The following is a 115,343-nucleotide window of genomic DNA, read 5'->3' as shown; positions in this document are numbered from 1 at the left end:
CCCTGATCGGGGAAGAACCGGGCTTAAGTCACCTCATTGCAGGCCTGGGCTGGGATACCGCTGTTGTAAACGGGCACCCGGTAGACCTCGACCTCTCGGTATTTATGCTGGGCGAAAACGGCAAACTCCTTGCCGATGAATACTTTGTTTTTTATAACAACAACATGAGTCCGGATGGTTCTACCCATTACCCGGGTGATAGCAGGGGTGGCGAAAGTGATGGCGATGATGAAGTAATCCATATTGATTTATCCAAAATAGATCCGAAAGTGGAATTCCTTTATTTCGCAGTAACCATCGATCAAAGCGAAGAAAGAGGCCATCATTTTGGCCACGTTCAAAACTCCTACATCAATATCAGGAACCATGCCGATAAATCGGTTCTGTGCCAATATATGCTTAAGGAAGAATTTACAAGTGAAGATTCCCTCATGATTGCCTCTTTGTCCAGAAATGGCGGCGAATGGAATGTCGAGGCCCTTGGCCAGGCTTTTTCTGGTGGCCTTAATACATTAATAGAATTATATCAATAAAAGATGAGCAGTTTTAACTTAAATAAGGGAGACCGGTTCTCCCTTTCAAAGGCAGCGCCTGGACTCACCATTGTAAAAATTGGAATGGGCTGGGATCCTAACGAGCAACCGGGAGGACCAGAATTCGACCTCGATGTTTCGGCCTTTTCGATTGGTGGCGATTTCAAGATCCCTTCTGATTCGTACTTTACCTTTTACGGACAGATCCGTATGGGTAATAAAATTGAGGATAAGGTGGAAAAAGGCCTCTTTAGGCCATTTACCGAAGACGGGGCAATTATTGGCGCCATTGATGATCCGGACGGAACCAGAAGTGATGGCGAAGACGATGAAGATATGTTTATTGATTTGTCCAAAGTCAGCGATAAAATTGAACAAATTATCATTTGCTGTACAATCTGTAAATACCCTCACGACAATAAAAAAGACCGGAGAACATTAGACCTGAACTTTGGGAAAGTAAATGATTGTTACATCAGAATCGTTGATGAAAGTAATGGTTCTGAAATACTGCGTTACGACCTGAAAGACCAATATACCAATGAAGATGCTGTAGAATTTGGGCGTTTATTCCGTGTTGGCGATAGCTGGGAATTTGAAGCAATGGGCAGGGCGCACACCGGTAGTTTACAAACTTTAGTTGATATGTATACCTAAACAATAAAAAATTATGGCATTTGATTTAAATAAAAACGATGGTTCTCAAAAAGAACCATCTAAATTTGATCTTTCTAAAAGAGAGGTTGAGAACCCAGCTCCAAGGTCATGGGCGTGGTTAATTTGGTTGCTTGGGATACTGGTTGTTGGTGGTGGTATCTGGTATTATTCATCTAATAAAACGTTAGATACTGTTGCAAAAGAACCTACCCAAAATGTTTCTTCAGATCCGGCTGGCGCGGCTACGGCCATAACACCGGCAAAAGAAAAAGTTGATAGTACAGACACAACAACTGCGCCGATAAAGGCTTTGGGAACTGAAGAAAAATCAAACAAAAAAGATAGTCTGAATGATGCTTCGCCTGAATTAGAAACTGCAGCACTCAAAGCATTGAACCATACGGTACCGGTAACATTTGTTCAAGGCTCATCATCTTTTGCAAACACCAACAAAACTTTAATCAAACGCATTGTTGCTTATTTGATCAAAAACCCAACGGCATCCATCCATGTTGATGGTTATGCCAGCAGCGATGGCCCTGTAACCCTAAACCAACAGATATCGCAGGCGAGGGCCGATGCATTTAAAAATCATTTAACGGCATTAAATATTGAAGCAAGCCGGATAAGTACAACAGGAAAAGGCATTGAAAATCCGATTGCCTCAAATAACACCAATGCTGGAAGAAAAAAGAACAGGCGTGTTGAAATTACATTGCTATAAGTTAACCATTTAAGAAAAACCTGTGGCAAAAAAAAGAACCAGAAAAACAAAACAAAGAGGTTTTAAAGAAATCTTAATCTTATTGGGGATGCTGTTTAGCAGCATCCTTTTTATTATCAAAATAATTATCGGGCGCATAGGCTGGTTAGAAGTTTTTGCTCCTGTGATCATCGTATTTTTGATCCTTTTCCTTCTTTCTGTATTAAAAACGGCAGTGAGAAAAGTGTAGCTCAAAAACAAAAGTTTAATAAACCCTGTTCCAACGGTTATAATCAACAGTTAGGGCAGGGTTTATGGGTTAAGCCTGTGGCATGGTAAAGTCGCCCAGGTACTGACTGTCAGACACCACATCGTTTTCGCGCTTTAACGCCAAAAGCCAAGGCACAAAATACATCGCCGGCAAAGGTATTGCCTACAATTGTCGTGTACGTTAAAGCTGCCCGGAGTGCTTTGTTTTACTTAATCCTTAAAGATATTTTTCCGATGCCATTCTATTGCATCAATTTCAGGATATTGGGTTGATTTGTTCGGTAATAAAATTCTCGGCCCAGTTAATGCATGTAAAGCATAAGGATGATTAGTGTTTTCGATAAGGTGTTTAGAAACTAAAATGGTATAATCATTAGTTATGCTAACCAGACCACGATCGAATGCTCGATGCAGATTTGGGCAGAGGGCAATGCCATTGGTTACTTTATCATCGTGCGTTTCACTAAATGGTATAATATGGCAGGCATCTATAAAACTATACCCAAAGGTATTGCTTAATTGCATACCCGTAAAACTGCATTTATTCCCATAAATTTTCGGCACCAATTTCTTAAATAATCCATTCCTAACGAAAACATCTTCTTCGGTATTGATGATCATTCGTTTGTATATGGCTTCAGGCTCATTTAACACAAAATCTTCCTGATCGTGCAGGTAGCCTTCACCATGGTTTTTAGCCGCAATAAAACCGACTTTACTTTCTGCAAAATATGTATCAAGCAACAATGTAGTTGCTATGGCCCTATTATTGGGGTTGCTGAGTAATATAAATAGTTCTGATTCAAAATAACCAAAGGCACAGGTTTCACTTAAGCGGGTTACCGATTTAATGTGTGCATTAATTTGCATGCCTAAATTAGGCTGTAAAATCCAAAAGGGCATACCTTCCACTTTTTCGCTCTGCAAATAATAAAAAGGCTGTGTAAAATCGGCCTGATGTAAAGTAGGCACGAGCAATAACCAGTTTTCTTTAAAAGTGGCTACAAGATTTGCATTTACTTCGAACTGATTATTGGTGACCACACCTTTTTCAATAAGCTCAATTAAGCTTAGCAATAAAACAGGTTTATGTGGCGCTAAACCATATGGTGTTACACCGCGTTTGAGGCGGGTGAAAGCTTTGAGGTATTTTTGGAGACTAAGGTTCAAAATAATTTTAAAATAGGGATGTACTAATTAAGCCTGCGCTAATTTAGCACTATCTTTCCAAATGTAGGCGGGCATGGGTTCTTCTAAAAGCCATTGGATATTCATGGGTTTGTCTCCTGCACTTTCTAAAAAGCCAGCTTTACCTAAAAAAACATAGCCCATCGTATTGCTAAATTCATCTTCATTCTGTTCCCGCACAAATATTAAAATATGTTTATTCGATTTTTTCTGTTCAATATATGATTTCCCCTTTGGTGAAGTTGAACTGGTTGCATTTTGTGATTGCCAATGAAATAGTGTTTCATTAATGGCGTAATCATCATACAGCGTTGTCGGAGAATATTCTTTTTCTGATTTTTTTAGCGTAATGAATAAGGCTTCAGTATTCAATTTACTGTTTAAAGCAACTCCTTCTCGGTTAGAAGAGGCTTTTTCAAATTGATGCAACTGTAGCGCAACTAAAATCTGATCTCTGTTGTAGCGGCTGTGTACCTGAAGTGGAAAAGCAAAAGGCAGTAATATAGGCTTTTCTACAAACTTAACTTGGTTAATCAAATAATGAATTACTTCTTTTAATTCAGCAAGCATAACCGGATTAGATTTAATTGCTAAAAAATATTCTTCCAAGGTTTTTAAGCTTGTTTTTTGATCCAACTGAAAGAAGTCGTAATAAAACATCAGCGCCATCAATCTTTGTTTTTCTGTTAGATCTCTTATTTTAAAGTCGTTTTGAATAAGGTTTATAAGAAAATTAAAGTAGGAAATCGAGTTAGATTGCATCAGTTTTTTAATACCTTTAGTGATCTGAATTTCTAATGACTCTTGAAAATTTTCGATTAATCCAGCATCTGCACATAACCTGTTCCAACTACCTTTTTTGTAAAGAGTGGCTAGCTCCAAGCCTGTAAAATGGAGAAAGTTTTGTAATGATAATTTTAGTGTGGACTGGTGTTTAAAATTTTGCAGTTTCACAATGAGCTGTCTGCGGTTAAGGACAGTAGCATCTTTGATATTGGCTAGGATAACCGCTTTTGCTTTTTTCTCTAGAATAATGCTACACCCAAGTGGGAGATGTGGAAAGTTTTCTTGTACCTCCTTCAAAATGGGTGTATTTGTTTTACCTACTAGTGCCCTAAATTTATGTTCAAAATCATATTCAACCCTAGCCTGCCCAACAAAATCGAGTACAGTTAGAAAATCTTTATGCTCTGCTAATCGCAAGCCTCTTCCTAACTGTTGCAAGAAAATGGTTAAACTTTCTGTTGGTCTTAAAAATAGTACAGTATCCACCTCGGGAATATCGATCCCTTCATTAAACATATCTCTAACAAATAGAAAATTGATTTCTTTATTGAGCAGGCGATGGCGTATACCATCCCGTTTAACTGCTGAATCATCCGAAGTAAGATAATCAGCTTTCCAGCCATAAAGAACAAATTTTTCGGCCATGTATCGTGCATGTTCTTTGCTCACGCAAAATCCAAGCGCCCTTACCTCATTCACATCTGTAAGGTATTTTTCGCAGTTAGAAATGATTTCCTGCACACGGCGGTCATCAGCGGTATAAATCTTTGTCAGTTCTTTATGTTCATATTTGCCGTTTTTCCATTGAACCCTATTCAGGTCTACAGAATCCGACAAACCAAAATATTGAAATGGAGTAAGCAGTTTGCTATTGAGCGCTTCGGGTAATCTGATTTCTGCGGCAATGGTATGATCGAAATCTTTTAAAATATCCACTGCGTCATTTCTTTCGGGGGTAGCGGTTAAACCAAGTAATATTTGAGGACTAAACTTCTCTAGCACCAAACGATAACTATTCGCGGAGATATGATGTACTTCATCGATGATGATAAAGTCATAAAAGCCAGCGCTGAGTTTCAAGTTGGGTAGGCGGTTGTTGAGTGTTTGTACCGATGCGAAAACATGTTCGTACTGCAAGGGTTCCATTCCATCTACCCAGAGGTCGCCAAAATTAGCATCACGCAATACATGGCGAAACATATCTTGTGCTTGTTCTAAAAGTTCCTTCCGATGCGCAATAAATAAAAGTCTAGCTTGTGAATTATTGGCTTTAAATCTTTTGTAATCGAAGGCTGAGATTACCGTTTTACCAGTACCCGTTGCGGCAACAATCAAATTTTTAAAGCGATGGTGATTAACCCGTTCAGATTCGAGTTGCTCCAAAATCTCCTGTTGGAAATGTTTTGGCGTAATATCGAAGAAAGAAACAATACCTCGTTGATCGCGACTTCTTTGCTGTTTTAGCGAAGTGCTGAGTTTCAACTGATCGGTGCCGAACACATAGGGTTCAAATTCTTTATCGGCCCAATAGGTGTTGAATGTCTTTTTGAACTTATCAATAATATGCCCAATTTCCTTTTGGGTAACTTTTAAGTTCCACTCTAGGCCATTGGTGAGTGCCGAGCGTGAAAGGTTGGAAGAGCCAATATAGCCTGTATCAAATCCCGATTTTCTTAAAAATAGATAGGCCTTAGCGTGCAATCGCTCGTGCTCGGTATTGTAAGAAACCTTGATTTCGGTATTTTTCAAGCCTGATAAAAATTCTATTGCTTTTACATCCGTTGCCCCCATATAGGTGGTGGTGATAATTTTCAGTTTACGGCCGCTGTTGGTAAATGCTTCTAATTCATCCTTAAAAATCCTGATACCCGAAAATTTAATAAAGGATACGAGCCAGCATATCTCATCTGCCGAGAGGATTTCCTTTTTAATTTCACTTTCTAAAGAAATGCCTGCATTGCTACCTGTAAACAGTTCGCTTTGGCTTAACCGGGTATAGGGCATAATTTGCTTCACGCGCTCTTTTAAGTCAGGGAATGGCGAATCTTCAATAGATAAAACGGCTTCTAATAATTGCCCTTCGGAGGTAATGAGGTTATTGGTTAATGTTAAATCGGGTAGCGCCGAGATCAGCACTTGGATGATCTGATTGGATAGTTCGATTTTCTTTTGGATACCCCCCTGATCCCCTTCCTTGATCTGTTGCAATGCAAATTGAATGGTTTCAGAAAGATAAAGACTTAGGTATCTGGCTGCTTCCGATTTATCAAGTATCGTTTTTTGTATGAAGAATTTCTCTTCATCCATTTGGTCGAGTTTTGAAGCAATTAATTTGGTGATCAATTTTTCGTACAGACCGAGTTCAAATGGCATATCTTATTTGTTGAACGTATTTAAATAGTGTTGAGCAACCGGGATATCGGCCTCTGCCCAATCCAAATCTAACAAGTTATTTGGATTTAGCCAACGGAAAGCTTGATGTTCGGTAAGTTTTATCTTTCCCTTTTCAATCTTACAAATAAAAGGGATTAAGGTAATGCTAAAGCTTTCATAGTTATGAATAAACTCTGGCAATTTACTAATGACGCTTATCTCTACATACAGTTCTTTCCGTATTTCTCTTATGATCGCTTCTTCTTCAATTCCTCCCTGTTCTATTTTGCCCCCAGGGAATTCCCATTTTAAAGGTAAAGATATGTTAGCAGCTCTTTGGGTAACCAGTATTTTATTTTGCTGGGATATTATAATAGCGCAGCTTACTTGTATTATTTTTTTAATATTAGCTTTATCTAAAGGCATGTCATTAATTGAAAAGAATGATTACCATTGGCTTAGTTTTTCCCGTTTAAATAAGCCAATCAATGAGCTTTAAAGGAAGGTTTTTGTCATGCCTTTTATTTTGTCGGTTGATAGTGTAATTTCATACAGCTAAGTTAAAATCTAAACGCAAAATCATTGTTTTTATCGCCCATCATGACAGTGAAATCTCTGTGCCAGACCGATTATAAAATCAAAGTGAAGCCGCTATCTTTTTCTCAAGTTCAGCTTCAAGCTCTTTATAGTACCCATTGTATGATTGCGCAATTTTTCCTTGACCATCTATTAGGTAAAAAGATGGATAGCCATCAAAGGGGTAAGTTTTCTGTACGGATCTATCTGCTGTAAAACTTGGTGAGGAAACATTTTCCCTTCGGTCAAAGCGGGCAACAATTTCGCCGGTATCAATGGGGTAAATATTTATGATCTTTAGATTGCGATCTTTAAATTTTTCGTCCAACCTGTTCAACATCTGCGCTGCCCCCACACAGTGCGGACACCCTATCAGGCTAAAGTTTATAAGAACAACTTTTCCTTTTAAAGTTTCATTGTCAAGTTTCAGCCCCTTCAGATCAAATGCATTCAGCTGCGGTGCAAGCAATCCATTTTTCAGAAATTTAACCGGCTCTCTTTTCTTTGGTAATCTGAAATAATCTGGGATTGTAGCTGAACTCAAATCAGGAAAACTTGTTTGGTTGATTTTATACTCACTATAATTATGAATCTCAATTAACCCGAAATCACTGCCGTCATTCGCTTTGCCTTTGAACATACTGATAATCTTGATAGGTAGCAGGGATTTTTTATCAATTATAAACTTACTTATAATGTAATGGTGTTGGTTGTTATCGATGGTATCCTTCTCAATTACTTCGACATTAGCATAGGTGTTGGCATTGATAACGGTATCTGTTATTGAAAATGCTTTGTTTTTTGATGAGCCACTTACTTTTTTCATCTTATCAGACCAATAAATCAGTGTTCTGGTATCCTGTCCTGATATAGCCTCTTTTTGAGCGGAATATGTACTATCTCCGTAATTTAATGTTAAAAGTTTAATGCCATCAAAAGCGTATTTTACATTTTTTCCTTCCAAATTGTACTTGCCTATTTCGTGCTTTTTCTCCTCTGCCGGTATTAATTTGGATTTAATTGTATCGCCATAAAATTGATCCTGAAATGAAAATTTCGTTTCGACAACATCTGTATAGCTCAGGTTTTTTGAGCTATTTATTTTATTTGAAGATTTTAATAATATCTGCGCTTCTGTTTGAGCAACAACTAATATGAACAACGGAGAAAGCATGAATAAAAATTTGTGGAACGTCCTTTTCATCCCTCTAATTTAGCCATATTAATTCTGAAACTTTAAGGGTGAATACTTTTAGTTCTACTTATCTTGTAATTTGGGTATAACCCCAAAGATGAGGGGACCGTTATCAATGAAATTTCGCAATCGCTACTTGATGATCTACTTTAAACTATATAGTTTCTCCTGCACCTTTTCATTCCTAACATCCAGTCGTTCATCTATCCGTCCGGATAAACCAGAAAGTTAGAAGATAATTTCTTTGCCCTGAAACTTTATAGTCTGCCTGATGGTGTAATATAAAGCATTTTACGATTTTTCATCTATATCATCATCTGCTACGAACCCGGGATGGAAAGGAAGCTTTCTTTCGTAAAGTAAAGCGCAGCATTCAAAGATGAATTACTTTTTATTGAGGGAAAAAACCAAACTATGCTTTGTTTCTCGCCACTCCCAAGGAGCTACGGCACTGCTATCCTGCCATAAACCTATTTTATTTTTCCTTGCGTTTATCTCCAACTGCGCATAGAGCGGATCACTCGAATATTTTTTAAAATGCCAGGCCATGCCCAGTTTAAGCATTTCCTGATTAAGCACCTGTTTTTTATCGTTAATCACTACGGCAATCAGTCTTTTATAGCGGTCGTATTTTTGGCCCTGAACCTTTACCATTTGCCCGAAACACAGATTGGACAGGGCTTGTTTGGCTTTGGTACCAAAAGGCTGGTGGCCACGTTTCTCGGGGCAATCGATATGCGCCAAACGGATTTTGACGGGCTGGTTTTGGTATAATACTTCCATAGTATCGCCATCTAAAATCCGGATGACCTTTGCTGTAAAAACAAGATTACTGTAATTGATGCCTTTATTTCCAGCTGGCTGGATGAAGCAGGACTGAAGCGTGAGCAACAACAGCAGCAGGCTTAGTTTTCCCAGCCGCATAGTGTTTTGCCGTCTTTTTTGGCTTTTTCGATATCAATCTTTACAATTTTATAGGTACAGTTACTTAAACCTCGACAACCGGAGGTAATGTGGTATTTTTTAGCGCCAGGACTGTTGCATACATACACGGTTGTGGTTTCTTTGCAGGTAGCATTGGCCAAGAAAAAGATAAGTAAGGAAAGTGTTTTCATGATGAGGGGAATGATTTAATAAAAATAAATGGATATTTAATAATAGTTATAATTTTTAGCTATTTAATAATCTGTTGTATAACAGGGTCTAATGCAGCCGGCAAATCATTTGTTAGTAAATCAAATTTCTTCACTTTCATCTCTTTAAACCAATCACTCCAATACTGCTTAATCACATCTTCTTCATAGGGATTTTTAATGGAAGGATTGATGCCTAACACTATAATTTCGAGCTCTTTTAAATTATAAGGGAAGGCAATAAAACCAAGGTTATTTTTCTTCATAATGCTTTGGTAATCTGCAGCGGTGAGCTTTTTCGAACGGAGAAATTCTGGAGTAATATAAGAGCTTTTACCGCCATCCACGATAATGCTATTCGCATGGTACATGTAACCATCAGTTAGTATTACTAAAATATTCCGATGCTCTGGTTTAATGCAATACAGTTGCACATTGCTTTTAAAAAACCTCCAGATATCAGAGCCCACATAATTATGGTCTTTAATAGCGCTCTGGTAAATTTTTGCAGGGTTATCGTTATACACCTTATCTATATTCAGGAAATCCTTTTTACTGGTCTTGGGGTTAAAATCGACTTTTAACTGTTCACTAAGCTGATTAATACTGGGAATATTGGGCAGGGGATTAAAGAAAACCTGCATCTGGTCTTTTAACAGGAGCATCTTTTTCCCCTTTACATGGTTAATAAATGCTTTTTGTACTGATTTTATATATTGCAAGTCGCGCTGGTAAATCCCGGGATTCTTTTTAGGATCTATCCGATCGGATAAATCCAATAAAAAGCTAATATTGAGATTCTGTTTTGCTGGCTGGGCTTTACCCTCTTTCGCAAAAGCAGTTGTAATTAAGAGCGGCAGTAATATGTTTAGTAATGTTGACTTCATGATGTTAGGGCTTATAAAGTAGTGACATAAACAGAATTTTGCGAATCTTCACTGGCTCCTACATTTTTAAGATTTTCCTGATAACTCTCCATGCATTCATTTTGAAGAACAACTTTTTCATGTTGTGAAATGCGCAGTTTTTCGTTAACGAATGTAATCCAGCCCTGCATATATTCTGAAGCATATAACACGTACTCTTTGGTGGGAATAATTACGGCATCAATAATATGCTGAAGTGCTTTAACCCGTTCTTGAGCTGCAACTGAGTCTGTTTTGAATTTATTAAGTTCCTCGAGCAATTTTGCTTTTTGAATTTCAATATCGCTTATCCTATCCTGATGGATCTGAATGTCTTTTTTTCTCCGCAGCTGTTCGTGTTTGATTTTGTCTTTCTCGCGGTGTTCTTTCATGATAAAGTCGAACACTACTCCCCAGATGAGGTACACCACAAAACCGGCAAAGATGATTCCCCAGAACTGGATTTTTTCTGCAGCAATGGGAATATTAAAATTGGGGTCATCCATAGTTTTATTTAGATCATAAATCTTTTCTTCAATTTGGTAAGCCAAAATGGCATCAAAAATAAAGGTGATAGTAAAAAGTAGTCCGATCTTGAAATAGTTCCATATGCTTTTAACCTCTCTGAACATGTGGATTAAATAACCCAGTCCTAAAAACACAAAAGGGATAAAGGTTACAAAAGCACCTTCCAACGATCCATCATGCCAGGCCTTTTCAAAAGCTTTCGAATCGAGCACATTCATGATGATGGTGCTATTGGCATCAAAGGGTTTAAAAAAGGCAGAATAAGAGGTAGAAATATAAAAAGTAAATAAATACAGGCTTAAAGGCATGAGGATGATTAAACCGATCCAAAACTTGCCTGAAGCACCTTTTGAAGCACTGATGTGGTATTTTTCGGGATTCCGGGGCAGGTCGTTGATTTCGAATTTTAGCTCTTCGATATTATCTTTTACCGCCCTGATATCGGTTTCTACCTTGTTAATCTGCTGTTCTTTACTTTCTTTGCTGATTACCAGTGTTTTTATTTCGGTTTCTTTAGTTTTCTGCTCATTGATATAAGGTTCTTTCGCTAGCTGCTGCTTTTCTACCAGTTCTTTTTCTTCATTTTGAAACCTGGCGTAAATGGCGTTCAAACAGATCGAAAGCGCCAGTGGACTACCACTATTTCTCGATCCATCCCTAAAGCCGGCTTCGTGGTAAGTTCTTTTTCTTACTTCCTCCTCTTGTTCGGTAGCCGGCTCCTTAATCTCTACATTTTCGTCCTGAGGCGCATCGGCTGTTTTTGGGTTAAAAAATTCTTCTATTTGGGCAATCATAACATTAAGTTTTAGTTTGATTTATAATGTGATTATTGTATTTCTTTTTTTGACGAAACAATCCGGTCTCTGGAGTATGTTTTTTGAACGGGTAAAATTTCAGTCTCTTTTTCGTCTTGTTTTACAGGTTCACTTTTCTTATAAAAAGCAATGATTAAAAACAATAGTCCGGTGATGATATCAAGTGGGATCCAGATGCTTTTCCGATGCAGGTAAATGGGAAACAGAGGATTAAAAAGAATGAGTATAAGTGCAAAAACAATTACCAGGTTGTAGTTCTTTTGTTTGATCCAGCTGTAAATGAATATCAATGCCCCTAATGAAATAATGTTACGGAGAAAGGTGTAATACCCTATCGGCAATCTTAATATGGCAACAAAACAGGCTATGGCACAAATGGCACCTACAAGCCTTGGCAGCATTACACTGCTATTGTGCTGACCTTTTTTTGCAACTGATGGTTTAACCGGATCCTTCGTGATCATTTTTTATTGTGGTTTAATGATTCAAAAGTACCCTGATCAAGAGGGCTTTCCTTACGGGAACCCGTAAATGAGAACTACTATTTAATGCGATTAAAAAAATAAATACCGGCGGCAGAATTAATAAAACGAGTCGTCATCTCGACTGTAGTGCAGCGAAATGGAGAGATCTATCAAGGCAGATTTAGCTTCGCTGAGCACTTCGTGGTTCTCGACTGCGTTGCACTCCGCTCTAAATGACGGTAACTTGAGAGAATTTTTATAAGTAGATTGATTACTGTAATTTATATCGATTTTTATAAAATAAATTACCCCTCAGGATGATAAACGCTTTTTCAACCACAGAGATTCACAGAGATAAACACGGAGAACACAGAGGGGATTAAATTAGGTGATATAGATTTCTCCACTGCGGTCGAAATGATTGTTATGATAAAAACAAATTTTAAGCAGCTATATTATAGTTATTTTTATAACTAGCCTGATTTTTTATAACTGCTGCAACTCTCAATGCTATTTTGTTTCTAACGGCATTAATTATGCTCATGCTGTGCTTCCCTTCATCCTTTTTTCTATTGTAATATGTTTTGAATTCTTCATTATGTTGAATTAGAGATAATGCACACATATGCAGCAATCTTTTAAGCTCTTTATTGGCCATCCGGTGTACTCTGGTTTTACCTTTGATACTTATACCACTGCTGTGTTCAAATGGTACAACCCCCGCATAACAGGCCAGTTCTTTTCCACTGGGCCGCCCTGCAAAATTCCCAGTGCAGCCAATCAGGTATACTGCGGTAACATGTCCTATCCCAGGGATACTGAGCAATAATTTGTAGTTCTGCTTGAAACCCTGGTTTCCTGTGATAATTTTTTTGATCTGATCTTCGAGGTTCCTGATTGACTTTGCTATACCCTCAATTGCATTTTTAAGTGCTTTTTCAATCAGTTTCTGATGTTCTTTACCATTGACATTGCCAAGTTCTTTTACCGAAACGCTAATGCCGGACCTTTGTTTGAGCAGCTTTGTCCTCGCTGATATCAGATCTTTCAAGAGCATCAGCTCGGGATCCAGGGCAGCTGTAGCCTTTAGGTCATCCGCTTCCTTAAATGCATAGTTGCATAAACGGATACTGTCTATTTTATCATTTTTGCCCCTTGCTATCCCAAAGCTCCATTTGATATGGGCTGCATTGCCAATATGGATGGGCAGATTTCTGTTGCTGCAGAAAGTCCATATTAAACGGTGATAAATCCCTGTATTTTCCATGACAACCAGGGAGTTCCCATTGAATGTGGTTTTCTGAGATTTCAACCACTTCTCAAATAGCTTTATCCCTGGCGCGGTGTTGTCAAACCGTGCGGTGGCTATTTCCTGTTTTACATGGTTCACAACGGCCATCAATGCAACATCGAAGTGCGGTTTGGAAATATCAATACCGATAAAAAATTTTGTAGTGGCAATCATCCTGTTATTTTTTATGTTTGTAGTGGTTACCTAAGTTTTACCCCATCGATCCTAGTCCTTAATAATGAGTATTGCCCTAATTGTTATCTGGTCACTAAGGGAAAAAATGGTAGCGGATTGAATCATTTCATAGGCATAAAAACCTTGACGAATTTTAATGTGCCGCTACCATTTTAGGTAATCTGCTAATTAATTTAAGTAGAACAAATATTAAGTTTTCCTAAATAATATATCATTACAAATCTAAAGGACGATGAGCGGTGAGGGTTTTGCAAGCTTAAATGATCTTATATTTCTTATATGGTTGAAAATAAGAATGTGCTGCTTGTTAATCGTTATAAAAGATCCTTCGACTCCGCTCAGGATGAAAAATAGAGAAGGATTTTATGCGTTTAAAAATGAGAGATTGCCCTGCCTGCTACCAACACAAACGGTGGAGCAATCCCTGCATTTTTTGAGTATTGAGCGGGTAATTAATAATTTTCCAAAGTTTGATGCAATTGAGCCCTGTAATCGTAAAGTTCATCAAGGTTGAACAACTGTTTTTTCTCACCGGCATCTTTGCCGTTCTGAAAAGTTTCGAGGTATTTATTGGCGGTATTAAAGTGGAACCTGCAGATGGGTTTCCGGTTATTGTCGTCCAGTAATACGCCAAAGTAAGATTGGGTATCGCGGGCTGCAATCCGTGCCGAAGGGATCTTCTCGCGTAAAATGGCCTTTACAATCTGGAAGGCTTCCAACTCTTCTTCAGTGGTTACGATTTTAGAAGCATCAGGATCTTCTATAACAGGAATTGCTTTGTCCTCTTCCTTTTTCTCGATTTTCTCATTGATATTTAATGCCGATTTTAAGCGGTCGCTGATCGATTCGTTGATGGAAATAGCCAGGGCCTTTTTGGTATACTCTTTAAAGGCGATCATCCGGTTTGCCGTTAAAGGTTTATCAAAAAACCGGTTCACCAGTAATTTTACCATTTCATCAGATGGGGTGTCTATTTCTTTTTCAAATTCTTTTCTGATGGCCTTGATGTATTTTAAACCTTCGGCCGAATCGAGAATGGTTTCTAAATTGTATTCGTTTTTGGTAAAACTTTCGAGGATTTTAAGCGCATTATCTTTCAGGTCTTCAATATCGATGGTCAGAAAAGGCTTCTCATCCATAATATTCGGTTTTTCTAAATCGGCGTAAAAATTGTATACTGTACCGTTGGTTAATACGCCGAAACGTGCTTTCGAAACATGGTAATAGCGGTGCAACTGAGAGTTGTGTGCATCGGCACTTTCTTTCCAGTGTTTGCATTCGAAAATGAGGATGGGCTCATTGTTTTTTCGGATCACGTAATCTACCTTTTCTCCTTTTTTAGTGCCGATATCGCAAATGTGTTCGGGGATCACTTCTGTAGGGTTAAAAATATCGTAACCAAGGATTTGAATAAAGGGCATTACAAATGCATTTTTCGTAGCCTCTTCGGTATTGATCTGATCTTTTAATCCGACCACCCGTTGATGAAGTTGTTCTAATTTAAGCTTAAGGTCCATTTGATTTGGCTTTTGAGTTTTTTGATCAAATGTAGAGCGGCTGTGATTGTTTTCCTTACGGGAAACCATATTCTGGTTGGGTTAACCGGGATTAATCGACTTGGGGCTAGTAGACTGCTAAACGCTCTGCGCTAATCGCCTGACGCAATCCTAAATAATCCCGATGTCTTTACAATAGGCAATAAGCTGCTCATTTTTGGAGAAGCCAAGTACCTCTTTCATCAGGTTAAGGCGTTTTTCGATACTACTCAGGCCTGAGGGTTTGATGTTGTTCTCTTGTAGATAGTATGGGATGTTTTTTTGTGGCATTCCATCAACCAGCTGAGAGATGATTGCAATATCGAGGTCGGTAAAATCGTGAGAATTATTTTCTTTTCTGGCCTGTTTTAAATCAGGCGAAAGATATTTTTTATGGTTATGGATAGCCGATATGGCGAGGCGTAAGTACTGCCCATCGTGACGGGCTTTGCGCACATACCCATCAATATGCATTTCTTTAAATAACATGTCGATAACTGCCGGCCTGTTTTCTCCGGAAAATACCAGGGTTTTTAAATTGGGTTGCACCTCTTTGGCGGCTTTGATGAGTTCGGCACCTCCGTCGATTTTTTGCGGGTTATGATCTTCTTCGAAATAGAGATCGGTGATTAACAGGTCATAAGGTCGCTCTTCTCTAACGGCATTTTTAATCCACGTAAGTGCATCGTCGCAATAATATACATATTCGGGTTTTTCGACACCTATTTCGGCCAATGTTTTTTGCAGGGAAATATTCTGTGTTTCTTGATCTTCGGCAATAAGTATTCTTTTAAACATATTTAATACAATTAGGAAACCGGAAAAGAGATTTGGATTTTAAGCCCCTTTTCAACTTTGGTATCAAAGGTAATTGTACCACCAATTGCATCAATACGGTTTCCCGTATTTGTTAAGCCATTTTTAGGTTGTGGCTTACCCGCAATGCCAATACCGTTATCGGTATAATAAATGTTTATTTTTTGTTCTGCCTGCTCAAATTTGATCACCACATCGCTTGCCTGACTGTGTTTGCCCATGTTTACCATCAGTTCCTGAAGGATGTGCTCTATTTCATCTTTGGCCTTTTCAGAAACTTTTTCCCACAATGGGGCCGAATTCCCAACCAGTATTACCCTGGTATTTTCGGAAGCGAATGACTTTAACAGATTAAATATTTTTTCGTGAAAGTTCTGATCTTTGGATTTTGGTTTCTCGTAAGAGAGGTCACGCGATTGTTCGTAAAGTTCCTCTATTTCGTTAACAATTGGATTGTCTTTTAAGGTTTCCTGATTATCGAGTTTGCTCATGATCCTGTACAACCCGTTGGCAACCACATCATGTACTTTTTGGGAGGTTTTAAGCTTATTATCGCGGATGGTGTTTTGAGCTTCGAGTTCTAATCGTTGTTTTCTTTTTTTATACCAAAGGGTACCAACAATAATGAGTAGAAGAATACCGATAATGAGTATGATGATCTGATACCTTTTGCCTTCGTTGTCTTTTTGCAGCACGAGGTTATCGGCTTTGCTTTTTTCAGTGTCGTAACGGATCAGTGCGAATTGGTTTTTGGCAGCATTGCGGGCAATTTGGACACTATCGTTTAGTTTTTCGTAAACATTGAAAAAATGTTTTGTTTCTTTGGGTGGACTTAGTTTTATGAGTTTCTGTAAAGCTTCAAGCTGATCATCTGCGCTTTTTATTTCTTTAGCCACATGATACATTTTATTTGCATAAAACAATGCAGAATCGGATTGCTTTTGGATATAATAATCTGCAAGATGTGCGTAACTTGAGTTTTGTCCCCATTGATCATTGATTTTCTCCCGGATATGCAAAGCTTTTAAAAAGTTTGCTACTGGATTGTAATTTGGGTTTTGGCGCCATTTCGTCAAAGACATATTAGTTAATACGCGAGGAAATGAATTACTATCGTTTGTAAGGCTTTTATTTTTTATTATTTTTTCAAAATAAGATAGTGCTTCACTATATCTTTTTTGATCGGATAAATTAATTGCCAAATTACTTATGTATATCACTCGAGATTTTTCCTTATTTGCAAGATCGATAGATTGAATATAAAAATGATCCGCTTCGGCGTATCTTTTTAAATGATGAGCTACTTTGCCAAGATTATTATAATTAGAGGATAATATCTCTTTTTGATTTTCATAGTTTACATTGAGATATTGTATTGCGGATAATGATATCTCTTGACTCCCAAAATAATCATTCTGGTCGCCACTTATGATAGCCATATTTATTAAACTTTTGGCTACTCCCACACTATCATTGCGATTTAGGAATTCTTCCTTGGCTCTATTAAAATAAATAAAGCTACTATCAGGAATATCATGCTCAGAAAAATACCACGCTTTCTCGTAATAGGGATTATTAATACTGGTCAGATTTTCGGTCTTATTGTTCTTACAAGACAGGATTATGAGTAAGAGAAGAGGCGCTAAATAGTTTTTCAAATTGTTTTTATTTAATCCTCTAATTTAAAAAAAAATACGGGCAAATTTTTGCCCGTATTATAGATACTATCTTGGAGGGTTATTTCCTGTATCACCACCAGTATCGTCACCAGGTTCACCATCTCCTGGGTCCGTACCTGGATCGCCAGGGGTGTTACTGTTGGTACTTACGGTTGTACCGCTGTTGTGGTTACAGTTGCTGCTTGTATTCGATGGGCTTACTAAGCCTAATAATATGGCAATAAAAAATGGAATAAACATGATTCAAAAATTTAAAAAGTGATGTACACGTAGTTCCCCACGCCCCATGCGTGGGGGTTGCTACAAACTGTAAATCAGAAGGCCTTCTGAAATTTTTGGGAAGTGTTTGAGTGTCTGTCGCGGGAGCCAATAACTGCTTCCCAAACCGGCTAATAACTACCGCGATTTCTACTCTTTTAATAAATTAATTTTTTGCTTAGATTTAAATATTGAATCGCCGCTTGAACTAATTGTTGAACAAAGATGGCGGGTTCAAAAAGCTAATTGCCAGATAATTCCTATTCTACATGAAATACTTTTTTAATTCTTTTGGATTCCGGAAAACCGTAAAAATTCCTGAAATACCGTTTTTACTTTTATGCTAAATTTTTTGAAAATGCCTGAAGATTATCAAGACTTAGTATTAGCTACCTATAAAAAGAAATGTGAAGAAAGGAAGCTCCATTTGAACCTATTAAAGCCAACTGTAGTAAAACTAAAAAAGGAGTGCCTTAAGAAGTATGATGCTAGTGATGAAGCTAAAGACGTATTCTCGGGCTTTTTTGATAAAGACAAGATGGATAATATCTCCTTGATTTTATCAAAAGCCGATCCTGGTGATTTTAGACCGTTGCTAAATCATATAAATGGTGCAACAAAGAGAACTGATGAAAAGAATAGTGAACTTTTAGCTTGGTTAATAGATTTTCAGCCTAGACCAAGTACAACTTATTATAAAAGTTTTGATGGGGAGCACCAAAATGAAATAGAAGAAATTATAGGAGCAACTGATGTTGAATTGGAAGAAATAAAGAATGAGATAATTAGAGATAATGATAAAGGAGAGCAGAAGCTTGAAAATGGAGGGTATAATATAATTGAAGAATTAGACAAAAAAAAAGAGGTAGAAAAGGAAATAAAAGAATCAAATACTAATAAACTGATTGGTGAAACAGAAAATAAAGGAAAAAAGGAGCCTGTGGTTAAATCAACCACTCCTTCTGTAAAAATTAATGAAGGAGATAAAGACACAGGCAGCCCCATAAATGTACATCGCCCTGAGGATCCAGTTTATGAATATCGTTTCTCACCCCGCTACATCACCATTGCCTGTATTATTTTACTATTTGTTGGAACCACTTCTTTTGTAGCTTGGGAAAATAGCACCTCTTCAGTTAGAATGCCTAATGCTGATGAGAAATGTATGTATTGGAATGAAGATCATTACGAACCTGTAAAATGTAATGCACAAATTGCTAATGCTACAATAATCCCATTAGATCTTAAAAAGTTACAGCGTCAAAGAAAGATTAATCTATCAGATACCCTAACCAGCTATTCGTTGGGTAAAGTATGGTATAAAGGTTTTGTAAAGGATCATGAATTTTTTACAGCTGCGGGCCCATATCCTACCGACACTACAAGGGTTTTAAAAAAGCTTTCACCCATAATTTTAGCAAAATACATCTCCAATAATAGATACCTGCAAACCCGTTTAATTTGGTTATCGTATGCAATCATTTTTGTAGTATTATGTGGCTTTGGCGCAAGTAGGTTAAAGAAAGAAGTAAAACCGCCCGTGGAAAAACCACAGGCTGAAGAAGAGCCATTAAACTTTACACAGCAACAGCCTGTAAATTGTTAAGGTATAGGGAAACACTTTCCTGTACCTTTTTTAAATCTTCGCATTCGTGTTGTGCTAAAACCCGGATACTTTGTAACAGTAGGTTTTCTTTTAGTTTGTTATAATCAGGCGAAATTTCTTCGTCTTTTAAAAAGATGCTGATGTTGTTTAAAAAAGCTTCCTGTCCTTCTTTAAAATAAGAGGCTTTTACGTACATCCAGTTGTAGAGAATGCTGCGGTTATAGGTATCGGTTTCCATGGTTTCCAATAACTCCTTAAAAAAGAAATCGTAGTAAAACAGATCGCCAAATGGTGTTTCCTGAGCCGTACTGTTTAAAATAGCCAATTGTAGAAATACCGAATCGAGGGTATTTTCCATCATCTGCCTGATTTGGGTAAACTTTTTATGGTTCCATTCCCTGGTATATAATCCGTCGGTATTTCCGCTGATGATAAACCGGATTACCGAGCGCATTAAAGTAAAACCTTCCAGGTATTTTTTACTGCTGAACAAAATCCTGCAGATGTTCTGTAATTGCTCTATCCGCCTAAACTGCAATACTTCGTAACCTGTGGCTTCTAGTTTGGCACTTAACGATAAACCGGAAACCAATAAATCAATACCCGGTTTAAACTGCCCGGCTTTATAATGGTAATTTGCCCAGGCCGATATTTTAAAAAGATTGATTACCTGTTGGGGTTCGTCCTCAAAGTTTTCGTAAGCTGCATCGCCCTGCAGTAATACCGTAAGTGCTTCGGTAATTTTATTTTTCCGGCACAATACCACAGCCTTAAAATAGGTATCGGCTATTTCAGAAATGCGGTTGTTCATTTCGTGCCCCATTTTTTTCACTGCTTCGGCATTTAATAAGGTACTAAATACGCCCCGCTGTGGTTTGGCAAATTTATCTGCTATTTTATGCTGTTCGTTCAAGCTTAAGGTTTCGATAAATGATATAGTTGCTTTTTTCATGGCCTGATGATTAATTTCCTAACTCCAGTTGATTTTTGATCAGTTCGTAATAATAACCGCGTTTGGCAACCAGCGCGCTATGGTCGCCCTGTTCTACCACATTGCCGTTATCGAGCACCAGGATGTTATCGGCATTTTTAACGGTGCTTAAACGGTGCGCAACAATAAGTACGGTTTTACCTTCGAAAAAGTTATACAAACGTTCCATAATGACCTTTTCGTTTGACGAATCGAGCGAGCTGGTGGCTTCATCCAGGAAAATATATTCAGGATTTTTATAAACCATACGGGCAATTAAAACCCGTTGCCGCTGTCCGCCGCTTAAGCCTTTACCATCTTCGCCAATTTTAGTATAAATGCCCAATGGCTGAGTTTTAATATACTGATCGATATTGGCAATATGAATGGCGCGGTCCATCTCGGCCGGATCGGTAAATTCTTCGTTCAGGGCAATGTTGTTGGCAATGGTATCAGAAAAAATAAAACCTTCCTGCATCACCACACCGCAGTGCTGGCGCCAAAACCTGGGGCTAATCATGCTAAAGGGCAGGTTATCTACATAAATTTCGCCCGATGTAGGTTCATTTATTCTTTGTAACAGTTTTAAAATGGTGGTTTTACCGCTTCCGCTACTGCCTACAATAGCGGTGGTTTTGCCCCCTGGGATGGTAAAATCAAGATCATTTAAAACCGGTTTATTGCCGGCACCTGGATAAATAAAACTCATGTTTTTAATGTGGATACTCCGTCCGGGCGGCATTTTGTAAGTATAGTTTTTAGTCAGTGACTCTTCATCTTCCAGGTGCTGGATCTGCTCCAGTCTGTCCATACTGATCTGCGCATCCTGATAGGATTGTAAAAACGAAGCCAGTTGTACAATTGGGGCATTCATTTGCCCGATAATAAACTGAATGGCCATCATATCGCCCAGGCTTACCTGTTTATCGATCACCAAACGTGTAGCCAGAAACAAAATAAGGATATTTTTAGCCTGGTTAATAAAGGTAGCGCCTACCTGCTGGTATTGGCTGAGGGAGAGCGTGCTTACATTTAAACGAAAGAGCTTGGCCTGTATGCCTTCCCATTCCCATATTTTTTTGGTACCACAATCGTTTATTTTTATCTCATGGATTCCGTTTATAATCTGTAAAGTTTTTGCACGGTTCTGGGCCAATAATTCGAAACGCTTAAAATCGAGCTTTTTCCTTTTCTCCATAAAGATGTAAATCCAGGCAAAATAAATGGCACTGCCAATAATAAACACCATACAGATGGTTGGGCTGTAAATAAAGAGTACCACGCTAAAAACCACAAAGGCAATCATCATAAACAGGGTATTGAGCGTACTGCCTGTTAAAAGGTTTTCGATCCTTTTGTGGTCTTCTATCCGCTGTAAAATATCACTGTTAAGTTTCGTGTCGAAAAATGATAGGGGAAGGCTTAACAGCTTATTTAAAAAGTTTGATAAAATGGCGAGGTTAACCCTTGCGGTAATGTGGAGCAATATCCAGCCGCGCAGAAGTTCTACAGAGGTTTGTCCCAAAGTCATTAACAACTGGCCAAACAGGAGGATATAAATAAAATGCACATCATCTCCTTTTACGCCCACATCTACTAGGGCCTTGGTAAAGAAGGGGAATATGAGCTGGATTACTGCACCGGCAAGCAAGCCGGCAGCAAGTTGTTTGAGGAGTTTTTTGTAATGGAATACGTGTTTAAGCAGTACGCCCATGCTGCCCCGTTTTTCTACAAGGTCTTCTTCTGTCAGGTAAAAATCGGCTGTTGGACTTAATAATAAGGCTATACCAGCTGCTTTTTGATTAATGGAAGTGTAAGCCCAGTTATTTAAAAACTCATCGTGTGTATAAGCATGCAAACCACTGGCGGGATCGGATATGTAGACTTTCTTTTTGGTGATTTTGTACACCACTACAAAATGGTTTTTACGCCAATGGATAATACAGGGCAGCTGCCCACGGTTTTCGAGCTTTTCGAAGGTAATGTTGCCTCCTACAGACTGGATACCTATTTTCTCTGCCGCCTTGCTGATCCCTAACAGCGATACCCCCGTTTTACCGATCTGGCTCAGTGTGCGGATTTTTTGGATGGAGAAAAATTTACCATAAAACTTGGTGATGATCTGTAAACATGTAGGGCCACAGTCCATCACATCGTGCTGTTTATAATGCGGAAAATTAGCGAGCTGTATCTTCATTCTTGTAAATATTTAATTATAGGAAAGTCTAAAACCTTCTTATATATCAAAAGAAAAAATATATATTTATCTTTCAGCTTTTTTTCGACGAAATCACATTTAAATACTACAAAATTGGATATTATAGGTTCTGCCAAAGGGAATTTTAAGCGGGTGCAAGAGTTGGAATGGGATATTAAATATACAACCCCAGTCAGGATTACCCTACACCTCCTTTTATGGGTTTTACTCGGCTATATGTATTACCGCGGCTACAGCAAGTTCGATAAAACAATGGGCTGGTTTTTGGTAGGCAAAGACCTTGTTGCCGTAACCAGTATTTTTTATGTAGGGGCTTATTTTATACTCGACCGGTATCTATTTAAGGGGAAGTTTTTTGCCACCGTTTTATTTGTAGTGCTAGGTTATTTGTGGTGGGCAACACTTACCTTTTTAGTTTGCTTATACTTAAAAGCCAACCTTTCGCCCGATTCGAAACTGATGTTATATGCCAATTTTGTGGTAGATAACCACCTTATCGGGATCTTTACGGTTAAGATGTTCCTGTTTTATTTTCTGGATTTTTTATACCTGCTGTTCCCGCCGCTGAGTATTAAACTGATGAAATCTATTGTGGCGCAGAGCAATAAACGTATTGCGCTTGAGCGCGATAACCTGAACCTGGAGATCAACTTTTTAAAGGCACAGATTAACCCCCATTTTTTGTTCAATACCTTAAATAATATTTACCGCATGGTAAACAAAAAAGACGAGCAAACAGGGCCAATGGTGCTGCATCTGGCGGGTTTAATGCGTTATACCCTCTACGAATCGAACGATCCGGAGGTACTGTTATCGCGCGAAATTGAATTCATCAGGGATTACCTCGAGCTGGAAAGTATCAGGTATGGCGATGAGGTAGAGATTGACCTTGATATAGATAAGCCCGAAAAACCATTGCGCATTGTACCGCTTATTATATTTCCGTTTATAGAAAATGCTTTTAAACACGGTCCCGATGCCAGTATAGAATCGGCATGGATCAGGATCAAAATCAAAGTTTTTGACGAACAGCTTTATTTTGAGGTGGCCAACAGCTGTACCCACAGGCTTGCAAAAACAAAATTTGGTGGCCTCGGGATTGCCAACATTAAAAAAAGGCTGTTAATCCATTATCCTAACCAACACGAACTGATGATCAGGAACGAGCCAAACGAATATACCGTAACATTAAAACTGAATCTTAAATAACCAAACTTCATCCTCCTATCCAAATAACGCTATGACGCTTAAATGTTTAATTATTGACGACGAGCCTTTGGCCCGCGAAACCCTGGAAGAATATATATCAAAAATTCCATTTCTTGAACTGGCAGGCAGCTGCAAACACGTTTTCGAAGCGATAGAAATACTACAAAGAGAACAGATTGATGTACTTTTCTCTGATATCCACATGCCCGAAGTAAATGGCATTGAATTGATTAAAATGTTGCAACACCGCCCCTATGTAATCTTTATAACAGCTTATGCAAGCTATGCTGTAGAAGGTTTTGAGCTTGATGCGGTTGATTATATTGTTAAACCTTTTTCTTTTGAGCGTTTTTTCAAGGCGGTAAACAAGTGTTTAACCATGAGCCAGCAGAAAAACAATAAACCGGCCACCGATCAGTCTAAATATCTTTTCGTAAAAGATGGGCACAAACTGCACCGCGTACTTTTTGATGAAATCTGCTACATTGAGGCGATGAAAGACTATATTAAAGTGGTACTAAAAGACCGTAGTATTATTACGCACCTTACCATGAAACGGGTAGAAGACCAGCTTCCGGAAGAACAGTTTATCCGGATACAAAAATCGTATATCATCAACATCAACAGCTTAAAATTTATTAGTGGCAACATGGCAGAGTTGCATGATGTAAGTGATAAACTGCCTATAGGCAAACAATATAAAGATCTTATTTTTGAACGTTTTGGCCTTAAAAATGATTAATGAAGTATGCGGGCGAGTACGGTTTTATTCTCGAGCACTAAAGTAAGTTTGGCATCTAAATTTAAAATGGCCACATAGTTTTGATCGAGAATCGTTCCGGAAGCAGCTTCGATTGTACCGGTAAAATCGAGCATATTATTGGCTTTTAAGGGGCCAAGGGCAGTAAGTTTACCATATATTTCAAGGCCTTTTGCTACCTGATTATTGGGTTCTATTTTAAAGGCTGTGCCCTGTGCATTGCTTAATAAGCGTGCGTATTCGGTACTGATTTCGCCTTTAAATTTAAAAACCCCGTTAGAAGGCACCAGCATAGCCAGGGTATCGGTTTTTGCCGTACTGGTTAATGCACCCTCATCATAAAACAGTTTACCGGTAAAGGGTGCCCTGATGGTTTTACTTGTGCCATTGCTATCGGCTAAGGCAATGGCTTCCCCTTTTTTCACCGGTGCGCCGGATGATTTTAAAAACTCCTTTACATTTGAACTTTTAGAAAAGATAAAAGCATGCTGCCCGCGGTAAATCTGAACAGCGATAATCTTTTTATCCGGATAACGGGTAAAGGCCGATAATGCCCCCAACAGCAGTAATAGTAAAAGCAGACTTCCGCCGCCCGATTTTAGCAGCCATTTTGGAGGTTCGCCGACAATTTCTTTAATTTCTGCGCTGTAAACGTGTTCTGTCTTATCCATATCAGTACATTTTAGAGGTTACAATTTTTTGCTTGTTGCGGGCAATTACACTTTGATAGTGTTTGGCCAGGTAATGGTAAATAACGAGTTCGTGCATGCGCTGTTTGGTTACAAAAATCCGGTTCAGCAACATGTGGATGTAACTTGGAAGAATTTCTGTCAGTTCGGCATCAAGATCGTGATCCGGATACTGCAAGGCATAGTCCATTTTTATGGACTGATAAGCTGCTGTATTTTCTAATGATCGCGTTTTGAAAAGGTTAACCGCTTCTGCAACCTCTGCTGTATCGTCTGCACCGCTTAAAAAGCCGTGCAGCGCTTTACTGATGGCCCTGTACTTATTGTTAAGCTGCACGTTAAGGCCATCATTCCCGCCAAATTCGTAATGGAAGGCTTGTTGCATCCTGGTGGCGATTTCGAGCTTCTGCTGATCGTTTAAACCAAAATCGCTTAGTAAAAAATCAACACTGCGTGCAGCAAACAACCAGCGATAATATTCGCCTTCTTCACCCTCAATCATATTCAGGAAATTGATGGTGGCTTTACTATCATAATAAAATATCGATTCGCTAAAGGCCATGGTACGGGTTCCGTAACGTTCTACCTCCTGCTTGTAGGTATCGTACTGAATTTTGTGTACAATGCGTTCTTCGGCCAGCTGTTTTAAACCGGCATTAATGCGTTTAACAATATCGGCCATGGTTTCGGGCTGGTTGTGATGCAGAAAACGAATCCTTAAATGTCCTTCAGGATCGTGGTACCGTATGAAAAACCATTTTTCGATCAAGCCTTCTTTGGTTGAGCTGTTAATCAGGGGCAACATATAATCCGTTAAAATTTTTTCAGCCCATTTAGACCCGCAATATATTTTAACAAAAGTCCACTCAGAGCCCAGGTTAAACTTGCGTGGTAAATTGTGTGCGTTAAATGGCATACTTTTCACCTGTTTTAAGGCAGGTTCTTCTTTGCGAAAAGGGATAACCACTTCGTTTATAAAAGCTTCGCCTACATGATCGCGCATTAGCGCATGATCATCTTCGTGCAAAAATTCGTATAATATTATGGTGCTTTTTTTAAGGTTTTGCAAGAGCAACCCGAGGCCTAAAACGCTTTTAAAATCGATCAGCAACTCGCGGTCGCCTTCTATTGAAACCACTTTATTAGGTAGCCTGTATTTTGTTAAAAAAAGTTCGAGCTGCTGCGGGCTGTTAATGGCCTTTATTTCTGCATAATTATCAGGCGTGATTTTCCATCGTGCACGCGCCAACACCAGGTGTTTATATTCTACCCTTGGCAAATAAGGCTGATCGTTTAAAGTACCCCAGTCCCAGCTGATGTTGTAAGCACCGTGTTGATTCTGCAGATCGCATAAAAATTTATACACGGCTATTCCATTGTTATAATTATGCGCCGAAGAGAGCCTTGGAACTACAATTTTGTTGAGGCGTTTCGAACGCAGTTTAATTTCGTTATTGCTTACCGAGATCATTAAATCGGAAACCGGGATTTGCTTATCGGCCGGGAGTGATGAGTTACCCAGAAAAGGGATTTCATACTCCCTTAACTGAGGGCGCTGTAAGATGTTGCCCACCCTTGAATCGGGCAGGTGCACAATTTCGGCAATTACGGCACCTTCTATATTTTTTTCTTCGAACAGCGAACATTCTTTCAGTTTTTGCGATAAAATATTATCGTTTTGTGCAAACCTGGCCAATAAAGGCAACGCAGAAGGACCGCAGCAAGCGCTGAGGTTAAATTTAAAATCACCACTATCGAGGCTTTCGGTATTCTTACTTACCAAACTGCCAATGGCATAAAAAGTTGACGGGATAACCTTTTGTTCTTTTTTATCAATGGCATTTAAATCATGATCAGTTAAAACAACAGGACTGCCATGGTTTTTGGTGCTTTCTAAAAACTTATTAAAAACCAGTTCCCTGTAATTGGTCCAGCTGATGTTTTTTGCCGTAGCGGTATTGTTCAAAATTAAATCATCAACCAGAGGGGCATGGTTATTATTCCCCGTGCCGGCTTTATCATAACCCACTCCGGCATCGTTATCAAGCGCTTCTAACAGTTCAATCTCCTGGTCTTCGTAGCGTTCGGTAAATTTTTTGAGGAAACTTTTGATACGCGGTGGCGTTTTATTTTCGTTTAAAACGGAAAGCGACTGCAGTTCGGCTGCAAGCGTATCCATTACCCCGATGTTGATGTTGTTATGATCCATCCCGATATGGAGGTCGGTTTGCACCAGGTCTTTGGCATGCGATAACGGAAAGTTTTCTTTTATAATGTGATGGATCTCCGTGCAGGTTTTTACAAAATCTTCTGGTTCGAGCAGGTGCGTTTCAATGGCAGTTAAAGCCAAAATACCCTGATGATCGGGATTATTGCTTTTAAGAATATGGATTAGTTTCTTGTAAAACTCGTCGCCCGTAACCGTTGGTTCAAGTTCGGATACCAGTATCTGGGCATCAATTACGCGGTCGAGGTAGTTTTTGGCATCTTCAATACTGAGGTTAAGTAGTGTTAGCTCATCGAGCAAAAACTGATAACTTGCACCTGCTTCGGCTTTTTCTATCAAACACTGGATATATTTGGAATGTTTAATGGCTACTACGTAATAATGACGCTTTTTATTGATGAATTTGTACTCAAAATAGCGGTAAACGCCGCCAATTTTATATAAACTGTTGTTTACCTTAAAAATCAGTTTGGCTTTGATATTTTCGTTACCTAGTAAAGAACGAACCAGTTCGGAAACATAATTCATATCCAAACGGGTGTATTTGGTTAAGCGGTTTTCGGGTGCTTTTAGCTTTAATTCAGTGGCATTTTCAGTAATCTTTCCGGTATTGTAGCCAGAAAAAAGGCCATAAGGAGTTGCCCTGGTGCCCATCCTTAATAAATATTTATAAAGGGTAACCAACAATTTATCATCTATGGCATCAGCAGGGCCATCAAGCCATTTTATTACTTCGGCATACAACTCAGGGCTGGCCAGGTAAATGGCGTCCTGCAGTTCTCCAGATTGGTATCTGTTGTATACTTCCTGTATAAAAGTGCTGCGATTTTCTATTTGGTTTAAGGCTAAAACAGACTGCATGCTTTCGGCAGGAAGGCGCATTAAGTAAAAATCGAAAGGCTTGATGTTGTTTCCCATGGTTAAGTTTTTATTTTACAGCTTTAAGTGGAATAACTTTATTAAGGCTTTCTTTAAAACTCTCAAGAGAGAATGGTTTAAACAATATGTCCCGGGCAAACTTTAAATTATAATCCTCTAAATGTTTGTGAGAGAGCGCCGTAATAACGATTATAATATAGTCTTTAATCTTTAGTTTTGCAATCTGGTTTATGTCTCCACCCCTGAATTTAATGTCTAAAAATAAAATATCGGCTTTATGTGCGTTTAACATGCGCTCTAAGCCCTGCATGCTGCTTACTTTTCCCAATAAAACAAGCTCATCGCATTGCGATATATATGCTTCTACCTGCTCCTGGGCAAGTGGTTCGTCATCTAGTATTATACAGCTGAATTTCATAATTAATGGAGCCAGGTAAACTGATTGATATTATACTGATCTGATGCAGATTGCATGATGGTTAAGGCAATACCGATTAAACCAAAGTTTAAATCGAGTTGTGCATTATCGTACTCACCGAAGAAAAAAGATTTAAAGCCTAAGTATTTGTTCTGCCCGGTAGCATACGACGGAATCTGTGCCAGCCAGTAAGCCGAAGCCTCATTAAAAGTTTCGATTCCGGTAAGCTGGTAAATTCTGTTATAAATTAAAATGGGTGAACACACGCCATATTTTACAGAAGCATCGTTTAAAAAAGTCTCCTCTACGGTTTTCCTTTTAACGGTATCGAGAGCAATCCGGATGCCTTCTGCCAGGTAATTTTGCTCATTTAAAATTTTAGCCGCCCTAATGATTGCGTAACATGTGCCAATATCGCCATACACTAAACAATGATTAACTATTTTTTCGTGTTCTTTAATCCAAAGTGGAAAAGCAGAGGTGAACAACTGGCTGTTCATACGGTTCTGTAGCAGAAACTTTAAACCGTAACGCATCAATTCTGCGCATTTTACGGTTTCAATGCCCGCTTCGTAAACTGAAGATAAAAAATTGATTACCATTGCTACCCCATGGGCAAGGCCGGTATACACCCTTGGTTCGCTAAAATAGTGCGTGGTCCAGAAATAACCTGTTTCCGTATTACCCTCTTTTAGTTCATCGAGCGCATTAAGAATCTGCAGTACCGCATTTCTGGCTATTGTTGATGATGGTGCCCTGTTAATGAGGTAAAAACCTATCCCAATGGCTCCCTTAGACATCCCAAAGTTGCGCTCTGCAATGTTGTCTTTTACTTTTCCGGTCAATAAATCATCAACCTGACGTTTAAAGGAAATATAATCTTCTTCGATATGGCCTTCGTTTTCCAAATAAATCAACAAGTTGCCGAATTCGGCAATATCCAGGTAATAGTTGGAGGTTAATGTCGATTTATATTTTGATGGATTAAGGTCATCAAAGGCGGCCTCTAAAAACCGCTCTGCGGCAGTATAATAAATTTCGTTTTTTGTATAGCTGGCATATAAGCAGTTTAACAAAATAGCTCCGCCTTTACCATGGCCTACACCAAAATTAGGTAGGGTATTAAGGGCGAGACTGTTTACCAGATCAATAATTTCTGGCAACAGCACTTCTGTATTCATTTTTCCCAAGTTTGTAGATGCTGTTTCCATAATTATAATTTTAACCTGCCCAGCTCGTCGCTGTTGCCGTTTGTTTGTATACGCCTGTCGTTACCGATTTTGCCAAAATTGTAGCCAAAAGCAATTCTTGCCCTTCTGGTATCTACGCGGTGTATGGTTTCGGTAATTAAGGGTACAATATTGGTTGACAGTAGTTGATTGTTTTTGTAAAAAATATCGCTTACATCAAACTTGATAAACCCCTGGTTTTTAAATATCTTTTTCCTGATGCCTGCTGTTACGTTTGAGTATCCCTCGTAATTGTAAAGGCCCGAAATGGTAGGCGATTCGTACGAGGCAGAAAGCTCACCGGAAACTGTTGGCGAAATTTTAAAGGTATGGTTTGAGCTAATGGTGAAATAATACTTTGCCCGTATCATGATGTTGGCATTTGCTACAGGATCAGGGAAACGGATGTTCTGGTAATAACCTGATAAGCGGTTATTAGAATTCCACCATTTGGCAAACTTGACCGGGAAACCAAAGCTGGCGCTTACCAGGTGGTTTTTAAGGAAATTTGCCTTTGTTTTTATAAATTTCAACGTGTTCTGATCGTACAAAATGGTACTCATAATGGCATCTTCGGTTTGGGTATACCCGAAACGCAGGCTATACTTTTTGTATAAATTAGACCATGTAAAAGCGTGCTGATATTCTGGTCTTAACAGGGCATTACCCCTGGTAAGTGTATAATTATCGATATAAAGTTCATAAGGGATCAGGTCATCATAAGACGGGCGGTTGATGGTTTTAGCATAAGCCAGCGATGTAGTATAGTTTTTATTTACTTTATAATCAGCCCTAACATTAGGGAACAGGTTAAAATAATTAGAATCTAAGCCCATTACCACCGAATACTGGGTAAACTCGCCCCTTAAACCCGCCTGAAAATTAAACTTCCCTAATTCGTAATTGAGGTTAAGGTAAGCAGCGGGAATCTGTTCTTTATAACCAAGGTTGTTAAAAACACCACCGGTTTCCTGCCATTGGTTATTGACAAAATTAGCAGGGTTTTGACGACTGCTGTTAGTGGTGTAAGTATATTTTAAACCACTCTCCAGTTTTAATGCCGAATTTAGATTTTGTGTATAATCTAACGAAGTGGTATAGATATCGTAGTTGGATGAGGCTTTATTTCTGAACAATGAAACATCAGGCGTTGTAGCGCCATTGTTAAATTTATCCTGGTTAAACTGTTGGTTCTGGTTGCTGATGTAGTTGGTGTAATTGGCTGTTAGCAACAGGTTAGATCCAAGGGTATCCAGATCCAGTTTATAAAACACATCATAATTGGCAAAATCAACCTTCAGGTCCAGATTATTAAAGGTATTTACTTTGCTAAAATTGTTGGGCTGACTGATTAATGCATCAACATCGCCTTTGCCGTACATGTGTACTTTAACAAAAGTATAATCGGCGCCAATGGTATTTTTCTTATTGATATAATAATTTAAGCTGGCGTTAATACTGCCATCTGCAGCTGCACCATCTGAGATATCGATGGTTTGGTTAAAATTACCCACACGGTTTACGCCCTGAAAAAGTACCCTGTTATCGTAACCTCTTTCTATATGGCCACGTTTGTTATAACTGCCGTTTAAGGTAAAATCTAATTTTGGGGCACCAATTCTTAAGCCGGCATTTGCACCACCGCCAAACCTGTAACCCTGGGTAAGGTTACCGCCTGTATTGGCTGTCCAGCCTAGTTTTTTGCTTCTTTTTGTAAAAATTTCAATTACACCTCCACTTGCACTTGCATCATATCTTGATGATGGGTTAGTAATCAGTTCTATGCGGTCGATCTGATCGCCAGGTATAGCGCTTAATATATTGGATAATGTAGCGTTGGGAATTTTCTTCCCATCCAGTATAATTAATACGTTGGATTTGCCTTCCATAGAGATATTTCCATTGCTCATCTGCACGGAAGGTGCCATACCGATAATGCTGTAGGCATCGTTACCTGCGGCCAGTACGCTTTCGCCAACATTTAGTATAATCCTGTCTGTTTTTTGCTGTATAAAGGGCTTGCTGCCTACAATTTTCACTTCTTGCAGGTTCTGGATATCGGCATTAAGCATAATATCGCCCAGTTCTAAATCTTTATCGGCTGTAAGTACAACTTTTTTTGTTGATTTGATAAAGCCCATATTACTTAATATTATGGTATATTCACCTGGTTTTGTATCCACGGTAAATCGTCCTTCAAGGGTGGTAATTGCACCTTTTACCAGTGCAGTGCCGTCTGCATTCCACAAAGCAACACTAGAATAGGGAATGCCTGTTTTTTTATCGTCGATAACCCTTCCCTTTATTTTTCCCTGTGCATAGGCGAAATTAATGCCCGATAAAAGTATAAGGAGGAATAGAAGCGTTAAATGCGTGACATAGGCTTTTTTTCTCTTTTTCATAGCGCTGATATTATTGAGGTAGTTTAATAGGTAGGGTCGTTAGTCACCGAGGGTATCCTGATCTTCTTTTACAGGCCCTTTGCAAGAATCTGCCCAGCAAGAAAATTCGATGGCATTGCCACCCTGAACCTCTTTAAGCTGATCTTCACTTAGTTCTGATATAATTTCTTTCTCTAATTGCGCTTTATTTAATAACTTTACCTTTTTCATGTTAATTGTTTAATATGATTTAATCTGATTGCTTAGGCCATTACCCAATGCATTGAGGTAACATTAAAGCATGATGAGTATTGATTTGATTAATAAAGAGTGCGCCGAGGTCTAGACGGCACACTCTTTAAAGGTTTTTTATCCTCCTAATTCTTCTTCTAAAGAAGCTTTAGTGTTGTTTTTGCAAGAATCCGAAACGCAAGAGAATTCTGCTGCATTTCCACCTTCAATTTCTTTTAATTGATCTTCGCTCAATTTTGAAATGATTTCTTTGTCTAATTGTACTTTGTCTGATAAATTAACTTTTTTCATGATGTTTAATTTTTAAAATGATTTAATTGATTTGATTAATTTGTTTTCCCATTTAACTGCGCTAACCGGTGTGCGTATTAAGGAGGGTTTATTAATGCTAACTACGTGGCCAACGTAATCAGTGATTAAACTTTTGAAAACTGCCGTCGTTCTGGTCGAACTGATTACGGTGTTCTTCTTTTAAATAGTGAAGAAATTGTTCTTCGCCCCCGCCACCCAAGATCATTCCTAACTCATCATCCATAAAGGGGCGAAAATCTTCTTCATTAATTTCTGGGTTAAATTCATACTTTTTCATAATGGATAATTTTTTTAATTGGTTAAATAGCGAAACCTGTCATGGTACTGGTCATTGTCAGCGTGTCACCTAAAATTGTATTGTCTTTATTAGCGATACCACATTTAACATTTTCACATGTGATGATTTCTCTTTTCAGTTCTAATTCTTCAGTGTTGTTTAAGTTGTGTTTCATAATAGTTTTTGTTTGTTGTTTATGATACAAACATTCACTTTTGATTTTATTCCATAGAATATATTCGACCAAATGATATGTTTTCATGACCAAATCAGAGATATACCACACATTAATAATTGGCCAACTTTGACTTTCTTATCATACGACACATATCTTGGGTTTGGCTTGAGGTTAAGAGATGGGAATTTGGGCTGGCTTTTATTAATCTGAAATCCTTAATTGGCAGGCTAAGGCTCTTAGCGAATGATTGATTTTTGCTTATAGTACAAGGAGAATAGCTTGCTATAATGATTCCAGGCAGCTCACGGCAGGAATATTTTATTAATACAAGCAAATGTAATATCCATCACCTTTTAGAACAAAAGATGGATGAGCATGACGGTTTTATCGTCAATATATTTTTATTCCGCAATGCAGATGCGGGTCTCGCTAATCTTCATTACAAGCGAGTACTATGAGTTTCTATGGAATGTTGGAATGGTTAGTGCATTTACAATAGTTATCAGTTAAAACAATCAATCCAACGAACCGATCAAACTAAAAACCTCACCTTCATAAAGCCCGTCCAGTAATTGCACAGCCATTTTGCTTCTTTGCCCGGTTTGGCAATAACATACCAGTTTTTTATTTTTTGGAATGGTTTCAAGAGAAGCTGTTAATTCATATAGGGGAATATTTACTCCACCGATATTATTTTCCTCATGTTCATAATCTTCTCGTACATCGATCAGGAAAATTTTATCAGAGGATTCAGAAAGCCATTGATCCAGAGTCGTTTTATCGATTTCCTTTATTTTACGAACTGTAGCTTCCGTTTTAATTGTTTCGGCTTGTTTTTCTGGAGCAATTTTAAATACAAGCACCGTATTGTTCAATGTATTAATGGTCATTAATTTACCGGCTAAAGTTTCGCCGATGTCACAAATTAGTTTAATGGCTTCATTGGCCATATACAAGCCGATTATTCCGGGTAAAATGCCGATTACCCCACCTTCTACACAGTTGATGTTTTCGGTTGGTGGTGCAGGGTAAAGATCCCGGTAATTTGGCCCATCATGGTGGTTAAATACCGCAACCTGACCTTCGAACTGTAAAATGGAACCGAAAATAAGGGTTTTACCTAAAGCCATACAAGTATCGTTCACCAGATAACGGGTGCTAAAATTATCCGAACAATCAATCACCAGCTCATAATTCTGGCAAATAGCTATGGCGTTATCAGCAGTAAAACGTTCGTGATAAGCATTGACATCCACATGCGGATTAAGTAACTTAAGTTTTGTTGCAGCAGTTTTTGCTTTCGAAAGGCCTATATCGGTATGGTTGTACAAAATCTGCCGGTGCAAATTGCTCAATTCTACCACATCATCATCTACAATGCCGGTTGTTCCGACACCGGCTGCGGCTAAATATTGCAATACCGGACAGCCCAAACCACCGGCACCAATAACCAATACTTTGGTGGCTTTTAGCTTTTCCTGCCCTTTTAAGCCTAATTCAGGCAAAATCATCTGCCTGTTATAGCGGTTTATCTCTTCTTTTATGAACATGATTTACTGATCAAACTCCTGTCCCAATCTTTCCAAATCGGCTCATAACCCTGTTTCCTGATCATGGCCGCAATTTCCTGGGCAGAACGTTCATCAGATATTTCGAACTGCTCTAATGATTGAGGTTCTACTTCGTAACCGCCTGGATTGGTTTTAGAACCCGCACTGATGGCTGTGATCCCCAATTTAATTACCTGATTTCTGAATGCCTGCGTTTCACGCGTAGAAATAGATAATTCTACTTCGCTGTTAAATAAGCGGTAAGCACAGATTAGTTGTACCAATTCTCTGTCGTTCATGACCACTTTTGGCTCCAAACCACCGCTAAAAGGCCGCAACCTGGGGAAAGAAATGCTGAATTTACTCTGCCAATATTGTTTTTCAAGATAAGATAAATGCAGGGCCGTAAAAAAAGAATCTGTCCGCCAGTCTTCCAGGCCGATTAATACGCCTAGCCCCATTTTATGGATGCCTGCCTGCCCCAAACGGTCAGGGGTTTCTAAACGGTATAGAAAATTAGATTTTTTACCTTTTGGATGGTGTTTCCGGTAATCTTCCTGGTGATAGGTTTCCTGATAAACGAGGACCGTATTCAGCCCGTGCGGGATAAGCGTTTCATAATCGGCCACATCTAATGGCTGTACTTCCATCGAAATGTGTGCGAAATGCGGACTGATCAAATCCAATACTTTTTTAAAATAATCAGTGTGTACCGTTTGGTTGGCTTCACCTGTTACCAGTAGCACATGGTCGTAGCCCATCCCTTTAATTACAGCCACTTCCTGCATAATTTCGATTGGGTTAAGGGTGCGCCGGCGCACTTTATTATCGTAACTGAAGCCGCAATAGGTACAGATATTATTACACTCGTTGGAAAGGTAAAGCGGAATGTACATCTGGACGACCCGACCAAAGCGATCTAAAGTTAAGCGCTGACTGATCTGTGCCATATCCTCAAGATAAGGCAATGCTGCGGGAGAAATAAGCGCTTTAAAATCTTCCAGATTCCGCTGTGTATTGCTCAAAGCCCGCTCTACATCAGCAGCCGTTTTATCGTAAATACTGGCTTTGGTATCATCCCAGTTATAGGATTCGAATAAATCGTTAAAACTCTTCATCTAAAAATGCGGTTAGTGGACTGCTTGCTGCAGCATAATGTTGCTGAGTGCCTAATTTAGATTCGAATGCCATTCTGCCGGCTTCTACAGCCAGTTTAAAGGCAATAGCCATATTGGTTGGATTTTTAGCTATGGCAATGGCAGTGTTCACCAAAACGGCGTCGGCGCCAATCTCCATGGCTTTAGCTGCATCAGATGGCGATCCAATACCTGCATCCACAATTACCGGCACCCGGCTCTGGCTAATAATAATCTCTAAAAAATCAATTGTTCTTAGCCCCTTATTACTGCCAATTGGAGAGCCTAATGGCATTACAGCCGCGGTACCCACATCTTCCAAACGTTTACATAAAACAGGGTCGGCATGGATATAAGGCAACACGACAAAACCGAGTTTAACCAGTTCTTCAGTTGCTTTTAAGGTTTCGATCGGATCTGGCATGAGGTATTTCGGATCGGGATGGATTTCCAGTTTGATCCAATTGGTTTCTAAAGCTTCGCGTGCCAGTTGAGCGGCAAAAACGGCCTCTTTTGCATTACGCACACCAGAAGTATTGGGTAATAAATTGATGTGCGGATATTTAAGGTGATGAAGGATATCGTCATCTTTACCTTTTAAATCTACGCGCTTAAGGGCCACGGTAACCAGTTCGGAAGCCGAGGCAATTAAAGCGCTTTCCATCTCTTTTGCCGAACTAAATTTTCCTGTTCCGGTAAAAAGGCGGGAGCTAAAGGTTTGATCTGCTATGGTTAACATATCTGTAATTTTTAAATCGAATGAATACTGAATTTACTGCTGATTTCTTCAAGAACTGCAGCCGTTTGTGTTTGGTTGGTGAGTGCCGCCGAGATGGCAATTCCGTAAATTCCGGTTTCAAGTATAGCCGGAATATCTGCTGCTTCGATACCGCCAATGGCTATAATCGGGGTGGTAATTCCAGCTTTTTTTACCCGCTCCATCAATTTTTGGTAACCTTCCAACCCTACAATCGGACTCAGGTTTTCTTTTGTAAGGGTAAACCTGAATGGACCCAAACCGATATAATCGGCTCCTTCGGCTACCCTTTGCTGGATATGTTCGAAAGTATTCGCGGTACCTCCGATGATCTGGTGTTTACCGATAATTTTTCTGGCCTCCGGAATAGGCATATCCTGCAGGCCTAAATGCACGCCACAACTATTTACGGCTTTGGCCAGGTGCGGATAATCGTTTATAATCAGTTTTGCATCATAACTTTCGCATAAGGCCTGCGTGGCTTTTGCAAAAGGCAGGATTTCGGCTTCAGCCTGGTTTTTAATGCGGAGCTGGATCCACTTTCCGCCGGCTCGGAGAACCTGTTCAATGGCGTCGATATGGGTGCCTGTTTCAGTGGCTTGCGAGATATATTGTAAGGGCTGAATCATTGTTGTATTGTTAAGTTTTGAGCATAAGTTTGGCATTTGGCCTGGGCTTTTTTAAAGGTAGTCAGGGCTTGGGAAGGATCATTCCAGATGCTCCCCAAGAGCGCAACACCATCGAAATTCATTGTTTTTACCTGACCGATTTCTGCTAAACCGATACCACCCAGGGCAATAATTTTCGGGATGGCTTGTTGTTTTTCCAAACGGAAATCTGCCGGAATTACGCCCTGATATCCAGGTTTAGAAAAGCTATTGAATACAGGACCAAAGAAACTGTATTGATATTGCTTTATCTGTTCGATATCGGCCAGGTGATGGATAGAGGTGCTGAAGATCTTATTTTCTGGCAATTCCACATTATCCCTTTCCTTCCTGAAATTTTCTGTATGGTGGATCCGCTGGATATTATAATCGTTAGCAAGCGAATGGAAATGATGTAAAGCAATCCGTGGATGGTATTCGGATGAAATTCCTTCAATAATCTCCCGGTATGCTGCCTCATCAACGTTTTCTTTGCGTAGGTGAAAAACCTGTAAACCGGCTTCGAAAAGCTGGTTGATCAGGTTACTTTCTTCTTTAAAAACGGTTGGTTTGGCAATTACGATCAGTTCCATATCGGTTAAGAGTAAATTTCGCTTCCTTTTTCAGTAAACTCTTTCGATTTTTCTTCCATGCCTTTAGCCAAAGCCTCGTCTGCGGCTACTCCTTGTTTTGCAGCATACTCGCGCACGTCTTGTGTAATTTTCATCGAACAGAAATTTGGTCCACACATTGAACAGAAATGCGCAATCTTGGCACCTTCTGCAGGTAAGGTTTCATCATGAAATTCTTTTGCCGTATCCGGATCGAGCGACAAATTAAACTGGTCTTCCCACCTAAATTCAAATCTTGCCTTACTTAAAGCATTATCACGGTATTGTGCACCGGGGTGACCTTTAGCCAGATCAGCCGCATGTGCCGCAATTTTATAGGTAATTACACCATCTTTTACATCTTTTTTATTTGGTAAGCCTAAATGTTCTTTTGGGGTGACATAACACAACATCGCTGTTCCAAACCAGCCAATCATCGCGGCACCAATGGCTGAAGTAATGTGGTCATAACCAGGTGCGATATCGATAGTTAAAGGGCCTAAAGTATAAAAAGGAGCTTCACCACAATGGTCAAGCTGTTTTTCCATATTTGCTTTAATCAGGTGCATGGGTACATGTCCTGGCCCTTCGATAATCGTTTGTACATCATGTTTCCAGGCTATTTTAGTGAGTTCGCCAAGGGTTTCGAGTTCTGAAAATTGTGCAGCATCGTTCGCATCGGCAATACATCCAGGCCTTAACCCATCACCTAAAGAAAATGCTACATCGTAAGCTTTCATGATCTCACAGATCTCTTCGAAATGTGTGTAAAGGAAGTTTTCTTTATGATGTGCTAAACACCATTTCGCCATGATCGATCCGCCACGCGAAACAATTCCGGTAATTCTTTTTGCCGTTAATGGCACATAACGAAGCAATACCCCGGCATGGATGGTGAAATAATCAACGCCCTGTTCGGCCTGCTCAATCAACGTATCGCGGAAGATTTCCCAGGTCAGGTCTTCGGCTTTGCCGTTTACTTTTTCCAGTGCCTGATAAATCGGAACGGTACCGATGGGTACTGGCGAATTGCGGATAATCCATTCGCGGGTTTCGTGGATATTTTTCCCTGTTGATAAATCCATAATGGTGTCGGCACCCCAGCGACAGGCCCAAACGGCTTTTTCTACTTCTTCTTCGATGGTAGAAGTAACGGCTGAGTTACCGATATTGGCATTCATTTTCACCAGGAAATTGCGGCCAATAATCATCGGCTCGAGTTCAGGATGGTTGATATTGCAGGGGATTACTGCACGTCCGGCAGCGACTTCATCACGCACAAATTCTGGCGTAATGTATCCTTTTGGGGTGTTGGCGCCAAAGCTATTGCCTTGATGCTGGTGGTTCATTACCTCGTGCTGATCGCCCAATTGTGCATTCACCAGTTCAATCTGTTGGTTTTCCCTAATGGCAATATATTCCATTTCTGCTGTGATAATGCCTTTTTTTGCGTAATGCATCTGCGATACATTGGCGCCAGCTTTCGCTCTATAAGGTTTTTTGATAAAATTAAAGCGTAAGGCATCAAGCTTTTCATCAGCAAGGCGTTGTTGTCCGTAAGCAGAAGATAATTGGGGAAGCTCTTCTACATCAAGCCTGTCTTTAATCCATTGTTCCCTTAGTCGTGGCAACCCTTTTTTTACATCGATAACAGCATTGGGATCGGTATATGGTCCGCTGGTATCATAAACAGTTACAGGCGGATTAGGTTCAGTTAAGCCAAAGCCATTGTGGATTTTGGTTTCCGTTAAACTGATCTCGCGCATGGCCACCTGGATATTATGAATTTTGCCCGGTACAAATATTTTGCGTGAAGCCGGAAATGGACTGCGGCTGATGACTTCCTGATTTGGTGTTTTTTCTTGTTTCATTTTGAAATGTTTGAATGAGAGAATGAGTGATTGATTGAAAGAGAGACATGGCGCATTCTGTCATTCTCTCATTTAATAATTATATCACCCCCCCTGAGTGGCTTTAATGAGTATAATCTGATCGCCTGGGTTTAGCACATGTGTATCCCAAACAGATTTGGAAATGATAGTTTGGTTAACGGCTATGGCAAGGCCATTCGTTTCGGTTGAAATGACAGCAGCAAGCATCTGTTCGATAGAACAGGCCTCGTTAAGCAGATAGTTTTGATTGTTTATAGTTACTTCCATATTTTGAAAAATTGGAAAAACTATAGAGATTGCCCCAAAATGGAGGTCGAAAAGAAAGCAATATTAAGATTGCTTTCACTTTTCCCTTCGGCAGTACTAACTGCATCAGGTTCAAAGGGTATTTCTCAGCACGTAGGCACCCCTAAAGTTTTTTGTAAATATATGCGATTAAATTTCTAATGCAAATAAAAAAATAAATTGGGTTATGGTGTTAGAAAAAATGCGCTAGGTTTAATTGTTGTTGCGTATTGGAGGAGTTATAGATATAGATGAAATCTATTTAGTTTTTTTGTAATATAGTGAGTGAATGATGGTTATTTAAATGGGTTAATAAATGGTAGAGCAGAATCAATTCCATCATCCATCTTACATTTTCCATTTTTTTAACCGCAAAGCGCACAGGGCGTAAAGTTTTTACCATATAAGACATTGAAGAACATTTAAGGATATTGAGCTTATATGATCCTTTTATGTCTTATATGGTTCAATTAATAATTCTTCACTTCGACTACACGGTGTCATTTCCAAAAACCTAAAAGCCCTGCAAAGTTGTTTATTTTATTAAATAAATTGTTCCTTATGAATTAAGAACGCATGTGGGATTATGCGTTGATCAACTCCCGACTTAAGAAAAACCCCTATCTTCGTTGTCTTAACTAGAAACCAGTACACCTATGCAAAACCTGTTAGCACTACAGAGTGGCGAACTTAAAGGAGCAGTATCTTTAAAGCTTTCTGAAAATTTAACGGAATTCCCCAGAGAAATATTCGAGTTGGCTGATACTTTGGAAGTATTGGATCTTTCTTTTAACAAGCTAAGTGCCCTACCGGTAGATTTTTGCCGGTTAACGAAGCTGAAGATTTTTTTCTGTTCCGAAAACCTTTTCACGGTTTTACCTGAAGTACTGGGCGATTGCCCTTCGCTGGATATTGTTGGTTTTAAATCCAACCGGATTGAAATGGTACCTCCGAAGTCGATCAACCCAAATTTACGCTGGTTAATTTTAACCAATAACAATATTGCTGAACTGCCTAAGGAAATTGGCCTTTGCAAAAGGATGCAAAAACTGATGCTTTCGGGCAACCGTTTGGCGCAACTGCCCGATGAATTGAGCAATTGCCAGAATTTATCATTATTGCGGATTGCGGCGAATAAATTGCATGAATTGCCGCAATGGATTACGCAACTGCCAAAACTTTCGTGGATTGCATTTTCAGGCAATAACTTTAGTAAAACGCCGGCTGTAGAAACACTTTCATTAATCCATTGGCACGATTTAGAAATCAGCCATTTGTTAGGTGAGGGTGCATCGGGTGTTATTTCGAAAGCCAACAGAACAATTGGAGAAGAAACTACTGAAGTAGCCGTTAAAATATTTAAGGGAAATGTTACTAGTGATGGCCTGCCTGAAGATGAAATGACTGCCTATATTGCTGCAGGCTACCATCCGGGTTTGGTTAACCTGATCGGACAGATTGCGCACCATCCGGATGATAAAAAAGGCTTGGTTATGGATCTGATTCCGAATCATTTTTACAATCTTGGCAATCCGCCAAGTTTAGAAAGCTGTACAAGGGATGTTTTTCCTGCTGACAGAAAACTCTCCCAAAAACAGATCATCAGCATCGCTAAAACCATTGCTTCTTTAGCGGCTCAACTACATGAAGCGGGCATTATGCATGGCGATTTATATGCACACAATACCTTGATTGATGATGAGGGTAGCACTTTGTTCGGCGATTTTGGTGCAGCCAGTTTTTACGATAAAACTTCTACTGAAACGGCTATGCTACTGGAACGGATAGAAGTAAGCGCTTATGGTTATCTGCTTGATGATTTACTTTCTTTAAAAAATGAAGCGGTGGGTGTGGAAGTTTATAAAATGATCAGTGAACTTAGAAATGCCTGTTTGGCTACAGTGCCTTTAGAGCGACCAGGTTTTAAGGAATTAGTTGATCAGTTGGCTCAGATTTAATTACAATTGCTAGAAAGGTCGTCATTCTCGCGCAGGCGGAAATCTTCGCGTCATCTCGACTGGAGCACAGCGAAATGGGGAGATCTAAGTCAAAAAAATACGCTCTAGATAGATTTAGCTTCGCTGAGCCTTCGGGTTCTCGGTTGCGTTGCAATCGCTCAAAATAACGGTACGGGTGAGTCTTATTTAATTCTGTTGTTTTTTTGCCCAATCCAACCTGCGCTGATCTGGCGTAGGCGTAACTTTAAAATTTTCGAATGTAGCATTAAAACCTTTCCCGTCAGGGCAGGCAGCTACAAGGCCAACCATTACCGGGGCATTATCTTTAAAATAACAGGTACGCAGCATGGTATACTTTTTATCATCAAATGAATAGAAAATTTCTACTGCATCAAGTTTTCTTATCGCTTTCATCCAGATTGATGCAGGTGCTTGTTCCAGTTCTACTACGCTCCAGTCGCTCGTTTTATGCGTTACAACGGCGCTTACATTTTGTTTCCCATTAACAAATTCAACTCCTGCTTTAATCCATTCTTCTTCATTAATGCGAAGCATCAGTCCCATTTGATCAAAAGTGGTTACATAATTTCCGGTAATTTTCACTTTCACCTCAAATTCTCCACCATAAGTAGCATAATAAAAAGGGGCATCATCAACCGTAAAACCATAATGCGATATCCGCCAATAGTCAGTTTTGGCAGGAACGAACATGCTAAAGGTGTTTTTATCCTTAATTTCCCATTTTTCGGGTTCGTTAAACCAGTTCATTTTTGCTAAACTCTGGGCATGTGCCTTTAGGCAAATTAAAGATGATGATACGGCGATTAAGGCTAATAATTTAAGTTTCATTTGTGTGTTGTGTTTTGCAAACATAATGCAAGCACAAATTTTAGTAAAGGACATATATCACTATTTTAATGTGATGATTATCACGCCAATGTTTCATCAAAACAAATAGATTGAGTTTAAAAATCTGGAATAAAGAGTACATTTGTTTGCATCATAAACATGGAATTAGATTTTTTAAGAGCACACATTCACCAGATTATCTGTTTAACAGATGAAGAATTTGAACATGCTGCATCTTTTTTTACCAAAAGGAAGTACAAAAAACATCAGTACATTATCCAGGCGGGTGATGTAGCCAGCCAGGAACATTTTGTTGTGAAAGGCATCGTAAAATCTTCATATACCGATAATGAAGGAAAAGAATATATTTTACAGTTAGCTATGGAAGAATGGTGGTTTTCAGACCCAAATGCTTTTAATACCGGCATGCCTGCCACTTTAAATGTAGACTGTATAGAAGATACCGAAACACTTTCCATCTCTTTTGAAAACAAGGAAAAGCTTTGTGACTCTTCACGCAAAATGGAATATTTTTTCAGGAAAAAGTATACAACAGGCAATATGGCTTTACAAAAGCGGGTATTGGCTTTATTGAGTAACAATGCCGGCGAGCGTTACAAACAATGGTGCAACCAATATCCATCTTTACAGCAAAGGATTCCGAAAACACTTATTGCATCCTATCTTGGGGTAACCAGAGAAACATTAAGCAGGTTATCGCTTTAGCTGGAAAAAAAATCTTAACCAGATAAAGAACTACGCGTTACTTTGATAAATAACCAATCAATAAAAAACGAGTTTAAAAACACTCCACTTCCCAAAAGCGCGACCAGTTTTTGCCTGCCTCAAGCTTTATTATGCCCTCTTTGTGTGTTAATTCCTGATCGTGGTTAACGCCATCAGCAACTCCGCACCAAGGCTCTAAACATACAAATGGCGCATCTGTTGCCGCCCATATTCCAAAAAATGGAAAATCTTCGAAATGGAAATGCAGGCCATAATCATTTTTAGTGTTAAGCAAACTGATGCAGTTGCTTTGCAGGGTTTTAAAAACCAACGCATCGTTATAAAACAAATCATGTTTAAGCTTTAGCTGATGTGCATTAAGCTCGATATTTTTGGTTTCATCGGCCACCAGACCATCTTCAAGTTTCCAATAGTTTAATTTCTCATCAGCATTAAAAGCCAGATAGTAATCTTCGTAAACAGTATTTGGGGTATTAGACACCGCAAATGCCGGGTGCGCACCAATTGAAAATAAAAGTTCGGCAGTACCGGTGTTTATTACTTCATAAGTTAAATTCAGTTTCCTGTCGATTAGCCTATACCTCAGTTTCAGCTCGAAATCAAAGGGATATACTTTTAACGTATCTTCATTTTGGGTTAACGTAAAAACAGCTTCGTTTTCACTTATTTTTTCGAAACTGAAGATATGGTCGCGGGCAAATCCATGCCTGGGTAACTCATAGTTTTTACCTTCATAGTTAAAACTGTTATTTTTTAACGAGCCAACTATGGGAAATAAAACCGGGCTATGTTTTGCCCAATACTTTGGGTTGGCATTCCATAAATATTCCAGCTTGGTTTCTTTGCTAAATAAACCTTGAAGTTCTGCGCCTTTAGCCGCCAGGCTAACTTTTATATAGTCGTTTTCGAGAGTTATCATGACAAGCTAAATTAGTAAAAAGATGGTCTTTAAAAATATCTTTTTTATTAATTTTGATCACAGCTTAAAGCTTAAGCTGAATACCCCTGTTTGTTTTATTATCCGCAAATTTACTTTCCCTCAAAACAAGATCAGAACCTATGGCGATAGATTTAACTAAATTATCAAATGTAAAAGTAAAGGCTGCTATTATGGCGTTGCAAAAAGGCGATGAGAAAACGTGGTTTTCTTTATTTGCTGCCGAAGTTGCCTTTTATGATGACGGGAACCAGATGAAATTTAATAATTTCTTCAGGAAAGCACTAGGGCATGAGCGTTTTACCAGTATAGATAAAGTTGAAAACAATGGTTTGGAAGTATATGGCCATTTTCACTCCGACCAATGGGGCGATTTTAAAACCTGCTTTAAATTTCAGGTAAACAAAGAAGGAAAAATAGCAAGGTTAGATATTGGACAAGCTTCTTATTAGTCCTGAGTCCAAAGTCAATAGTCCAAAGTCCTTATTAATCGATGATTAGACTCAAGACTACTGACTCAAGACTTAGGACTTACCCCTTCTCTTCCCAAATACAAGCAATATTTATAATGGTTTGTATAGCTTTTTCCATATCCTGTACGCTTACCCATTCTTGTTTACTATGAAAGGCATGTTCGCCGGCAAAAATATTGGGACATGGTAAACCCATAAATGAAAGTCGCGAGCCATCTGTTCCGCCACGGATACTTTGTTGTTTGGCAACCACGCCAGCTCTTTCAATGGCTTCAATGCCATACTGCACAATTTTAGGATGCTGATCTAAAATCTGTTTCATATTGCGGTATTGTGCTTTAATATTAAGCTTGTAGGTAGATTTTGGATAATTAGCCATAACCTTTTTTACAGTTTCTTCCAAAAACTGCCCATGCGCGGCTAGTTTCTCATCGGTAAAATCCCTGATGATAAACTGTGCTTCTGCCTCTTCTACCTGTCCGTTTATACTTACCGGATGGATAAACCCTTCCTTTTGGTGTGTAGCTTCTGGTGTAAGTGTATCTTTCGGCAACGAATCTAAAATTTCAGCGATGATTTTTATAGCGCTTTCCATTTTTCCTTTTGCAAAGCCCGGATGTGTACTTACGCCATAAACCTTAAGGGTGGCACCATCCGCAGAAAAAGTTTCATCTTCAATGGAGCCCAGTGTTTCTCCATCTATTGTATAACCAAAATCGGCACCTAATTTCTTTAAATCAGCTTTGTCTACACCCCTGCCTATTTCTTCATCTGGTGTAAAAAGAAGTTTGATGGTTCCGTGTTTTACCTCTTGGTTTTTCATTAAAAAGGCTGCTGCTTCCATAATTTCTGCTAGTCCAGCTTTATTGTCTGCGCCCAATAAAGTTGAGCCGCTAGCGGTAATAATATCATTTCCAATTTGATGTTTTAGGTCTTTGTGTTCAGAAAGTTTGATAACAATATGGTGATCATCTGGTAGAATTAAGTCTTGTCCCTGATAATTTTCATGAATAATCGGTTTAACATTTTCGCCGCTACAATCAGGCGAGGTATCCATATGCGAGCAAAAGAAAATTACAGGTAACAGCTTATTGGTATTAGATGGGATTGTACCATACACATAGCCATTATTGTCCATTTCGGCGTCAGAAATGCCAATTTCTAACAACTCCTGAACTAATACTTTGCCCAGGTTCTTCTGTTTTAGGGTTGACGGACAGGTAGGAGAATTTGGATCAGATTGGGTATCAATCTTTGCATATTTTATAAATCGCTGCTCGATTGATTTGTTAATGTTGGTGTATGTGCTCATAATTCAAAGGTAAAAGTTATAGATATCGAATAATCATATTATTTTTGTAAAAAAACGATATGATTTTTAATTTGCTGAAAGCTACCTTCATTACCTTTTCGCTTGTTTTTATAGGAGGTTTTGCTTTTGCCCAAGCCAACTATTTTAACATGTCGTATGGTTTTGGAGCAGGAATAAACAACTCTTATACCGATGTAAAAAAAGGAGGTATTGGATATACTGGCTATGGTGTATTAGATTATTATATCACGCCCTTTTTAACCTTGGGTTTAGAGGGGCAGTACGGCATGGTCAAAGGCGGGAATATACGAACCGACCCGAACAACCGTCAGTTTGTAAACAAATATACAGCAATTACAGCCAATGTAAAGCTGATGCTTGGCGAGGTGGTGAACTACAATAAAAGTGAGTTTTTATACAATATAAGAGGCTTGTATCTGGGTTTGGGTATAGGGGCGATTAACAATAACATTACAGATATTGTAAGGTATAAACCACTTTGGGCCGCTTCTGCTCCAGGTTATGGCCCTTTTTTGGGAGAAGATAAGACCTTGGAGCTATTGGTGCCTTTAAACTTAGGGTTTAACTATTACATTAACGATGGATATGGTTACATGCGGTATGTCATCAATATCAATTCACAATTGAACTATACTATAGGCGAAGGCCTGGATGGTTATAACGATTCGAGGCAAAAATTTAAAAACTTCTCACCCGATATCTATAACACCTACACCATAGGTTTTAAATACATGTTTGGTGGTCTTAAATATTATCGTAAAACACTTTAATAACATTATTTCAATTTCTTAGATTTAAAGGCATGAGAAAATTTTTTGTGTTTTGTTTGCTATCTATCAGGTTAAAAGCTGCGGCACAAAAAACACCTTTCGAATTAAGTGGGAAAATCGAAACTACAACATATACCGAAGCAATATCTTATTACAAAAACCTGGCTAAAACTTATCCCGAAGCCAAACTATTTTCCTATGGGCGTACTGATTTTGGAAAACCTTTACATGTATTGGTATTGTCACATGATCAGGTTTTCGATCCGGCTCTGATCAGGAAAGGCAACAAAAGGGTGTTATTGATCAATAATGGAATCCATCCGGGCGAACCAGAGGGAATTGATGCCTCAATGATGCTGGCCCGCGATCTCCTTAAAGCTGGTAAATTGCCAAAAGATGTAGTGATCTGCATCATTCCCATCTACAATGTAGATGGCAGTTTTAACCGTAGCGGAACATCCAGGGCTAACCAGAACGGGCCAGTTGCTTATGGCTTTAGAGGGAATAGTAAAAACCTCGATCTGAACCGTGATTTCATTAAAACTGATTCGAAAAATTCGGCAACATTTCAACTCATTTTCAACACCTGGCAGCCCGAAATTTTTGTAGATACCCACACCAGCAATGGTGCCGATTATCAATATGTGATGACGCTTATCCCAACACAAAAAGATAAGCTGAACCCTATACTTTCTGATTATTTGACTAAAACACTGGTGCCTGATCTATATCGCGGTATGGAAAAGTTGGGTTATCCGATGATTCCTTATGTAAACTCAATAGGCGAAACTCCGGAAACTGGAATAACAGGTTTTATAGATCCTCCACGTTATTCTACCGGGTATACCACCCTGCACAATACTATTGGTTTTATGCCCGAAACACACATGTTAAAATCGTACGATTTGCGTGTGGATGCCACTTACAAGCTTTTGCAAACCTATATTCAGGTTGTAGAACGAGATACCAGAATTATTGGGGAGAATAAGCGAAAGGCTGATGAATTTGTAGCTGCACAAAATGAATTTCCTTTAGAATGGAAGTTGAATAAGACCGAGGTAAACGATTTGACCTTTAAGGGCTTTGAGGCCGGGCAAAAGCCCAGCACGGTAAGCGGTGCTGACCGTTTATACTATGATCGCAGCAAGCCTTACACCAAAACCATTAAAGAATGGAACAAGTTTGAACCTGCATTATCTGTTCAAAAACCTGTTGCTTACATTATTCCGAAAGCCTGGGATCGCATTATTGAGCTGCTTAAGCTTAATCAAGTTAAAATCAGGGAATTAAAAAGCGATCAGAAAATTGCGGTTGACAATTATTATATCGGTGATTTTAAAACCGGAACCCGCCCATATGAAGGTCATTACCTGCACTCGGGCGTAAAAGTGAATACCAACTCTCAGAAACTGCAATACTACGCCGGCGATTATGTGGTTTATGTAAATCAGCCGACTAACCGTTATATTGTAGAAACCTTGGAGCCCCAGGCCACAGATTCTTATTTCAACTGGAATTTTTTCGATTCTATTCTGGATATGAAAGAACACTATTCGGCCTATGTTTTTGAAGATACGGCTACAGAACTCCTCAAAAATAACCCTGATTTAAAAAATAAACTCGAAGCTAAAAAGGCTTCAGATACCGAATTTGCGAAGAATGCAGCTGCACAGCTTGATTTTGTGTATAAAAATTCTGATTATTACGAAAAAACACACAACAGATATCCGGTAGCCCGTTTGGTTACAGACGTAAAACTTGATTTAAAATAAACCCCATGGAATACTTTAATATTGCACCAGTTGCTTCAATAATTTTTGTTTTTACCATTATTACCAGCCTATACGCTTTCTACGATCACTCTCTTTATGGAAAGTTCATGTTGCATCCGTACACTGTATCAAAGGGAAGGAATATTTATACGATTATAACCAGTGGTTTAATCCATGCCGATTGGATGCACTTATTTTTTAACATGTTTACCTTTTATGCTTTTGCTTTTGCACTCGAAAGCATGATGGGAAGCTGGCGGTTTGGACTGATGTACTTTGTTGCGATGGTTTTAAGCGATCTTCCTACTATTTTTAGGCACAAGGACACGTTTAACTATAATAGTTTAGGCGCATCCGGAGCAATAAGCGCCGTAGTATTCAGTTTTATACTATACAGCCCGTTAACAGGCTTATATCTCATGTTTATTCCCATTCCAATACCTGCTATCATTTTTGGGGTATTGTACTTAGTTTATTGTGCTTATGCCTCGCGTAACGCAAGAGACCACATTAATCACGATGCCCACTTATTTGGCGCATTAACTGGCCTGATTTTTACCATTATTTTTGTCCCTGGTATTTTAGAGAATTTCTTCACCGTCATCAGAACAAAACTGGGGATTTAATTAGTCGTTAACCTGACTGAAGCATAGCCCTAAAAGTTAAGCTGAGAGAGATTTACAATGGATTTCTTGACTTCGTTCGAAATGACGATTGCATTTAGGTTATCGAAGAAATTAAATCTGCATTCAATATTTAGATAAAACGTCTTAATCTCTTAACGGGCAAATGTTTTAAGAGTATAACATTAAGGGGTTAAGATGATTAAGGTATTGCCCTTTTCTTAATGCTCTTAATTTCTTAATGATAAAAAAGTCTACCCCGCATTTGGGAGAAAAGGTTTCTCGAAGAAACTCATTGGTTCATCAGGATTTTTAATGATCTCGAATACCACATAACCCCATGGTTTCCAGAAGTTTTCCAACACCTGCGCATATACTTTATGTTGCCAAACATCAAAAAGCGGCTTGGTCATATTGCCACGTAAAGGCATAGCTTCTATATAAGTGGTACCTTCTACAGGCATAAAAGTATATTCAGGTAAACGGTTAAAAAGATAGGCTGAATAATAAAAACGGGCGCTCAGCTCTTCAAACTGCTCGGCAGTTAAAGCTTTGCCTTTTATCTCATTGATGAGATCCTGATGATAGCGTTTATTGGTGCCGTTATCCTGTAAACAGGCAATGATGCCAAAATCTTTCATTTTTAACGAGAAGGTTAAAGTGTTAATCTCATCACGGAAACTGAATGGCGTTTCTCCGTTTTCGAGTTTTACTACCGTGATAGACCATGGTGAAAAATCTTCAAACTCCAGGCTGGTATAGAGGTTCTGCATCATGAAATTCAGATTGGCAAATTTCATCATCAAAGATTGCGACATGTTTAAGCCATCAGCAGTCATTTCTTTCCGTAAAGCAGAATGCATTTCGATATATACAAAGCCATATAAAAACTTTCCGATCCAGTTGAAAAGATCCAGTTCAGGCAATGCAGAAACGGCATCGTAACCTTTCGCAAATGCAGCTTCGATTTTATCTTCCAAAGGATTTAAAAACTGCTCGTTTATCTCAGTATTTACCGGGATAACCAGCGTATTGTACGAACGGATACTCTCATCCAAAAACTGGATCTGCTCTTCGCCACTTAAAGCCGCCTGTTCAAGCAACCATTTGGGAAGCAAAGGCACCTGGATTACAGGAGAATTAAAAGTTTTTCCGCTTAAAAAGCAGGTTTTATATAAAAAATCGAAGTTTTGGAAAGGATTGTATAAGCCAGTGTTCATTACTGCAATATTAGCCATTATATTTTTAGGGCTAAGCAATGATGTTTTATTTTAACGCAGGGATTACAACCACCTCACCCTATTTACGTGAATGGTATTGCAATCTTCAATTTCTCCCTCTCCTGCAGGAGAGGGGCGTTACTGCAGTAAGCGAAACCCCTTCCTTCAATAGGGTGAGGTGTTAACTCCCCTCCTTTTCAAGGAGGGGTCGGGGGTGGTTAAGCTAATAGTTGTTGTAATAATAACTGATATCTTCAACCAGTTGAGTATAAATCGGTTTGGTAAATTCTAAAAATAAAGCACTTGGTGGAGGTGGTAGTGTTTCTTTTCTTCTGGTAATGGCCAATTGCTGTTTACTCAGGGCCCTGTCATCGCCTTTATAACTGGCCCAGCTATCACGCCAAACATAAGTTCCGGGGAATTTCTGTTGGCGAACCAATTTTTTTGTTTTCCAATCAGTAATGCTCATATCCAGTAATCCTGATGACGAGATATTCTTTTCGAAAATACTTAAGTTTGCTTTTACTGTGCCATAAACCGGTTTTTTATCGCGTGTTTCGCCGATTACCACACTGTCGCGTTTTAACTTTTCAACCCTTTCTTTTACATAGGTTTGGCCTACCACAAAATCGTCAAAGTTTAAACTCAATACCTGGTCGGGAACAATTTTTTGCTCGGTAGCCTGCGCTTCGCCGTAAAAAATCACAAACTTATTCCTCGAGTAACTTCCAATAAACTGATCAATCTGTTGCTGAAAATAATCGGCACTCAACTTATACGCCCCGCTGTTTACAATAATTGGTTGTACCACCACCCTTGCTACTGCTGCCCAATAGGCATCTTCCATTTTAGCTTTTACATCTTTATAATTGGCCTGAAGGTTTTGTGTTTTCTCAAACTCGTAATAGGCTTTTTTAGCTGCCTGGCGATTATTTTCCCTCAAATAACTTAAACCAGAGTTATATCTGGCTGCTGCAGCATTATATTTACTATCCGCAAGCTCATTGATGTATTTTGTCGGACCTGGAACAACCGTTAAACAGGCCGGACAACTATTGATATCATCAGCCAATTGATTGATTTTTTGATAATCGTACATCACCGATTCCCATCTAAAAAGATCGTTAGATGCTTTTGCCTCTTCAATTTTTCTTAAATGATCCTTTAGTGCTAAATCGTAAGCTGTTTTTAACACTTGCATGGCTTCGCTGTTTTTCGGTGAGTTTTGTAGTCTGCTTACCGATTTTTCAACCGAAGCATCGTAATCACCTTTTTGTAAGGCATTTTTTCCGGTGGTACATCCTCCAATAATTATTAAGGATAAATAAATAAAATACCGTAATCTTGAATTGTTTTTCATGGCAGTGGTAGTTGCGTTAATAAAACAAAGATAATTTGTAAAGCGATAATTACCTTATTTATTTAGAAGACGATTGACAATGAAGATTAGTTGCAGGCAATTTGAATTAGAATTAAAACATCCTTTTTCGATTTCGAAATTTACCCGTACCAGTACACCCTTAATGTTGTTAAAGATAGCGCATGAAGGTGTGGTTGGTTATGGTGAGGCTTCTATGGTGCCATATATGGGCGAGAGCTACGAAAGTGCAGCAGCTTTTCTGCAGCTTGTAGATTGGAACAAAATCCAATATCCATTCGATTTCAAAGAAATTATTAGCTATTTGGACAGCCTTGTTCCAGGTCAGCCAGCCATTAAAGCGGCGATAGATATTGCGCTTAACGATATTAAAGGGAAATTGTTAAATAAACCCTGTTATGAAATGTACGGCGCAGATCCTGCTAACATGCCGGTAACTTCTTATACCATTGGCATTGATACGCCTGAAGTAATCCGCGAAAAACTGAAAGATGCGGAAGCTTTTAAAGTGATTAAAGTTAAACTGGGGAGAGATAATGATCAGGAAATTATCAAAACCATTAGGAGCATGACCAATGTACCCTTATATGTAGATGCGAACCAGGGCTGGACAGATAAGATAAAAGCGATTGATTTAATTTATTGGCTGCATAACCAGGGTGTGGTATTGATTGAGCAACCTATGGATAAAAACAACCTGGACGGAAATGCCTGGTTAACAGCGCGTAGCCCTATTCCATTACTGGCCGATGAAGCGGTACAGCGTTTAGCCGACATGAACAAACTGAAAGGGGCTTATCATGGCATTAACGTAAAACTGATGAAGAGCTGCGGAATGTATGAAGGCCATCAGATGATTTTGAAAGCCCGTTCTTTTGGAATGAAAGTGCTGATCGGTTGTATGAGCGAAACAAGTTGCGCTACTTTGGCTGCTGCCGCTTTGGCTCCCTTATGCAACTGGGCCGATTTAGATGGGCCATGGCTGACCAAAAATAACCCATTTACTGATCCAGCTTTCGAAAACGGGAAGTATATCTTAAAAAATCTGCCAGGTTTAGGCTTAGCAGGTATTACTTCTGATCTTTTTCTTTAAAGCTTTTTCTGATGTCTTTAGTAAGTTGATACTTAAAGTAAAACAAACAAGCCGTTGTGCCTACCAAAAAACCAGCAGGAAGATACTTAGCATTGTTATAACACCACACCAATCCGAAAATAGAAAGGATAATGGCTAGGTTATAGAAGATATTTAAAGCAAATTTTTTACCCACAATGAGGAAATTTATTTTGTAATAGAATGAACTAATTAATGACCAACTTGCAATAACCAATTATCAAACCCTTGTGTCGGAAAGGAATACTTACGATTCATTTCAGCGGTTACAGTTTGATAATTGGAATTTGTTTATTGGTTATTATGAACCTTAGTAAACCGGCATGCTCGGATCAAAAGCCTCTTGCCAGGCTAAAATGCCGCCTTTTAAGTTATAAAGATTATCAAATCCGTATTGTTGCTCCAACTGCATTACTGCTGCTGCGCTTCTTTTTCCGCTACGGCATTGAATAATTACCGGCTTATCTTTCGCAACCTTATCAGCCTCAATTAAAATTCCACCCAAAGGGATATTCTCACCTTCAAGATTGGAAACCTCGTATTCGAATGTTTCACGAACATCAATTAATTGAAAATCTTCTTTGTTATCGATTTTCTCTTTTAGTTCTTGTACCGATATTTCTTTCATTTTATAAAATGTATTTATGCAAATATAGGAAAATCAACTTTACGGTTCCTATCAAAAAAAAGCCATAAATTTTGTCTTAAACTGTAACAACTTTAACCCTTAGGCGTTTAATTATAAACAGTTACAAATGGACAAACTGAACCGTTTCTTTTGGTTTTGCTCTGGCGCTCATATCCCGACACTGGAAAAGTATCCTTCAGAACAAAATAAATATACTGGCATTGGTGCCACCATCTTTTTTACAGGCTTATTTGCTGCCCTTTCTGGAGGCTATGCCATGTATTTTGTGTTTAAAGGCGACGATCTGGCCGTGGTTTTCGCTATTGTTTTCGGCTTTTTATGGGGAGCAGCCATCTTTAATATGGACCGCTATATTGTATCGAGCATTAATAAAAGTGCCAGCACCAATAAACAGTTATTACAGGCCACACCGCGTATTCTATTGGCCATTATGATCGGTATGGTTATTTCGAGACCCATAGAGCTTAAAATTTTCGATAAAGAAATTAAAGAACGCCTAAAGGTGAGTTACCTGAATGGTCAGCGTGCTAAAATCGACACCTTGAACAAAGCCTTCGAAAAAAAATATCAGGTAGAGTTTGGCAGGTTAAATCAGCAGAAAGCCACCCGGGATTCACTTGAGAAAGGAATTAAAGCGGATAGACAAAAGCTTAATTTCGAGATTTTCGGAAATAAAACCACCGAAACATCAGGTGTAATGGGCTATGGGCCATACGCCAAACGCAAGGAAGCGGAGATTGCACAACGCACGGCAGAATTAGATTCGCTGAAAGCCAACATCAATAAATCGGAAGGTTTTGTAGATAAACGCAAAGAATTTGATGGACTGTTTGCTGAAAAGCTATACACCAAAAAACAGTTAGACAGTTTATCGGATATTGCTGGTTTTGCTGATCGCAACTGGGCATTGGGGCAACTTAAATTCAACGTAGATGGCACCCGGGATAACAATACGGCAATTGCGGTTACTTTTATCGGGCTGCTGTTTATCTTTTTTGAATGTTTGCCTGTATTTGTAAAACTGATGAGTGCCCGCGGACCATATGATTATGCAATAGCGGATGGAGACGAAGTATCCATTTATCATTCGAAAAAGGACAAGGATTTTCATTTTGAGGTGGCCGATAATATTCATGGAACGAGGGTTGATTCTGAATCGTCAAAGAAGAAAGAAATATTAAAAGGAAAAGCATACCGCGACCTCGAAAAATACGATTGGAACGGAGAATAGTATGGAAGATGGCTAATGGAAGAGGTAGCAAATGGTTCATAGTTAGATGGATCATAGATCATGTCCAAAAGTGATACACTATAAACCATTAGGCTATTAACGATGAGCAACCAGACCATTAACCAATAAACTATCAACCACAAAACCTCAGGATTATCAACCAAAAACCCTAAATTCACCCTTTTTACAACTTATTATATGAAGAAAATATTCCTCCTTACCCTTGTCGGGATGGCAAGTTTGCAGCTTAAAGCGCAAAACATTGATAAAATCATCACACGTGAGTACACCGATCACCTGATTAAAACTTTAAGTGCAGATGATATGCAAGGGCGTGAAACCTTTACTCCTGGGATTGATAAAGCCGCTACTTTTATTGAATCAGAATTTAAGAAAATCGGTCTGCAGCCCTTAACAGGTGAAAAAACATTCCGACAAACTTTTAACAAATACCAGGTTGCTAACCAAAGTACCAGTGTTAAAATAGACGGACAGGAAATTGCACTAGAAAATATAATGGTTACCGGTGTTACCACAGAAAGTGTTACGCTTGATAAATCCAACACCACTGTTGCTAAATTAGATCCTGAAAAGCCTTTTGTAGCGCAGTTCAGAACCATGCTGAACACTGATAAAAACCAGATCGTTTTAGTTGATAATAAATTTGCCGATCTTTTTAACCGTTATAAAGATCATTTCAGCAAACCAACTACTGTTGATGAAAAAGATGTAAATGCAACCAACGGTGCTGTACAGGTTTTTGTTTTAGGTAAAGATGCGGCAACGGATTTTTCGGCCACTATTAAAAGCAAAGTAACCAAAATGCCATTGTTTAATGTAGCAGGCGTAATTCCAGGTAAATCAAAAGCGAAAGAAATTGTAATTTTCTCGGGTCATTATGATCACCTGGGTTTCTTAAAACCGGTAGATGGCGATAGTATTGCCAATGGAGCTGATGATGATGCCTCGGGTACAACGGCCATGATTGCCCTGGCCAAATATTATAAAGCACAAAAAAATAACGAACGTACCTTGATCTTTGTTGCTTTTACTGCTGAAGAAATTGGTGGTTTTGGCGCAAGATATTTCTCAGAAAAACTAAATCCTGATGATGTTGTAGCCATGTTCAATATCGAAATGATCGGCAAAGATTCTAAGTTTGGAAAAAACACCGCATTTATTACCGGTTACGAAAGATCTGATTTTGGGAAGATTTTACAGAAAAACTTAGCAGGAACTGAATTTACTTTCCATCCGGATCCCTATCCGGATCAAAACTTATTTTATAGAAGCGATAATGCAACTTTAGCTGCTTTAGGCGTACCGGCACATACCATCAGTACGGATAAAATTGATATTGATAAATTGTACCACAGCGTAAAGGACGAATACAGCTCTTTAGATGTAGAGAATATCCTTTCTACTATTAAAGCAATTGCTAAGAGTGCAACCAGCATTGTAAACGGAACAGATACACCAACCAGGATACCGAAGTTGAAGCAATAACCGAGGTTTAATACAGATCGTCATTTCGACCGAAGTGGAGAAATCTTTTACGCCAGTTAAAAGATCTCTCCATTTCGCTGCGCTTCAGTCGAGATGACGAAACAAAAATGGCCAGTGATTTTTTCACTGGCCATTGCTATTTTATAAACCTTTGTAAGCAGATTACTTACTCAAATACATTGATTTGTCTTTGTAAAGCTTGCGGAAGTAAGGATCTTCTAAATCTTTGATGAAACGGATCGCTTCACCTGTAGATTTCATTTCAGGACCTAATTCTTTAGCTACCTCCGGGAATTTCTCGTAAGAGAAAACCGGTTCTTTAATGGCATAACCTTTAAGTTTACGAACGATAGTAAAATCTTTCAGCTTTGCTACGCCTAACATAATTTTAGCCGCGATATTAATATATGGAACATCGTAAGCTTTTGCGATGAAAGGAACCGTACGCGATGCCCTTGGGTTCGCCTCAATTACATATACTTTCTCATCCTTAATGGCGAACTGAATGTTAAGTAAACCTCGTACATCTAATGCTTTGGCAATTTTGATCGAGTATTCTTCCATTGCTTTAGTTACCGTTTCTGATAAGCTGAATGTAGGTAATACGGCGAACGAATCTCCTGAGTGGATACCTGCAGGCTCGATGTGCTCCATCATACCCACAATGTGTACATCATCACCATCAGAAATTGAATCGGATTCTGCTTCTTCTGCCCTATCTAAAAAGTGATCAATCAATACGCGGTTGCCCGGTAAATCGCCCAATAACTTCACCACTGCTTTTTCAAGGTCTTCATCGTTAATTACGATGCTCATACCCTGGCCACCTAATACATAACTCGGACGGACCAATACCGGATAACCTACCTCATTTGCGACAACAATTGCCTCTTCGGCATTTTCTGCAACACCATATTTTGGATAAGGAATGTTTAATTCTTTCAAAAGATCAGAGAAACGGCCGCGGTCTTCGGCAATATCCATGTTTTCGAAAGATGTTCCGATAATTTTGATACCTTTTTCAGTTAATTTTTCTGCCATTTTCAGCGCGGTCTGACCACCTAGCTGAACAATTACACCTTCAGGTTTTTCCAGCTCGATAATTTCGCGAACATGTTCCCAGAAAACAGGCTCGAAGTATAATTTATCGGCCATGTTAAAGTCAGTAGAAACCGTTTCAGGATTACAGTTAATCATGATGGCTTCAAAACCCGATTCTTTTGCAGCCAATAAACCATGTACACATGAATAATCGAATTCGATACCCTGACCAATACGGTTAGGGCCTGAACCCAAAACAATTACTTTTTTCCTGTCAGAAGGTTTTGATTCATTCTCTTCTTCGAAAGTAGAATAGTAATATGGTGTTTTGGCCGGAAACTCAGCAGCGCAGGTATCAACCATTTTATACACCCTGTTTATACCTAAAGCTTTACGGCGATCGTAAACCTCATCTTCGGTAACATTGCCTAACAACCAGGCAATCTGTATATCAGAGAATCCTTTTTGTTTAAGTGTTACAAAGAAATCCTGAGGGATATTGTTAAGCGAATATCTTTTTAATTCAGTTTCCAAAAGAACAAGATCCTGAATCTGGTTTAAGAACCATTTATCAATTTTGGTTACCTTACGGATAGACTCCAAAGGTACACCCATTGTCATGGCGTCTTTTATTAAGAATAAACGGTTCCATGAAGCGTGCTCCAAACCGTCCATAATCTCTTCAATATTGCGTACCTGTCTGCCATCTGCACCTAAACCAGCGCGGTTGATCTCTAAACTCTGACAAGCTTTTTGTAATGCCTCAATAAAAGTACGGCCAATTGCCATTACCTCACCTACTGATTTCATCTGCAAGCCAAGCTCTTTGTTAGCGCCTTTAAATTTATCGAAGTTCCAACGCGGTACTTTAACAATTACGTAATCTAAAGTAGGTTCGAAATACGCTGAAGTCGTTTTGGTAATTTGATTTTCAATTTCATCCAGGTTGTAACCGATAGCCAGTTTAGCTGCAATTTTCGCAATCGGATAACCGGTTGCCTTACTTGCCAAAGCTGATGAACGCGATACACGTGGGTTAATTTCGATAGCGATAATTTCATCGTTTGCCGGGTTAACCGAAAACTGAACATTACAGCCGCCGGCAAAGTTGCCGATTGCACGCATCATTTTAATCGCCTGGTTACGCATATCCTGGTAACAACGATCAGATAAAGTCATTGCCGGAGCAACAGTGATTGAATCTCCTGTGTGGATACCCATAGGATCGAAGTTTTCGATCGAACAGATAATGATCACGTTATCATTGCTATCTCTTAACAACTCCAACTCGTATTCTTTCCAGCCTAAAACAGCTTTCTCTACCAATACTTCGTGTGTTGGCGAAGCTTCTAAACCACGTTTTAAAGCAGCATCGAATTCCTCTTTTTTGTGCACAAAACCACCACCAGAACCACCTAAAGTGTACGAAGGGCGGATTACCAATGGATAACCGATTTCTTGTGCAGCTTCTTTACCTTCTAAAAATGAGTTGGCAATTTTCGATTCAGCAACACCTACGCCGATATCAACCATTAACTGGCGGAAAGCTTCGCGGTTTTCTGTTTTTTCGATTGCTGCAACATCTACACCAACCACTTTTACACCGTATTTTTCCCAAACACCACGTTCTTCCGCTTCTTTACAGAGGTTTAGCGCGGTTTGGCCTCCCATTGTAGGAAGTACAGCATCAATTCTAGGTAAATCTGCAGAGTCGATATGCTCTTGTAAAATAACCTCTATTGAATCAACGCTTAACGGACGCAGGTAAACATGGTCGCCGATAACCTTATCCGTCATGATGGTAGCCGGATTGGAGTTGATAATAGAAACGGTAATCCCTTCTTCTTTTAAAGAAAGCGCCGCTTGCGAACCTGAGTAATCAAATTCACAGGCTTGGCCAATAATAATTGGTCCAGATCCGATAATCAGTACTGAGCGTATGGAAGTGTCTTTAGGCATGATAAAGCTTAAACAATAATTAAAATTCTAAAGTGTTGAACCCGAAGGTGAAGAAGCAAGAAGGTATTATGCTTGTAAGAAGAAAAATCCCAACTGTTCTGTCGGGATGCAAAGATACATCATTAGATATGATTTTAAGGCGTTTTTTTTAAAATAAAAAAGAGCCCTATTTAAGCGCTCTTTTTAGATTTTTCTTTTGAGAAATGAGCTACTGTTGTAATTTAATTTCGCCTAAATCTGTAGTAGCGCTATCTTTTACGGCAACCTTTTCTATTACTGCATCTTTATACGGCGGATTGGCTTTTACCACAACCGTATAAACACCTTCTTTAAGGTTTGTAAAAGTAAAAACACCTTGATTAATCTGTGCATTTAAGGTGTCTTTCTCTGCTATAAGCGAAACTGTAGAAGCCGAATCACCTGGCGTAATTTTTCCGATGATTCCACCTAATTTAATATGAGTAAAGGCAATTGAGCCTAAAGCAAATACAATAAGAAGAGATAATACAACACACAATTTTTTCATGGGATAATGATTTTTTTGCTTAATGTCTAAAATACATAACAGCGTTTAGTATATATAGTTTTAAATAATGAACACTATTTTTCTGATTGTACTATAAATTATAGAGGTGTGTAAAGTGAAAATATTTATTTTTATTACAAATGTTAATTAGTGTTAAAACAATTTCGCAAAAGTAGTCCTGTTAGTCAGAATTACGTCACGAAGTTGTGATGCTCGAAATATTGGCAATGATGTTGTAATAAGCAGAACATATATGCGTTTTGTATATACTTTAGACAATGATCTAAAGCTTCCTCCGCGGAGTAGTTAACCGCCATGAGGATTTCTTCATAAATAGTTTGTTTGGTTTATTATCCGGTTAGAGGAGCCCTCCTCAACCGGATTTTTTCTTTTAAGGCTTTTTCTTTTACATTTGATCGTATTCAGAAAACGTATCGTGAATAGAAACATAAAAAAGATTGCTATTGTTGGCCCGGAAAGTACGGGAAAATCTACTATATCTCAGCTGCTGGCTAAATACTACAAAGTTTCGTGGGTGCCTGAATATGCCCGCTACTATTGCGAAAATCTGGTTGCAGATTATACGCTACAAGATGAGGTGAATATGTACTACGGCCAGGTAGCTTTAGAAGACGCAGTTTTAGTGATTACCGAAAGTGATTTTATTATTTGTGATACCACTTTTATTACGGTAAAGATATGGAGTGATGAAGTGCTTGGTGAAACACCCCAGGTTGTATTGGATGCATTACCGAAAAAGCCATACGATTTATATCTGTTAATGGATATCGATTTGCCATGGCAGGATGATCCGCTGCGCGATTTTCCGGAGAAACGCGAATATTTTATGCAGGTTTGGCATAAGGAGCTGAAAGCATTGAATGCAAATTATAAAGTAGTTGGCGGTTTGGGTGATGAAAGGCTGGCGAATGCGATTAAAGCCATTGATGATTTTTTGAGCAGGTAGGAGGTTTATCTTTTTTTGGAAATGATTGTCAGTAGCTTTTGGCTGCCGGCAGTTCCGCCATTCGCTTTAATCATCCGATGAAAAATCGGGATTCGTGTTCGCTCCTGTCGGGTTTATTGAACATAGGCTTGTTACCTTCGTACCTAAACACGAAACGTTCCTACGGAACGAAAAAATAAAACATTTTTTTTCTACCTGGAAGTCGTTCCCATGGAACGGGAAAGGTATAATAATCACAGGGCGTTCCATGGGAACGCTTGGCGGGTAGCCAATTTACAATTGGCGTTTTCGTTCCGTAGGAACGTTTGGTGATGATCAGTAAATATTTCTACCGGCCTGGCCACCTAAACCCGATTGGAACGGATGCCGATTTCCTTCAAATTGGCAGGAGGGAAAGCGGGACTGTAAATCCTATACGCGCAGGACCGCCCATTTTCTAAAATAAAAACCAATAACTTTATAAGTAATGGAATTAACCGTAGATTTTAATCAATTGGAATTGAAATTTGCTAGAATCGTACGAATTCCCAAATATTTTCTACATTTGCAGCATCATTAGGGGTGCCTTGTTTATATAACACAAAAACAGGCTGAGATCATACCCATTTTATAGGTTAAAGGTAAAAGGCTAAAGGCGGAGGGTAAAAACCCTATGCCCTAAACCCTAAACCTCATGCCTTATAAATGCACCTGATCCGGGTAATGCCGGCGTAGGGATTGGAGTTATGGAAGTTTAACTGAAAATCGGCAATGCCCCTTTTCCGATGGGTTTAACTAAAAACAATAAGATTGAAAAATTTACTTTTTGCAGCACTTGTTGCAATGTTGCCATTCTTTGTATCGGCACAAATTTCGGTTACTGGTAGAGTAACAGACCAAAATCAGCAGCCGCTTCCAGGTGCTACGGTTAAATTAAGAAACCAAAAAACGGCAGTAGTGAGTGATGCTAATGGAAATTATACTATTACAAACCTCGGCAATGGAAAATACACTATTGTGGTAAGTTATATTGGCTATAAAACAATTGAAAAAGCCGTTGAACTTAATCAGAATACAACGGCTGATTTTAGCCTCTTACCTCAAAATTTCCTGGCTGATGAGGTAATTGTACGTGCAACCCGTGCCACAGATAAATCAGCAACTACTTATAAGAATATCAGCAAGGAAGAAATCCAGCAGAATAATTTCGGACAGGATCTGCCTTTTATCCTCCAGAATACTCCTGGCGTGGTGGTTAATTCTGATGCCGGTGCTGGTGTGGGTTATACCGGAATCCGTATTCGCGGAAGCGATAATAGCAGGATTAACGTTACCGTTAACGGTATTCCCATCAACGATAGCGAAAGCCAGGGAACTTTTTATGTTAATATGCCCGATTTTGCTTCATCAGTTGATAATGTGCAGATTCAGCGTGGCGTAGGTACCTCAACCAATGGTGCGGGCGCATTTGGCGCAAGTTTGAACATCCAAACTACTGCGAGCGAAACAGAACCCTATGCTGAACTGAATAATACTTACGGCAGTTTCAATACCTGGAAAAATACAGTAAAAGTTGGTACGGGTTTAATTAATAATCGTTTTAGTTTCGACGGACGTTTATCAAGAATCAGTTCTGATGGTTATGTGGACCGCGGATCATCTTTACTAAAATCGTATTTTCTATCTGGTGCTTACCATGGAGATAAGGATTTATTGCGTGTAAATGTTTTCTCTGGAAATGAAAAAACCTACCAATCGTGGAATGGCATTCCACAGTCGCGTTTAGAAAATGATGTAGCAGGAATGAACGCTTATATCGATAGAAATGGATTAGGTGCCGAAGATGCGGCAAATCTTTTAAACTCTGGCAGGAGGTATAATAGTTTCCTTTATAACAACCAGACGGATAATTATACACAGAACCACTATCAGCTAATTTATGCCAGACAGATTTCTGATCAGTTTTCTTTTAATGGTGCCCTACATTATACCAAAGGAGAAGGTTATTATGAAGAATACATTGTACAGGATAGTCTGAAACATTATGGCCTGAACCCAGTTGCTGTTGCTGGTGGTACACCTATAGCCAAAACAGATCTAATCCGCCGCCGTTGGTTGGATAACGATTTTTATGGTGTTACTTATGCCTTTAACTACGTACCCCAAAAGAATTTAAACTTTACTTTGGGTGGTGCATACAACGAATATAAGGGCGCACACTTTGGGCAGGTAATCTGGGCACAATATGCTTCAAACGGAAACATTGACAGGCATTATTATGATAATGATGGTTTTAAAACCGATTTTAATATTTATGGCAAAGTAAATTATAGCCCTATTGAAGATTTGAGTTTATTTGCCGATCTGCAATACCGCCGTGTATATTATGATATTGCCGGAACAGAAAATAAGTTGAATACGTTGGCGATTAACCAAACCTTAAATTTCTTTAATCCGAAATTTGGGGCAACCTATTTTATCAATCCGCAGAGCAATGTATATGCTTCGTTCAGTGTGGCGAATAAAGAACCGAACCGCGATGATTATGCGGATGCAACAGTTGGCATTACACCTAAACCGGAGCGCTTGAACGATGTAGAATTGGGATACCGTTTTAAAGATGACAAATTTAATATAGGTGCCAATGCTTATGGCATGTTCTATAAAAACCAATTGGTAGTAACAGGAAAAATAAACGATGTTGGTGCTTATTTTCGTCAAAATGTAGATAGAAGTTATCGTTTGGGGATTGAGGTAGATGGCTCATACACCATTAGCTCTCAATTTGTTTTAAATGCAAATGCCGCGCTGAGCAGGAATAAAATCAAAAACTTTGCAGAGTATTACGATGATTATGATAATGGTGGACAAGTAATTAAAAACTATGAATTAACTGATATCTCCTATTCTCCAGGAGCGGTTCTTTTCGGAGAGCTGGTTTATAAACCGATTAAAGGTTTTGCGGTGGCTTTGCAAAGTAAATATGTGAGCAAACAATATCTGGATAACACGCAGAACAACGATAGGACTATTAATGGTTACTGGGTAAGCAATGCACGGTTGGGTTACGACTTTAAATTTGCAGGAGTTAAAAACGTTAACCTGGGCTTGTTAGTCAATAACATATTAGACAAAAAATACGAAAGCAACGGTTATACTTATGGCTACCAATATGGAGGAAGCAGGATAACCGAAAACTTTTTTTACCCACAGGCCGGAACCAACTTTTTACTAAGTTTGAATGTGAAATTTTAATCTGTCATTCAGAGTTGACAACTTTTAGGCAAATCGCTTATTAAAGTTGTCAACTCGAATCATTAATCGTTGGCTCACTAAACAAGATCCCATTCAGATGGTCTTTGCGTCATATAGTATGAAACTGAAAAAAGGTTAGAGCTAAAATAGGATCATCATTGCAGAATATACTGGCAATGGCGATTTTGTTTATATTGCCCTCCTGATCTTAAAATCAAATCATCTTAAAAATCCTGTCCACCCAGTATGAAATACATCGAAAAGCTTCATTACATTACTAACGATATCCCGCATTTAAGCCATATTGAACAGGTGCAACAAGCCTGTGAGGCGGGTGCAAAATGGATCCAGTACCGTTGTCTGAGTAAGAGTGATGAAGAACTCTTACAGGATATTAATGCGATAGCCGAAATCTGTGATGACTGGGGCACCACCTTAATTGTTACCGATCATGTTCATTTAAATGGAAAGGCGGATATCCAGGGGTTTCATATCGAAGATATGGATGCCGATTTTGTCAAACTGCGCAAACTGGTTGGAAATGATATTACCCTTGGAGGATCGGCGAATACTGTAGACAATTTAATCAGGCTTGCAAAAGAAGGTGCCGATTATGCTGGTTATGGTCCATTTGCAATAACAGAAACCAAACCCAACAATTATAACCTCCAGGGCATTGAAGGCTATCAACAAATGGTAAAAGAATTGAAAGCTCAGGCCATCAGTATTCCGGTGTTGGCTGTAGGCGGGATAAAAACATACGATGTAGAAGCTTTAATGCAAACCGGTATTTATGGTATAGCCGTTTCCGGAGCCATTAATTTTGCTGACGATTTTATTGAAACTTATCAGGATTTTTACACAGTTGTTAAAGAAAGCGCTGTTAATTAACATTTTATAATTTGAAGCCCTTTAGATAATATTTAGCTTTGGTTAAAACCGAATAAAATATGTCTGAAAATGCTCTTCAAAATAATACGGCCTGGAATAGTTATAAAAAAATCTCTTTCAGATTCTTTTTTCTCCTCTTGTCTCTTTTCATCATCCTGTACAACAATGGCACTTTTCCATTTTTCTATTATGTAATGCAGTATGCAGACATGGTGTTACAAAGTTTAATCCCATGGTTATCTGAACATATTTTTCAAAACGATTTAAAAATTCATATAAGCGGAAGTGGCGATACTTCCTATAAATGGGCGTTGCTACTCTTTATATTTTCGATATCGGTAATTGGTAGCATCATCTGGTCGGTTTTAGACCGAAAACGCAAGAGCTACAATGCTGCCTATTATTGGCTCATCGTGCTCGTACGTTTTTACCTGGCGTTTACTCTGGTAATGTATGGGGCTATAAAAGTGATCAAGCTCCAGTTTTACGATTCATCTTTAGACAGGTTGCTAACCCCTTTTGGTGATGCCTCGCCAATGGGCCTCGCCTGGAGATTCCTCGGGTTTTCTAAGGGTTACAATATTTTTATGGGGGTTATCGAAATCTCCGCAATTTTATTATTGTTTCGTAGAACAGTAATTGTTGGCGCATTTCTGGCTCTGGCTGCAACTGCACACGTAATGTCAATGAACTATTTTTTTGATGTTCCGGTAAAGATACTGTCTACAGCACTGGTGGTGATGTGCCTGTTTATTCTGGCCCCACATTTTTTTAAGTTATACCGGTTCTTTGTGAGGTATGAAAGCCAGCAGCTCGAAAAAATGTATCGTCCAAAGTATAAAAAAAGATGGCATTTTATTTTGATATATGTATGTAAATATCTGTATATAGCTGCTTCTATACTTTTCTTATTCCCATCTTTAATTGAGCGATATAAAACTTATGGCGATGGTGCACCCAAGCCATTTATGTATGGCATTTATAATGTTGAAAGCATGAAGGTTAAAGGTAAAGCTTTAGCGCCTTTAACTACGGATAGTACGCGATGGAGACAGATGATAATTAATTATTCAGGGTATGCAAGGATAAAGAAGATGAACGATAGTTCCGCTAATTTCACTACTGTTTTTGATCAGAAGAAAAAAGAATTGGTACTTAAATCAACTGATAAAGACTCCACTAAATATGTTTTAAACTATAATATTATTGGAAAAGACAGACTGATGCTTTCGGGCCTGACAGAGCAAGATTCCATATCGGTAAGTTTTAAGCGAAAAGACCTTAAAGATTTTAAGCTCCTTAACAGGGATTTCCATTGGGTGAGTGAATATCCATATAATCGTTAATCATTTTACGTCCGGCTGATTCTTCCTATACCGTACTTAAAGTGAAATTTATATATTCGCAGTATGTCTTCACACCATATTGTAAAAGAAAAACAAGAACCAGCTTTATATATTGATGAGCTTGGGAATTTTAACGAAGAGCTTTTGGGCCAACTGCTTGAATGGAGCCCTACCCTTTTGGTTAACGGAGAAAATTACGATAAGATTTTTTCTTTAGGTTTAAAGGTAGATGTGCTGGTAAACGGGAACGGGCAGGAAGCGCAGGAAGATACAAAAGTTGTTCAGGGACCTGTTGATGCTTTAATGGTAGCCGTTAATTATCTATACGAAGAGAAATACCCTGCGGTAAATGTAATTACTAAGAAATTCGATCTTGAGAAATTTGCAGGATTTGAAGACAAAATTAATCTGGTAGTATTTACCGAAAGAGCAAAGCACTATCCTATAAAATCGGGATTCTCTGTTTGGAAACCTGCGGGAAGTGAGTTTCTGATCCATGGTAACCGATATATGGAAGTAACCAACCTCGCACAGAATGAAGAAGAAATTTTTACTGTAGTTAAAGATGGCTTTGTAGAATTTACCTTTTCAGGACAACCAATTTTTATTAGCGAACCTATATGATTACCCTTAGAAAAGCAAAAGAAGATGATATAGAAATCATCATGGACATTGCTGCGGCAACCTGGCCATCAACCTACCTTGATATTATCGGGCAGGCGCAGATTGATTATATGTTGGATAAAATGTATAACAAAGGCGAGCTATTGAAACAATTTATGGAAGGGCATATTTTCCTCATTGCGGAGGAAGGCGAAAATCAGTTCGGGTTTGCAGGATATTCTATTATTGGGCATGATGCGCGTATTTACAAACTGCACAAGCTTTATGTGCTGCCATCTGCACATGGTAAGGGCGTTGGGAAAATCTTAATTAATGAGGTTTTTAACCAGGTAAAAGATGCAGGAGGAAGCGCCCTGCAATTGAATGTGAACAAACATAATAAAGCCAAAGACTTTTATCTGAAAGGAGGTTTCACCATTAAAGAATCGGTAAAACTTGATATAGGTGAGGGCTACATTATGGACGATTATATCATGGAATATAAGTTTTAAATCTTCTCAAATTATCGTCATTTCGACTGAAGCGCAGTCCCGAAGCTTCGGGAGAGAAATCTTTTACCATAGTCCAAAGATTTTGCTTCGCAGAGCCTTCGGGTTCTCCACTACGGTCGAAATGACGGTAAAATCATCCCTAATTCTTCATCCTTCCTTGTTCTGCCTCGGTACCTGTTGAGCGGCGACGAGCTGGTTTGATTTCATTCTTACCAAAACGATAGGTAAAACTGATCTTGCCAATTTGAGTTTCATTTTTCTGATGTACGGAGTAAGTTAAACCCGGATAGGCACTTGATAAATTGTTTTCAGACATATTAAATACATCTGATAAGGCCAGCTTCAAACTTGCTTTTTTGTTGAATAGCGATTTGCTTAAACCTGCATCAATATAGTAACGGGCTTTTAAACTTAGCGTTCCATAATCCAGCGGTGATTCGTAGCTGCCATTTATTTCTGCTGTAAAACCATCCATAATAGTAAAGGTTTGCTGCGATTTAAACTGGAATGACGTTTTTCCGGTTTTTAAAGCACTCCCGGCTAGATCTGGTGCTTCGAAACTCAGGTAAAAAACATTTAAGTTATTATTGGTCTGCCACCATTTCGTAAGCTGAACAGGTACATTCAAATTAGCGTTGTAGCTGATGTTGGTCGCAATATTTGCATTGGTTTGATACAATGATTTATTTGCCGCATCTGGTAAAATTACCTCAGCAATTACATCATTAATCCTACTATAGCCTATCGAGAGCATATATTTTTGTAACAGGGTATAACTGAGCTCAAAATTATGTGTATACTGTGGGTTTAAAAATGGATTCCCTTTGCTATAGGTAAATTCGTCTAAGTAATAAATAAAGGGATTTAAGGCATCATAACTCGGGCGGTCTATCCTTCTGCTATAAGAAAACCCTAACTGGTTGTTTTTAGAAAGCGTTTGCTGAACAAATAACGTTGGAAAGAAATCCCAGTAATTTCGTTCTACAACTGTATTTGTCGTAATTAAATTTCCTTTCGAATTGGTTTGCTCAACCCTTAGACCAATCTGTACGCTGGTGTTTTTAAACTGTTTGTTTAGATTGGTATAGGCCGCATTTACATTTTCATCATATATAAATTGATTGCTTCTTTTTACATCGTTCCGCCAGGCATTACTTACTAACACTTCTGCCTGTAAGTCATTATCGGTTTTAACCCAGCTGCTTTTAACCCCGGCTTCAAGTTTAACCGTTTTGTTTAGCGAAACATTATAATCGATTTTAAATGCCTTGATATCAATAATAGAAGGGGTGTTGTTTCTGGTATATATGATCGGGCGAATGCTGTTTCCATTTTGAAACCGATAATCGTTTTCATAATCAGAACCATCGTTTCCTTTGTATTTGGAATAATCTACATCTGCCGAGATTTCTGAACCCGTGGTATCCAGAACAGATTTATAATTTAAGTTATAAGAAACATTATTGTATTTGTTTGTCTGCAATGATTTGGTTATCAGGCTGGAGTCTGCTTTTTGAAAAGATGTGCCAATTAAAGTATTGTTTGCGGAAGCTTCGGTACCATGGTTAAAATAACCATTTACCAATATACCAATGGTGTTTTTCTTATCAATAAAATAATCTAATCCTGCTTTAAGGTTATTGTTATATTGTTTTCTTTTGCTCTCACCTACTTGCATAAAGTAAATATCGGGCGTGCCGTTCGAAATCCGGTCAATAGCGATCAGGTTATCGCGCTCAAACTTACCATAGTTGTAGTTGCCAAAAAGATTAAGTTTCTGTGTACGGTGGTTCAGGTTTAAACCTGCATTTGCCCTTAGGTTTTTGCCATATCCTAAAGATCCGTTTATGCTGCCGTTTGTTCCGCCATTTTTATTTTTCTTTGTTTTGATGTTTATAATTCCTGAGTTTCCTGAGGCATCGTATTTGGAAGATGGATTAGTAATTAACTCAATGCTTTCTATGTCAGAACTCTGCATATTCCGTAGCAGGTTGGCCACATCGGCACTACTCATGTAAGTTTGTTTGCCATCCAATTGAATTAATACCCCCTGTTTTCCCATCATCGAAATCTTATCGTTTTGATCTACCGATACGCCCGGTGCTTTTTGTAAAACTTCCAGCGCGGTTGAACCTGTCATAATCGCACTATTGGAAACGTTCATCACGACCTTATCCATTTTCCTTTCAATTAATGGCTTGGTTATCGCGATATTCACTTCTTTTAAGTTTTGAGTGCTTGCAATAAGCTGTGCCGTTCCGAAATCTGCTTTTTGATTATCTTCTGTTAAAACAATGGTTTTACTTTTAAGCGTTTTATAACCCATGTTACTGGCTTTATAATAATAACTTCCCTTGCCCGAAACATTGAAATTAAATGTTCCGCTTGGATCGGTAAATGCTGTTTTAACCACGCTGGAATCGGATGCTTTAAAGAGTACGACGGTAACGTAATCTGCAGGTTTTTTGGTCTCATCTAAAATTACTCCACTGATGTTCGGTTTAGGATTTGTTTGCGCAAAACCTATTGTAACAATAAAAAGAAGCGTAAGAGTACATGCTATTTTGTATAGTGTTTTCATGTTTAGGTATTTATTCTTTAAAAAATGGGGCAAAAAAATTCCTATACCGCATCTGCATGCGCTTCAGTTTAATTACCTGCTTATTTTAAAGTTTAGCTGGAAACGAAAGGTTCCAATTGCTTAGTTACAGATAAGACGACCGTTTTTTAAAAAGGTTACAAGGATTTTAAAAAAGTCCGAAGTCAGGAATAAATTACCGTGTAACTCCAATATGGTCTTCATGCTGAGGATTAATTTATTGTATAAATCAATATAAATGACATGATTTTAAGGAAGTGAATTGGAGTATCATTTCGCTGCGCTTCAGTCGAAATGACGGCCGGTTTTTTGGCGCCTTATGAAATTACCGATCTCACAAATGAACCAAACTAAAAAAGCCACAGATAAACAAGCTTTCGCCTGCATACCTATGGCCTTAAATTCTCAAGTAAAAAAAAACTTTTATTTTACCCCAAGTACATCAACACCTTGTTCAAAAACAACATCAACAGGGATATTCTTTTTAGTTAACCGTTCCAAATCTGTTTGAAGTTCTGTATGGATGACTGCTTTTTCTTTTTGTGCTTTTTCTACTGCAGCTTTATCGCCATTACCTTGAAGCGTAAGAATAAATGCACTTAAATCATTCATAGCCGTAGCAAATTTTTCGAAGTTTACTTTGTAAGTGCCTTTAGCCGTACGCTCAAAAGCTCCTTTTTCCTGAAAATAATTAAAGCACTGCATGTTCGCTTTTCCGTGTGCTTCAGAAACACCAAAGCGAACTGAGCGTAAAATACCAGCCATAAATGTGGTGTAATAATTTTTTATATCACCTTTTAATTCGCCTTTTTTAAGTAAGCCTGTTACCATATATAAACCTAAAATATCTGCTTTGCCTTCTTCCAGCCAGCTATATTGTTCTTTTAATGCTGCACGAACAAAACCTTTTCCGGTAATGGTTTTTTTAATTCCTAAACCATGCGCTACTTCGTGAAACATTACGTTTGCAAAAAAAGCATCAAACTTAATGTATTGTTGCTGGTCGGCTTCTATTAATTCTTTTGAAATCGGTACCAGGATTTTATCAAATTTTGCTTGCATTGCATTTTTCAGCTGCGAACGGCGCGTGCCTTTTTCCTGTTGAATTTTTTCGTCGTTTGGAAGATTAACAGCAATGGTTTTCGATCCGGCATTACAATCGCCGGCATAATATACCACATCATAAGCATTTAACTCCGAGTCAGTTCCTGGTGTTTCGGTTTTATATTTTGCTGCTACAGGCAGGTTATTCTGTAACTCCGGGAGCATTTTTACATACTTCGCAAGGCGTTTACTCCACTCTTTATCTTTGATTAGAACATAAGCTTCGTAACTGGTACGTGCATTAAAGAGTTTATCTTCGTAATTTTCAATCGGGCCGATAATGATATCCAGACCGTTGTTTTTCATATCCAGCCAGGCATAATCACTTGCAGTAAAATTATCTGTTACCAAAGCGTCGGCCCTTAAGTTTAAATACTTTTTTAAGCCGGTATCCTCAGCAATCAGAGCGGCCTGTTTTAATAAAGAACTTGCTTTTTGTAATTCTGAGGCATATAATACATGATAGGGTACCGTTGATAATTTGCCGGTGCTGTCTTTTTGAATGACAGAATATGCGCCGAATTTATCCGCAAGGTCCGATTTCTCTATGGCTTCTTTTGTAGTTCCATATGGATAAAAGAATGCCCCTTCCGGTTTGGGGCCAACACCTACCACAAAAGGTTTATCGTTATTTAATCTATCCCACGGACCATAATTGATATTAACAAAATCGCGTGTTTTTTCATCTTTAATAGTGGCCAGCAAGCTATCTCTTTGTGGGTAGGCTTGTTTCCAATATAGCTGATCCATAATTTCTGCTGCCTGAATTAACAAAGGCAAAATTTTACGGTCGTTAACACTTAAATCGTTAATATTAGTAGTTAATTTTACCCTTTCGTAAATGGGTAAACGTTGAGCAACATAATTGGTAAGACTATCTTTTTGTACCACCACAGCCTTTTCATTATTAGATTTATTATTACCAGTACAGGACGATAAGGCGCCAACTGAAATAGCTACTGCTGATAAAAACAGTGTTGATTTGTGTAAATTCTTCATATTAAAGTATATGGCTGCTAAATTAGTAAATTTTGAAAGCTTTGTATAAAGTTTGATGTATTGGAGGAAGTTTAACATAACTTTGTAACTTCGATTAGCTAACCGTTCAAGCCATGTTATTTTCCAAGTCATCAAAATCATTATCTATTTCCGCTTTTTCTCTGCTACTCATTTTATCTGCCTGCGGAAGCAGCAAATACGCTGCAACAGAAAAAATCTATAAGGAAAAGGCGAAAGATTTTTCGAAAATAATAAACAGTACGCCGCCTGTTGGTCAACTTTACGATTCTTTAGAAGCATCAAATCAGGAATGGATTGGTTCTGTAAATTTTGGGATACGTAAGCCAAATTTTGTGGTGATTCATCATACCGCTCAGGATAGTTTGGCACAAACTGTTAAAACGTTTTTTTCCACTAAAGCAGGTACCAGCGCACATTACGTAATTAGTCGTGATGGTAAAGTAGTGCATATGGTTAATGATTATTTACGTGCAAACCATGCTGGCGTGAGTAAATGGGGAAAAGATACCGACCTGAATTCTTCATCAATTGGTATTGAGCTGGATAATAATGGCTTAACAGATCCCTGGCCCGATGCTCAGATCAATAGCTTGTTAAAGTTGTTGGCGACTTTAAAGAAAACATACGGGATCCCTACTGCAAATTTTATTGGCCATGCTGATATTGCACCTAAACGTAAAAACGATCCAAAAAACTTCCCCTGGAAAAAACTGGCCGATAAAGGTTTTGGTTATTGGTATGATGATGTGCTGAAAAACCCACCAGTAGATTTTAATACCGAAATGGCGCTAAAATATATCGGTTATGATACGAGTAACCTGCCTGCTGCAATTACCGCTTTCAAAATCCATTTTATCCAGAGTGATATTACGCCAACTTTAACGCCAGTAGATATATTGGTACTGTATAATGTGTATACGAAGTATTAAAAGATGGAAAATGTAAGAGGGATGATGGAATTATCTGGCACTACAAGTCACCAATGACTAATGGCTAATGATCCAGTGAACTAACAAAAAAAGCACAGACAAATCACATTAATCTGTGTTCATCTGTGCCTATCTGTGGCCAAAAAAGCAAAAACTAGTTTGGCTTCTTAAATGTATCTTTTAGGGTTACTGTTCTATTGAAAACCAATTTATCTGCAGTAGAATCTTTATCTAAACAGAAATAACCTTTACGGATAAACTGGTAACGGCCATCTAAATCTGCATCAGCTAATGCTGGCTCGATATAAACATTAGGCAATACCGTTAAACTTTCAGGGTTTAAATAATCTTTAAAATCTCCTTCTTCAGCATCTGGTGTTTCTGAGGTAAATAAGCGATCATATAAACGGATTTCAGCAGTTTTGGCATGTGGAGCACTTACCCAATGGATGGTTCCTTTAACATTTACGCCGCTGGTATCGTTTCCGCTTTTCGATTCCGGAAGATAAGTACAACGGATTTCAGTAACGTTTCCGTTTTCATCTTTCACAAAATCTTCGCACTTAATAATATAGGCGAATTTTAAGCGTACCATTGCACCAGGAGCCAGGCGGAACCATTTTTTTGCCGGTACTTCCATAAAATCTTCGCGTTCTATCCAAAGTTCATTGCTGAAAGGGATTACACGTGTGCCACCACCATCTTCAGCCTCCGGATTGTTTTCGCCGATTAAATCTTCAGTTCCTTTTTCGTAATTCGTAATCACCAATTTAATCGGATCTAAAACTGCCATTACCCGGTTAGCCGTTTTATTTAAATCTTCACGGATACAAAATTCCAATAAACTTAGCTCAATTAAGTTTTCACGTTTGGCAATGCCAATACGTTCGCAAAACTCGCGGATGCTCTTTGGTGTAAAGCCTCTTCTACGCAAACCGCTAATGGTAGGCATGCGCGGATCGTCCCATCCATTTACTAAGTTTTCGTTAACCAGTTGAAGAAGCTTGCGTTTACTCATTACCGTGCTGGTAAGATTTAAACGGGCAAATTCATATTGTTTTGAAGGGAAAATATCTAATTGTTCGATAAACCAATCGTACAGTTCACGGTGTGAAACATATTCCAGTGTACAGATAGAGTGCGTGATGTTTTCGATGCTATCACTTTGTCCATGAGCAAAATCGTACATTGGATAAATGCACCATTTGTTGCCTGTACGGTGATGTTCGGCATGTTTGATACGATAGATAATCGGATCGCGCATTAACATATTTGGACTCGCCATATCTATTTTTGCTCTCAAAATATAAGCACCATCAGGAAATTCGCCATTTTTCATTTTCGTAAAAAGGTCTAAATTTTCTTCAATGCTGCGGTTACGATATGGGCTGTCTTGTCCCGGTTCAGTTGGCGTACCTTTTAAGGCTGCAATTTCATCTGCAGCGCTTTCATCAACATAAGCCAAACCTTTTTCGATCAGTTTAACAGCAAAACCATATAACTCATCAAAATAATCTGAGGCATATAATTCATTTTTCCAGTTAAAACCCAACCACCTGATATCTTCCTGCTGACTGTTTACATATTCTGTTTTTTCGGTAACCGGATTGGTATCGTCAAAACGCAGATTGGTATAGCCGCCGTATTTTTGTGTTAGTCCGAAATTTAAGCATATTGCTTTCGCGTGGCCGATGTGTAAATAACCATTAGGTTCAGGCGGGAAACGCGTAACCAAAGTTTCATACTTACCACTATTTAAGTCGTTCTCAACAATTTCTTCAATAAAGTTCAATGACTTTTCTTCACTCATAAAAACCTGTAAATTAGGAATGCAAATGTAAAAAGATTAGTCCAATTCTACTTGTTTTAGTTAATGATTAATTTGAGAGCCAAAATTGATACATTTACATCAACTTAATATGAATGATGAGCAAAGTATTAAATCGGCCTATCCGCGTTTTAGTAGCTAAAGTTGGATTGGATGGCCATGACAGAGGGGCCAAAGTAATCGCAACATCCTTAAGAGATGCCGGCATGGAAGTAATTTATACCGGCCTGCGCCAAACACCAGAAATGGTGGTGAATACAGCGCTTCAGGAGGATGTTGATGCCATCGGGATTTCTATCCTATCGGGAGCACACATGACGGTTTTTCCAAAGATTATTCATTTTATGAAAGAAAAACAATTAGATGATGTGTTGTTAACCGGCGGAGGGATTATCCCTGAGGCAGATCGGTTAAAGCTGGCCGACATGGGTGTTGGAGAGCTATTTCCTCCAGGTACAACAATGGCCAGTATTGTAGAATATATTCAGAATTGGGTTACAGAAAACAGAAATTTTTAAGCTATGGCATACCAGAATTTAATCTCAGAAATAAAAGAAAACATTTTATACGTTACTATCAATCGCGAAAGGGCGTTAAATGCCTTAAATAAAGAAACTTTGGCTGAACTGGCAGATGTAATTGCTTACGCAGGTAAAACCGAACAGATAAGAGGCGTTATTTTAACAGGGGCAGGTGATAAGGCTTTTGTTGCAGGAGCTGATATTAAAGAGTTCTCTGATTATAGCGGTAAACAGGGAGAAGATTTAGCAAAACTTGGTCACGATCAGGTTTTTAATGCCATTGAAAATTCTCCAAAGCCATTTATTGCAGCCATAAATGGATTTGCTTTAGGTGGAGGATTGGAGTTGGCAATGGCATGCCACATGCGCATTGCATCAGATCATGCGAAATTAGGGCTGCCGGAAGTTACTTTAGGGTTGATCCCTGGTTATGGTGGTACCCAGCGCCTCACCCAATTGGTTGGAAAAGGTAAAGCAATAGAAATGATTACGACCGCAAACATGATTACTGCTTCAGTGGCAGAAAAAATAGGTCTTGTAAATTACGTTGTTTCACAGGCTGATCTGATTAGCAAGGCTGAAGAAATACTAAATGCGATTAAGCAACGTGCACCGCTGGCCGTTTCGGCCGCAATAAAAGCTGTTGTCGCAGCTGTGAATAACAACAATGGCTATGCTACCGAAATTGAAGAATTTGGTAAATGTTTTGAAACAGCCGATTTTAAGGAGGGCGTAACGGCGTTTGTTGAAAAGAGAAAAGCAAATTTTTCTGGAAAGTAGTATCGATGTAGTATTAATTTTACTTTTTGCATCACAAAAATGTTGCAAAAGCTTTTCAATGCAAATTTTTTTGAGTAATTTGTTATTTAATTATTAACCCTTGTGTATTTATCGCTGCATATGGGTTTTCATAATAACAACGCTGCTCATGAAAAAGATACTCATTGTTGACGATGAAATTAGCCTAGGCTTATTGCTTTCCAAATTTTTAACTAAAAAAGGATTTCAGGTTTCGAATGTAACAACAGGTAAAAAGGCTTTACAAGCCCTTGAAAAAGAGCATTTCGATTTGGTATTGTGTGATTATCGCTTGGATGATACAGATGGAAAAGAGATTTTAATCCACATTAAGGAGAACTATTCAAACACGGGTGTGATTATTATTACAGGTTACTCGGATATTAAACTTGCAGTAGAATTGATAAAACTTGGGGCTTATGATTATATTGTTAAGCCGCTCTACCCGGATGAAATTTTAAATACCATAAATAAAGCCCTGGAAACCCAGGGAACACTAAAATCACCTAAAAATTTTGAAGGTATTAGTGGCAATGTCATTTCCGATGCGCTAAATTGCCCGGAGTATATAAATGGAGAGAGCAACGCCTCAGCCTTATTGCTGAAACAAATCCAGCTCATCGCGAAAACAGGCTATACCGTTATTTTAACGGGGAAAAGTGGGACAGGGAAAGAATGCGTTGCTAAAACCATTCACTTAAATAGTTCGCGTAGCGAAAAGCCTTTCATCGCTATGGATTGCGGCTCTTTAACCAAAGATTTAGCTGCCAGTGAATTTTTTGGACACGAGAAAGGAGCATTTACCGGAGCAGCTTTTACTAAAATTGGTCACTTTGAGCAAGCTAACGGTGGTACATTATTTCTTGATGAGATCGGTAATTTGTCTTATGAGATCCAGGCAACTTTACTCAGGGCGGTTCAGGAGCGGAAAATAAAGCGCATTGGAAGTACAAAGGAAATTGATCTGGATGTGCGGCTTATTGTAGCTACAAATGAAAATTTAGAGGAAGCGATTTTAAAGGGTGCATTCAGGGAAGATTTATACCACCGCTTTAATGAATTTTCTATACATGTTCCATCATTGAAACACCGGGATAATGATATCCTTATTTTTGCCGGGCACTTTCTGGCCACAGTAAACAAAGAGCTGAATAAGAATATTAAAGGCTTTTCTGATGAAGTGAAGAAATGTTTACTAGCATACAATTGGCCAGGTAATGTACGCGAGCTGAAGAATGTAATCAGGCGAATTGCTTTATTAACTGATGGTGATTGCATAGAAACTCATGTTTTACCGTTGGAGCTTGGAAGGACTGATTATGCAAAAACACCGCACGAAAAAAAAGCGCCTTTTTTGCCGTTAACATTAAATCATGATCAAGCCCTTAATTTACGAAATGCTGCCAAAGAAGCAGAATATTCTGCTATTTTAGAAGTGCTAAAAGCGGTTAATTTTAATAAAACCAAAGCGGCAAAAATTTTAAATATCGACAGAAAAACATTATATAATAAAATCAGATTTATTGAGATTGGTGATGGGCAATAAATTTTAAATTAGAAAAACAAAATTAGCCATTTCAGCATTTAAAGATTAATCTTATTGCCTAACAATGTCAGTATTCTCTTATAAACAACGCAATAACATCAACCTGGTTATTATTATTGCGCTTGGGGTGTTAATTGCATATTCCTTGCAAAGTATTTTTAGTGCCATTTTAAGTACTTTGGTGCTTTATACGATAATGAGGCCAGCCTATGTTCATTTGGCAGAAAATAAGGGCTGGAACAAAAGAGTTACGGCCATTTTTCTCATCACCATCTCTATCATACTTATTGTAATGCCTTTTTATGCATTAAGTAGTATGGTTATTAGCAAAATTTCAGAACTGAGAAACAATGAGGTTTTTTTTAAGAATCTACTGGTTAAATTACAACACCTCATTCCGGTTAAAATTAACCAGGATGTTATTCAAGATGGATTAAACCGTTTGGGAAATTGGGCTACTCAGCTTTTTCCGTCTTTAATATCGAGTGCAGTAAATATTATATTAAGCTTGCTTGTGATGTACTTTTTACTCTACTTTATGTTAATAGAGCGAGAAAGATTCGAGTTTTCATTGATCAAATATGCGCCATTCAGGGAGCAGAATGCCCTTCGTTTTGGCGATGAAATGAGAAATACAACTTATGCGAATGTATTGGGGCAAGGTCTGATCTGCCTTGTTCAAGGTTCGCTTTTGAGCCTCTCTTTTTATGTTTTGGGTTATAAAGACCCGGTATTTTGGGGCGTAATTACAACATTTATTTCTTTTGTACCTGTTCTAGGTCCCCCTGTTGTATTTGTTCCTGCTGCGATATTGCAGATTGCAAATGGGAATAATTTTGCTGGATGGGCCATGCTTGTTTTTGGTTTTGTAGTCATTATCAATATCGATAATGTGCTAAGGTTTATTATTGCAAAAAAAGTTGGCAATATTCACCCTATAATTACAGTAATTGGCGTAATTATTGGTATCCCTTTATTCGGAATATTGGGACTTGTATTTGGTCCGCTACTGTTATCTTATTTTATATTGCTTGTCAAGATTTACGAAACCAGTACGCTTGCATCAGAAAGATTGGAAAGAATTAAAACAAATGATGAGCATAGTGAGTTATAATATAGCTTAACAATAAATAATGTAGTAGCTTTATATTGTACATAATTGTTAACCCTTAAATAAATTGATTATGAATGATAACTCAAAAGTTGTAGTTGCGCTTTTAGCAGGATTAGCTGCCGGTGCAGCCTTAGGAATTTTATTCGCACCGGATAAAGGTGATGAAACCCGCGATAAACTAAGCCAATCTTTAAAAGATCTGGGCGATTCTATCAAAGACAAAGCTGCAGACGAGATTAATAATCTGGCTAGCCTGAAAGACAAAGTAGTAAGCTCGATTAAAACCAAATTGAGAAGCGTAGAAGAAGAATACAGCGACGACGTAGAGCACGCTTAATAAATAAATATTGCATAGCTGGGCATTTTTGCCCGGCTAAATCTCATCTGAATTATGCAGGAGAATAAAGATAAAAGTATTGAAGATCTTGTAGACGATGCCAAGGGCTTTTTAGACGCCAGAGTAGAGTACACCAGGCTTTATATTGTAGAAAAAGCATCCAAAATTTTTGCTGATTTGGTAACCAGTACTGCTGTTATTGTTTGCTTTATTTTAGCCTTTTTATTTGGCTCTGTAACTTTGGCCTTGTATTTATCAGACCTTTTAGGTAGTTATGCTGGAGGCTTTGGCTGTGTTTCCTTTTTTTATATTTTACTGGCTATAATTGTTTATTTAACCAAAGACAAATACATTGAAAAAGCAATTATCAATGTAGCGATTAGAAAATACTTTGATAAACTTGCAGATAAGGAGGAAGATGAGAAGCTATAAAGAAATCCGAAACTTAGAAGACCTGCAGGCTAGAAAATTAGAACTTAAGGTTGAGTACACGCTTAAGCAGAATATGCTTAAATCGGATACAAAAACTTTCTTTAAGCAGTTTACGCTTGGTGCATTAATTAAGCGTTATGCCACCCCCAATAATCTATTCAAAGCAGACGAAAAATTAAATATCAGTGGCACGGCAATGTCATTGCTTTTGCCTATGGTGATAAATAAAACCATTTTCAGAGGTGCTGGGTTTTTAACAAAAGCAGCTGTAGGATTGATTTCAGGCAAAGTAGGTAAATCATTGGATGCAGAACATTTGTCAGCCATTTTTAACTCGGTTAAAGGTTGGTTTGGCAAAAAGAAAGAAAAAAAGGACAAGAAGTTTATCGATTATGGCATCCCGCCAGATAGTGAAACGTATTAGTTCAAAGGTTCATTAGCCATTGGTTCATTCGTTTAGCAAAGCGTAAAAATGATATCATAACAAAGCCTCAGGATTCCAAATCCTGAGGCTTTGTTTGTTTATTGGACATGTAACACATAGGCTTGTGAGTCATGCTATTCTACTCCATGACCAATGAACGAATGACCAGTGAACTAATTAATCTACAAATCAGTCTTAATTTTCAATTCTTTCAATTGTTTCTCATCAATTGTACTCGGACTATCAATCATTACATCTCTTCCAGAGTTGTTTTTAGGGAAAGCAATCACATCGCGGATAGAATCCAAACCAGCAAAAATTGAAGTCAGGCGGTCGAAACCAAAAGCGATTCCGCCATGTGGAGGTGCACCAAATTCGAAAGCATCCATTAAGAAACCAAATTGTTTTTGTGCTTCTTCTGCACTGAAGCCTAAATGTTTAAACATTAAAGCCTGCAATGTCCTATCGTGAATACGGATCGATCCGCCACCAACTTCAGTGCCATTAATTACCATATCATAAGCATTGGCCCGTACGTTTTTAGGATCGGTATCTAATAAGGCAATATCTTCAGGTTTTGGCGAAGTGAACGGGTGGTGCATAGCATGGTAACGCTCTGTTTCTTCATCCCATTCTAAAAGTGGGAAATCTAATACCCAAAGGGCAGAAAATGTATTTTTATCGCGTAAACCTAAACGGTTACCCATTTCTAAACGAAGCTCGTTTAACTGTTTACGCACTTTATCGGTAGAGCCTGCTAAGATCAGTAATAAATCGCCTTTTTCTGTGCCAAAAGCTTCGCTCCATTGTTTAAGATCTTCTTCGTTAAAGAATTTATCTACCGATGATTTAATGGCTCCGTCTTCGTTGTGACGGGCATAAATTAAACCTGTAGCACCAATCTGAGGGCGTTTAATAAAATCGGTTAATTCATCTAATTGTTTACGGGTATAGCTTGCCGCGCCTTTTGTATTGATCCCCACTACCAGTTCGGCATTATCGAAAACGGGAAATCCTTTTCCTTTAACCAGATCATTAAGTTCTACAAACTGCATGGCAAAACGGGTATCAGGCTTATCAGAGCCATATAAACGCATTGCATCTGCATATTGCATACGTGGTACTTCTGGTAAGTCATAATTACGCACTTCTTTAAACAAAGTACGGATCAGGCCTTCAAAAGTGTTTAATATATCTTCTTGTTCGATGAAAGACATTTCACAATCAATCTGTGTAAACTCAGGCTGACGGTCGGCCCTTAAATCTTCATCTCTGAAACATTTTACAATCTGGAAGTAACGGTCAAAACCCGAAACCATCAACAATTGTTTAAAGGTTTGCGGCGATTGAGGTAAAGCATAAAACTCACCTTCATTCATGCGGCTAGGTACCACGAAATCCCTGGCACCTTCTGGTGTTGATTTAATTAAAACAGGGGTTTCTACCTCAATAAAATCTAAAGCATCTAAATAACGGCGAACCGATTGTGCCATTTTATGACGTAAAACCAGGTTATTACGAACCGGATTACGACGTAAATCCAGATAACGGTATTTCATGCGCAACTCATCGCCTCCATCGGTTTCATCATCGATCATAAACGGAGGTAATTTTGCTGCATTTAAAATCTCTAACGCAGAAATTTTTATCTCCACATCACCAGTTGCCATTTTAGGGTTCTTGTTGCTTCTTTCTACAACCGTACCAATTGCTTTGATTACAAACTCCCGGCCCAATGTACGTGCAGTTTCGCAAAGCGCTTTATTATCGTCCATGTTAAAAACCAACTGGGTAATACCATAACGATCGCGGATGTCGATAAAAGTCATACCGCCCAAATCTCTTGATTTTTGTACCCAACCACATAACGTAACACTTTCGCCTAAGTTATTTAGGTTTAATGCACCACAAGTTACTGTTCTTAACATATATATAATCTAAATTGAGCGGCAAAAATACCGATTTTGTTTTAAAGTTTAGGATAGAAGATTTAAGGAAATTTTGTGCTAATGATTTTATTATTTTTTTGACCACAAAGACGCAAAGATCACAAAGAGACAGGTAAGTTAACAAACCTGCTAATGCTTAAAAAATACTATCCTTGAATAAACTATGCTTTTGACTTCAATCTACTCAACGTTTCCTGAGAAATATTCAGATAAGAGGCAACCATTTTGTTTGGCATACGCATCACCACACCTGGGTTTTGGGCGAGCAGCTGGCGGTAACGTTCAGTGGCATCGAGCGTAATAAACGACATTAAGCGGTTGGTGTTGGTTACATACGCATATTCAAGGTAATGGCGGTAGAGTTTTTCCCATTCGGGGATGATTTTAAGCAAGTGGTAAAATCGTTTTGCCAGATGTAATACAGTTCAGTGTTTTCTATGGCCTGCACAAACTCCTTGGAACTTTGGCTGGTAATAAAACTGACCAAAGCCGTAGCAAACTGGTTTTCGAAAGCAAAATGCCTGGTGGCTTCGGTACCTCCTTCGGTTAGGAAAAAAATGCGCAAACAGCCTTTACCAACAAAATAAATCCGTTGGCTTGTTTCGCCAGGACTAATCAGGATTTCGTTTTTCTTTACCTGCATGGTTTTGAAAAAGGAGAATACAATCTCCAAATTTTCATCGCTGATGATAATTTTGCCTCTGATATAAGCGGAAAGCTGTTTATGCATTTAATTTAGGCTTAATCAAATGTAACATGTTTAGCTTTTAGAAGCGATCTTTTCGGCCAGTTTCCGCGCATTGGGAATAATGATAAAGGCCGCAAAATAGGCTACAGGTAGCATAATACTCCATGCTTTTAAGAATTTGATAAACCAGTCTTCGCCAAAACCATAATTGCGCATTAACCCTACAAATGCCATAATTAAGGTCATCGGAATCACCACGAAAAGCGTGTTGATGTATTTGAAATGTTCTTTTTTCATTTTTGATTTGTTTAATTTTATAATGTTGCAAAGGTGCAGCGATTAAAAATCTTAAACTTTGATGTAGGTCAAAAAAGGAGATAATGTTAGATCTGTGACCTGATGAAATACTTTGAATGTTAGTCTGCCTGCCGAAATGTTGCATTTTCAGGATAACAATTCTATATTTATGGTGCTCGCTATTTATTTGTTTTAATATTTCTCCTCCAGCACAATTTCAAGAGCGATTACCTTCCATTCGCCTTTAATGTTTTTCCAGTGGTATATTTCTTCTGTCTGGATGGTCTGCTTTTTAGAAAAAACAAGCATTTTAGGTTTTAAAAGAACAGATTTACGGGCAATTTTTTCGGTAAAAACTTCATCTTCCATAGATGATTTTATCCGGTAATAACTGGAATGGATTTCTTTAATTCCACTAAAATATTTTTTTAAATCGATGGTAAAATCGCGTTTGTTTATGGTTGGTTTTTCAAAAGGAGTGAAGCTTAAGCCATCATCAAACATCTCGGTATAAGCCGTAACATCTTTGCTTTCTAGCGCCTGATTTTCTTTTTGGTGTAGCTCGTTAATTGCTGAAAGGATTAAATCGGTTTCCATAAGATAAATTTAGAACCTGTTTAAAAATAAATGATAAATAAGATTTTTGCTTGTTGAAAAGTTAATAAAATGGTCATCACTTATCGGCCAAATACATACTAATTGTGAGTCACTACAAACTCAATTTAGTATAAAAACTTATCCGACAAATTTAAGCAATAACCGAGGGGCAATTTATAAAAAAGACCTTACAACTAGATGAACGGAAGCAAAAACATAATTTACGGTTTATTTGGAATGCTATTTATTATCTGGTTAAAATAGGATTTAAACTGACATACAAAGATAGATGGGATAAAAGATTTTTGCATGGTTCGATAATGATAGAAGGTTATGCAAAAATTACGAATACTGCTTGAATCAAATCACTAAAAAAATAGTTGTTATTAAAATTTAATTATTGTTAATTTGAGGAACCATTCAAATTAAGTAAATTATGCTTTCAAAAATTAAAACCTCAATGGTGGTTTTGGCTATCGCCTTAATCACTGTGCCCTCGGCTTGGGCTGCCTTCCCGGTAAACACAACAAAAACAGTAAAAACTCAATCTGGGGTTGTATCTCAAAAGTTGACTGACACTGAAACTGGCATTTCCAGTGAAGTTAAATCCAACGAAAAGAAAGCAGCTAAAGTTGCAAAGAAAGAAATTAAACAAAGCTTTTGGAAAAAACTTCGTAATGGAGGTAAAAGCCAACTTATTGCTTTGTTATTAGTAATTCTTGTTGGTGCGCTTGGTATCCACCGTTTTTACTTAGGATACACATGGCAGGGTATTGTTCAATTACTAACCTTAGGTGGTTGCGGTATTTGGGCGCTAATAGACCTTGTCAGAATTGCCACAGGTAATTTAGAGCCAAAAGATGGGCCTTATGACGAAACTTTATAAGTTTTTCGATAGTTCATTATTTATAACAACCAAAGCAATTGTTTTGGTTGTTATTCCTTTAATTTTATTTTTACTACCCAGGAGTTTTTTTGATAAAGGACAAAGTTTATGTTTATTTACACTACTAACCGGAGAGAATTGTTTTGGTTGTGGAATGACGCGAGCTTGTATGCATATTATACATCTAGATTTTTTAGGTGCTGCAAATTTTAATAAAGTTGCCTTTATAGTTTTTCCAATAATTTCCATTTTGTATTTACAGTATTTGTTTGAAACATTTAAGCAAACAAATATTTACAAAATCTTTTTTTACAAAAAAAATGCGTAGAATAATTTTTCTTGTCTTCTTAAGTTTCTATTGTAGTTTTTCATTTGCTCAAAATTTTAATAATGTCAAATATATCGGGGTAATTCGAGTTAATGATATTGGATCTTTTGCATACGAAATTAACATAACTGTAAATGATAATAAAATCACCGGAACAACCATTACCACCACGGGAAATAATAATGAAACAAAAGCAAATTTAAGTGGTGAAGTTTCAAAAAATGGAAGTCTTTTTAAGTTTTCTGAACACAAAATAATTGAAACTGATATAAAGAATAAAAAGACAACATTTTGTTTTGTTAACGCTGTTTTAAACAAAAAGACAAAAGGCAAAATAGATGTGTTGGATGGTAAATTTATTGGCAAAGATGAAAAAGGTGAAGTTTGTGCTACCGGTAAGATTTACTTAGTTCGCAAGAGTGCTATAATGGCTGATTCTGTAAATATGACACAGTTCATAAAAAAGGTTAGCGATACTCTTGAAAACATAAAAAAGAGCCAAAATACAATAACAGAATTGTCTATAACTGAAGTAAATAAAATTATTTGCGTTGGTAAAAAAGTCCGTATCCGCTTTTACGATGGAAATATTGATGATAATGATGAAATTGATATCGTTTATCATGATAAAAGTATTGTAGAAAAATATGTGATTAACCGTACTGGCAGAACTTTCAATTTTACAATCGAAGATGGCAAAGAAAATTTAATTATAGTTAATACGCACAATACAGGTTATTCAGGACTTAATACTGTTAATATTGATGTAGAAATTAGCCCGTATCAAATAAAGACGTACAGGTTTGAAGCATCAGCCAGAAAATCTATTAAAATTAAATTGGTTAATTAATTTCTTTATGCCATTCTTGTAAATTGCTAAATTCTCAGGTATAAATCATATCTGTCAATTTACTTGGATAAAGATTTATATTTTAAAGTATATACCAAATATTGATTCCAGTAACCGTGACTTTTCTTGTAATTTGAAAAAGACCTTATTTTAATCTTTCATTAGAATAAACAGCCTCACTTTGTTCAATTAATAGTTGTTTTCGCATTAGCGAGGAATACCCCATTTGATGGTTGCCTTGGTTAATTTAGAAGTTATATAACTTTTTTTCTACCTTGATGCAACGTTTTAAAATCCCTTATGTCTTATAATCAGAATATTCGAAATTTTGGAAGCCGTATACATCGATAAAAATCTTGAACTCGTAAAAAAATGCATGCAGGGCAGCCGCGCAGCACAGTTTGAATTGTATAAACTGTATGCAAAGGCCATGTATAATGTGGCACTGCGTATTTTAAATTACGAGGAAGAGGCGGAAGACGTTTTACAGGAAGCATTTTTAGATGCGTTTACCAGAATTGTTGATTTTAGGCAGGAAACAACCTTCGGGCTTTGGCTAAAGCAGATCGTGATCAACAAATCTATTAATTACCTGCGTAAGCGCAAGATGGAATTTGTAAGTACAGACGAAATATCGGAGGTACCTGATGAAGATAGTTTTGAAGAAAGTGAAATGCAGTTGCAGGCTGAGGAAATAAGAATAGCCATCACCCAATTGCCAGATGGTTACAGGGTTGTATTGAGTTTATACCTTTTAGAAGGTTATGACCATGAAGAGATTGCACACATTTTAAAAATAAGTGAAAACACCAGCCGTACACAGTACATGCGGGCTAAAAAGAAGTTAAAAAGTATTTTAGAAACGAAAGGGATGAGAGATGAATAATAGATTAGAAACTTTTGTAAAAGAAAACCGTAAAGCTTTCGATATCATGGAGCCATCGGCAGAACTTTGGGCAAAGATTGAACAAGGTTTAGACAATAAGAAGAAAAAAAAACCGGTAAAACTGTATTTATGGATGAATGCAGCAGCAGCTATCGTAGTGGTTTTCGGTTTAGCTTGGTTGTACGTAGGGAAATCACAAAACAAAGATTTAGAAATAGCCGACGTTAGTAGCTCATATGCCAAAAAAGACGTTCATTTTGCTGGTTTAATTACCGAAAAAAGAGACAGTCTGGCTATTTTTGCCTCAGCAAATCCGGAACTTTATAAAAAATTTACGGCTGATTTGAGAAAGCTTGACGAAGATTACGAAAGGTTAAAAGCAGAGCTGCCAACCTCGCCCAATCAAACTTTTGTGGTAAAGGCCATGGTAAAAAACCGTGAAATACAATTGCAATTATTAAAACAACAATTATTGATTATTAACCAGGTTGACGATTACAAAAGAGTTAACCAGATTTAAGCTAAAAGCAGCAAAAACAAAATTATAGTAATAACAGAATCTGTCTTGATACCCGATTCAAATAACTTGATACTAAGAGGGGAACGCTCACTACATCGAAAGCTTATGGCCAGCCGGCAGGTTTTAAGTGCATAGGTGTTTAAACAATTAAAAACATGAAAACAATAAGAATATTTTTAGCCATTATGGCTTTAATTGCCGTAAAAACAAATGCGCAAGAAGGGGTGGTAAATAGTCCATCAGAGAAAGTGATTGTAGAAAATGTAGAAAAATCATCGATGGTAGCGATGGTTAATACTTCAAGGTATAAACAAACGGGGGGCGATGCCGAACGTTCAAAATCTTTTAGCAAGAGTTTTAATGTAGACAATAACGACAAGATTAATTTAAACAATCAATACGGATCGATCACTATTAAAACCTGGGACAAAAAAGAAGTACGTGTTGATGTAGATATTAAAGCTTACAGCAGTTCGGATAATGATGCGCAAAAACTGATTGATGGGATAAGTATTGATGCGACTAAAAACGGTGACGTAGTTACTTTCAGAACGAATATGGGTGATAGAAACGGACGTTATGGCCGTGGGGTGAAAAATGGAGTAACCACCTGGCGGAGGGAAGTAAAAGTAAACTATGTGGTGTATATGCCTGCAGTAAATCCATTAACGGTTTCACAAGAATATGGTAATGTAGAATTGGGTAATTTTGCCGGCCCTACATCTTTAAAAGTAGAATATGGAAACTTGGTGGCTGGCAATTTAAGCAACGTAAATAACTACATCAATGTTCAATATGGTAAATGCGATATCCAGGATATGAATGCTGCAGTGGTAAAACATGAATATAATGGCCCGGTAACCATTGGCGCTGTGGGTACGTTACAGCTTGACGCAGAGTATGTTGCTGTAAATATCAATACGATCAGGAAATCTGCTGATATTAAAGTACAATACGGCAAGGGTTTAACCATTGGCACTATTGGGGGAAACCTTCTTTTAAATGCAGAATATGCCAAAGTAAACATCAACACGGTTAAAGGCAATACGGTTGTTAAACAGTCCTATGGCGATTTAAATATTGCATCAGCGGGTAAAATTGCGGTTAAAGCAGAATATTCGAACGTTACTCTAGGCTCAATTAATGGTGATGCAAATATCAACATGGATTATAACCGTTTAAATGTGAGCGAAATTACCCCAGCCTGTAGAAACTTCACCTTTGGAGGCGAATATGTAAGTGTTGGTTTGGGCTTTGCAGATCGTTATAATGGAAATTTTAATGTTTCCACTTCGTATGCCGGCTTTAAATATGGCTCAAACGTAACATCAAACTTGGTAAGTAAAGATGATGAAACTAAAAAATATTCGGGCAAGATTGGTAGCGGTGGTGCTGCAAACGTATCCATCAAAACTGAATATGGTTCCGTTACCTTTAAATAAGATTTTCTAAACCAAACAAATGTTAAAGTCCTGCCGTATTGGTGGGACTTTTTTTATATTTAGGGCTAATGAAAACCTACTTTGTTCTGCTGTTCTCTGTTTTTTCTTTTACAGCATTGGCGCAAGATGCCCCGGTTAAATGGGCCACGCAGGAAACTTTCTTCGAAGATTTAATTGGTACAGACTTACCCTCATTTAATGGTTTAACCATCAATAAAAAGCCTTTCTCCAATGCCGACTTAAAAAACCAGGTAGTGGTCATTAACTTTTGGTTCGAAAAATGCCCGCCTTGCATAACTGAAATGCCAGAATTAAATAATTTGGTGTCCAAATATGGCAAAAAAGGTGTAAGGTTTATCGGCATTACCCATGATGCCCCTGCCAGTGCCAGGCGATTTCAAAAACGGAACGGTTACAAATACGAAATTGTATCATTGAGTAAAGACGAGATTAGAAAACTAAACATTAACCATGGTTTTCCATCGAATGTATTGGTTGGAAAGGATGGAAAGATTATTTATGCCACAGCCAATATTTCTTTTTCTGACCCACAGTTCAAAGCAAAGTCGATGCTTTTTGAGGAGAAATTAAAAATGGAGTTAAACAATTAGTTGGAATTATGGAAGCTCCCAAATCGCTTAAAGCACATATTCGTTATTTATAGGTTTAACAGGCTCGGGAATTTCGTCTTCTTCGAGCATTTGCAAAAGATTGATCTCTATTGTCCTGGTAATTTGGTTAAGCGGAACACCTGCCGAATTGTTTTCGAAAGGGTTAACCAGGCTCATCCCATTAATCTGCGTGGATACAAATACAAAACCGATTAACCAGCCTAAAAATATGGCTGCAGGCCCTGCATCCTGACTGATTACGAGGGTAAATGTTACCACAAATAACCAGATAAATACTTTAGTAAGGTAGGAATAAGTAGTAGGGAATATGGTGTTTTTAATGCGTTCGCTCATACCCATAGAATCGGAAAATCGTGTAAGCATCTCATTGATCTCAATAAAACGGAAACCATCAATAGCATTTGCTTTCGATAATTTTTGCAAATCTCTCGATTGAATATTTAAAATGGCATTATGTGTATTGTTGTGTTTACCAATTTCTTTTAAATCTGCCTCAGATAGATATTTGGTGTAAATTTCATCTACCGTTCCCCTTAAATTGGCCTTTAAAGCATATAAAAAAGCAATGTGCCTGCAAACCATCCTTTTTACACTTTCATCATCTTCATCGACATAGTTAATCAAAGCCCTGGCAAAGGAGCGGGAATCATTTACCAATGCTCCCCATATTTTACGGGCCTCCCACCACCTATCGTAAGCCTGATTATTGTTAAATCCAATGAAAAAAGCGATAGCTGTACCTAAAACCGTTGGAATAATGGATGGAATGGAGAAATGATGGGCAATTAAATACTCGCGTACAAAGTAAGCCGCAGTACATGAAGCAATCATGATCAGATCAATACGCCACGTATTTCTTAAAATTCTACTTAATCTGATGTTTTGTATTAAAAGCATATAATCTTATGGAAAATAAATTCGTTACGGATGAAAATACAAAACTAAAGCCGAAATGTTTGGTAATGTAACAAATTAAATGACAAATGGTACAGGTTGCCAATTGTCATTCAAATGTTTATCTTGGGAAACCAAATATTCTAAATCACTTATGAGCGACACTTTACCCAGGAACAATATCTTTAAAGTTATCGGTGCATCATCTTTAGGTACTCTGATTGAATGGTATGATTTTTATATTTTTGGTAGCCTTGCGGTTATCATTGGCTATCAGCTGTTTCCGGAAGATGCTGGTGCATCAGCACTAATTAACACCTTGGCTATTTTTGCAGCTGGTTTTATTGTTCGCCCATTTGGCGCATTGGTTTTTGGCAGGCTCGGCGATTTAATCGGCCGGAAATATACTTTTTTGCTCACTTTGGTGCTGATGGGCGGCTCGACATTTTTTATCGGTTTAATTCCCTCTTATAAAAGTATTGGTTATGCTGCGCCCATTTTGGTTTTAATATTAAGGTTAATCCAGGGTTTGGCTTTGGGTGGCGAATATGGTGGCGCGGCAACTTATGTAGCAGAACATGCGCCGAAAAATAAACGCGGGTTTTTTACCAGCTGGATCCAAACTACTGCAACATTGGGTTTGTTTCTTTCGCTGGGGATTATCGTTATTACGAAAAATATTTTAGGCGCAGAAACTTTTGGCGATTGGGGTTGGAGAATTCCTTTTCTATTATCAATTGTACTGGTGGTAGTTTCGATCTACATCCGCATGAAAATGCACGAATCTCCGATGTTTTCTAAATTGAAGGCCGAAGGAAATATCTCAAAAAATCCACTTAAAGAAAGCTTTAACAATAAAGCGAATTTTAAAATGGTGCTCCTGGCACTGTTTGGCGCTACTATGGGGCAAGGAGTAATCTGGTACACTGGTCAATTTTATGCACAATCGTTTTTAGAGAATACCTGTAAGCTGGATTTTAACGATTCGAGGTATATTTTGCTTTGGGGAATCGCTTTTGCCACACCATTTTTTGTGGTATTTGGCGCCTGGAGTGATAAGGTTGGCCGGAAATGGATCATGTTAAGTGGTATGCTTTTAGGTATTCTTTTTTATCGTCCCATCTATCAGCTGTTTTTAGATGATACCGATTATACTAAAATTGAACAGGCTGATATTTTATCTACTAGGCCGGCTCCGGTAACTTCTCTTTTAATTGCGAATTCAACCGATAGTTTACGAACGGTTTCTACTAAAGTAATGCTTAGAAGTGGTGCTTCCTTTAACAGGGTGCAAACCGATACGATTTCTACAACAAAAGGGATTCTTTTAGGCAAAGAAGTAATAAAAGACAAAGTTTTACCTACTCCAGTATTCTGGAAATTTGTTGGCTTAATCTTCTTCCAGATTTTGCTCGTAACCATGGTTTATGGGCCAATTGCTGCTTTCCTGGTAGAGTTATTCCCGACTAAAATCAGGTACACCTCTATGTCGCTGCCTTATCATATCGGTAACGGTGTTTTTGGTGGGTTAGTACCCTTTATTGCAACGCTAATTGCAAGCTTTTCTGGCTCCACACCATTATCAGGCCTTTGGTATCCGATAGGTATAGCGGCATTGAGCCTGGTTATTGGCACCATTTATTTATCGAATAAAAGAGACGAAAATATTAACGACTAGATACGAAGAAGATGAATACGTTAAAGAAATTTTTAGGATTGGTTTGGATGGTTTTAGGGCCATTAACAATGACTTTTTTGTTTATCCAGGCAATTGATAAAGTGGGCTTGACCCATACAGATATCGAGCGTACCAATACCATTCTGCAATGGGCAATTATCCTATTTATTTTCCTCCCAATTAGTTTAGGGTTGATGATATTTGGCTTTTATGCATGGAAAGGTGAGTACGATCGCCTGCCAGAAAGTTCTGAAGAATTATAGTTTTTAAATTGTAATACATTTCGAATTTGTCACGTTGAGCGTTCCGATGAATCGGAACAGGTCGTCGAAATGCTTTGTAAGATATTTAAAACTGGTCCTTCGACAAGCTACCATAGGCAGACTCCAATAGAATGGTAGTCATCTCGACCGGAGCAACGCGCAGTGGAGAGATCTTTGGACTAAGTTATTGAAATCTAATTTAAAAGATTTCTCCACTGCGGTCGAAATGACGATATTTCGAGACCATTCAACTTCTTTATCCATCTGTCCATTCATATTGATTTTTATATAATAAATTATCCCTTCAGGACGACAATTCTATATTTATGAGACAGCCTCATTTAGCCTTCTGGGTTATCAACAAGATTAACCTTTTTTATTTTCAGGCAAGCTGATACCTTGCAATCGTTCCCGACATCGTTTGCAACATTTAATCTGCTGAAAACTTCTTCCGCTTCGATATTAATGTTTAAAATTGTTCATCATATATTTTAAAACACGGCTGCGTTACAAAGTTTATACTTTTACGTGGCCGATTTTAATTTAAGCCTGACCAAATTAATATGAAAGCAATCATCCTATTCTTACTGACAAGCATTTCATCAGCAGTTTATGCCCTGGATGTTAAACCCGATTTTGTGGTCGCTGCCGATGGAAGTGGAAATTTTAAAACTGTGCAGGAGGCGATCCACGCTGTGCCGGATTTCAGGAATAAAACAACCATAATTTTCATTAAAAAAGGTATTTATAAAGAAAAACTGGTATTGGCGGCCTCTAAAAAGAATGTAAAGTTTATTGGTGAGAGCTTAAACGAAACCATTTTAACCTATGATGATTATGCACAGAAGAAAAATATTTTTGGCGAAGAAAAAGGTACTTCGGGTTCATCAAGCTTTTACATTTATGGCGAAGGCTTTTCTGCTGAGAACATCACTTTCGAAAACTCATCTGGTCCGGTGGGGCAGGCAGTGGCCGTTTGGGCCGGCGGCGATAAACTGATTTTCACCAACTGCCGATTTTTGGGTTTCCAGGATACGCTTTATACCTATGGCGGCAATAACCGCCAGTATTATAAAAATTGTTACATCGAAGGTACGGTCGATTTTATTTTCGGGGCTTCGACAGCCTGGTTTGAAAGTTGCACTATTTTCTGCAAAAAGGCGGGTTATATTACAGCTGCTTCAACTGCTGATACCACAAAATATGGTTACGTACTCAACAAATGTAAAATCAAGGGAGATGCCCCTGCCAATAGTTTTTACCTGGGCCGCCCCTGGAGACCTTATGCTAAAGTTGTTTACCTCAATTGCGAACTGCCTGATTTTATCCACCCCGCTGGTTGGAACAACTGGGAGAAAGAAAGTAATGAGAAAACGGCTTATTATGCAGAATATAAAAGCACGGGGAAAGGCAGCGATCCTAAAAACAGAGTAAAATGGGCGCACCAATTAACTGATAATGAGTATAAGGACTACATTTTGGAAAACGTTTTCCATGGATGGAATCCAGAGGTGAAATAAGGAGTGTAACATGTTGGTATACAGGTTTTAAATTTGTTTTTAAAGATGTTTTTTTGCCTCGTTTTCCGGTAACGATTGCATAGATTTCTCTTCTGTTTTAAGTGCAAACAACGTACACTTGTTATTACGATAACCAAGTATAATTTAACAGCGCAAATAATGAAACATATTTCTGGTCGTTTATGCCATATAAAAGTAGCTCTCGCATGCTTAATTTTATTTTCTGCAACTGCTATGGCTCAACAAAAGCAAAGCTTACCCATTATTCAGCAGGTTAAATTTAAAAAAGATACCACGAGCATTGTTAGTTTCGGGGCAAAAGGTGATGGCATTACCTTAAATACCGAAAGCATTAATAAAACCATTGCCAGCGTTAGCCAAAAAGGCGGAGGTGTGGTATTAATTCCCTCAGGTTTGTGGTTAACTGGTCCTATCGAGTTAAAAAGTAATGTTAACCTGCATTTAAAGCGCGATGCCATTCTTCAGTTTACGGCCGATTTTAACCAGTATAAACTCGTTCAGGGAAATTGGGAAGGTCAGCCTGCATGGCGAAACCAGAGCCCGATTTCGGGTATAAACCTCGAAAATATTGCCATTACCGGAAGCGGGATCATTGATGGCAACGGTGGTGCCTGGCGCATGGTTAAAAAAGATAAACTTACCGAAACACAGTGGAAAACCCTGGTTGCCTCTGGTGGTATAGTGAAGGCCGATGGAAAAATGTGGTACCCTTCAGAGAAAACTGTTAAGGGTTCGAATACTAAAAATGCAGGCGTAATTGAAGCTGGAAAAACAGCAGCAGATTATGAAGATATTAAAGATTTTCTCCGTCCGAACTTATTGGTGCTAACAGGTTGTAAAAAAATTCTTTTAGAAGGTGTTACCTTTCAGAATTCGCCAGCTTGGAATTTACACCCTTTGCTTTGCGAGGATTTAACCTTAAGAAATTTACAAGTGAAAAATCCCTGGTTTGCACAGAACGGGGATGGCGTTGATGTAGAATCGTGCAAAAACGTATTGATTGAAGGCAGCACTTTCGATGTGGGAGATGATGGCATCTGCATTAAATCTGGTCGCGATGAAGCTGGCCGTAAACGAGGCGTGCCTACAGAAAATGTAATTGTAAGAAATAATATAGTTTATCATGCGCATGGCGGTTTTGTAATCGGTAGCGAAATGAGCGGTGGTGCAAAAAATATCTGGGTGTACGATTGTTCATTTATCGGTACCGATATTGGTCTGCGTTTTAAAACCACCCGCGGCCGTGGCGGCGTGGTAGAAAATATTTATATCAACAACATCAATATGATCGATATTCCTGGTGAAGCCATTTTGTTCGATATGTATTATGCTGCGGTGGATCCGGTTCCTTTGGCTGGCGAAAAACGTGAAGCCATTAAAACGGTTACTGTTCCTGTTACTGAAGCTACTCCGCAGTTCAGAAACTTTTATATTAAAGATGTAGTAGCCAATGGCGCCGAAAAGGCAATATTTTTCAGGGGATTACCAGAGATGAATATCAAAGATGTGCATCTGGAAAACGTAACTATAAAAGCTAAGAAGGGTATCGAAATTATTGAGGCAACAGGAATTTTCCTGAAAAACGTAAACGTAATTACTGATAATACCAGTCCGGTGGTGATGATCCAGAACGGTTCTAATATCAACATCACCAACCTCAGCTATCCAACGAACAGCAAAGTTTTATTTGATGTTTCGGGCGAAAAATCAAAAGGGGTAAAAATTAGCGGAACGGATGTTTCTAAAGCGAAAACAGCTTCTGTCTTAGGTACTGAGGTAGATAAAAAAGCACTGGAAATTTCAAAATAATAAAAATGAAGAGATCAATTTTATATACAGCGGCTGCCCTCATCGGTTTTTCCATTTTATCACAAAGTGGATTTGCTCAAAAGAAATTATCAGAACAGTTAACCTTAACTGCGATGGAAACACTTTGGCAGGATACTACCGTTTTAAAAGGACCAAAGGGGCCGAGATGGTCCTATGATATGGGGGTGGTTTTGGAAGGCGCAGCAGCAGTTTGGCGCAATACCGGCGATGGGAAATATTTCAAATACATCCAAAGTTCGATGGATGCTTATCTGGATAAAGAAGGCAACATCACTACCTATAAACCAGATGATTTTAATATTGATAACATTAAAAATGGTCGTGCTTTATTGTTATTGTACAAAGTTACCGGACAGCAGAAATACCTGTTAGCAGCAACTAAATTATACGATCAGCTGCAAAAACAGCCACGTACCAAAGAAGGTGGTTTTTGGCATAAGAAAATATATCCAAACCAAATGTGGCTGGATGGTTTATACATGGGTGAGCCATTCTATGCAGAATACGCCAAGCTGATGAAAAAAGATGCTGCTTTCGATGATATTGCCAAACAGTTTATCCTCATGGAAAAAAAAACCCGTGATGCTAAAACAGGTTTGCTTTACCATGGCTATGATGAAAGCAGAACCGAACAATGGGCGGATAAAACAACCGGGCGATCACCAAACTTTTGGGCTAGGGCAATGGGCTGGTACATCATGGCTTTGGTAGATGTGTTGGATAATTTTCCGGCCGATCATCCACAACGAAAAGAATTACTGGCTATTTTAAACCGTACGGCAACAGTGGCGGTAAAATACCAGGATCCGAAATCGGGTGTTTGGTTTGATATTTTGGACATGCCTGCCCGTAAAGGGAATTACCTGGAAAGTTCGGCATCGGGCATGTTTGTATATGGTTTAGCCAAAGGCGTACGTAAGGGCTGGCTGGCACCATCATTTATGGCTGCAGCTAATAAAGGTTATGCAGGCTTGAAGAAAGAATTTATAGAAAAAGCAGGCGATGAAAGGGTAAACCTCACTAAAACCGTTTCCGTATCTGGTTTGGGCGGAAAACCTAAATATCGCGACGGTAGCTTTGATTATTACATCAGTGAAAAAGTAATCACCAACGACCCTAAAGGAATGGGTGCATTTGTGTGTGCCGCTGCCGAAATGGAAGTCGATCAGCTGCCAAAACATGGAAAAGGTTTAACGGTTACGGTTGATAATTTCTTCAACAACGAATATATGAACGGTCCAACCGGAGATAAAATCCCTTTCCATTACCTTTGGGAAGAAGATGATAACAACGGATTCTCTTTATTCGGTAAAGTATTTAATGATGCAGGTGTAAAAACCAGGACGCTTAAAACTGCGCCAACAACTTCAAATTTAAAAGGAACTAACATTTACATTATTGTAGATCCTGATACCGAAAAGGAAACAGCAAACCCGAATTTCATGAATGCTGCCCATGCGAAACAGATCAGTGATTGGGTAAAAGCAGGTGGCGTTTTGGTCCTGCTATTAAACGATGTGGGTAACTGCGAAATTTCGAAATTTAATGTGTTGCCTGAAACCTTTGGGATTCATTTTAATGAAGATAGCCGCAATAAAGTTCAGGGCGCAAATTTTGAACAGGGTGCAATAAAAATCCCGGCAGGGAATTCTATTTTCAAGACGGCCAAAAAGGTATACATCAAAGAAATTTCTACCATTGTAGCGAAAAATCCCGCTGTTTCTGCTTTAACCGATAAAGGAGATGTGATTGTTGCTACTGCAAAATATGGCAGGGGAACTGTTTTCGCAGTGGGCGATCCCTGGTTTTATAATGAATATATCGACGGGAGAAAATTACCTGCTGAATTTGAAAATTTTAAGGCTACGAATGATTTGGTGAACTGGCTGATTAAACAGGTGCCAGGGAAGAAGTAGGTTTTAACCACAGATGAAAAGGATGAACACAGATAAATAATTAGCCAGGGAAGACGCTGGCAGAGCGATGGAAAAAATATCTAATGGTCTGTGTGGACACAGACCACGGAATGGAGACACGAACCATGGCGAATAAAAAAGAAAAGTCTCCGTGTTAATCCGTGCCTCCGTGGCAAACAAAAACCATGGTACATGTAAACAAAAAGAAAATTAGTGGTCTGGACCACGGACAAACAAAATGATGAAAATAAAAATATTGTTCACCCTAGTCTGCAACACTTTATTACTATCGTGTTATGCCCAGCAGCCTACCGATTCTACGGCAGATAAAATGCTTGTTTATCAATTAGGCAATGGTGGCTGGCCAAAGCAACTGGATGATAAAAGTGTGGTTAACTATGGTGCAGCTTTAACCCCTGATTTATTGGCCAAAATAAAAGCCACTAAAGATTTACATGCTACTTTCGATAATAAAGCCACCAGCAGAGAAGTGGTTTACCTGGTAAAAGCCTATAAAAAAACACAGAATAAGGTTTATTTAACGGCAACTGAAAAAGGATTGGATTATATTTTATCTGCTCAATATGCCAATGGTGGCTGGCCTCAATATTATCCTGATAAAGCTTCGTACCGTTCAGAAATTACTTACAACGATGATGCGATGATCAATGTTCTTAACATTTTACAGGATATTGCCATGCAAACGAACGATTTCGAAGTAGTAAATCCGGCTTATATCAAAAAAGCAGAGAAAGCCATTGCAAAAGGCATCAATTGTATTATCAAAACACAGGTAAAACAGAACGGAACGTTAGCCATTTGGGCTGCGCAATATGATAAAGATTCGATGTTGCCTGCAAAAGCCAGGGCATTTGAGCCGGCCTCGTTAAGCACAAGTGAATCGATGGGTATTGTGCGTTTCCTCATGAGGCTTAAAAACCCATCACCAGAAGTGAAAAATGCAATTTCAGCAGCAGTGAAATGGTTTGATACTTATAAAATAGTTGGCTACCGGTTCGATCGGAATAAAAATATTTCAGCTTTGGTTGCGGATCATACAGCTAACACCTGGGCGCGTTTTTACGACCTTGATAAAAATACCCCGATTTTCGGCGACCGCGACCATACAATTAAAACAAAATTGGAAGAGTTAAGTCAAGAAAGGCGCAACGGTTATGCCTGGTACGGCAACTGGGGGCAAAAATTAATTGAAAAAGAATACCCGAAGTGGTTAATCACAAATGGGAAATAAATAAATCATAACTCGTCAAAAGAAAATTATAATCTCACTTTGTGCCTTCGGGTCTTGGTGGTTAAATCACATTAAAATGATTTTAAACAAAGAAAATTTAAAAAACATTAACGGCGACAAGGTTACAAAACCTACAGCCGAAATTTTAGCCTTGCCCGAAAAAGTAATCCAGTTTGGAACGGGTGTTTTACTACGCGGCCTGCCAGATTACTTTATTGATAAAGCCAACCAAAAAGGTATTTTTAACGGTAGGGTTTTGGTTGTTAAATCTACTTCAAGAGGTGGTGCTGACGCATTTTCGAAACAGGATAATTTATACACGCTTTGTGTAAAAGGTATTGAAGATGGTGTTAATGTTGAAGAAAACTCAATCAACGCTTCAATCAGCCGGGTTTTGTCGGCTTCACAAGATTGGGCCGAAATTTTAAAAGCAGCCCATCAGGCAGAAATGCAGGTCGTAATTTCGAATACCACTGAAGTTGGAATCGTTAAAAGCGAGGATAAAATCACCGATAATCCGCCACAATCTTACCCGGGCAAATTATTGGCCTTTCTGCACGAAAGATATAAAGCCTTTAATGGTTCAGCAGAAAGCGGAATGGTGATCGTTCCTACTGAACTCATCAGCGATAACGCGGATAAATTGAAAGAGATTGTCCTGGATCTTGCTATCCAGAATAAATTGGGCTGGGATTTCGAAAACTGGTTAAAAACAGCCAATCACTTCTGTAAAACTTTGGTCGATCGTATTGTGCCGGGAAAACTTCCGGCGGCAGAACAAAAAGCCATCCAAAATGAATTAGGCTACGAAGACGAACTCATGATCATGGCCGAACCTTTCAGGCTTTGGGCAATCGAATCATCAAGCGAAAAAGTGAAAGAAGTTTTATCCTTCTCAAAAGCAGATAAAGGCATTTTCATTGTTCCTTCCATCGATAAATTTAAAGAACTAAAACTCCGTTTACTTAATGGCACACATACGATTAGCTGCGGTTTGGCCATTTTAGCAGGCTTTAGTACAGTAAAAGAGGCGATGGCCGATAAAGATTTCGCCAGCAACGTATTAAAATTGATGAAAGAGGAAATTGCTCCTGTTGTGGTAAATGAAGACATTACTTACGATGAAGCCCTGGCTTTTGCCGAAAGTGTGGTCGACCGTTTCAGTAATCCTTTTTTAGAGCACCAATGGCAGGCCATTACCTTAAACTTCACTTCAAAAATGCAGATGCGCAACATGCCGCTCATCAGAAGGTATTATGCCTTAAAAAATGAAGTGCCACAACTTACCGCTTTGGGGGTTGCCGCTTATATTCTTTTTATGAAGGTGAACAAAGATGGGGATATTTATACGGCTAGTGCTAACGGAAAAACCTTCCCTGTACAGGATGAATTTGCTGAAGTGTTATACGAATACTGGAAAAATCCTGAAACCGTTGTAGATAATACACTTGGTGACAGGCGCCTTTGGGATAAAAACCTGAACAATTACCCCGGCTTTAACGCAGCCGTAAAATCATACGTTGAATTATTACAAAATAAGGGTGCAAAAGAAACTTTAAGTAACTTGCATTCAGAAAGAACAAATTAAAATGGTTACTAGAATTTTAAAAATCCATCCTAACGATAACGTTCTTGTTGCCCTGCAAAATCTTGCAAAAGGCGAAACCGTTATCCACGATGGGCAGGAATATATTTTACAGGATGATATCCAGGCCAAGCATAAATTTTTTATGCAGGATATGAATGCAGGCGATCACATTATTATGTATGGCGTACTGGTAGGAAAGGCACAACATTTCATCCTCAAAGGTGGTTTAATGGATACCGAAAATACCAAACATGCTTCCGATCCTTACGAATTTCGTCCATACCATTACGAGTGGCATGCGCCCGATGTTTCCAAATTTGAAGGCAGAACCTTTAATGGTTATATCCGTAGCGATGGCCGTGTTGGAACTGCCAATTACTGGTTATTTATCCCGACTGTTTTCTGCGAAAACCGCAATTTAGATGTCATCCGTGAGGCTTTGCACAACGAATTGGGTTATGCCGTAACCGATAAATATAAATCGTATGCCCACCAGTTGGTAGAGGCCTATAAAAACGGCGAGATTTTAGAAGAGGCCGATCCAAATTCTATCGGATTGGCCAATCCATCGGCTAACCGTGTTTTTAAAAATGTTGATGGCATTAAGTTTTTAAACCATCAGGGTGGATGTGGTGGCACCCGTCAGGATGCCGCTGTGTTGAGCAAGCTTTTGGCTGCTTATGCCGATCATCCCAATGTGGCTGGTGTAACCGTGTTGAGCCTGGGCTGTCAGAATTTACAGGTTAAAGATTTTATGGACGATTTAAAACAGCGCAGTCCGAATTTCGATAAACCGCTATTTATTTTTGAGCAGCAGCAATCGCAGAGCGAAGAACAGTTGGTTAAGGAAGCCATCCGTAAAACCTTTATCGGTTTAACCGAAATCAATAAAATAGAACGTCAGCCTGCGCCGTTAAGCAAACTGGTTTTGGGTGTAAAATGTGGCGGTAGCGATGGTTTTAGTGGCATAAGCGCCAATCCTGCTGTAGGCTATACGTCCGATTTATTGGTGGCTTTGGGCGGAACGGTACTTTTGGCCGAATTCCCTGAACTTTGCGGTGCCGAACAACAGTTAATCGATCGTACAAAAGATGAAACAGCCGCGCGCAAATTTATCCAGTTAATGACGGCTTACAACCAGGCTGCGGAAAATGTAGGTTCCGGATTTTTTATGAATCCATCGCCGGGAAATATCAAAGATGGTTTAATTACCGATGCGATTAAAAGTACCGGAGCAGCTAAAAAAGGCGGAACCTCACCAGTAGAAGATGTGTTGGATTATACCGAACCTGCAATTAAACCAGGGTTAAATTTGGTTTGTACGCCTGGAAATGATGTAGAGGCCACCACTGGTAAAGCAGCATCGGGTGCAACTTTAATTTTGTTTACCACAGGTTTAGGCACACCAACGGGAAACCCGGTTTGCCCGACCATTAAGGTTTCAACCAATAATGCATTGACAAAACGCATGTGTGATATCATCGATATCAACTGTGGTCCGGTAATCGAAGGAGAAAAAACCATAGAACAAATGGGAGAAGATATTCTGGAATATTGCATTAAAGCGGCCAGTGGCGAAGTAATCCCTAAGGCAGTGTTGCTCAACCAGGATGATTTTATTCCATGGAAAAGGGGAGTTAGTTTGTAGTCCAGAGTCTTAGGTGCAGGCCTGTATGAAGCCTTAAAATATTTCAAATCGCCGTGGTCTGTGTCCTCACAGACCACCAATAGATAAATATAAATTCAATTCCGATCTGTGAGGACACAGATCGGGGCTAAATAAAAAATTAATAGATATTCGTTCTGATCAGCTTAAACGATTGTCTAATGTCTCAAATCATATAGTATGAAATCTTTTTTAGACGAAAATTTTCTTTTGCAAAGCAAAACAGCAGAAAAGCTTTACCACAATTTTGCAAAATCATTGCCGATTATCGATTACCATAATCACCTTATTCCGGAGCAGATCGCCAATAATACCCAGTTTGCCAATATCAGTCAGGTTTGGCTTGCCGGCGACCACTACAAATGGAGGGCCATGCGTGCCAATGGTGTAGATGAAAAATACATCACAGGTGTTGGATCAGATTATGAGAAATTTGAGAAGTGGGCTGAAACTGTTCCTTATACTTTGCGTAATCCATTATACCACTGGACACATTTAGAGCTTCAACGTTATTTCGGTGTGACCGATTTACTTTCGGGCAAAACGGCACAGAAAATTTATGACGAATGTTCTGCAAAATTGCAAACTCCGGAGTATTCTGTACGTGGTTTGCTGGCCAAAATGAATGTCGAAGCTGTTTGTACAACCGATGATCCGTTGGATAGCTTAAACTTTCACCAGCAGTTGGCAAGAGAAGGTGCGAATTTGAAAATGTTACCTGCTTTCCGTCCGGATAAGGCAATGAATAGTGATGATATTGAGGGATTAAATGAATATATTAACAAGTTAGAAAGCGTTGCCGATAAAACCATCAGCAGTTTTCAGGATTATATTAATGCCTTAAAAAGCCGTCACGATTACTTTGCAGATAATGGCTGTTCAGTTTCCGATCATGGTTTAGAGCAGATTTATGCCGAGGATTATACTGAAGCCGAAATTTCATCCATTTTTGATAAAATTCGCGCTAAACAAGATATTTCTTACGAGGAAAACCTGAAATTTAAATCGGCCATGCTGGTTTATTTTGCAGAATGGGATCACGAAAAAGGCTGGGTGCAACAATATCACCTTGGTGCTTTGCGTAACAACAATGCCCGTATGTTGAGACAATTAGGTCCGGATACCGGTTGGGATTCAATCGGCGATTTTAGCCAGGCCCGTATGCTTTCTAAATTCCTGAACCGTTTGGATAATCAGGATAAATTAGCCAAAACCATTATTTATAATCTTAATCCAGCCGATAACGAATTAATTGCCACCATGATCGGTAATTTTAACGACGGTTCGGTTGCGGGTAAAGTTCAGTTTGGTTCTGCCTGGTGGTTTTTGGATCAGAAGGACGGTATGATCAAACAGTTAAACGCACTATCCAACATGGGGCTTTTAAGCCGCCTGGTAGGTATGCTTACCGATTCGCGCAGTTTCCTTTCTTTTCCACGCCACGAATACTTCAGAAGGATTGTTTGTAACCTCTTTGGAGATGATATTGAGAACGGCGAATTGCCTAACGATTTGGAATGGGTGGGCAAGATTGTTCAGGATATTTCGTACTTTAACGCAAAAAATTACTTTAAATTTTAACCCAAAATAAGGCTTTAGGAGGGTATTTCATTGGAATCAAATCATTTCAATCGTTTTCCTTCCATTTTTATGCGGTTGCAGAAAACAGCATGAAATATGCCGATAAAATATAAAAATGAGCACCCAAATATTCGCTTCATCAGAAAAAGGAAAAAAAGTTTTAAGCTTTGGTGAAATCCTGTTACGCATCTGCCCCGATATGGATGGTGCCTGGTTAAAAGAAAATAAACTTCCGTTTTATGTGGGTGGTGCAGAGCTGAATGTAGCTACTGCACTTGCCCTTTGGAATGTTCCTTCGGCCTATTTATCGGCTGTACCCGATAATTCGGTCACCCGCGAAATTGTAGATTATCTTGATGCCCGTAATATCGATACCACGCCAATGGTTTACCATGGTGAACGTTTAGGTTTATATTATCTTTCGAAGGGGAAAGACCTTAAAAATGCCGGTGTAATTTACGATCGTGCAAATTCTGCTTATGCTAATTTAAAGGTTGGCCAGATCAACTGGGATGAAGTTTTTGAAGATGTAAGCTGGTTCCATTTCAGTGCGATATGCCCTGCAATCAACCAATCTATTGCTGATGTTTGTTTAGAAGCTTTAAAGGCAGCAAATGCAAAAAATATTACCATTTCGCTTGATTTAAACTATCGCGCCAAACTTTGGAAATACGGTAAAGATCCCATTGATGTTTTACCAGAGCTGGCTCAATATTGTACCCTGATTATGGGTAATGTTTGGGCAGCCAATAAAATGTTGGGTACTGCGCTGCACGAAGATTTAACACCAACAGAGGGTTATGCAAAAGAAACGTTACTGCAACAGGCAACAGATACTTCTAAAGAAATATTAAGTTTGTTTCCGGCTTGCAAAGCAGTAGCAAATACCTTCAGATTTGATCATGGCAAAGGCATCAGGTATTATACAGCTATTTATACCGCTGATGAACTGACTGTTTCCGAAGAATATATTTCTGAAGAGATTGTAGATAAGGTGGGCAGTGGCGATTGTTTTATGGCTGGCCTGATTTACGGTTTTTACAACCAGTTATCAGTCAAAGAAACCTTAAATTTTGCCACAGCAGCAGCATACGATAAATTATACATTCCAAGTGATGCTACAACCAGTACCGTAGCTGATATAGAAAAAAGAATAATACGCAATGATTAGCAACAAGCACAAAATTTTAGATGCCATATTAGAACAAGGCATGTTACCGCTTTTTTACCAGGATAGTGAATCGGGTAGTGTAGAAATATTACGCACTTTGTATAAAGCGGGTGTACGTGTTTTCGAATATACCAACCGTGGTAAATCGGCCCTGCCGAACTTTAAAAAGTTAAAAGAAATCCGCGATGCAGAGATGCCAGATCTTTATCTGGGTATCGGAACCATTAAAACCCCTGCTGATGCAAATGCTTTTATCGAGGCAGGAACGGATTTTATTGTGGCACCGATCGTAAATCCGGCTGTTGCCGAAATTGCAAACAAAATCGGTATGCTGTGGATTCCGGGCTGTATGACGCCGACTGAAATCAGTGTAGCCCAAGAGCATAAAGCCATGCTGATCAAAATTTTTCCTGCCAATATTTTAGGCCCTGAGTTTATTTCATCTATCAAAGATCTTTTTGCCGGGCAGCTGTTTATGCCTACAGGTGGAGTAGAAATTAATGCTGATAACTTGAAAACCTGGTTTAAATCTGGCGTTTGTGCGGTTGGTATGGGCAGTAAATTAATCAGTAAAGACGTGATGAGTAAAGGACTTTACGAGGAGTTATTCGACAATACCAAATTAGCGCTCGATCTAATTCAGCAGAGCAAATAAAATTTAACAAACCTAACCAAATGAACCAACCCAAAACAAGCAAATATAGATGGACCATCTGTTTGCTGTTATTTTTAGCCACTACGATAAATTATTTAGATAGACAGGTCCTTTCGTTAACCTGGACAGATTTTATTAAACCGGAATTTCATTGGGACAATAACGACTATGGAAATATAACGGCCCTGTTCTCTATTTTTTATGCCATATCGATGCTTTTTGCAGGACGTTTAGTTGATAAACTGGATACTAAAAAAGGCTTTTTATGGGCCATCGGTGTTTGGTCGATTGGAGCCTGTTTACATGCTTTCTGTGGTATTGCAACTGCAGGTATTATCAATGGTAACTGGTTTGTAGGCTTTGAAGGCGCAAAAGAAATTATTGCCCGTATTAACGATACCGGTTTAGTGGTTTCGGTAAGTGTTACCCTCTTTATTTTTGCCCGTTTTGTATTGGCGGTTGGTGAGGCAGGGAACTTTCCTGCAGCAATTAAAGCCACTGCCGAATATTTTCCTAAAAAAGACCGGGCATTTGCAACCAGTATTTTCAATGCCGGTGCTACGGTTGGTGCATTGGCTGCCCCTATTACCATTCCTTTTATTGCCAAAGCTTATGGTTGGGAAATGTCGTTCATTATTATCGGTGCACTGGGTTTTGTGTGGATGGGATTATGGGTTTTTGTGTACAATAAACCAGAGTTGCATAAGCGGGTTAGCGCGGAGGAACTGGCTTATATCCAGCAGGATGTTATCAACGACCGGAAATTGGCTGATTATGTTGAAGAAACCAAAGAAAAAGTTTCGTTTATCGATTGTTTTAAATACAAACAGACCTGGGCATTTGCTTTTGGTAAATTTATGACCGATGGGGTTTGGTGGTTCTTTTTATTCTGGACCCCAGCATACCTGAAATCGGTTTACGGAATGGATTCTACTCAAAGTGCATTACCATTATTTGTGCTTTACATGATTACGCTGCTTTCGATTATCGGAGGATGGTTGCCTACTTATTTCGTTGATAAAAAAGGTATGAATCCTTACGAAGGTAGAATGAGGTCCATGTTAATTTTTGCATTTTTCCCACTGTTGGCTTTGGCGGCGCAACCTTTAGGTCACATTACTTACTGGATTCCGGTAATCATTATCGGTATTGCAGGTGCAGCCCACCAGGCATGGTCGGCAAATATATTTTCTACTGTGGGCGATATGTTTCCTAAAAAAGCCATTGCAACCATTACCGGTATTGGTGGTATGGCGGGTGGCTTAGGCTCATTCATCATCAATAAAGGCTCTGGTTTGCTGTTCGATTATACGGGCAAAAACAAGATTGTTTTTATGGGTTTTAAAGGTGAAGAGGCCGGTTATTTCATTATCTTTTCCATCTGTGCGGTATGTTATTTAATCGGCTGGACGGTAATGAAATCCTTAGTCCCAAAATATAAAGTAATCGAATTAAAATAAACCAAGGGCTGATGGTTCAGAAAGCTTTCTGAACCATCAGCCTTTTTATACAAACGAATCTATACTTAAACTATAGATTTAACATTAATTTAACCCTAACAACAAATAAATTGAGTACAACGCTAAACCTCGAAAGTATTTTCGTTGAAGAGGGCCAGATTCCAGATGAATTTAGGCTCACGGAAGAAATCAATCAAAAGGAGTTTCTATCAAATGGAGAGATGAAACCATGGAACGGACCGTTTAATGAAGTGTTTTCTCCAGTATGCGTAAAAACCCCTGAAGGCTTAAAACGAAAGCGTATTGGTAGTTTCCCGGTATGTACAGAGAAAGAATCGACAGAAGCTTTGGATGCAGCTGTAGCCGCTTATGATAATGGTCGTGGGCAATGGCCAACCATGAGCGTTGCTGATCGGATTAGCTGCGTGGAAAACTTTACGCATAAAATGATTGAGCAAAAAGAGATTGTTGCCAAGCTCATTATGTGGGAAATCGGAAAATCTTATGCCGATTCGGTAAAAGAGTTCGACCGTACAGTTGAATATATCTACGCAACCATCGATGCATTGAAAGATATCGACAGACAGTCATCACGTTTCGAAATAGAACAGGGTATTGTGGCCCAGGTACGCCGTTCTCCTTTAGGAGTGGTACTTTGTATGGGGCCTTTCAATTATCCTTTAAACGAGACTTTTACTACATTGATTCCGGCTTTGATTATGGGCAATACGCTTTTATTCAAACCACCTAAACATGGTACTTTGTTGCACTATCCTTTATTGGAGGCTTTCCGTTCCAGTTTTCCTAAGGGTGTGGTGAATACGATTTATGGTCGTGGGAATACCATCGTTCCGGGATTAATGAAATCGGGAAAAATTAATGTACTTACCTTAATTGGCTCAAGTAAGGTTGCCAACGAACTTAAAAAACTGCACCCTAAAGTAAACCGTTTAAGGGCTATTTTAGGTTTAGATGCCAAAAATGCAGCGATCATCACCAAAGATGCTGACCTGGATTTAGCGGTTTCAGAAACCGTTTTAGGTTCACTTTCTTTTAACGGCCAACGTTGTACAGCCATTAAAATCGTTTATGTACACCGCAGTTTGGCACAGGAATTTTTAAAACGTTTATCTGCAGAAGTAGAAAAACTGAAATTTGGCATGCCTTGGGAAAAAGGTGTAAACCTTACACCGCTGCCTGAGCTGAACAAGCCCGAGTATTTAAAAGAATGTATTGATGATGCCGTTTCGCACGGGGCGAAAGTGGTGAACAAAAATGGTGGGCAGACTTTAGAAACTTTTGTTTATCCTGCGATTGTTTATCCGGTAAACAGCAACATGAAACTGTACCGCGAAGAGCAGTTTGGTCCGATTGTTCCTGTTGTTCCGTTTGATGATCTGGAGGAACCTATCGAGTATTTAATCGGTTCGCCACACGGCCAGCAGGTGAGTATTTTTAGTAACAATGCTGCGGTAATTTCTTCGTTGATCGATCCTTTGGTTAACCAGGTGAGTCGTGTAAACATCAATTGCCAATGTCAGCGTGGGCCAGATGTGTTCCCTTTCACCGGTCGTAAAGACAGTGCCGAAGGAACACTTTCTGTAGTGGATGCCCTGCGTTCATTCTCGATCCGCTCTTTAGTAGCCACTAAGTTTACTGAAGATAATAAAAAATTACTGAACGAAATTGTGAGAGGTGATGATTCTAACTTTTTAAGTACGAAGTATATTTTTTAAAAGATTAGTTATAATAAACAAGCCGCAAAAACATGGATGTTAATCTGTGTTTTGCGGCTTTTTGTTTTGTATTCTTAGCTGTCATTCTGAACGCAGTGAAGAATCCCCAAACGATGAAAGGCAGAACCCAAATTAAGTTATCACTTAAAGATTAGATTATTTGAGAGGTTAGTACGCTTAACTAAAAGATCCTTCACTAGCGTTCAGGATGACAAATTATGTTTTTTAAAGAACCGGTTTATAAAAAGCAAGCCGTAAATCATGGATTTGCGGCTTTTTGTCTATAGTCCTCGCTTGTAACGAGGATTAGCGAGATCCGCATTTGTAATGCGGTATTATGCTATTGGCGATACAATCGCCATTCTCAGACATCCTCGTTGCAAACGAGGACGATGATCATATTTATACGCCCAACTCTGTTTACTTAGTGAATTTCTCGGTGCACTCGGTGGTAAAAAAAGATCCTTCACTGCGTTCAGGATGACAACTATATTTTTTACTTCAAACTCTTTATCAAACTCAACTTCAACTCTTTTATCCCTTGCACTACCAAACCTGCTACCTGTTTCGCTCCCTCCGGGCTTAAATGTGTATTGTCTTTTTTGCCATTAGGATAGTTTACATTCCCTGAATCAACATAATTGAATAATTTAATGGATGGTTCCTCGCCCAAACGGGTTAGTAAACTTTTTGTTTTCGCCAGCATATCAATTAAAGGAACATTTAACGAGTCGGCGACCTGGCGGGTTACGCTTGGGTAATCGCCATGCGAGTCGATCAGAACTCCGTTTTTAAAACTTCTGCGGGAGATGGGCGTTAATAAAACAGGAAATGCTTTTTTGCTCCGGGTTTCTTTTACATAATTCACCAGGTTGATCTTAAAATCAGCTAAAGAAACACCTACGGCAGGTTTATCAACTTTTTCATCATTATGTCCAAATTCTATAAAAACATAATCACCTGGGTTTAGTTGTGCTAAAATTGGGTTCCAACATTTTTCAGCCCTGAAGGATTTGGTACTTCTTCCGTTTAAAGCCCGGTTATCAACCGTAATATCGGTTTTAAAGTAAGACTGTAGCGCCATTCCCCAACCGGTTTCTGGATAAGCTTTTTCTTCTTTATTGGCCGCGGTAGAATCGCCGATGATGTACAGCTTTGTTTTCCTTTGAACAAAAGTAAAAGAGAATAAAACGGCTAAGGCTGCTGACGCAAAAATCTTAAGGAAATTCGTTTTCATTTTAATTAATTTGTGATTGAATTCCATTGATCCGATCCGCTCAATATATTTTTTAAAGTATATTTTTTGGCCTCTTTATCAGTAAGCTGTTTCGTCCAGGCTAATCTTGTTCTGGGCGAGGCACCATCCCCCTTATTTTTATATTCTGCATAAAATACGGTCAGTTCCTTATCTGGGAACATCAGATCGCCTTTCCATGGATTCCAGCCTTCGGGTAAAATATGTTTTCCCAGCTCGCAAGTAATAAACACCGTTTTTGCATAAGGCCGCCATGGTCTGCCCAGATACGCTTTGGTTACAGTTTCATCTGCAATGAGCTTACAATTTATGAAAACAAATCCGAATTTCTGTTGCGCGGAGGTCGAAGCTGCGGTAACATAAGAATCGCTTAAACTTTTGATGGAACAATTTTGAAAGACCACTGTGGCCTTGCCGAAAATAAAATCGGTTGTGCCTTCAATATAACAGTTTTGATAATATTGACGACTATTTTCAGTAGCGGCATAAAGCGTATCCTGATTGCCCAGAAACCTGCAGTTTTTTGCGATGAATCGATCACCTTCTACATGCAGCGCAACAGCCTGGCCAACGCGGCCAGCAGAATTGATAATGGTTAAGTTTTCGAGATGGATATCATTGCCCTGGACCAATACAGTGAATGACGTATAGGTGCTCAATTTAGCATTGCCAAAAGCATCCTTACCTGATGAATTGGCCTTCCCTGAATAATCATCAAAGGTAATTATGGTTTTATCGATATCTTCTCCAATAATCGAAATCCTGATTTTCCACGAAGGAATAATTAATTTCTCCTTATATATGCCATTTTTAACATGGATATTAACTTCTTTCTCGCCTAAATCCCTCACCGAATTTACAGCCCCCTGGATGGTCTTGTAATTTCCGCTGCCATCCTGTGCAACGGTTATTTCTGAAGGATATTTAGGGTCTTGAGCATAAACTTTCGAGAAAATGCAGACATAAAAAATCAAGACAGCGGCAATGTAGGTTATGGTTGATTTTGCCATATGATTACAATAATTCTTTACTGTGAATTTCAACAAAAAAAGGCAGAAACGGGTTCTGCCTTTAAAAATGAATTAATAAAATTACAATCTCCATCTAGGGTCGCCAGAGGTTGATTTCCCCACAAAACCATCGTCTTTTATTTTGAAGTTCTTAGTTGTTGGAGCTGTCAATAATGTAGCACTCGTTCCGGCATAAGCTGTAATACCAGGAATCGCATTAGCTGTAAATACCACATCTGAGGTTTGGTAACTATTTGTCACAGTCGGGGCTGTTGCAGATCTTATGCCTCTTGCAGTTGCTGCTGGTGATATTGTTTTGGTAATTATGTTATTCTTGAACGAGAATCCACCTGAAATGGTTTGCGCATTATAATCAATAAAATACCTGCCATCTCCAACTACATTGTAAAAAGTGTTGTTTTCTATGGCCACGCTAAGGGATGGTGCTGCATTATGCAAAATCAAGCCAAAGCCGATATTTGAAAAGGTATTATTGGTTAAGGTAATATTATTGATTTTGCCAGTAGCTACATTTGAGTTAATAAAAGCATAGTTACCAACCCCCGGGCCAGCGTCGGCTATACTAATATTATCAATTATGCAGTTGTTTACAATAACTTTATTGATTGTAATTGCATTTGTGCTTTGAATACGAAGAGGCGAGTTAACAAAATGCCTGATATTACAATTTTCGAAAGACACTTCATCCATGTTGGTGGCGAGACTTTGATTAATTAGATATTGACGTCTGGTTGTTGTTTCATCGCCTTTTGCATAAGCTGTGATGTCTACATTTTCAAAGCGCAGTTTCCCGCCCATTGTAGGTAAAATAATCTGCGTAAAAGAGATAATGGGTTTAACTGTAGCAACCTCACCAATTATACTGATATCTATTCCGGCTGGTAATGTAAAGGCAACATCGGCGTTATATTTTGTGCCTTCCAAAATTACAAATCTTGTGCTTTTTGTAGCGGCGGTTATCATTGCTGCCAAATCATCAGTTGCAGATAAAATCACAACATCAGCTCCTGTGGGCAATTCAGCTGGAGTAGTAAAGGTTTTTGTTCCTCTAATTGTTGAACCTAAAAATAAGGTTACGGTATAGGATACTTTTGGACTTAAACCTGTTAATATTACTTCGCCTGCAAGAACTTCTGCAGGGGTAACAGGGCGTGTAATATTACCTGGATTAATCGATATTGTAGTGGCATTTTCACCGACTGGCCAATTTAAGGTAACTGTTCTCGAAGTTAGTTTAGCTGGTAAAATATCTTGAAAAATCTGTTCGGGTTCTGTTTTTACAGAAGTGCTAACCCATTTGGAATCTGCAACACCCTGTGCAACGCCTTTTACCCTAATTGAATATTGCGTATCACCTATTAATCCGGTTACGGTATAGGGTAATTGAGCCACAGTAACACTGGCAATTGATTTTACAGGTGTGCCGGTAAAATCGGCATTATCGTATACCTCAATGGTATAAGAAGTAGCATTTGGTACGGCGTTCCATGTTAATTTAACCCCGGTTTTATTTACTATAGTTGCCGTTAAACCTGGGCTCGAAAAAACCCGGTCAACCTGTAGTTTAGTCACTTCTTCAAGCTCATTATCTTTACATCCTGAGAACCCAATTAAGGTCATCAGAAAGAAAATGATGATATATATATTATTTCTTTTCATTACCAATAAGTTTATAAGCCCAAATTTTTATTGTTTAACATTCCGTTAGATGAATCTAAAAATACCTGCCATATAGGCCAATATTGCTGCATGTTAGGGTCTTTGGTGTAAAGCGCATTCCAGTAAGAAACAGTTTCACCGGTTGTAACCATTGTCCAGGCTTTATTTGAAGTGTAGCCTAAAGCAAGACCCTGCGCATCGGTATCACCGAATTTTAAACCATAAATTTCTACAGTTTCGCCATTGGCCGCTGTTCTGTAATAAATTTTAGCAGGTAAAGCGGCGTACTTACCCTGCCTGTTTTCCAGTTGCTGTAATTTAGTTTTGGCTTCAGCCAGTTTCGTGCCCAGTAAATTCCAACGGATCAGGTCACTTTTCCTAAGCATTTCTCCTGTAAATTCCAGGGCTCTTTCGTTTACAACAGCATCGAAAAATGCAGTTTTGGACGCTGTAGCTGTAGCCATAAAAGCAGTAACCTTTGCAGGCGCTGTAGGGAAAGCCCTATCGCGGATCATTTTTAAATATGGGGCTGCAGCAGCTGGACCGTCGATATCATTAACAGCTTCTGCTGCCATTAAAATTACATCGGCATAACGCATATACATCCAGTTTAATCCATCATCGTTGGTAGAAGTTACCCTTCTTTTCATCCACTCGTAACGGTATTTGCCAAAGTATAAACGGCCAAGTGCCGATGGTACCTGCGCTGCACCTTTGGTTCCATCGCCGCCATCCCACTCATAAGGTACAACTGTTACATCCCTGCGTACATCTTCATTTTCATATTCGTAAAGCATAATCGGGTTTGGTCCATCTGTTCCGCCTTTGTTCTGACCGGTGTACTGGTCTGTTTTGATGTGCTTTACGCCAAGATCAAAAATTACGCGGCCACGGCCATCACTAAAGGGAATTTCCCACATTGATTCTAAACCGGCTGTACCGGTTTCTTCGTTCAGTTTTCTGAAAACTTCTTCAAATCCAAGCAATCTTAATTTACCACTTGCAATAATTTCCAGGCATTCTTTTTTGGCAATGGCATACATTTTATCGTGCGATAATTCCGGATCGGAACTTAATTTTATTGTTCCATCCAGGCGTTGTGCATAACCACCTGCGGCCAGTGCCAAACGTGCTCTTAAGCCTTTTGCAAAAGCTTTGTTTACGCGCTCTACTTTAGCTGTTGTGGTATTTTCGCCAGGCCATGGCAGGTAACCTGCAGCTTCATTTAAATCGGCTAACAATTGTTTATAAATTACATCTCTATCGTTTCTTGGCAAATACGATGTGGCGGTAGAAATGGGCTCAAAACGAGCAGGCACATCGCCCCAGCCTTTTATAAGGTCGTTGTATATAACAGCCCTTAATGTTAAAATTTCACCAAGGATCTGCGCCATTGCCGGGTTACTTTCTATATTGCCATAAGTTCTAATTCCCCTTATGGCCAGGTTGGCCCTTTCAATGCCTTCGTAAAATTTAGCCCATGCATTATCTGTGGTGTTCATTTGGCTATTGTTCACATTAGAGTTGTAGTTAGACAGTTTTGCTTTGTCATCATCAACCGCTTTTAAGGTGTTGTATACTTCTGTATCGTTGTTAAGCCCATAGTAGACTAAAAAACGTCCTCTGTACGAATTGGTTTCTCCAAATGATTGTAATATACCTGCTATAGAACCTTCTGCTAAGCTAGGGGTAGAAAAAATAACAGATTCATCCAGCGAAGATTTTGATGGTGCATCTAACGTTTTTTTACAGCTATTTACAAGTGTTATCCCTGTAATAATGAATAGCGCATATATAATTTTTTTCATTTTCTTAAAATTGAATGGTCTTCTAGAAATTAACGTTTAATCCGAATACGAAAGATTTACTTCTTGGGTACGCAGAGTAATCAACTCCAGGTGTAAGCGGTGTATTCCGTCTGGTAGAAACCTCTGGGTCGAAACCACTGTAATTGGTCCATAACCATACGTTATAAGCAGAAGCATAAAACCTTAATTTTTTCATTTTCAGTTTACTTGATATTTTTTCAGGTAAGGTATATCCAAGGGTAAGGGTCGATAACCTTAAAAACGATCCATCTTCTACAGCCCAGTCGCTTAGTACAAAGGTTTTGGTATATGGCGACCATAAAGTGGTGTTTGCATTCATTTCTGTTAATTCGGCGGGGTCGTTGCTGATTGTTCCATCTGCCTTTAAATTTGTCCAGCGTTGTCCGCTCTCCATAACCGAAATCAGATTTCTTGAAGCGTATTTACTGGTAGAGGTATATTCGATTTTATTTGCATTGTAAACATCGTTTCCATAACTCCAGTTAAAATATGCACCAAGGTCAAAATTGTAAATTCTCGAATTAAGAGAGAAACCACCAGTATTTAACGGGTTGGTATTGCCGATAATAGACCGGTCGGATAAATCAATCTT

Annotated in this window: 104 protein-coding genes, 1 pseudogene and 1 riboswitch (2 of these 106 running past the window's edge); of the genes and pseudogenes, 49 read left to right on the top strand and 56 right to left on the bottom strand. The window is 38.7% G+C overall.

What is annotated here, in order from left to right:
* The 3 genes in view from IM793_RS01030 to IM793_RS01020 are tightly spaced (at most 13 nt apart) and all read left to right on the top strand, a layout consistent with a single transcriptional unit that may run on beyond the window.
* On the top strand, nt 1-533 hold the 3' portion of the coding sequence (locus IM793_RS01030; RefSeq protein ID WP_193419333.1) for a TerD family protein. The gene continues 34 nt to the left of window position 1, outside the view; only the last 533 of its 567 coding nucleotides appear in the window; its start codon lies off the left edge, out of view; its stop codon occupies nt 531-533.
* Nucleotides 534-536: 3 nt separating this feature from the next.
* The gene (locus tag IM793_RS01025) at nt 537-1,190 is read left to right on the top strand and encodes a TerD family protein (protein ID WP_193419332.1); all 654 of its coding nucleotides are present in this window, start codon (nt 537-539) and stop codon (nt 1,188-1,190) included.
* Nucleotides 1,191-1,203: 13 nt separating this feature from the next.
* Nucleotides 1,204-1,914 (top strand): OmpA family protein, encoded by a 711-nt coding sequence (locus IM793_RS01020; protein WP_193419331.1) that lies wholly within the window; start codon nt 1,204-1,206, stop codon nt 1,912-1,914.
* Nucleotides 1,915-2,373: 459 nt separating this feature from the next.
* Here IM793_RS01020 and IM793_RS01015 read toward each other — a convergent pair whose 3' ends face one another.
* From IM793_RS01015 to IM793_RS00950, 15 genes and pseudogenes are all read right to left on the bottom strand, one after another.
* Entirely contained in the window at nt 2,374-3,333 is a 960-nt protein-coding gene (locus tag IM793_RS01015) for an HNH endonuclease (protein ID WP_227256095.1), read from the bottom strand.
* A 27-nt stretch (nt 3,334-3,360) separates the two neighbouring features.
* A complete protein-coding gene (locus IM793_RS01010) occupies nt 3,361-6,510 on the bottom strand; it encodes a DEAD/DEAH box helicase (RefSeq protein ID WP_193419330.1) in 3,150 nt (1,049 codons plus the stop codon).
* Nucleotides 6,511-6,513: 3 nt separating this feature from the next.
* Entirely contained in the window at nt 6,514-6,936 is a 423-nt protein-coding gene (locus IM793_RS01005) for a (deoxy)nucleoside triphosphate pyrophosphohydrolase (RefSeq protein ID WP_227256094.1), read from the bottom strand.
* Nucleotides 6,937-7,147: 211 nt separating this feature from the next.
* Nucleotides 7,148-8,050, bottom strand: coding sequence for a TlpA disulfide reductase family protein (locus tag IM793_RS01000; RefSeq protein WP_193419329.1), 903 nt, complete (start codon nt 8,048-8,050; stop codon nt 7,148-7,150).
* Between the two features lie 615 nt (nt 8,051-8,665).
* A complete protein-coding gene (locus IM793_RS00995) occupies nt 8,666-9,205 on the bottom strand; it encodes a thermonuclease family protein (RefSeq protein WP_193419328.1) in 540 nt (179 codons plus the stop codon).
* Complete coding sequence (locus IM793_RS00990; RefSeq protein ID WP_193419327.1) at nt 9,187-9,396, bottom strand: hypothetical protein; 210 nt, start codon at nt 9,394-9,396, stop codon at nt 9,187-9,189. The genes IM793_RS00995 and IM793_RS00990 overlap by 19 nt, the downstream gene beginning before the upstream one ends.
* A 59-nt stretch (nt 9,397-9,455) precedes the next feature.
* A complete protein-coding gene (locus IM793_RS00985) occupies nt 9,456-10,301 on the bottom strand; it encodes a hypothetical protein (RefSeq protein ID WP_193419326.1) in 846 nt (281 codons plus the stop codon).
* An 11-nt stretch (nt 10,302-10,312) separates the two neighbouring features.
* Complete coding sequence (locus IM793_RS00980; protein WP_193419325.1) at nt 10,313-11,641, bottom strand: beta-carotene 15,15'-monooxygenase; 1,329 nt, start codon at nt 11,639-11,641, stop codon at nt 10,313-10,315.
* 32 nt (nt 11,642-11,673) lie between these two features.
* On the bottom strand, nt 11,674-12,126 hold the full coding sequence (locus IM793_RS00975; protein ID WP_227256093.1) for a DUF6804 family protein: 453 nt from the start codon (nt 12,124-12,126) through the stop codon (nt 11,674-11,676).
* Between the two features lie 442 nt (nt 12,127-12,568).
* Nucleotides 12,569-13,591 carry an IS110 family transposase gene (locus tag IM793_RS00970; RefSeq protein ID WP_193419324.1) on the bottom strand — a complete coding sequence of 341 codons (1,023 nt, stop codon included), beginning with the start codon at nt 13,589-13,591 and terminating at the stop codon, nt 12,569-12,571.
* A 473-nt stretch (nt 13,592-14,064) separates the two neighbouring features.
* Nucleotides 14,065-15,129 carry a type I restriction endonuclease gene (locus tag IM793_RS00965; protein WP_193419323.1) on the bottom strand — a complete coding sequence of 355 codons (1,065 nt, stop codon included), beginning with the start codon at nt 15,127-15,129 and terminating at the stop codon, nt 14,065-14,067.
* A gap of 150 nt (nt 15,130-15,279) precedes the next feature.
* A complete protein-coding gene (locus IM793_RS00960; RefSeq protein ID WP_193419322.1) occupies nt 15,280-15,945 on the bottom strand; it encodes a response regulator in 666 nt (221 codons plus the stop codon).
* 11 nt (nt 15,946-15,956) lie between these two features.
* Nucleotides 15,957-17,045, bottom strand: a complete 1,089-nt coding sequence (locus IM793_RS00955) for a sensor histidine kinase (protein WP_227256109.1) — start codon at nt 17,043-17,045, stop codon at nt 15,957-15,959.
* A 63-nt stretch (nt 17,046-17,108) separates the two neighbouring features.
* Nucleotides 17,109-17,402, bottom strand: a pseudogene (locus IM793_RS25080) (tetratricopeptide repeat protein); the annotation flags it as partial.
* 285 nt (nt 17,403-17,687) lie between these two features.
* Nucleotides 17,688-17,882, bottom strand: a complete 195-nt coding sequence (locus IM793_RS00950; protein ID WP_193419320.1) for a hypothetical protein — start codon at nt 17,880-17,882, stop codon at nt 17,688-17,690.
* A gap of 376 nt (nt 17,883-18,258) precedes the next feature.
* On the opposite strand from IM793_RS00950, the gene IM793_RS00945 reads away from it, so the two are divergent.
* Nucleotides 18,259-19,506 (top strand): hypothetical protein, encoded by a 1,248-nt coding sequence (locus IM793_RS00945; RefSeq protein ID WP_193419319.1) that lies wholly within the window; start codon nt 18,259-18,261, stop codon nt 19,504-19,506.
* On the opposite strand, the gene IM793_RS00940 is transcribed toward IM793_RS00945, so the two are convergent.
* Nucleotides 19,478-20,458: a hypothetical protein gene (locus tag IM793_RS00940; protein ID WP_193419318.1), complete on the bottom strand. Its 981-nt coding sequence runs from the start codon at nt 20,456-20,458 to the stop codon at nt 19,478-19,480. The genes IM793_RS00945 and IM793_RS00940 overlap by 29 nt on opposite strands.
* 10 nt (nt 20,459-20,468) lie before the next feature.
* A complete protein-coding gene (locus IM793_RS00935; protein WP_193419317.1) occupies nt 20,469-22,673 on the bottom strand; it encodes a peptidase domain-containing ABC transporter in 2,205 nt (734 codons plus the stop codon).
* A gap of 114 nt (nt 22,674-22,787) precedes the next feature.
* On the opposite strand from IM793_RS00935, the gene IM793_RS00930 reads away from it, so the two are divergent.
* Both IM793_RS00930 and IM793_RS00925 read left to right on the top strand, forming a co-directional pair.
* Nucleotides 22,788-23,903, top strand: a complete 1,116-nt coding sequence (locus IM793_RS00930; RefSeq protein ID WP_193419316.1) for a sensor histidine kinase — start codon at nt 22,788-22,790, stop codon at nt 23,901-23,903.
* A gap of 31 nt (nt 23,904-23,934) precedes the next feature.
* Entirely contained in the window at nt 23,935-24,645 is a 711-nt protein-coding gene (locus IM793_RS00925; protein ID WP_193419315.1) for a LytTR family DNA-binding domain-containing protein, read from the top strand.
* On the opposite strand, the gene IM793_RS00920 is transcribed toward IM793_RS00925, so the two are convergent.
* From IM793_RS00920 to thiS, 16 genes are all read right to left on the bottom strand, one after another.
* Nucleotides 24,642-25,334, bottom strand: coding sequence for a hypothetical protein (locus IM793_RS00920; protein ID WP_193419314.1), 693 nt, complete (start codon nt 25,332-25,334; stop codon nt 24,642-24,644). The two genes, IM793_RS00925 and IM793_RS00920, sit on opposite strands and share 4 nt — an antisense overlap.
* 1 nt (nt 25,335) lies before the next feature.
* Nucleotides 25,336-28,497: a lantibiotic dehydratase gene (locus tag IM793_RS00915; protein WP_193419313.1), complete on the bottom strand. Its 3,162-nt coding sequence runs from the start codon at nt 28,495-28,497 to the stop codon at nt 25,336-25,338.
* Between the two features lie 10 nt (nt 28,498-28,507).
* Nucleotides 28,508-28,876 (bottom strand): LytTR family DNA-binding domain-containing protein, encoded by a 369-nt coding sequence (locus tag IM793_RS00910; RefSeq protein WP_193419312.1) that lies wholly within the window; start codon nt 28,874-28,876, stop codon nt 28,508-28,510.
* A 2-nt stretch (nt 28,877-28,878) separates the two neighbouring features.
* Nucleotides 28,879-30,087, bottom strand: coding sequence for a lanthionine synthetase LanC family protein (locus IM793_RS00905; protein WP_193419311.1), 1,209 nt, complete (start codon nt 30,085-30,087; stop codon nt 28,879-28,881).
* A 2-nt stretch (nt 30,088-30,089) separates the two neighbouring features.
* Nucleotides 30,090-32,507, bottom strand: a complete 2,418-nt coding sequence (locus tag IM793_RS00900; RefSeq protein ID WP_193419310.1) for an outer membrane beta-barrel protein — start codon at nt 32,505-32,507, stop codon at nt 30,090-30,092.
* A 39-nt stretch (nt 32,508-32,546) separates the two neighbouring features.
* Nucleotides 32,547-32,717 carry a class I lanthipeptide gene (locus tag IM793_RS00895; protein WP_193419309.1) on the bottom strand — a complete coding sequence of 57 codons (171 nt, stop codon included), beginning with the start codon at nt 32,715-32,717 and terminating at the stop codon, nt 32,547-32,549.
* Nucleotides 32,718-32,855: 138 nt separating this feature from the next.
* Nucleotides 32,856-33,029 (bottom strand): class I lanthipeptide, encoded by a 174-nt coding sequence (locus IM793_RS00890; RefSeq protein WP_193419308.1) that lies wholly within the window; start codon nt 33,027-33,029, stop codon nt 32,856-32,858.
* A 118-nt stretch (nt 33,030-33,147) separates the two neighbouring features.
* Nucleotides 33,148-33,327, bottom strand: coding sequence for a hypothetical protein (locus IM793_RS00885; protein ID WP_193419307.1), 180 nt, complete (start codon nt 33,325-33,327; stop codon nt 33,148-33,150).
* A gap of 22 nt (nt 33,328-33,349) precedes the next feature.
* Nucleotides 33,350-33,502: a hypothetical protein gene (locus IM793_RS00880; RefSeq protein ID WP_193419306.1), complete on the bottom strand. Its 153-nt coding sequence runs from the start codon at nt 33,500-33,502 to the stop codon at nt 33,350-33,352.
* Between the two features lie 518 nt (nt 33,503-34,020).
* A complete protein-coding gene (gene moeB / locus IM793_RS00875; RefSeq protein ID WP_193419305.1) occupies nt 34,021-35,055 on the bottom strand; it encodes a HesA/MoeB/ThiF family protein in 1,035 nt (344 codons plus the stop codon).
* Nucleotides 35,046-36,173, bottom strand: coding sequence for a 2-iminoacetate synthase ThiH (gene thiH, locus IM793_RS00870; RefSeq protein ID WP_193419304.1), 1,128 nt, complete (start codon nt 36,171-36,173; stop codon nt 35,046-35,048). Before thiH ends, moeB begins: the two co-directional genes overlap by 10 nt.
* A complete protein-coding gene (locus tag IM793_RS00865) occupies nt 36,160-36,930 on the bottom strand; it encodes a thiazole synthase (protein WP_193419303.1) in 771 nt (256 codons plus the stop codon). Before IM793_RS00865 ends, thiH begins: the two co-directional genes overlap by 14 nt.
* 11 nt (nt 36,931-36,941) lie before the next feature.
* Entirely contained in the window at nt 36,942-37,577 is a 636-nt protein-coding gene (locus tag IM793_RS00860; protein ID WP_193419302.1) for a thiamine phosphate synthase, read from the bottom strand.
* Nucleotides 37,574-38,188: a thiamine phosphate synthase gene (locus IM793_RS00855; RefSeq protein WP_193419301.1), complete on the bottom strand. Its 615-nt coding sequence runs from the start codon at nt 38,186-38,188 to the stop codon at nt 37,574-37,576. The genes IM793_RS00860 and IM793_RS00855 overlap by 4 nt, the downstream gene beginning before the upstream one ends.
* Before the next feature lie 5 nt (nt 38,189-38,193).
* Nucleotides 38,194-40,077, bottom strand: coding sequence for a phosphomethylpyrimidine synthase ThiC (gene thiC / locus IM793_RS00850; RefSeq protein ID WP_193419300.1), 1,884 nt, complete (start codon nt 40,075-40,077; stop codon nt 38,194-38,196).
* Between the two features lie 84 nt (nt 40,078-40,161).
* A complete protein-coding gene (gene thiS / locus IM793_RS00845) occupies nt 40,162-40,365 on the bottom strand; it encodes a sulfur carrier protein ThiS (protein WP_193419299.1) in 204 nt (67 codons plus the stop codon).
* A gap of 65 nt (nt 40,366-40,430) precedes the next feature.
* A riboswitch (TPP riboswitch) is annotated at nt 40,431-40,519 on the bottom strand.
* 520 nt (nt 40,520-41,039) lie between these two features.
* Between thiS and IM793_RS00840 the strand changes: the two genes are divergently transcribed.
* The gene (locus IM793_RS00840) at nt 41,040-42,341 is read left to right on the top strand and encodes a leucine-rich repeat-containing protein kinase family protein (protein WP_193419298.1); all 1,302 of its coding nucleotides are present in this window, start codon (nt 41,040-41,042) and stop codon (nt 42,339-42,341) included.
* 186 nt (nt 42,342-42,527) lie between these two features.
* Here the strand turns inward: IM793_RS00840 and IM793_RS00835 are convergent, their stop codons facing one another.
* Entirely contained in the window at nt 42,528-43,190 is a 663-nt protein-coding gene (locus IM793_RS00835; protein ID WP_227256092.1) for a DUF1349 domain-containing protein, read from the bottom strand.
* A 159-nt stretch (nt 43,191-43,349) separates the two neighbouring features.
* Here IM793_RS00835 and IM793_RS00830 point away from each other — a divergent pair, with 159 nt between their 5' ends.
* A complete protein-coding gene (locus tag IM793_RS00830; RefSeq protein ID WP_121285663.1) occupies nt 43,350-43,916 on the top strand; it encodes a Crp/Fnr family transcriptional regulator in 567 nt (188 codons plus the stop codon).
* Nucleotides 43,917-43,989: 73 nt separating this feature from the next.
* On the opposite strand, the gene IM793_RS00825 is transcribed toward IM793_RS00830, so the two are convergent.
* A complete protein-coding gene (locus IM793_RS00825) occupies nt 43,990-44,856 on the bottom strand; it encodes an aldose 1-epimerase family protein (RefSeq protein WP_193419296.1) in 867 nt (288 codons plus the stop codon).
* Nucleotides 44,857-44,996: 140 nt separating this feature from the next.
* Between IM793_RS00825 and IM793_RS00820 the strand changes: the two genes are divergently transcribed.
* Nucleotides 44,997-45,326 carry a hypothetical protein gene (locus IM793_RS00820; protein WP_193419295.1) on the top strand — a complete coding sequence of 110 codons (330 nt, stop codon included), beginning with the start codon at nt 44,997-44,999 and terminating at the stop codon, nt 45,324-45,326.
* A 79-nt stretch (nt 45,327-45,405) separates the two neighbouring features.
* Here IM793_RS00820 and pepT read toward each other — a convergent pair whose 3' ends face one another.
* Nucleotides 45,406-46,659 carry a peptidase T gene (gene pepT / locus IM793_RS00815; RefSeq protein ID WP_193419294.1) on the bottom strand — a complete coding sequence of 418 codons (1,254 nt, stop codon included), beginning with the start codon at nt 46,657-46,659 and terminating at the stop codon, nt 45,406-45,408.
* A 59-nt stretch (nt 46,660-46,718) separates the two neighbouring features.
* Here pepT and IM793_RS00810 point away from each other — a divergent pair, with 59 nt between their 5' ends.
* Genes IM793_RS00810 through IM793_RS00800 form a run of 3 tightly spaced genes read left to right on the top strand, consistent with a single transcriptional unit; the run spans nt 46,719 to nt 49,848 of the window.
* Nucleotides 46,719-47,450, top strand: a complete 732-nt coding sequence (locus tag IM793_RS00810; protein WP_193419293.1) for a hypothetical protein — start codon at nt 46,719-46,721, stop codon at nt 47,448-47,450.
* A 32-nt stretch (nt 47,451-47,482) separates the two neighbouring features.
* Complete coding sequence (locus IM793_RS00805) at nt 47,483-49,222, top strand: M14 family metallopeptidase (RefSeq protein WP_193419292.1); 1,740 nt, start codon at nt 47,483-47,485, stop codon at nt 49,220-49,222.
* A 5-nt stretch (nt 49,223-49,227) separates the two neighbouring features.
* Nucleotides 49,228-49,848, top strand: coding sequence for a rhomboid family intramembrane serine protease (locus tag IM793_RS00800; RefSeq protein ID WP_193419291.1), 621 nt, complete (start codon nt 49,228-49,230; stop codon nt 49,846-49,848).
* Between the two features lie 251 nt (nt 49,849-50,099).
* Here IM793_RS00800 and IM793_RS00795 read toward each other — a convergent pair whose 3' ends face one another.
* Both IM793_RS00795 and IM793_RS00790 read right to left on the bottom strand, forming a co-directional pair.
* A complete protein-coding gene (locus IM793_RS00795) occupies nt 50,100-51,083 on the bottom strand; it encodes a hypothetical protein (protein WP_193419290.1) in 984 nt (327 codons plus the stop codon).
* A gap of 205 nt (nt 51,084-51,288) precedes the next feature.
* Nucleotides 51,289-52,425, bottom strand: a complete 1,137-nt coding sequence (locus tag IM793_RS00790; RefSeq protein ID WP_193419289.1) for a hypothetical protein — start codon at nt 52,423-52,425, stop codon at nt 51,289-51,291.
* Between the two features lie 79 nt (nt 52,426-52,504).
* Between IM793_RS00790 and IM793_RS00785 the strand changes: the two genes are divergently transcribed.
* Nucleotides 52,505-53,536, top strand: a complete 1,032-nt coding sequence (locus tag IM793_RS00785) for a dipeptide epimerase (RefSeq protein ID WP_193419288.1) — start codon at nt 52,505-52,507, stop codon at nt 53,534-53,536.
* Here IM793_RS00785 and IM793_RS24955 read toward each other — a convergent pair.
* Both IM793_RS24955 and IM793_RS00775 read right to left on the bottom strand, forming a co-directional pair.
* On the bottom strand, nt 53,514-53,711 hold the full coding sequence (locus IM793_RS24955; protein ID WP_029277955.1) for a DUF6358 family protein: 198 nt from the start codon (nt 53,709-53,711) through the stop codon (nt 53,514-53,516). The genes IM793_RS00785 and IM793_RS24955 overlap by 23 nt on opposite strands.
* A gap of 153 nt (nt 53,712-53,864) precedes the next feature.
* Nucleotides 53,865-54,182, bottom strand: a complete 318-nt coding sequence (locus IM793_RS00775; RefSeq protein ID WP_029277953.1) for a rhodanese-like domain-containing protein — start codon at nt 54,180-54,182, stop codon at nt 53,865-53,867.
* A 127-nt stretch (nt 54,183-54,309) separates the two neighbouring features.
* On the opposite strand from IM793_RS00775, the gene IM793_RS00770 reads away from it, so the two are divergent.
* Nucleotides 54,310-55,434: a DUF4407 domain-containing protein gene (locus IM793_RS00770; protein WP_193419287.1), complete on the top strand. Its 1,125-nt coding sequence runs from the start codon at nt 54,310-54,312 to the stop codon at nt 55,432-55,434.
* 198 nt (nt 55,435-55,632) lie between these two features.
* Nucleotides 55,633-56,940 (top strand): M20/M25/M40 family metallo-hydrolase, encoded by a 1,308-nt coding sequence (locus IM793_RS00765; RefSeq protein ID WP_193419286.1) that lies wholly within the window; start codon nt 55,633-55,635, stop codon nt 56,938-56,940.
* 162 nt (nt 56,941-57,102) lie between these two features.
* Here IM793_RS00765 and carB read toward each other — a convergent pair whose 3' ends face one another.
* Both carB and IM793_RS00755 read right to left on the bottom strand, forming a co-directional pair.
* A complete protein-coding gene (carB, locus tag IM793_RS00760) occupies nt 57,103-59,940 on the bottom strand; it encodes a carbamoyl-phosphate synthase large subunit (RefSeq protein ID WP_132395555.1) in 2,838 nt (945 codons plus the stop codon).
* A gap of 208 nt (nt 59,941-60,148) precedes the next feature.
* A complete protein-coding gene (locus IM793_RS00755; protein WP_193419285.1) occupies nt 60,149-60,466 on the bottom strand; it encodes a carboxypeptidase regulatory-like domain-containing protein in 318 nt (105 codons plus the stop codon).
* A gap of 436 nt (nt 60,467-60,902) precedes the next feature.
* On the opposite strand from IM793_RS00755, the gene IM793_RS00750 reads away from it, so the two are divergent.
* The 6 genes from IM793_RS00750 (at nt 60,903) to IM793_RS00725 (ending at nt 68,019) form a co-directional block, all read left to right on the top strand.
* Nucleotides 60,903-61,433, top strand: coding sequence for an ATP-binding protein (locus tag IM793_RS00750; protein ID WP_193419284.1), 531 nt, complete (start codon nt 60,903-60,905; stop codon nt 61,431-61,433).
* A 789-nt stretch (nt 61,434-62,222) separates the two neighbouring features.
* Entirely contained in the window at nt 62,223-64,667 is a 2,445-nt protein-coding gene (locus tag IM793_RS00745; protein ID WP_370629745.1) for a TonB-dependent receptor, read from the top strand.
* 246 nt (nt 64,668-64,913) lie between these two features.
* The gene (locus IM793_RS00740; RefSeq protein WP_193419283.1) at nt 64,914-65,558 is read left to right on the top strand and encodes a thiamine phosphate synthase; all 645 of its coding nucleotides are present in this window, start codon (nt 64,914-64,916) and stop codon (nt 65,556-65,558) included.
* 59 nt (nt 65,559-65,617) lie between these two features.
* Nucleotides 65,618-66,904 carry a hypothetical protein gene (locus IM793_RS00735; protein ID WP_193419282.1) on the top strand — a complete coding sequence of 429 codons (1,287 nt, stop codon included), beginning with the start codon at nt 65,618-65,620 and terminating at the stop codon, nt 66,902-66,904.
* Between the two features lie 63 nt (nt 66,905-66,967).
* Nucleotides 66,968-67,528: a thiamine pyrophosphokinase gene (locus tag IM793_RS00730; RefSeq protein WP_121285696.1), complete on the top strand. Its 561-nt coding sequence runs from the start codon at nt 66,968-66,970 to the stop codon at nt 67,526-67,528.
* Entirely contained in the window at nt 67,525-68,019 is a 495-nt protein-coding gene (locus IM793_RS00725; RefSeq protein ID WP_193419281.1) for a GNAT family N-acetyltransferase, read from the top strand. Before IM793_RS00730 ends, IM793_RS00725 begins: the two co-directional genes overlap by 4 nt.
* A 139-nt stretch (nt 68,020-68,158) precedes the next feature.
* On the opposite strand, the gene IM793_RS00720 is transcribed toward IM793_RS00725, so the two are convergent.
* Both IM793_RS00720 and IM793_RS00715 read right to left on the bottom strand, forming a co-directional pair.
* Nucleotides 68,159-70,600, bottom strand: coding sequence for a TonB-dependent receptor (locus IM793_RS00720; protein ID WP_193419280.1), 2,442 nt, complete (start codon nt 70,598-70,600; stop codon nt 68,159-68,161).
* 441 nt (nt 70,601-71,041) lie between these two features.
* On the bottom strand, nt 71,042-72,721 hold the full coding sequence (locus tag IM793_RS00715) for a Zn-dependent hydrolase (protein WP_193419279.1): 1,680 nt from the start codon (nt 72,719-72,721) through the stop codon (nt 71,042-71,044).
* 113 nt (nt 72,722-72,834) lie between these two features.
* Between IM793_RS00715 and IM793_RS00710 the strand changes: the two genes are divergently transcribed.
* Nucleotides 72,835-73,671, top strand: a complete 837-nt coding sequence (locus IM793_RS00710; RefSeq protein ID WP_193419278.1) for an N-acetylmuramoyl-L-alanine amidase — start codon at nt 72,835-72,837, stop codon at nt 73,669-73,671.
* 154 nt (nt 73,672-73,825) lie between these two features.
* Here the strand turns inward: IM793_RS00710 and IM793_RS00705 are convergent, their stop codons facing one another.
* Complete coding sequence (locus IM793_RS00705) at nt 73,826-75,481, bottom strand: glutamine--tRNA ligase/YqeY domain fusion protein (protein ID WP_193419277.1); 1,656 nt, start codon at nt 75,479-75,481, stop codon at nt 73,826-73,828.
* 116 nt (nt 75,482-75,597) lie between these two features.
* On the opposite strand from IM793_RS00705, the gene IM793_RS00700 reads away from it, so the two are divergent.
* From IM793_RS00700 to IM793_RS00670, 7 genes are all read left to right on the top strand, one after another.
* The gene (locus tag IM793_RS00700) at nt 75,598-76,017 is read left to right on the top strand and encodes a cobalamin B12-binding domain-containing protein (RefSeq protein ID WP_057930804.1); all 420 of its coding nucleotides are present in this window, start codon (nt 75,598-75,600) and stop codon (nt 76,015-76,017) included.
* A gap of 3 nt (nt 76,018-76,020) precedes the next feature.
* Complete coding sequence (locus tag IM793_RS00695) at nt 76,021-76,800, top strand: enoyl-CoA hydratase/isomerase family protein (RefSeq protein ID WP_193419276.1); 780 nt, start codon at nt 76,021-76,023, stop codon at nt 76,798-76,800.
* A 148-nt stretch (nt 76,801-76,948) separates the two neighbouring features.
* Complete coding sequence (locus IM793_RS00690; RefSeq protein ID WP_193419275.1) at nt 76,949-78,364, top strand: sigma-54 dependent transcriptional regulator; 1,416 nt, start codon at nt 76,949-76,951, stop codon at nt 78,362-78,364.
* Nucleotides 78,365-78,428: 64 nt separating this feature from the next.
* Nucleotides 78,429-79,478 (top strand): AI-2E family transporter, encoded by a 1,050-nt coding sequence (locus IM793_RS00685; protein WP_193419274.1) that lies wholly within the window; start codon nt 78,429-78,431, stop codon nt 79,476-79,478.
* 70 nt (nt 79,479-79,548) lie between these two features.
* Complete coding sequence (locus IM793_RS00680) at nt 79,549-79,815, top strand: YtxH domain-containing protein (protein ID WP_025142262.1); 267 nt, start codon at nt 79,549-79,551, stop codon at nt 79,813-79,815.
* 54 nt (nt 79,816-79,869) lie between these two features.
* Nucleotides 79,870-80,247, top strand: a complete 378-nt coding sequence (locus IM793_RS00675) for a phage holin family protein (protein WP_193419273.1) — start codon at nt 79,870-79,872, stop codon at nt 80,245-80,247.
* Nucleotides 80,234-80,671, top strand: coding sequence for a hypothetical protein (locus IM793_RS00670; protein WP_193419272.1), 438 nt, complete (start codon nt 80,234-80,236; stop codon nt 80,669-80,671). Before IM793_RS00675 ends, IM793_RS00670 begins: the two co-directional genes overlap by 14 nt.
* A 182-nt stretch (nt 80,672-80,853) precedes the next feature.
* On the opposite strand, the gene aspS is transcribed toward IM793_RS00670, so the two are convergent.
* From aspS to IM793_RS00650, 5 genes are all read right to left on the bottom strand, one after another.
* On the bottom strand, nt 80,854-82,599 hold the full coding sequence (gene aspS, locus IM793_RS00665) for an aspartate--tRNA ligase (protein WP_193419271.1): 1,746 nt from the start codon (nt 82,597-82,599) through the stop codon (nt 80,854-80,856).
* A 182-nt stretch (nt 82,600-82,781) separates the two neighbouring features.
* Nucleotides 82,782-82,931: a hypothetical protein gene (locus tag IM793_RS24740; protein WP_227256089.1), complete on the bottom strand. Its 150-nt coding sequence runs from the start codon at nt 82,929-82,931 to the stop codon at nt 82,782-82,784.
* A 17-nt stretch (nt 82,932-82,948) separates the two neighbouring features.
* Nucleotides 82,949-83,350, bottom strand: a complete 402-nt coding sequence (locus tag IM793_RS00660; RefSeq protein WP_227256088.1) for a Crp/Fnr family transcriptional regulator — start codon at nt 83,348-83,350, stop codon at nt 82,949-82,951.
* A 30-nt stretch (nt 83,351-83,380) separates the two neighbouring features.
* On the bottom strand, nt 83,381-83,605 hold the full coding sequence (locus IM793_RS00655) for a DUF2798 domain-containing protein (RefSeq protein ID WP_193419270.1): 225 nt from the start codon (nt 83,603-83,605) through the stop codon (nt 83,381-83,383).
* 192 nt (nt 83,606-83,797) lie between these two features.
* Complete coding sequence (locus tag IM793_RS00650; RefSeq protein ID WP_193419269.1) at nt 83,798-84,202, bottom strand: hypothetical protein; 405 nt, start codon at nt 84,200-84,202, stop codon at nt 83,798-83,800.
* A gap of 436 nt (nt 84,203-84,638) precedes the next feature.
* On the opposite strand from IM793_RS00650, the gene IM793_RS00645 reads away from it, so the two are divergent.
* The 7 genes from IM793_RS00645 (at nt 84,639) to IM793_RS00615 (ending at nt 89,725) form a co-directional block, all read left to right on the top strand.
* Nucleotides 84,639-85,088, top strand: coding sequence for a TM2 domain-containing protein (locus tag IM793_RS00645; protein ID WP_227256087.1), 450 nt, complete (start codon nt 84,639-84,641; stop codon nt 85,086-85,088).
* Nucleotides 85,089-85,257: 169 nt separating this feature from the next.
* Complete coding sequence (locus IM793_RS25075) at nt 85,258-85,416, top strand: hypothetical protein (RefSeq protein WP_370629751.1); 159 nt, start codon at nt 85,258-85,260, stop codon at nt 85,414-85,416.
* Nucleotides 85,409-86,266 carry a hypothetical protein gene (locus IM793_RS00635; RefSeq protein ID WP_193419267.1) on the top strand — a complete coding sequence of 286 codons (858 nt, stop codon included), beginning with the start codon at nt 85,409-85,411 and terminating at the stop codon, nt 86,264-86,266. Before IM793_RS25075 ends, IM793_RS00635 begins: the two co-directional genes overlap by 8 nt.
* A gap of 376 nt (nt 86,267-86,642) precedes the next feature.
* Nucleotides 86,643-87,152, top strand: a complete 510-nt coding sequence (locus IM793_RS00630; protein ID WP_370629744.1) for an RNA polymerase sigma factor — start codon at nt 86,643-86,645, stop codon at nt 87,150-87,152.
* Nucleotides 87,145-87,672 (top strand): hypothetical protein, encoded by a 528-nt coding sequence (locus tag IM793_RS00625; RefSeq protein ID WP_227256086.1) that lies wholly within the window; start codon nt 87,145-87,147, stop codon nt 87,670-87,672. The genes IM793_RS00630 and IM793_RS00625 overlap by 8 nt, the downstream gene beginning before the upstream one ends.
* A gap of 155 nt (nt 87,673-87,827) precedes the next feature.
* Complete coding sequence (locus IM793_RS00620; RefSeq protein ID WP_227256085.1) at nt 87,828-89,114, top strand: hypothetical protein; 1,287 nt, start codon at nt 87,828-87,830, stop codon at nt 89,112-89,114.
* Nucleotides 89,115-89,182: 68 nt separating this feature from the next.
* On the top strand, nt 89,183-89,725 hold the full coding sequence (locus tag IM793_RS00615; RefSeq protein ID WP_193419265.1) for a peroxiredoxin: 543 nt from the start codon (nt 89,183-89,185) through the stop codon (nt 89,723-89,725).
* Between the two features lie 27 nt (nt 89,726-89,752).
* Here IM793_RS00615 and IM793_RS00610 read toward each other — a convergent pair whose 3' ends face one another.
* Entirely contained in the window at nt 89,753-90,643 is an 891-nt protein-coding gene (locus IM793_RS00610) for a bestrophin family protein (protein WP_193419264.1), read from the bottom strand.
* Nucleotides 90,644-90,794: 151 nt separating this feature from the next.
* Between IM793_RS00610 and IM793_RS00605 the strand changes: the two genes are divergently transcribed.
* The 13 genes from IM793_RS00605 to IM793_RS00545 all read left to right on the top strand — a co-directional run bounded on the left by IM793_RS00605 (nt 90,795) and on the right by IM793_RS00545 (nt 108,977).
* Nucleotides 90,795-92,318 carry an MFS transporter gene (locus tag IM793_RS00605; protein ID WP_193419263.1) on the top strand — a complete coding sequence of 508 codons (1,524 nt, stop codon included), beginning with the start codon at nt 90,795-90,797 and terminating at the stop codon, nt 92,316-92,318.
* An 11-nt stretch (nt 92,319-92,329) separates the two neighbouring features.
* Complete coding sequence (locus IM793_RS00600; RefSeq protein WP_131029461.1) at nt 92,330-92,581, top strand: DUF6814 family protein; 252 nt, start codon at nt 92,330-92,332, stop codon at nt 92,579-92,581.
* Between the two features lie 563 nt (nt 92,582-93,144).
* Nucleotides 93,145-94,101 (top strand): pectinesterase family protein, encoded by a 957-nt coding sequence (locus IM793_RS00595; protein ID WP_193419262.1) that lies wholly within the window; start codon nt 93,145-93,147, stop codon nt 94,099-94,101.
* A 159-nt stretch (nt 94,102-94,260) separates the two neighbouring features.
* Nucleotides 94,261-95,931: a glycoside hydrolase family 28 protein gene (locus IM793_RS00590; protein ID WP_193419261.1), complete on the top strand. Its 1,671-nt coding sequence runs from the start codon at nt 94,261-94,263 to the stop codon at nt 95,929-95,931.
* 5 nt (nt 95,932-95,936) lie between these two features.
* Nucleotides 95,937-97,868 (top strand): glycoside hydrolase family 88 protein, encoded by a 1,932-nt coding sequence (locus tag IM793_RS00585; protein ID WP_193419260.1) that lies wholly within the window; start codon nt 95,937-95,939, stop codon nt 97,866-97,868.
* Between the two features lie 238 nt (nt 97,869-98,106).
* On the top strand, nt 98,107-99,120 hold the full coding sequence (gene pelA / locus IM793_RS00580; protein ID WP_193419259.1) for a pectate lyase: 1,014 nt from the start codon (nt 98,107-98,109) through the stop codon (nt 99,118-99,120).
* Between the two features lie 76 nt (nt 99,121-99,196).
* On the top strand, nt 99,197-100,708 hold the full coding sequence (locus tag IM793_RS00575; RefSeq protein WP_193419258.1) for a tagaturonate reductase: 1,512 nt from the start codon (nt 99,197-99,199) through the stop codon (nt 100,706-100,708).
* Nucleotide 100,709: 1 nt separating this feature from the next.
* Nucleotides 100,710-102,356, top strand: a complete 1,647-nt coding sequence (locus IM793_RS00570) for a UxaA family hydrolase (protein ID WP_193419257.1) — start codon at nt 100,710-100,712, stop codon at nt 102,354-102,356.
* Between the two features lie 198 nt (nt 102,357-102,554).
* On the top strand, nt 102,555-103,955 hold the full coding sequence (gene uxaC / locus IM793_RS00565; RefSeq protein ID WP_193419256.1) for a glucuronate isomerase: 1,401 nt from the start codon (nt 102,555-102,557) through the stop codon (nt 103,953-103,955).
* Nucleotides 103,956-104,070: 115 nt separating this feature from the next.
* Entirely contained in the window at nt 104,071-105,126 is a 1,056-nt protein-coding gene (locus IM793_RS00560) for a sugar kinase (protein WP_193419255.1), read from the top strand.
* Nucleotides 105,119-105,781, top strand: coding sequence for a bifunctional 4-hydroxy-2-oxoglutarate aldolase/2-dehydro-3-deoxy-phosphogluconate aldolase (locus tag IM793_RS00555; RefSeq protein ID WP_193419254.1), 663 nt, complete (start codon nt 105,119-105,121; stop codon nt 105,779-105,781). The genes IM793_RS00560 and IM793_RS00555 overlap by 8 nt, the downstream gene beginning before the upstream one ends.
* Nucleotides 105,778-107,241, top strand: coding sequence for an MFS transporter (locus IM793_RS00550; protein WP_370629750.1), 1,464 nt, complete (start codon nt 105,778-105,780; stop codon nt 107,239-107,241). The genes IM793_RS00555 and IM793_RS00550 overlap by 4 nt, the downstream gene beginning before the upstream one ends.
* Before the next feature lie 110 nt (nt 107,242-107,351).
* Nucleotides 107,352-108,977, top strand: coding sequence for an NADP-dependent glyceraldehyde-3-phosphate dehydrogenase (locus IM793_RS00545; RefSeq protein WP_193419252.1), 1,626 nt, complete (start codon nt 107,352-107,354; stop codon nt 108,975-108,977).
* Nucleotides 108,978-109,473: 496 nt separating this feature from the next.
* Here IM793_RS00545 and IM793_RS00540 read toward each other — a convergent pair whose 3' ends face one another.
* The 5 genes from IM793_RS00540 to IM793_RS00520 all read right to left on the bottom strand — a co-directional run.
* Nucleotides 109,474-110,214 (bottom strand): rhamnogalacturonan acetylesterase, encoded by a 741-nt coding sequence (locus IM793_RS00540; RefSeq protein ID WP_193419251.1) that lies wholly within the window; start codon nt 110,212-110,214, stop codon nt 109,474-109,476.
* 5 nt (nt 110,215-110,219) lie between these two features.
* Nucleotides 110,220-111,242: a pectinesterase family protein gene (locus tag IM793_RS00535; RefSeq protein WP_193419250.1), complete on the bottom strand. Its 1,023-nt coding sequence runs from the start codon at nt 111,240-111,242 to the stop codon at nt 110,220-110,222.
* Between the two features lie 81 nt (nt 111,243-111,323).
* Complete coding sequence (locus IM793_RS00530) at nt 111,324-112,922, bottom strand: DUF5123 domain-containing protein (RefSeq protein WP_193419249.1); 1,599 nt, start codon at nt 112,920-112,922, stop codon at nt 111,324-111,326.
* Between the two features lie 11 nt (nt 112,923-112,933).
* Nucleotides 112,934-114,730, bottom strand: coding sequence for a RagB/SusD family nutrient uptake outer membrane protein (locus IM793_RS00525; protein ID WP_193419248.1), 1,797 nt, complete (start codon nt 114,728-114,730; stop codon nt 112,934-112,936).
* Between the two features lie 22 nt (nt 114,731-114,752).
* Nucleotides 114,753-115,343, bottom strand: the final stretch of a protein-coding gene (locus tag IM793_RS00520; RefSeq protein ID WP_193419247.1) for a TonB-dependent receptor. Its footprint extends 2,592 nt past the window's final position; 591 of the gene's 3,183 nt are visible here — the last part of the coding sequence; its start codon lies beyond the right edge, outside the window; its stop codon occupies nt 114,753-114,755.

Origin of the sequence: Pedobacter sp. MR2016-19, from assembly GCF_014947265.1 — a bacterium.
GTDB lineage: Bacteria > Bacteroidota > Bacteroidia > Sphingobacteriales > Sphingobacteriaceae > Pedobacter.
This window is presented reverse-complemented; position numbering and strand designations above follow the sequence as displayed.

Excerpts from the sequence above, each read along its gene's own strand:
- IM793_RS01025 (WP_193419332.1), top strand. The coding sequence starts at position 537 with ATGAGCAGTTTTAACTTAAATAAGGGAGACCGGTTCTCCCTTTCAAAG.
- IM793_RS01020 (WP_193419331.1), top strand. The coding sequence starts at position 1,204 with ATGGCATTTGATTTAAATAAAAACGATGGTTCTCAAAAAGAACCATCT.
- IM793_RS01010 (WP_193419330.1), bottom strand. The coding sequence starts at position 6,510 with ATGCCATTTGAACTCGGTCTGTACGAAAAATTGATCACCAAATTAATT.
- IM793_RS01005 (WP_227256094.1), bottom strand. The coding sequence starts at position 6,936 with ATGCCTTTAGATAAAGCTAATATTAAAAAAATAATACAAGTAAGCTGC.
- IM793_RS00995 (WP_193419328.1), bottom strand. The coding sequence starts at position 9,205 with ATGCGGCTGGGAAAACTAAGCCTGCTGCTGTTGTTGCTCACGCTTCAG.
- IM793_RS00990 (WP_193419327.1), bottom strand. The coding sequence starts at position 9,396 with ATGAAAACACTTTCCTTACTTATCTTTTTCTTGGCCAATGCTACCTGC.
- IM793_RS00985 (WP_193419326.1), bottom strand. The coding sequence starts at position 10,301 with ATGAAGTCAACATTACTAAACATATTACTGCCGCTCTTAATTACAACT.
- IM793_RS00980 (WP_193419325.1), bottom strand. The coding sequence starts at position 11,641 with ATGATTGCCCAAATAGAAGAATTTTTTAACCCAAAAACAGCCGATGCG.
- IM793_RS00975 (WP_227256093.1), bottom strand. The coding sequence starts at position 12,126 with ATGATCACGAAGGATCCGGTTAAACCATCAGTTGCAAAAAAAGGTCAG.
- IM793_RS00970 (WP_193419324.1), bottom strand. The coding sequence starts at position 13,591 with ATGATTGCCACTACAAAATTTTTTATCGGTATTGATATTTCCAAACCG.
- IM793_RS00965 (WP_193419323.1), bottom strand. The coding sequence starts at position 15,129 with ATGGACCTTAAGCTTAAATTAGAACAACTTCATCAACGGGTGGTCGGA.
- IM793_RS00960 (WP_193419322.1), bottom strand. The coding sequence starts at position 15,945 with ATGTTTAAAAGAATACTTATTGCCGAAGATCAAGAAACACAGAATATT.
- IM793_RS00955 (WP_227256109.1), bottom strand. The coding sequence starts at position 17,045 with ATGTCTTTGACGAAATGGCGCCAAAACCCAAATTACAATCCAGTAGCA.
- IM793_RS00950 (WP_193419320.1), bottom strand. The coding sequence starts at position 17,882 with ATGTTTATTCCATTTTTTATTGCCATATTATTAGGCTTAGTAAGCCCA.
- IM793_RS00945 (WP_193419319.1), top strand. The coding sequence starts at position 18,259 with ATGCCTGAAGATTATCAAGACTTAGTATTAGCTACCTATAAAAAGAAA.
- IM793_RS00940 (WP_193419318.1), bottom strand. The coding sequence starts at position 20,458 with ATGAAAAAAGCAACTATATCATTTATCGAAACCTTAAGCTTGAACGAA.
- IM793_RS00935 (WP_193419317.1), bottom strand. The coding sequence starts at position 22,673 with ATGAAGATACAGCTCGCTAATTTTCCGCATTATAAACAGCACGATGTG.
- IM793_RS00925 (WP_193419315.1), top strand. The coding sequence starts at position 23,935 with ATGACGCTTAAATGTTTAATTATTGACGACGAGCCTTTGGCCCGCGAA.
- IM793_RS00920 (WP_193419314.1), bottom strand. The coding sequence starts at position 25,334 with ATGGATAAGACAGAACACGTTTACAGCGCAGAAATTAAAGAAATTGTC.
- IM793_RS00915 (WP_193419313.1), bottom strand. The coding sequence starts at position 28,497 with ATGGGAAACAACATCAAGCCTTTCGATTTTTACTTAATGCGCCTTCCT.
- IM793_RS00910 (WP_193419312.1), bottom strand. The coding sequence starts at position 28,876 with ATGAAATTCAGCTGTATAATACTAGATGACGAACCACTTGCCCAGGAG.
- IM793_RS00905 (WP_193419311.1), bottom strand. The coding sequence starts at position 30,087 with ATGGAAACAGCATCTACAAACTTGGGAAAAATGAATACAGAAGTGCTG.
- IM793_RS00900 (WP_193419310.1), bottom strand. The coding sequence starts at position 32,507 with ATGAAAAAGAGAAAAAAAGCCTATGTCACGCATTTAACGCTTCTATTC.
- IM793_RS00895 (WP_193419309.1), bottom strand. The coding sequence starts at position 32,717 with ATGAAAAAGGTAAAGTTATTAAATAAAGCGCAATTAGAGAAAGAAATT.
- IM793_RS00890 (WP_193419308.1), bottom strand. The coding sequence starts at position 33,029 with ATGAAAAAAGTTAATTTATCAGACAAAGTACAATTAGACAAAGAAATC.
- IM793_RS00885 (WP_193419307.1), bottom strand. The coding sequence starts at position 33,327 with ATGAAAAAGTATGAATTTAACCCAGAAATTAATGAAGAAGATTTTCGC.
- IM793_RS00880 (WP_193419306.1), bottom strand. The coding sequence starts at position 33,502 with ATGAAACACAACTTAAACAACACTGAAGAATTAGAACTGAAAAGAGAA.
- moeB (WP_193419305.1), bottom strand. The coding sequence starts at position 35,055 with ATGTTCATAAAAGAAGAGATAAACCGCTATAACAGGCAGATGATTTTG.
- thiH (WP_193419304.1), bottom strand. The coding sequence starts at position 36,173 with ATGAAGAGTTTTAACGATTTATTCGAATCCTATAACTGGGATGATACC.
- IM793_RS00865 (WP_193419303.1), bottom strand. The coding sequence starts at position 36,930 with ATGTTAACCATAGCAGATCAAACCTTTAGCTCCCGCCTTTTTACCGGA.
- IM793_RS00860 (WP_193419302.1), bottom strand. The coding sequence starts at position 37,577 with ATGATTCAGCCCTTACAATATATCTCGCAAGCCACTGAAACAGGCACC.
- IM793_RS00855 (WP_193419301.1), bottom strand. The coding sequence starts at position 38,188 with ATGGAACTGATCGTAATTGCCAAACCAACCGTTTTTAAAGAAGAAAGT.
- thiC (WP_193419300.1), bottom strand. The coding sequence starts at position 40,077 with ATGAAACAAGAAAAAACACCAAATCAGGAAGTCATCAGCCGCAGTCCA.
- thiS (WP_193419299.1), bottom strand. The coding sequence starts at position 40,365 with ATGGAAGTAACTATAAACAATCAAAACTATCTGCTTAACGAGGCCTGT.
- IM793_RS00840 (WP_193419298.1), top strand. The coding sequence starts at position 41,040 with ATGCAAAACCTGTTAGCACTACAGAGTGGCGAACTTAAAGGAGCAGTA.
- IM793_RS00835 (WP_227256092.1), bottom strand. The coding sequence starts at position 43,190 with ATGAAACTTAAATTATTAGCCTTAATCGCCGTATCATCATCTTTAATT.
- IM793_RS00830 (WP_121285663.1), top strand. The coding sequence starts at position 43,350 with ATGGAATTAGATTTTTTAAGAGCACACATTCACCAGATTATCTGTTTA.
- IM793_RS00825 (WP_193419296.1), bottom strand. The coding sequence starts at position 44,856 with ATGATAACTCTCGAAAACGACTATATAAAAGTTAGCCTGGCGGCTAAA.
- IM793_RS00820 (WP_193419295.1), top strand. The coding sequence starts at position 44,997 with ATGGCGATAGATTTAACTAAATTATCAAATGTAAAAGTAAAGGCTGCT.
- pepT (WP_193419294.1), bottom strand. The coding sequence starts at position 46,659 with ATGAGCACATACACCAACATTAACAAATCAATCGAGCAGCGATTTATA.
- IM793_RS00810 (WP_193419293.1), top strand. The coding sequence starts at position 46,719 with ATGATTTTTAATTTGCTGAAAGCTACCTTCATTACCTTTTCGCTTGTT.
- IM793_RS00805 (WP_193419292.1), top strand. The coding sequence starts at position 47,483 with ATGAGAAAATTTTTTGTGTTTTGTTTGCTATCTATCAGGTTAAAAGCT.
- IM793_RS00800 (WP_193419291.1), top strand. The coding sequence starts at position 49,228 with ATGGAATACTTTAATATTGCACCAGTTGCTTCAATAATTTTTGTTTTT.
- IM793_RS00795 (WP_193419290.1), bottom strand. The coding sequence starts at position 51,083 with ATGGCTAATATTGCAGTAATGAACACTGGCTTATACAATCCTTTCCAA.
- IM793_RS00790 (WP_193419289.1), bottom strand. The coding sequence starts at position 52,425 with ATGAAAAACAATTCAAGATTACGGTATTTTATTTATTTATCCTTAATA.
- IM793_RS00785 (WP_193419288.1), top strand. The coding sequence starts at position 52,505 with ATGAAGATTAGTTGCAGGCAATTTGAATTAGAATTAAAACATCCTTTT.
- IM793_RS00775 (WP_029277953.1), bottom strand. The coding sequence starts at position 54,182 with ATGAAAGAAATATCGGTACAAGAACTAAAAGAGAAAATCGATAACAAA.
- IM793_RS00770 (WP_193419287.1), top strand. The coding sequence starts at position 54,310 with ATGGACAAACTGAACCGTTTCTTTTGGTTTTGCTCTGGCGCTCATATC.
- IM793_RS00765 (WP_193419286.1), top strand. The coding sequence starts at position 55,633 with ATGAAGAAAATATTCCTCCTTACCCTTGTCGGGATGGCAAGTTTGCAG.
- carB (WP_132395555.1), bottom strand. The coding sequence starts at position 59,940 with ATGCCTAAAGACACTTCCATACGCTCAGTACTGATTATCGGATCTGGA.
- IM793_RS00755 (WP_193419285.1), bottom strand. The coding sequence starts at position 60,466 with ATGAAAAAATTGTGTGTTGTATTATCTCTTCTTATTGTATTTGCTTTA.
- IM793_RS00740 (WP_193419283.1), top strand. The coding sequence starts at position 64,914 with ATGAAATACATCGAAAAGCTTCATTACATTACTAACGATATCCCGCAT.
- IM793_RS00735 (WP_193419282.1), top strand. The coding sequence starts at position 65,618 with ATGTCTGAAAATGCTCTTCAAAATAATACGGCCTGGAATAGTTATAAA.
- IM793_RS00730 (WP_121285696.1), top strand. The coding sequence starts at position 66,968 with ATGTCTTCACACCATATTGTAAAAGAAAAACAAGAACCAGCTTTATAT.
- IM793_RS00725 (WP_193419281.1), top strand. The coding sequence starts at position 67,525 with ATGATTACCCTTAGAAAAGCAAAAGAAGATGATATAGAAATCATCATG.
- IM793_RS00720 (WP_193419280.1), bottom strand. The coding sequence starts at position 70,600 with ATGAAAACACTATACAAAATAGCATGTACTCTTACGCTTCTTTTTATT.
- IM793_RS00715 (WP_193419279.1), bottom strand. The coding sequence starts at position 72,721 with ATGAAGAATTTACACAAATCAACACTGTTTTTATCAGCAGTAGCTATT.
- IM793_RS00710 (WP_193419278.1), top strand. The coding sequence starts at position 72,835 with ATGTTATTTTCCAAGTCATCAAAATCATTATCTATTTCCGCTTTTTCT.
- IM793_RS00705 (WP_193419277.1), bottom strand. The coding sequence starts at position 75,481 with ATGAGTGAAGAAAAGTCATTGAACTTTATTGAAGAAATTGTTGAGAAC.
- IM793_RS00700 (WP_057930804.1), top strand. The coding sequence starts at position 75,598 with ATGAGCAAAGTATTAAATCGGCCTATCCGCGTTTTAGTAGCTAAAGTT.
- IM793_RS00695 (WP_193419276.1), top strand. The coding sequence starts at position 76,021 with ATGGCATACCAGAATTTAATCTCAGAAATAAAAGAAAACATTTTATAC.
- IM793_RS00690 (WP_193419275.1), top strand. The coding sequence starts at position 76,949 with ATGAAAAAGATACTCATTGTTGACGATGAAATTAGCCTAGGCTTATTG.
- IM793_RS00685 (WP_193419274.1), top strand. The coding sequence starts at position 78,429 with ATGTCAGTATTCTCTTATAAACAACGCAATAACATCAACCTGGTTATT.
- IM793_RS00680 (WP_025142262.1), top strand. The coding sequence starts at position 79,549 with ATGAATGATAACTCAAAAGTTGTAGTTGCGCTTTTAGCAGGATTAGCT.
- IM793_RS00675 (WP_193419273.1), top strand. The coding sequence starts at position 79,870 with ATGCAGGAGAATAAAGATAAAAGTATTGAAGATCTTGTAGACGATGCC.
- IM793_RS00670 (WP_193419272.1), top strand. The coding sequence starts at position 80,234 with ATGAGAAGCTATAAAGAAATCCGAAACTTAGAAGACCTGCAGGCTAGA.
- aspS (WP_193419271.1), bottom strand. The coding sequence starts at position 82,599 with ATGTTAAGAACAGTAACTTGTGGTGCATTAAACCTAAATAACTTAGGC.
- IM793_RS24740 (WP_227256089.1), bottom strand. The coding sequence starts at position 82,931 with ATGTCGTTTATTACGCTCGATGCCACTGAACGTTACCGCCAGCTGCTC.
- IM793_RS00660 (WP_227256088.1), bottom strand. The coding sequence starts at position 83,350 with ATGCATAAACAGCTTTCCGCTTATATCAGAGGCAAAATTATCATCAGC.
- IM793_RS00655 (WP_193419270.1), bottom strand. The coding sequence starts at position 83,605 with ATGAAAAAAGAACATTTCAAATACATCAACACGCTTTTCGTGGTGATT.
- IM793_RS00650 (WP_193419269.1), bottom strand. The coding sequence starts at position 84,202 with ATGGAAACCGATTTAATCCTTTCAGCAATTAACGAGCTACACCAAAAA.
- IM793_RS00645 (WP_227256087.1), top strand. The coding sequence starts at position 84,639 with ATGCTTTCAAAAATTAAAACCTCAATGGTGGTTTTGGCTATCGCCTTA.
- IM793_RS25075 (WP_370629751.1), top strand. The coding sequence starts at position 85,258 with ATGCATATTATACATCTAGATTTTTTAGGTGCTGCAAATTTTAATAAA.
- IM793_RS00635 (WP_193419267.1), top strand. The coding sequence starts at position 85,409 with ATGCGTAGAATAATTTTTCTTGTCTTCTTAAGTTTCTATTGTAGTTTT.
- IM793_RS00630 (WP_370629744.1), top strand. The coding sequence starts at position 86,643 with ATGCAGGGCAGCCGCGCAGCACAGTTTGAATTGTATAAACTGTATGCA.
- IM793_RS00625 (WP_227256086.1), top strand. The coding sequence starts at position 87,145 with ATGAATAATAGATTAGAAACTTTTGTAAAAGAAAACCGTAAAGCTTTC.
- IM793_RS00620 (WP_227256085.1), top strand. The coding sequence starts at position 87,828 with ATGAAAACAATAAGAATATTTTTAGCCATTATGGCTTTAATTGCCGTA.
- IM793_RS00615 (WP_193419265.1), top strand. The coding sequence starts at position 89,183 with ATGAAAACCTACTTTGTTCTGCTGTTCTCTGTTTTTTCTTTTACAGCA.
- IM793_RS00610 (WP_193419264.1), bottom strand. The coding sequence starts at position 90,643 with ATGCTTTTAATACAAAACATCAGATTAAGTAGAATTTTAAGAAATACG.
- IM793_RS00605 (WP_193419263.1), top strand. The coding sequence starts at position 90,795 with ATGAGCGACACTTTACCCAGGAACAATATCTTTAAAGTTATCGGTGCA.
- IM793_RS00600 (WP_131029461.1), top strand. The coding sequence starts at position 92,330 with ATGAATACGTTAAAGAAATTTTTAGGATTGGTTTGGATGGTTTTAGGG.
- IM793_RS00595 (WP_193419262.1), top strand. The coding sequence starts at position 93,145 with ATGAAAGCAATCATCCTATTCTTACTGACAAGCATTTCATCAGCAGTT.
- IM793_RS00590 (WP_193419261.1), top strand. The coding sequence starts at position 94,261 with ATGAAACATATTTCTGGTCGTTTATGCCATATAAAAGTAGCTCTCGCA.
- IM793_RS00585 (WP_193419260.1), top strand. The coding sequence starts at position 95,937 with ATGAAGAGATCAATTTTATATACAGCGGCTGCCCTCATCGGTTTTTCC.
- pelA (WP_193419259.1), top strand. The coding sequence starts at position 98,107 with ATGATGAAAATAAAAATATTGTTCACCCTAGTCTGCAACACTTTATTA.
- IM793_RS00575 (WP_193419258.1), top strand. The coding sequence starts at position 99,197 with ATGATTTTAAACAAAGAAAATTTAAAAAACATTAACGGCGACAAGGTT.
- IM793_RS00570 (WP_193419257.1), top strand. The coding sequence starts at position 100,710 with ATGGTTACTAGAATTTTAAAAATCCATCCTAACGATAACGTTCTTGTT.
- uxaC (WP_193419256.1), top strand. The coding sequence starts at position 102,555 with ATGAAATCTTTTTTAGACGAAAATTTTCTTTTGCAAAGCAAAACAGCA.
- IM793_RS00560 (WP_193419255.1), top strand. The coding sequence starts at position 104,071 with ATGAGCACCCAAATATTCGCTTCATCAGAAAAAGGAAAAAAAGTTTTA.
- IM793_RS00555 (WP_193419254.1), top strand. The coding sequence starts at position 105,119 with ATGATTAGCAACAAGCACAAAATTTTAGATGCCATATTAGAACAAGGC.
- IM793_RS00540 (WP_193419251.1), bottom strand. The coding sequence starts at position 110,214 with ATGAAAACGAATTTCCTTAAGATTTTTGCGTCAGCAGCCTTAGCCGTT.
- IM793_RS00535 (WP_193419250.1), bottom strand. The coding sequence starts at position 111,242 with ATGGCAAAATCAACCATAACCTACATTGCCGCTGTCTTGATTTTTTAT.
- IM793_RS00530 (WP_193419249.1), bottom strand. The coding sequence starts at position 112,922 with ATGAAAAGAAATAATATATATATCATCATTTTCTTTCTGATGACCTTA.
- IM793_RS00525 (WP_193419248.1), bottom strand. The coding sequence starts at position 114,730 with ATGAAAAAAATTATATATGCGCTATTCATTATTACAGGGATAACACTT.